This window comes from Salinispora mooreana (assembly GCF_000379065.1).
Lineage (GTDB): Bacteria > Actinomycetota > Actinomycetes > Mycobacteriales > Micromonosporaceae > Micromonospora > Micromonospora mooreana.
On record NZ_KB900614.1, the window covers coordinates 3436892 to 3552234 of the forward strand.

Here is a 115343-nt window from a genome sequence, read left to right on the forward strand (position 1 = left end):
GTCGAACACGGCGCCGCCCTCGGCGTCGACGTCGAGACCGTCACCAAAAACCCCCAAGCCAAAGGCTTCAGCGTGGTCAAACGGCGATGGGTCGTCGAACGCACCATCGGCTGGCTCATGCACCACCGCCGACTCGTCCGCGACTACGAAGCACGACCCGACAACTCCGCCAGCATGATCACCCTCGCCATGATCGACAACCTCGCCAAACGCCTCACCGCCGAAACCACCCCAACCTGGCGAGAACCACTACAACCACAACACACACAAAATACGTGAATCAGACGTCCTCTGAGGCGGAGGGTGTCAGTGCCAACAGCGTCTCACGCGTCCTCAGGGACGGCTTGAACGCCATGGTTGAGTTCTTGGAGGGCAAAGCCCTGAGGGCCCTAGACATGCCCAAGCCCCCGGCATCGGCGCCGGGGGGCTTAAGTTCTTGCTGGTCAGCGCCGGGCGTGTGGTACGAACATCTGCCACGCCTCCGGACCGAACACCAGGGCCGCGGTAGCGAACCTCCGCAGCAGACCCTCCCGACCGCACGCCAGGTCGACACCGAACCGAGAGCGTCCGGTGACGGATGGCCTCAGGTATTGCGTGTTACCACACACCTGCTCGTAGGATCACGGTGATCTGGTGGTCGCAAGGGGGGGGCGAACTGAGTGCAGTACGTACGTTTGGGCAGGACAGGGCTGAAGGTCTCGCGGATCTGCCTGGGAATGATGAGCTACGGCGATCGCAGCAAGAGTGACGGGTGGGTGCTCAGCGAGGACGCCGCCGAACCTCTCGTCCGGCGGGCGGTCGATGCCGGAGTCACCTTCTTCGACACCGCCGACATGTACTCGTCAGGAACGAGTGAGGAGGTCACCGGCCGTCTGCTGGGTAAGATCTTCTCGCGGCGGGACGACTACGTACTTGCCACCAAGGTCTTCTTTCCAATGGGCACCGGGCCCAACGATGGTGGGCTGTCCCGCAAGCACATTCACGCTGCCATTGACGAGTCGCTGCGCCGGCTCGGCACTGACCATGTGGACCTCTACCAGATCCACCGCTGGGACGACCAGACACCGATCGAGGAAACGATGGAGGCCCTACACGAGGTAGTGCGCGCCGGAAAGGCCCGGTACATCGGCGCCTCCAGCATGGCCGCCTGGCAGTTCGCCAAGGCGCAACACACTGCCGACATGTCCGGGTGGACCCGGTTCGTTGCCATGCAGAATCACTACAACTTGCTCTACCGGGAAGAAGAACGAGAGATGATCCCGCTCTGCCGCGACCAGGGAGTCGGCGTCATCCCGTGGAGCCCGCTGGCCCGTGGACTGGTCGCCCGCGCCGGAGCGACCGAGGCAGCGGCAACCGCTCGCGTGTCCAGCGGCGACGCCGACCGCAGGGAGGCGTTGTACGGGCGCGGCGACGAGCGGATCCTCCGACGGGTAGCCCACGTCGCCAACGAGTGCGCTCTCCCACCAGCACAGATCGGCCTCGCCTGGCTGCTGAGTAAGTCAGGGGTAACCGCCCCCATCGTGGGGGCCACCAAGGAGCGGCACATTGATGATGCTGTTGCGGCGGTGGACGTTTCGCTGACCGAGAAACAGATCGACTACCTCGAAGAGCCCTACCAGTCGCAGACTATCCGCATGTGAACGTGCAGTGGCAGGTCTTGTGGTTCGGCCTTGTCGGGTTCATTCGGTGCCCGTGCTGACGGCCCGCCTTGCGGGCTTCGGCCGTCCTCGACGGGCCGAAGCGCACTGTCGATGCTACGGCCCATGCGCGTATTGATCATGAGCAGGAAGGGGCTGAGGTCGGCCCGCCAATGCAGGTCAGAAGCCCTGTGGCGAACCCTCCCACACTCCTTTCCTCAACCGTGTGTCGCAGGTTCGATTCCCGCCGGAGGCACCAGAGAAAACAGAGATCGACTCATCTTGGCATCAGTCGCATGGCCTCACCGTGGCGGCACGACCTTCGCGGCACGCCGAGACTCGTGCCCCACCGGATGCCTGCCACCTTGCCGCGAAGGTCGATTTGTGTCGGGTTGGCGGGAGCGCGCCAATAGGTAGCCGGCATAGGCGGCCAGTGCGACGGCTGCCAGCACGGCGGGCGGCCCGGTGAGTGCGCGGTTGCTGCTGCGAGAGGCCAGCGCGGCGCCGAAGGACTGGTCGGCCAGTAGCGACCAGCGCGACCGCCAGGACAGGGCCGATCCGGCCGACAGCGCGGAGCCGACGGACAGGATCGATCCGGCCGAGCCGATACTGGCGATGGAGGCGAACGAGCCGACGCTGCCGATGGACAGTACCGAGCCGTGGGAGCCGATCGACAGCACGGAGTCTGTGGACCACAGTGACAGTCGTGCGGAGCCGGTAGAGGTCATGAGCGGATTATGCGGTACTCCGGTGACACTCGCGGCCCCTTGGACCTGACGCAGACGGCGCGGCTGGTCATTGGTGTACGGCCTGCCGCGCTCGAGGGCCGCTTCGGACAACGGGGCGGGGTCAAGGGGACTGCCCAGGCGCAGGAGGCTCAGCGGATCACCGGGAACACTGTCGACCTGAGAGCTACGTCAACGAGCCACGGGTCGGTGACCACGTCTTGCTGACCACCCTGGCGAGTTCCGAAAGATCCGGAGCGCCACGCGGCTCGGCAAGCCGCAGACACGGATGCTGGCCGGATCGAGTCGAGTATGGACACAGGGCCTGCTTGCCTGGACAGCATGGTTGCCGCACTCAGCCTCACCGTGGTCTACGTCGTCGTCGCTCACACCAAGGTGAGGGCTGATTCGATCCGGCCGGCATTTCCAGTCGCCGGCATCAGCCTCGGGTAGCACCTAGTGAGAGCCGCACACTTCCGCGCCGGCACGCAGCCTCGATGGGATGCGGCCAGGCGCGCTGCCCCGGTCTGGTGCAACGTGGTCTCGACTCGACAGGCCCGGGCGGGTCAAGACACATGAATCACCCATATTACGCCTATCATCCCTAAAAGGGTAAAATAATCGTCAACGTGATGGGAAGTCATGAACAAGAGCGCAAAGGTGACTACTACCCGCGCCGCCGCGGTCGCCGCGGTCGCCGCCGCCACCGCATTCGTGATGCTGGGCAACGTGGTCAGCGCCGCGCCCGTCGGCCCGATCGATCCCGTCGAAGCCACCGAAGGATTTCTGGTCATGACGGAGGGAAACGCGACCCTGATCGAATCGGAGAACGAGGGGACGCTCGCCGTCGGCGGGAACCTCGCATTCTCGCAGTACCAGTTAGCCGTGGTGAGCGCGGGAAGCTTCTTCGCCCCCGGCGACAACAACCCGACAGCCCTCGTGGTTGACGGGCAGGTGGACTTCGCGAACAGTGTGCCCAACACCCGCCTCCAGGTCCTGCAGAATGGATACGCCAAGATCGGAAATCTGAACAACACCTTCGTCCGGAATGTCGACGGCAACAACGCGCCGGCGAATACGCGAATCCTGCCGATCAATGACTACGACGCCTCGCCCCGGATCGAACTCGTCACCACCCAGCCAGCGACGAGTGTCGGGCCGGTCTCGGTGATCGACTTCGCGGAGGCGTTCCAGACCTTCCGGTCAAACTCCACCGAACTCGCGACGTGCCAGAACACCGTCGTGCTGCGGGACCCGAACGGCGACCCGATCTCCTCCCCCATCGCGCCCGGGACCAACGCCGTCATCGACCTCAGCGCGAACACCACCAACGTGCTCAACATCAACTCGATCGATCTGGACAACATCGGCATCCTGACCTTCGCCGACCAGCCGACCGCGAGCAGTCCGTTGTTGGTCAACGTCAACACCACCGACGAGGCGGACACCTTCGACTGGACCGCACCGAACTTCGCCGGCATCGGCGGGCCCGAAGCCCGCTTCATCCTGTTCAACTTCCCCACCGCCACCGCCCTCACCCTCGCGCCCAACGGCGCGACGGTCGAAGGGACGATCTACGCGCCGCGGGCCGACTTCACCGATCTTGACCAGAGCAACACCGAAGGCAGCATCATCGCGCGCACCCTGGAGCACCGCGGCGGGGAAATCCACGACTTCCCCTTCAGCACGACGCTCGCCTGCGACAGCGCTTCCCCGACGGGCAGCCCGACGGCGACGCCGACCACCACACCGTCCGGCACCCCGACCGCTGATCCGACAGCGACCCCGACCGTCACGCCAAGCCCCACCGGGACCGACCTACCCATCACCGGATCGTCCAGCGGATCAATGCTCTTCGTCGGCAGCCTGGCCATGCTGGCGGGAACCGCCCTCCTGCTCACAATCGGTTTCACGCACCGGCGACGGCGCAACGCCGGAAGCTGAGCGCTTGTCGGGCGGCAGCGAGTGCCGCCCGACCCCCACCCCCGCCGTAACGGCCGCCGGGTCCGGCACCGCCGTAGGTGAGGCCACCGGCACTCACGCCGGCACCGCACGATCGATGGCCTGGGTAGCGATGCCCAGGCCATCGTTCTGTCCGGCGCATCTGCCACAGAGCAACCACTGACGGACGAGAGGTGTCCAGCCAGTTAGCTTTCCACTCCTTGTCCCGGCATCCTCGCCGACGGCTACGAGACACACCACCAACTCGACGGCTGGGCTGTGGCAACTCCTGGCGGAATAGCACCTCGGGCCTCAGGGGCACCGGCCGCTACGCCCTCCACCTCACCTCGGCCTGCGCGACCAACCCACACATCGTGTACGCCTCGAATACCGTCACCAACGCGGTGAATGGACTGACCAACGTCCCCGCCGCCCCGTTGCCAACCCGCGAACGCGGCAGGTGGCACCGGACCTCGACGACCGCCACCTGGCGCGGGGCTCTTTGAGCAGCAGAATCGGTACGGTGCCTGCCTGCGAGTCGTACGAGCGCGGAGGCGCACCTCTACATGGACCTGCGGCCCTGCGCCTGTGGGGAGGCACGGTTCGACCGGCAGAGCACGGTCGTGGCGCTCGAGGACGGCGACCTGGCGGCCCGCTACAGCGGCCCCTGCCCCGCCTGCGGCCGGGCCCGCGAGTTCACCTTCCGACTGCCCGCCGAGCTCACCCTGCCCCCGTCCGGCGGCTTTGCCTCGTCCAGGCAGGCGGCGAACGCCCCGACCAGCAGGGGCAGGGTGGTCAGGAACTCACGCAGCACATGCCGGGGGTTGTGCTCGCGGGCATCCGCCACCTCCGCTCGAGCGCCGGCGTCGGCGAACGCCGTGCAGACCTCCCAGAGGTTGGCGCCGGTGCTGCTCCACTGCCACACAGCGCACCTGCATTGAGCATGGAGAGGGCGGCTGCGTGCTGTGCCCCGCCGCGAGCCAGCGCCGCGCCGGCTGCTTCGAGTTGACGGGCACCATCACACGCGCCGTCCGGGTTGACAAACGTCTCATTCGGGCCGGTCATCGGCCCCCTCCCAGGATACGTCGCGGTCAAGCTGACCAACAACACCCGCCAGATCATGATCCAGATATGCCTGGAACCGACCGTCCGACACGAACGGTTGAAGCAGCTACCCAACCTCCGCCAGAGCCAATTCCGTCGCCCGCTGGATCGTCTCAGTGACCGTGGTGGGCAGTACTCTTGAGTCCGGCCGCCGATAGATTCGTGGGTCGAGTTCTACTTTGGTCACGTGACCATTAGGACCGACCGTCACCGTCACGTATCCGTCTTCCGAGACCACAGATACGTTCACCGCCTTCAGCTACTGCTGAAGCTCCCCCACACCCGACCGCATCCGCTCAACCTGGGCCATCAGCTCATCAGCACGAGCACGCAGGGCCTCGATGTCCACGACGTCCTCTCTCCCCGCACGTCTATAAGGCACAACCAGCCGGCTGTAGTTGGCAGGACTCACGATACTGAACCTGACGCGATACCGGGGCCCCGGCGACAGGGCGTAAATCGTTAGAATGCAGCGGCGTTGTGCGAAGGAGAGGTGCGCGCGACATGCTTCACAATCGCCGTCAGCGCGCTGGTGCGCTCGTGCTAGCGCTGGTCAGCTCGACTATCCTGATGCCCCACGCGCCGGCCGTAGCAGCTCGGGTGGTCTGCACCAGTCCGAGCGAGCCGGGTCAGGTCATCAGCGACACCTCGTGGCACCAGCAGTGGCTGGCTCCCCGACGAGTATGGCCTTTCAGCACCGGGGCCGGAGTTACGGTTGCCGTTGTGGACTCAGGTTCTGACAGCAACCACCCGCAGCTTGACGGTCAGGTGACGTCCGGATTTGACGCCCTGCGCAGGGCCAGCGGTGGTGACGTGGACTGTGTTTCCCACGGCACCGCGGTAGCCAGCCTGATCGCCGCCCGTCCACAGGAGGGCGTGGGTTTTCATGGCCTGGCTCCGGAAGCCACGATCCTCCCGATCCGAGTCAGCGAGCAGGCCGGTAACGAGGGTGACGGGGCCCAGGGCGAGAGCGTCTCCCCCGAGGTCTTCGCGCAGGCTATCCGTCGGGCCGTCAACGACGGCGCAGATGTGGTTAACATGTCCGTAACGCTCTACCGACCCGACGCCGCCGTCGAGAAAGCGATCCGCTACGCCCAAACGAAGGACGTGGTCCTGGTCGCCGCCGCCGGAAACCTCCATCGCAACGGCGAGCAACCCGACCCGGTGCCGTTCCCGGCCGCGTACGACGGTGTGATCGGGGTCGGCGCAATCGACCAACAGGGCGCACGGCTCGAGCAGTCACAGGTTGGGCCCTACGTTGATCTGGTGGCTCCTGGTGGCGCGGTCGTGGCGGCCACCCGCGTAGACGGCCACGATGTCTGGAGCGGTACCAGCTTCGCGGCCCCACTGGTGAGTGCGACAGCGGCCCTGATCCGTGCCGCCGAACCACAGCTTTCGGCCTCGCAGGTCTCGCGCCGGCTACTAGCTACCGCGGACCCAGCCCGGGGAGGTCCGGAGCAGGGATACGGGCAGGGTGTGCTCAGCCCCTATCGAGCTGTTACCGAGCGATTGCGCACCGAAGCCCCGGTGGTGCCGGCCCCTTTGCCCGAGCCGCCCTACGACGCAGTGGCTCAGGAGCGAACGCAGCGGTGGGAGGACTTCCGTCGGGTGGGGCTCTGGGGCGGACTATCAGTGGCGGCAGTCGCGCTCGCCGTCGGCGCAATCGTTTCGTTGGTACCCCGGGGACGGCGCCTCCGCTGGCGCCCCACCCGTCCCGGCGAGCCGCCGCCCTCGGCTCCGGAGATCGACGAGCCCGAAGAGACGTTCTTTCGGGTGCCCACCTCGCTACCTCGCGGCTGACGGCCGATTCGACGCCACCGTCGCGCTGCCGGGTAGGCCAGGAGGCTGGCCGGACCGCAAAATGCCGATGGCCCGGCACGAGACCGGGCCATCGGATCATCCGCAGCGGCTCAGCCGCCAAACTTCGCCCGGTTTGCCGCTTCACGGGCCTGCATCCTGGCCGCCGACTCGCGTAGCGCCCTCTCAATCCGACCGAGCAGGTCACGCAGGTCGTTCGCCGCCGACTCCCAGTCACTCTGCCGACGGAAATACGCTTCGCGCGCGTCACCATCCCAGGTGGCGAGCAGGGGTGCGATGCTGGACTTCAGCCCGTCGAGCTCACCGTTCATGTTTTTCAGACTGCTGCCGCAGTTGTCCGCTGCGGCGTTGAGCGCACCGAAGTTGTACTGAATCTCCATCCCGGAACCTTCTCCCCCGTCAGAGCCTGAGCGCCGCGGTGATCTGCCCGGCAGTGGCACCAGCGGAATCCATCTCGGACCTGATCTCTTGGTCCGCGACGTCGTAGTCTTTGCCGGAAGACCCGACCGCCTCGGCGATCGCTCGCAGCGCTACGTTCAACCGCGCCATGTCCTGGTCGAACCGCTGGCGCACCTGTTGAAAGGAGCCCGCACCGGCGCCCTTCCACTGGTCGTACAGCGGCGCGAGTTGATCCATCAGCTGGTTCAGATTGCCGGTGAGCCGGTCGGCGACGGCGTTAACCTCGCCCTCGGTCTTCACCATTAAGCCGGTGTCGGTACGCATCGTCATGGGAGTCACCCCCGTTCTCGTCGATCGCCTCGCATTGACGGAGGCGGCCTCGTTGCGGCGCGCTCGCACCGCTTTCCATGCGAACCGTAACGGGTTCTGTCTCACCTGCGCTAGGCCAGCCAACCGTATTCGCGCAGCAGACTCTACTGTGGTCTGTCAGGCTGCTCCGGGCCGAGCGCCCGCTTTGCGGCTGCTGGGTCGAGCGCGGGACCGGCGGGGAGCCGGTCGACCAGGCTCGCCGGTAATTCAACGCGCCGCACATCGCGATACCCGAGCATCTTTGCTACCTCCTGCGAGGCCAGCGGATACCGGTAGCCGAGGTCGGTAACCAGGCTCAGAGCACCCGTCGAAGCCTCTGGCGCCGGCATAGCTTCCACCAGGACGCCATGCCCGGGTTCGATAGCCACCCGGTCGGCGAGGGGGATGCCCGTGCTGCTCTGCTCGGCGGTGCGCACCGGCTCCTGCACCGGCTGCGCCTGCGCTCCTAGGAGCAGGGTCGGCTCGTTTCGCCCGGGCTGGTAGGCCGCACAGACCGCTGGCTGATCGACAGCCTCCTGGGCGATCTCGGGACGCTCACCAGGCGCGCGGTGGGGTCCCCCGGCCGGCGGCGGCGCCTTGGGTGCCGCCGCCGCGGCACCCGCCGAGAGTGAAACCGGCTCCGGTAGCGCCCCATCCGGATAGGCCTGCGTGGCATCCGGATCAGCCAACAGCACCTCGGCCTGGAGCTGGGTCAACGGCCGCAACTGCTCGCGCTCCGCAAGGTAGTACTGACGGCCACCACTCTGGCTTTCCACGACGAAGACCTGGCCGATCCGGGCTTCCTGCAATGCATCGGATCGCTCACCTCGGTCGGCTACCTCCGGAATCTTGATCGGTTCACCGGCAGGTAGGGCGTTCAGCCACGCCCCGCCCACCTCGATCACGGGCTCGGTGGTCATGGTGAGGCCTTCAAGGACGACGTTTTCATCGCCAATCTCGTAGCGGTGATCATGCCAGATCAAATGCACTCGGTTCGTCGTAGTGTCACGGACCAAAAGCGCAGCATCGCCCATCTCCTGCCCACCGTCGGATGCCGTGCCGACGGTCAGCACCGTGGTAGCGACATTCTCACCCGCCGGGTCACGGGCCAGCTGGGTGCAGAGCGTCCATAGCCCGGAGAGGAGCCGCTTCGGGTCGGGCAACGCGTCCGGCGCGTCCCGAATGCCGATCGGGGTGCCGCGCGGCGTGCCGACCAACGAGTTGCGGGAAACGGAGACGGTGGGCGCGGCCTCCCCCAACGCCAACAGCGCCGACGAGTAGTTGACCACCGGGTACAGGCGCCCCTCCCGGTAGATGTACCGAGTACCGGTCTCCTTCTCCAGAATGACGGCCGCCTGCTCCTTCCACTTCGTGGCGCCACCGGGGCGCAGCAACCCGTAGACGCCCACCGCGGCGAGGCAGAGCACCGCCACCATGATGCTCGCAAAGCCGGCACCGCCGAGCCGCCGAAACGGCGCGGCGGTCTCTGGGTCAGGCTCCCGGACCACGAGCGCGGAGGTCATCCGCTGGACGAAAAACTGGTACGACTGGACCTGGTCCCGCCGCGATGGCATGGCACCCTCCCCTTGCGTACGGTCGGCACAGATAGAGCCGAACCGCGCTGCCTACGATAGGCACCGCGACGAGAACCGTGGGCCCGGCGCCGGCCGGCACTGCGTCCAGATCACCTCAGCTGCCCGAGTAGTTCCCATGGTCAGTCGTGACGAGGCGATGGCCCGGTTCCGAGAGAGCGCCGGACGGAACGCCCCTGCCCCCAGCGGACACCGGACACCTCGTCGTGGTCGTCGACCGAGAGATCGGGGAGGTGTCCCAGTGGCCATCGCTGCCGGGCGCGATTGTCGCCGACGGTATGCGCGGTACCGCGCCGCCGAGGGCCGGTTCCCGCCAGACGTGCGCGAGGTCCTGGACCAAGCCGGGTGGTTCCCTGGTCGGGACATGACCGCCGCCGTCGACCTCTGGCTGAGCCACTTCGCCGACGAGCTCGCCGGGCTGGAGTGCCTCCCCGCCGCTCGACACCCTGATCGGCGGCGACGATGTCCCGGAGGCGAGCGCCCTCACCTGGCGCGCCGACGACCAGCTCGACGGGATCAGCCGTTCAGCGCACGCATGAACCCATACAGGCCCAGCACACCGCATGTTACCGGCACCACCGCGAGCTGCAGCAGAATGTCGAGTAGGTCCCCGAGCCGGGCCAGCCGGGGTGACGGGGCTTGTCGGCTGTAGGCGAGCCCGGCGCTGACCGAGATCCCCGCCGCAACCATCGCCACCGGCAGCACCGCCAGCACCCGCACCACCGTCTCGGCATCGGCCGCGCCGACCAGGGGCAACAGGGCCAGCCCGACGAGCCCTCCGACGAGCATCGGCACCCGGTGCCGGACGGTCGGCACCAGTCGAGCCCGCAGCAGGTAGCCGAGGGAGACGACTCCGGTCAACACCAGAGCGGAGACCGAACCCGCCGTGGTCAACACGATCAGGCAACCAACGGTGACCACGATCGACCCGAAGATCATGCCGGTGAGTACCTCGTCAGCCCGGGCAGTCGCCTGGTAGACCGCCTCCCGCCGCGGCTGCGGCTCGTCGCGCAGCAGGTCCTCGGCGGTCCGGGGCAGCGCCGGCATCGGCACCTTGCCCAGCCGCACTGCGAGCAGCGGCATCGCCGGCAGCAGCAGCGTCACCCCACTGACCACGATGGCGGCGCCCTGGGCGCCGTCGAGCGAGCCAAGGGCGAACAACCCGCCGAGCATGCCCCAGATCCCGGCGTAGACCGCCGCGACGAAGACCCGGGCAGCATCCCCCACCCCGAGGATGCCGAGTAGGCCGGTGAGGAGCAGGACGGCAGAACCGAGCAGCACGTGCGGCGCGCCGAGTGCCCAGACGGATTCCCCGGTCCCGATCACCAGGATCCCGCCAACGAAGGCGTAGGGCAGGCCGGCGACGGCCAACACCGCCCCGGCGAGCGAGTCGGCCATTGCCCGGGAGAGCACAGTCCCGGCCAGCAGTAGCCCCGCGGCGGCACTGAGGGCGATCACGCCGCCGAGCCAGCCGGGCTCGTCCGATCCGATGATGACGGCCAGGCCCGTCAGCAGCAGCGCACTGGCGACAATCAGCCCCGTCAGCCGGGTCGCGAGTGGATTCCAGGCGATCCCACGGCGACGCGCGCCGGCGGCGACAGCTTCCATCAGGTCGTCGTACGCCAGCTCTGGCCACTCGACACGGCGCGGTACCAGGTACAGCGTCTCCCCGTCTCGGATGTTCTGCGCCGCCAACGTACGGTGGAGATCGATGGTGGTGCCGTCGGTACGGCGCAGTGTCCAGCCACCGTGGGCGGTACCGTCTGACGGGTGCTCCGCTGCCTGCCTTAGCACGGCAGGCAGCATCCCGACCAGCGGTAGGTGCTCTGGGAGGGCTAAATCGAGTCGCCGGTTCGGGGCGACGACGGCGATGCGCGCGAGTCCGGTTCCGGCCTGGGCTACCACTGCCGCCCCCTCCGACGAGGAGCGGGCCGACCGGGCCCGCGGCTGTCATGACGAAGAGAGGCTACCTACCATGTGCCGGTGGCGTGGGCACCGATTGGCTTCGATTGAGTCCAGGCACCAGCGGGGAGGTCTGATAGGTGAGCACCGTTGTGGTGAAACGTCCGGCCCGGCAACCGGAGCCGGAGTACCCGTCCGGCGAGGTCTTGCTGGAGGCGCCGCCGGAGGTGCCAGCGCCGGGTGGGCGCAGCTGGGGACAGCTGCTGATGATGCTGCCGATGCTCGCCGGATCATTCGCGATGGCGCTGATGTTCGCCGGTCAGAGCGGCAACACCATCCGCTACGTCGCCGGAGCTCTCTTCGGCCTCTCCGCGATCGGGATGCTCGCTTCGCAGATCGCCAATAATCCCGGTGGACCGAGCAGGCAGGAGATGCTGCAACAACGACGCGAGTACATGACGCACCTGTCGCGGCAACGTCACCGGGTACTCAAGGCGGTTCGTAAGCAGCGAGAAGCCGCGTTCTACCGGCATCCAGAACCGGGTGCACTCTGGTCTGTCCCGATTGGCCCTCGGTTGTGGGAGCGCCGATCCGGAGACGTGGATTTCGCCACTGTTCGTATCGGTCTCGGGCCGCAGGAGCTGGCTACGCCGCTGGTGCCCCCGCCGGCGACGACGTTGGAAAAGCTGGAGCCGATGTGCGCCCTGGCTCTGCGCCGCTTTCTGACGACTTATGGTGAGGTGCCGGACCTACCGGTGACGATGGCTCTCAACGGCTTCGCCCGGGTGCATCTCCACGGGGACGCCGAAGCGACGCGAGGGCTGGTCCGTTCGATGCTCGCCCAGGCCACCGCCTTCCACGCCCCGGACGACCTCCTTGTAGCGATCTGTGTCGCCCCCGATCGGCGTGCCGCCTGGGAGTGGACGAAGTGGCTGCCGCACGGGCTGCACCCGAGCCGCACCGACGCGCTGGGACAGCTGAGGCTCGTCGCGCCCTCCGCGACCGGGCTGGAGGCGATGCTCGAGGACGTGCTGGCCAGCCGACCCCGATTCAACCCCACCGGCGGTACGTCCCAGGTGAGCGGGCCGCACGTCCTGGTCGTCATCGACGGCGGCGACACCGCCGCCTCAGACCACCTGATGACCGAGGGTGGCGTGGAGGGCGTCACCCTGCTCGACCTCTCTAGCCCGGCGCCGCGGCTGCTGGATCGAGCTCGGTTGGTGCTCGAGGTCACTGCGGACCACAAAATGGAGAGCACGACGGTGGATGGCACCACCGAGATCGGTCGGGCAGATCAAACTCGGATCACGGAGATCGAGACGCTGGCCATGCAGCTGACCCCGCTGCGGCTGTCGGCCGCGTCCCGGGGTGGCGACGGCTCACTCACCGCCGAGCTGGGGCTGGTCGACCTGCTCAACATCGGTAACCCGCACGAGTTCGACCTGGAGGCAGCCTGGCAGCCACGGCCGAACCGGGACCGGCTGCGGGTGCCGATCGGTACGGGCACCGACGGCACCCCGATCGAACTCGACCTCAAGGAGTCCGCGCAGGACGGCATGGGTCCACACGGCCTACTGATCGGTGCCACCGGATCCGGCAAGTCCGAACTGCTGCGTACGCTGGTGCTGGCGCTCGCCGCCACGCACAACTCGGAGCACCTGAACCTCGTCCTGGTCGACTTCAAGGGTGGCGCGACCTTCACCCGGCTGGACGCTCTCCCGCACACCAGCGCGGTGATCACCAACCTCGCGGACGAGCTGCCGCTGGTGGACCGGATGGCCGACTCGATCAACGGTGAGCTGGTGCGCCGACAGGAGTTGCTGCGCGCGGCCGGCAACTACGCCTCGCAGCGCGACTACGAGAAGGCCCGGGCCGCGGGCGCGCCGCTGGCGCCCCTGCCGAGCCTGCTCATCATCTGCGACGAGTTCTCCGAACTGCTCACCGCAAAACCGGACTTTATCGATATGTTCGTACAGATCGGTCGGGTCGGCCGTTCGCTCGGTGTCCACCTGCTGCTGGCCTCACAACGGCTGGAGGAGGGCCGGCTGCGCGGCCTGGACACCCACCTGTCGTACCGGATCGGGCTGCGGACCTTTTCCGCCATGGAGAGCCGGGCGGTGCTCGGTGCCACCGACGCGTACGAGCTGCCCAATTCGCCGGGCCACGGCTACCTCCGCTTTGGTACCGAACCGCTGGTCCGGTTCAGGGCCTCGTATGTCTCCGGCGTCTACCGCGGCGAGACGGCGACGGCGGTCGCCGCCGGTGACAGCGAGACGCGGGTGCTGGAGTACAGCACCAACTATGTCGCGCCGCCGGTGACACCGACCGAGAAGGAGGCGACGCCGGAACCGGACGTCGCCGCCGACAGCGGTGAGAGCCTGCTGGACATTCTGGTCAACCGGCTCACCGGCCGGGGCACACCGGCCCACCAGGTGTGGCTGCCTCCGCTCGCGGAGCCGCCGACGCTGGATCAGCTCCTACCACCGCTGACCGCGGACCCGAACCGGGGGGTCACGGTGGCGCACGCCGGCCTGGTCGGCGAGCTTCAGGTGGCCACCGGCATCATCGACAAGCCGTTCGAGCAGCGTCGAGACGTGCTCTGGTGTGACCTGGCGGGTGCCGCCGGCCACGCAGTGATCGTGGGTGGTCCGCAGAGCGGCAAGAGCACCCTGCTGCGGACGATCGTTACTTCGCTGGCGCTGACCCACACGCCACGTGAAGCTCAGGTCTACTGCCTCGACCTGGCCAGCAATGCGCTCTCCTCCCTGCGCGACCTGCCGCACGTCGGCGCGGTGGCGACCCGACTCGACGCCGGTCTGGTCCGGCGGACGATCGCCGAGTTGCAGCTACTGATGGGCGTACGGGAGCGGCGGTTCGGTGAACGCGGGGTCGACTCGATGGCCGCATACCGGCGCGCTCGCCGGCACGGCCAGCACACCGATGACCCGTTTGGCGATGTCTTCCTCGTCATCGACGGCTGGTCCGCCATTCGTACCGAGTTCGAGGACCTTGAGCGGGCGATCAGCGACATCGCCAACCGTGGGCTCTCCTTCGGCATCCACCTGATCGTCACCGCCGGACGCTGGATGGACCTGCGTCCGGCCGTCCGGGATGTATTCGGCACCCGGCTGGAGCTCTGGCTCGCGGATGCGGGTGACTCCATGCTGGACCGCCGCGCGGCGATCAACGTGCCGGAGAAGTCTCCCGGTCGGGGAATCAACCCCGACGGTCAGCACTTCCTCGCCGCGCTGCCCCGCGCCGACGGCGCCCAGGAGCCGGAGAGCCTGCCCGAAGGAGCTCGCAAGCTGATCAACGACCTCGCCACCGCCTGGGAGGGGCCGGGAGCTCCGCCGATCCGCCTACTCCCGCCGGTGGTCCCGTATGGCAGCCTGCCGTCCACCGGACGGTCCGGCGTGCCGATCGGCATCGCTGAGCTGGACCTCCAGCCGGTACACCTGGACTTCGCCACCGACCCGCACTTCCTGCTCTTCGGCGACGGGGAGTCCGGCAAGAGCACCTTCCTACGGGCACTGGCCCAGTCGATCGTCGACCGCACCGAACCGAACGAGGCCCGGCTGGTCCTCGTCGACTATCGCCGCAGCATGCTCGGCGACATCACCACTGATCACCTGATCGGGTACGGATCGTCAGCGCAGCTCACCGAGAACATCGTCGCCGAGGTAGCCACCGTGATGCGGGACCGGCTGCCCCCCGCCGACATCAAGCCCGACGAGTTGCGGGCGCGCAGCTGGTGGAAGGGGCCCGAGCTCTACGTCCTGGTTGACGACTATGACCTGGTGGCGGGGGCGGGCAGCAATCCGCTGATGCCGCTGCTGGAGTTCCTGCCGCAGGCCCGGGACATCGGCCTACATGTGATCCTCGCCCGCCGCACCGGCGGCGCGAGCCGGGCCCTCTACGAGCCGGTGCTGATGCGGCTGCGGGAGATCAGCACCCCGGGCATCGTGATGTCCGGCAACCGGGACGAGGGGGTGCTGCTCGGCACCGTTCGCCCCGGGCCACTACCACCGGGTCGGGGCTGGTTGGTCACCCGGCGGGAGGGCACCCGGTTGGTGCAGTTGGTGAATCTTCCGTCGCGGGCTTGAGCACCCGGCGGGGTTGCGCGATGACACCATGCTCTACCAGAGTGGATACTCAGCCCGTGGCTACAAGAATGCGCGATTAGGACATTAGTCAAATAGCTACAGTCGCGCGACTGGCCGAGTGCGCCGCTGACGGGTGAGCGATCGGGGGAGACACATGGGCGACGACTGGCTCGCCGGGGAAAAGATCGACGTCGACATCCAGCGGCTCGACGACTTCGCGGCTGCCCTCATGGACGAGCTGAACGCGAACTTTACGCCTAGCCATCAGCACGGCGTGGTTCCGCTGCTCCAAGTACAGGCGCCGTTCGGCGCGGGTGGAATGAAGGAAGGCCAATACTTTCGGACCAGACACGACCACAGCCGTGCGGCGATACAACAGCTACTCGCAGACGTGACGAAGGGACTGGCGTCTCTCAGCGTTGCAGCCAAATCGATCTCCGTTGGCTACCTCACTGAAGACGCTCTCACTGAGGCGACCAATAATGACGTATTCAACGCCTTTTCAAAGGTCGAAGGGAAACTGGCTTTCGACAGCAGCTGGCAGCAGGGCGACGACGGACCGGAAAACTCGGCTGACTCGCTTTCGGAAGCGCGCTTCGACTCAGCCGCCACCCACCTCGAAGAAAATTTCATCCCCAGCGAAAACGGTGGCAGCACCGAGAGGCCTCCGATGCTCGACCAGCCCAAGATAATCGGCGAGGGCGCCGCTGTATACCAGATCCAGGGAGACGACGAGGGGATGCACGCCGACGCATTAGCTCCGCCAGATATTGATCCACGGGGTTGACGGCGGGACGGGAGTGTTGAGGAGCGGGGATGACAGACCAGTACTACGGGTATGCGCCAACCCGTTTGACCCATGGGGTATTTGCCGGTTTCACTGACGACTACCTCGACAACACGGCCACGGCCTATGCGCCCACGCAGTGGGACACGGTCGACATCGAGCAGATGTGGGAATATGTCCGCAACGAGAGCGACGAGCGCACCGTCGCCCTCGCTGAGGCCTGGCGCCGCACCGGTGTCCTGCTACAGGCCACGCGGGAGAGTCTGAAACGGCACGCCGACGGGCTGGCAGCGAGGTGGCAGTCGCCCGCGGGTCACTACTTTATGACCCGGGTGGGTGCGGCCCTCCACTCGTTGGACGAGTGGAGGGAGGTCGCCGACCGGCACGCCAGTGGCCTGGAGCAGGTCGCCAGCAAGATCACGCAGACCCAGCGGGACATGCGCGAGCTCTGGCTGACATACCAAACCGAGCAGGAGCGCCAAAACCAGAAACGCAAGGCTGACGAGGGACTACAGCTCAGCGACATTTTTGGGTTGAACAACGGCAAGTCGTTCAAGGAAGTGCAGAAGGAGTTTCATGAACGTGCTAAGAATATCGTCAAGCCGCTAGCTGAGCTGTATATCGACGTTTCCTATACGAATATCTACCGCGGTGGCAGATACAAAGGGCCAACGGAAATGGCCGAGGTCAACCTCGAACAGCTCCCGCAGCCCGCTCGGCCGAACGCACCGATCGGGCTGCAGCCGCCCGCACCGACCATGCCCGGTGGCCGGCTGGAGCTGCCCAACCACCTCGACGTGACGCCACATCCCTCCCCGCCCGAGCTATCCGACGGCGTCGGGCTCGCCGGGGGCACCGTGACCGCGCCGCCTCCGACGCTCGGACCCTCGCCGGCCACGCCACCGGTCCCCACCACGCCTACACCTGCACCCCCGCCGGTGCTACCGGGCGTCAGCCGCCCAACGAATCTCCGCCCGACCCTGCCGACCACCACCAGCCGGCCCGGTACCCCCCGCACCACGCTGCCGGGAGCCAACAACCCCGGCGCCCCCAACCCAACCCATCGGGGCCCCTCAGCGAACCGCGCGACCCTGCCCGGCAACACCGGCGCCCCAGGACCACACAGCCCCCGCCCCGGCCCGTCCCGCACAGGATCCCCCAAGCCGACACCACCACCGCCCACCCTCGACGGCAAGCACAGCACCAGCCCGTCAAGCATCGGCCACCCCACCCCACCAGCCGCCAACCGCCCCACCCCGTCAACCGGCAGCGGCACCCGAGCCGGCGGCACCCGACCGGTGCCCAGCACCGGACCCGCACCATCACTGGGCGGCCGCCGGGGTACCCCCACCGCCCCCCGCACCGGGGCACGACAAGCCGCAGCGAAGAAGACGCAGAGCTGGGAATACGGCGGAGGCGACGGCGAGCTCTGGGCCACCGAACCGCCCCCGACCGGCACCGTCGACACGCCGATTGAGCGGCGACCACGGCACCACGGCAGAGCCCTCGGCCAAGGCTAACCTCCGACGGGCCGGCCACCCCACCACGGGTGAGACCGGCCCATACCATGTGACAACCACCTAGCCGGCCGCGCTGCGACCACAGAGGAGGTAACCGCGAATGCGTCTCGCCCCCCGCCCAGTAGCCACGATCGCCGCCGCGGCACTCGGCGCCATAGTGGCCCTCGGCGCGTCAGTCCTGCCGGCATCCGCCGCTGACCGAAAGGACGCCTGGCACCTCGACGCCCTCGAACTAACCGAGCTACACAAAATTTCCCAGGGCGAGGGAGTCACCGTCGCGGTCGTCGACTCCGGCGTAGACGCCAGCCACCCAGACCTAAAAGACAACGTGCTACCCGGCGAAGACGTCTACGACGACCAGTCCAAAGGACACGAGGACCGCACCGGGCACGGCACCGGAATAGCCTCCCTCATCGCCGGCCACGGACACGGCCCCGACGGCCGTGACGGAGTCCTCGGCATCGCTCCCAAAGCCAAAATCCTGCCGATCACCGTGGCGGGGCAGAGGACCGGAAATCTACCGATTATCGAGCCGAGCACGGTCGCTAGCGGAATCAACTGGGCGATCGGCCAGGGTGCGGACGTCATCAACGTCTCCCTGAATGGCCCTTTCAACGATGCGTTAAACCACGCCGTTGAGCGGGCCTACCAGAACGGTGTGATCGTCGTCGCCGGCATCGGTAACCGGGACACGGGCATCGGTCACCCGGCCATGCACGATGCCTCGCTCGCGGTGGCCGGCACGGACCGCGATGGCCAACCCAGCCGCGATGCCTCCCTCCGTGCCGGGGAGATCCACCTCGCCGCACCTGCCGAAGACCTCTACCAAGCAGTGCCCGGCGGAGGATACGCAACGGTCACCGGCAACAGCGGCGCCACCGCCATCGTCTCCGGCGCCGTCGCCCTGGTGAAGTCGAAATACCCAAACCTCGGCTCACTGGGCCTGTTCAAACGAATGGTCGAGACCACCCGCGACGCCGGCGAACCCGGCAAGGACCTCGACTACGGCTGGGGCCAACTCGACCTACGCGCGGCCCTGACCGGTGAACCAGACGGCCGCGCCACCCGTACCCAAGCCCCCCGAGAACCCGAAATCAACCCAACCCTTGCCCGCGCCCGCGCGAACGACTCAGAGCCAATGAACAAGACTCTCGAGATGGCGCTCTCGATCGCGATCGTTCTCGTCGCCCTCGGTCTGATCGCGACGCCGGTGCTGCTCCTGGTGCGATACCGGCGCCGACGCCGGCGACAAGCCACAGTACCTACGATGGAAGCCGCAGCCGCACCCCAGGCCCCCACCACCACACCTCCGACCGAGCCCACGGACGACGCCCACTGGCGCCGCCCCGACTAACCACACCCCGGGGATCAGGAACCAGCCGGAAGCCAACGCCCGGAAGCCGCGTCGAAACACGCCAACAACTCGTCGCGGCCATCCCGGTGCAGGCAGTGCAAACCCGTACCGTCCGGGACGACCAGCGACTCCATCCGCGGCTGGCCGCGCCCCCACTCTTCGGGCGTCGCCTCATCCGGATCCCACCGCAGCACAGCCACCCACTCGTCGGACTCCACAAACGGCGAGCCCACACCCAGCGGACCGAGCCGGCGGTACAGCCGAGCCGGGGTGTCCCGGCCCGGCCCGGCCCAGGCGTGCACCAGACCGGCGGCCCGCTGGTAGCCGTCTTCCAGACAGGAAGTTAGGTACCGGTGTGGAATCACCGGCTGCAACCGGATGGGTAGGTCCGGGTCGGGCTCATCAACAGCGTCGTCCGCGTCCGGCGCGCTCCGCGGCGCTGGCACACCCGGTGCTGCCGGAGTGGCGGCGTTCGGCTCCCGCCGCTGACGCTCCTCCTCGGTGGCGTCGGTGACCACCTGCCGGAGCTGGCCGAGCCAGTCGTGCAGGGTCCGCAGGGCCGCACCGGGCAACGTCGCCACCAACGGCGTGCCCGGATTCAGCAGGAGCTGCCACGACGGGTCCGGCCACTGCTCGCGCGGTCACCCACAGCTCGTCGGTGGTGACGTGAACCCCGATCGGCAGACCGGCGTTGACCGCGAGCAGCCAGCGGTCGTCCGGCCAGTCGCTGGCCAGGTCTTGGAGGCTGAGGGCGCGATAGTTCACCGACTGGCCGGGCAGGCGGGCGGCGATCGCCTCGGGGGAGGTGAACGCGATGACGTGGGTTTCCCCGTCGTAGCGGCCCGTCGGCCACGCCATCGGTGCCGCGCCGGCGGTCGCCTCTGGTGACACCGGCAGCAGTAGTGGGCCGACGGCCAGCGCCGCCAGGAACGCCTCCCGCTCTCCGGCCTCGGCGGCGTCCAGCAGCGTCTTCTCCAGCGGCGTCGCCGGTCGCCAGTCGGCTACCACATACCGTCCTGACCCATCCGCGGCATGCCCCCGCCATTCCTGCGCAGTCACTACTCGTCGGGTGGCAGGACCAGGGCTTCGCGCGCCAATAGCCACGCCGGAGCAGGGTCGCCTCCCGCCGTTGCCTGGGGGCCCGCCAGATCGAGCGCCTGGGATATCGTCGGCGTAATCCCTTCCGCCGACGCACGAGCCGGAGCTATGACGCGCACCCTTCTCGTCTCCCCGGACCAGCCCGGCGCGTACCCGTCCATCGGTGACGCGCTCGCGGCGGTGGACACCGACGCCGTGGTCTCCGTCAACCCGGGCACCTACTACGAGGCGTTGTTCGTCAACAACCACGCTGTCACCATCGTCGCCGCGCAGGGCGCCGGCACCGTCACCGTTGACGCATCCTCCGGGGAGCACCCCACGGTCTCGGCCAACTCGGGTCGCCTGGAGCTGCGGGATCTGGTCCTCAAGGCCGGAGACGCACCGGGCGTCGAGGTCGAACGGGCGAAGCTAGTGCTGTCCGACTGCGAGCTGAGCACCGGCTTTGGCCCGGCAGTTTCGGTGTCCCGCGGATCGGAGTTCAGCATGACCCGCTGCCGGGTCAATGGCGCTCGCTACGGCCTCATCGTTGACGACTCCGACGGCACCGTGGAGGGATGCGAGTTCAGCGACCTGAGCGAAGACGGCATCATCGTCCGGATCGGCGCGTCGCCGACGATCCGCGCCAGCACGATCACCCGCTGCGGCAACCGCGGCATCTACATCTACCAGTATGGTCGTCCGACAGTAGAGACCTGCGACATCTCCCAGACCGGGCACGCGGGCGTCGCCGTGGTGCACCAGTGCGCTCCGGTGCTGCGGCGCTGTCGAATTCGGGACACCCGGGGGCCGGCTGTCTCCTTCGCCCGCGGCTGCCAGGGCACTGTGGAGGAGTGCACCACCGAGAACACCGCGCTACCGGCGATCGAGATCGCCGCCGATGCCACTCCCACCATCGTGGAGGGCTCCGGCAACCGGCGTGCCACCTTCGGGGCGGAGGCGACGCGGGCCGGGCAGGCGCAGGACACCGAACGCACCGAGCTGCTCCTGGCCGAGCTCGAGGCCATGGTCGGCCTGGAGACGGTGAAGGAGCAGGTGCACGCGCTGATCGACGAGATTCAGGTGAACGAGTGGCGGCGCAGCGCCGGGCTGCCGGTCGGCACGGTCAGCCACCATCTCATCTTTGCGGGCACGCCGGGCACCGGTAAGACCACAGTGGCCAGTATCTACGGCGAGCTGCTGGCGGCGCTCGGCGCGCTGCCAGGCGGGGCTTTCCGGGAGGTGGCCCGCCGGGACCTGGTCGGGCAATACCTGGGCCACACGGCGGAGAAGACTGCCGCGGCGTTCGAGACGGCCCGGGGCGGGGTGTTCTTCATGGAGGACCACCGCGACCAGGTGGCCGTCATCGCCGCTGGATACATCGGGGAGATGCGCCAGTTCCTCGACGCGAACCCGGGCCTCGCCTCCCGCTTCGCCAAGACCATCGAGTTCGGCAACTACAGCCCGGAGCAGCTGGCCGTCATCGTGGAGCGGATTGCCGTCGGCGACGAGTACCTGCTCGCCGACGGTGCCGCCGAGCTGGTCCAGGCGCATTTCGCCACCATCGAGCGAGACCAGAACTTCGGCGACGCCCGCGAGGCCCGCAAGCTCTTCGAACGCGTACGCAAGGCCCAGGCGCAGCGGCTGCGCCAGTCTGGTCGACGCCCGGACCTGGACGAACTGCGTGCGGTGACGGTGGCCGACATCCGCGTCGCGACCGGAAACTAAGTGGTACCGGCCCTGCTGAGGAGGACGTGAGGTGACCCATCCGGGTGCGGCACGGCCAGGTGAACCGGGTTGGCAGCACCACCCGGATGCAGTCGCCCAGCCGGCTCAGCAACCGCCACCCGAGCAATGGGGGGCTGCTGGGCAGCAGGCCGGTGCGCCGGCGCCCGCACGGCCGGTGAGCCAGGCGGACAGCGGGCCCGGTCATGCAGTGGCGGCACAGGCCAACCCGGCGGCACAGGCCAACCCGGTGACGGAGGCCAGCGCGACAACGCACTCGGCGGCCGTCGCGACGGCCGCGTCGCCGCCGCAGGCGGCCCCCGCCTCGTCGGCCACCGCCGCTACCGCGGTCGAGGTACCACCCACGCCCGACATCTCGGCAGCCCGGCAGGTGCGCCCGTACCGGCCTCCGCTTCGGATCGGTGGTATCACCGTTTTCCAGCTGGTGGCGTGGCAGTTCGGGGTGGCGGCGGTACTCGCCGCCACGCGGCACGGCATGGCACTCACCGCCGTGATCACCGCCGTGGCGGTGCTGGTGCTCGCCCCGACAGCGATCCGCTTCCGTGGCCGCTGGCTGCACCAGTGGGTTTCGGTCTGGTGGGGTTTCCGGAGGCGACACCGGCAGCTGACCCCGGTCGGCACGGACCCGGCCCGACACCTCCTGGCCGAGCTGGGGCGCGGCGTGGAACTGGAAGACGTCGAGATCGACGACCAGCCGGCAGTGCTGCTGACCCACCCGGCTGGGCTGAGTGTCGTCTTCGATGTAGACCCCACCGAGGGGGCCCTGCTGATGAGCGCTCCGCAGGCCCTGCCCTCCCCCGCTGCGCTCCTGCCGCCGGCAGACGCGAAGGCACCGCCGGTGGTGGTGCAGCTGCTGATCCAGGTGACCCCGACACCACGGGCCCGCCCCGGCGCGGCGACGGTGGACCGGGCGTACCGGGAACTGACCAATGGGGACGTGCCGGCCAGCCGGCAGGCGTGGGTGGTGCTCCAGGCAGCGCGGACCCCCGATTTCCACGCCGACCGCGACCTACTCCCGACGCTGACCGGGGTGATTCGGCGGACCCGGCGGCTGCTGCGGCAGGAGCGGGTAGCGGCGCGGATGCTCAACCAGGACGAGGTGCTGGCCGCGGTCACCACCCTCACCCACCTGACCCGCGCAGCGCCGGGCGGGGTTGGCGAGCAGCCTGTCGCCCGCGAGTCCTGGCGGGCCTGGTCGACCGCGGGCGCCCAGCAGAGCTGCCACCGGCTGCTGGACTGGCCCAGCCGGCAGTGGGAGATCGACGCACTGCTGCGGGGACTCCCCGCCGCCGGGGGTGTGGTGTCGATCGCCGCCAGCCGGGCGGGCGACGACCTCGCCATGGAGGCGGCCTTCCGGCTGTTGGGCAGCGGACCGGATGCTCTGGCCGCCGCCGACCAGGCCCTGCACGAGTCGATCCGCCGTCACGGCGGTCGGCTGCAACGACTCGACGGCGAGCACGCCCACGGGGTGGCCGCCACGCTCCCGCTCGGAGGTTTCCTGCGGTGAAGAGTGTCGCTTTCCCGGACAGTCGGATGGGGTTACACCGCACCGACGCCGTGTCCGTTGGTGGCCTGCGCCTGGTCGCCGGCGGCGGTGGCCTGGTCGTGGGTCGCAACCGGCAGCAGGCGCCGGTGGGGCTACGCCTGTTCCGCGCCGAGCCGACCCGGCTGATGCTGACCGGCGGCGTCCGCAGCGCCCAGCTGATCGCCTTCCGCGCCATCGCGCTCGGCGCCCGGCTCTTCATCCAGACGGGACGCGAGCGGGAGTGGGACGCCTTCCTGCGGCGCTGCGTCATCGGCCGGGAAATCGCCTCGTTTCTGCCGCCGGGCATCCCGCCGCCGGCCGCGGCCAACCCGACCGAACCACAGCTCATCGTGGTCGACACCGGCCCGGTCACCGGCACCGACCCGGGGCTCGGCGGGCCATGGCGTGCCACGCTGGTAGTCCGCGACGACCTGGCCGGCTGGGACGCCAACGCCCTGATAGGCAGCGACATCGTGCTGCTTCAGCGGCTGACGGCGGCGGAGGCGGCGACGGCGGCGAGCGCGTTGGGGCTGGTGAGCGTGCAGAGCTGGTTCACCCAGCTGCACCCGGAAATGGTCGGCCTGATCACCAGGGGCAAGGTGCAGTGGGTCATGCTGAGTATGACCCACACCGAGCGCCAGTTGATCGGTTCGGTGGCCCGCGGCGGTGTCTGATCGTCCGGCCGGTCACCTCGGTGGTCCTGCTGTTACGTTACGCAGATAAACCAGCACCGATAGTACCCGCCGGTGGCCGTCGGTGGTGACCGGCAGGAAACGTTTGCTGAAGAAGTTGCCGATGGGCTTGTTGACCGCTGCGTCCGTGACGGGTAGCTGCCGGCCGATCATGTCGTTGGGGTGGCCATGCGCCATCAGCGCGAGCACCTCGAGCTCACGGGCGGTCAGCCGCCGCCTCGGATCGGAGCGGCGGCGCAACAGCTGACGGACCACCTCGGGGTCGATCACCGTCTCCCCCGCGGCGACCTACTCCACCTCGGAGTGGAACTACGACTACGGTCGCGGAGCAACTGAGCGTGGCCCGCGACCGGTGCGCCGGTCGCGGGCCACGTCGTACGGGCGGTCACGGGCCACGTCGTACGGGGCCGGTCGTGGGCCTCGGACGACGGTGGTCCGGTGTTCGGGGTGGGTCAGGCGTTCGCCCAGACCCGCGCCATCCACTCCTCCACCTCGTGAGAGGTTCGGGGCATCGCCGCGGAGAGGTTCTCGCAGCCGTCCTCGGTCACCAGCACGTCGTCCTCGATCCGCACGCCGATGCCGCGGAACTCCGCCGGCACCCGCAGGTCGTCGGCCTTGAAGTAGAGGCCCGGCTCGACGGTGAGGATCATGCCCGGCTGCAACTCGCTGTCCATGTACTTCTCGCGCAGCATCAGCTGACAGTCGTGCACGTCCAAGCCCAGGTGGTGCGAGGTGCCGTGGACCATCCAGCGGCGGTGCCAGCCGCCCTTCTCCCCGTCCAGCGTCTGCTCCAGGGTGACTCCCTCGGGCAGCAGCCCCCACTCGTGCAGGATTCGGGCGATCACCGCGTTGGCCGCGGCGTGGATGTCACTGAACTTGTTGCCCGGCTTCACCGCGGCCAGACCGGCCTGCTGCGCTTCGTACACGGCGTCGTAGATCCGGCGCTGCACGTCGGTGAAGCGACCGGTGACCGGCAGGGTACGGGTGATGTCGGCGGTGAAGAGCGAGTCGATCTCGATCCCACAGTCGATCAGGATCAGGTCGCCTTCGCGAACCTCGCCGGTGTTCTTCGTCCAGTGGATCGTGTTGGCGTGGTCACCGGAGGCGCAGATCGACTCGTAGCCGACGCCGTTGCCCTCGTGCCGGGAGTAGAGGCCGAAGACGCCCTCGACCCAGCGTTCGCCGCGGCCCTTGCGGACCGCCTCGGGCAGCGAGGCGATCATCGCGTCGAAGCCCCTGTGGGTGGCGGCGACGGCCTTGCGCATCTCGCCCACCTCCCACTCATCCTTGATCAGGCGCATGGTGGAGAGGTGCCGGGCGAACTCCACGTCCGCCTCCTCCCGCTCCTGCTCCGAATCGGTCGCGCCGGCCTGGGTGCGGACGTTCTCCACCAGCTCAGTAAGGCGCGAGTCGACCGTCCGGACCACCCGCAGCCGGGCGGCGGCGGCGTCCTTGGCGAGGTCGTCGGCGAGCGAGTCGATGTGCCGCGCGGTGATGCCCAGCTCCGACTCCCGGTCGGCGATGCTCGGGCGCGGACCCACCCAGAACTCGCCGCGACGGGAGTCGGCGTAGAACTCCTCGCTGTCTCGCGGAGCCAGCGGCCGGAAGTAGAGGATGGCGTGGTGGCCACCGCCCGGCTTCGGGTCGAGCACCAGGACGCTGTCCGGGTCGGTGTGCGCGCCGAGGCCGGAGAGGTGGGCGAAGGCGGTGTGTGGCCGGAACGGGTAGTCGGTGTCGTTGCTGCGCACCTTCAGCCCACCGGCCGGGATGACGAGCCGCTCGCCGGGGAACTGCTGCGACAGCGCGGCCCGGCGCCGGGCGGCGTGGTCGGCCACGGCGGCGCGGGGGGTGGGCTCCCGGTCGGGGTTGGCCCATCCGGAGCCGATGAATTCACGGAACTCGTTGCTGCTGGGAATGCCGCGGTGGCTGGCCTTCGCCTGCTTCTCGCTCGTCATGCCGACACATCCTGCCAGATCGGGTCATCGGCGCCGACCCACGGTTTCCCGCACGCGGTAAGTAGTCGCCGGGCTATGGCACCTTTCCAGGTGCCATAGCCCGGCGGCGACAACCGGCCTCCCGGCAGCGGGCTCAGCCCTCCTCCCGGCACCGAACCAGGAAGGATCACTCAAAGACGACCACCAGCTCTCCGGTCGCCTTCGTGCCCGTTGTCTCCACCGTCACGATCCCGTTGCCCGGACGGGACCGCGACCGCCGCTTGTGCAGGATCCGACTCGTCGCGTAGAGGGTGTCCCCGACGAAGACGGGCTCCATCTGCTGTCTCCGACGTTTCGGAACGCCCTGCGGTCCCCCGTACCGACGAGGCGCAACAACTCCCCGTCGTCTGCGTCCACCATGAGAGGTTAGGACGCAGAACTCCCCGAGTCGGTTCGCTGACCGGCGCCTATAGTGATGCGACGCGTTGGCCCGCCTGACCCGTCCGTCACACACGTCCCGCGGGGGGTACTTATCGTGAACGATTTCCGGCAACCGCCGGTCACCCTGGACCGGGTGACCACCAGCCGGGGCGAGCTGGTGCTCCGCGAGACGAACGGCCGCTACGAGGTCATCAGCAACGGTGTCTTCCTGATGGACACCGCGGACGGCCGCTCCGAGCGGCTGCTGGTTGACGCGGCGATGAGCAGGTGCACGGCATCGGCGCCCCGGCTGCTCATCGGCGGTCTCGGCGTCGGCTTCTCGCTGCTGCGCGCGGTCGAGCACGCACGGCTCGCCGCCGTCGATGTGGTCGAGATCGAGGCCACCGTGATCGACTGGCACACCCGCCACCTGCGCCACCTCACCGGCGCCGTGCAGACCGACCCCCGAGTACGGATCATCGAGGCGGACATCCTCGCCTGGCTGGCCGACACCGACGACCGGTACGACGCCATCTGCCTGGACACCGACAACGGCCCGAACTGGCTGGTCTTCGAGGCCAACGCCGAGTTGTACGCCCAGCGCGGGCTCGACCTGGTGGCCCGCCGACTCCGACCGGGGGGTGTCCTGGCGATCTGGAGCGCGAGCCGGGACGATGCCTTCGAGCAGCGACTCCGGGACCGCTTCGGCGATCTGGAGCTGCGGGAGACGCCGACCGACACTGGCGTACCGGACGTGGTCTACCTGGTCCGGGCTACACCCTGATCGGCGACAGCGTGATGCGCAGGCGGTCGACACGAACCGGTTGACGAACGAGGTGTAGTCAACCGATGCGCCCTCGGCCGGTTCGGCCGCCGCTGGCGCGGCGGCCACACCGGCGGGCACCATGGCCACGACCGCGGTGATCGCGGTGGAACGCCAGCGGTTGCGCCCGCGGTTGGCCCTTCAGCCGAGACCTAGTGTCACCGGGTCTGGTCACCGCCGCACGCTCGGTCGGCGGCCGAGATGGATGAGGAACTCGTTCTCCTCGACGAAGGTGTCGGTGTCGCTGCACCGGGCCAGGGCGGCGCGGACCGCGTTGTCGAACTCATTGATCCGGTCGCCGAAGAGTTCTGGCTCGGCGAACGTGGTGGAGTGCAGGTAGCCAAGGATGCTGTTGGCCGTCCAGGTCCGGTGCACCGGCACGACGGACTCCTCGACCTGGTTGAACGGCGAGTCCCGCAGCGCCTGACTATCGGGACGCCGCTGCTCGTGGAACGTGCCCGAGCCCGCCCGGCGTTCCTCGCCGAGAAAGTCCTGGATGACCCTCCGGACGGCCATCTCCCAGTCATGGTGGGCTGCCCAGAAGCTCTTGTCGGCGAAGATCGCAACGACGCCGTCCGGGCTGACCTGTGCGTCCAGTTGGTTCAGGACCCGCGTCTGGTCGAGCCAGTGGAACGTTCGACAGATCGTCACCAGGTCGGCCTGCCATCCGGCCGGTGGGGCGAACTCCTCCGCGGTGACCTCTTCGAAACGTAGCTGGGCGCCGGCGGGCAGCCGCGGGCGGAGTGCGTTCTCGGCCACGGTGAGCATCTCGGGATCGGGGTCGATGCCGATGATGTCATCGAACCGGCCCCGGAGAGCCTCCACCGCGAGGCCGACACCGGTGCCGATGTCGAGCAGACGCCGCGGCGAACCGACGGGGGCCGCGGCGTCCAGGATATCGGCCACCGCCTCCGGAACGTCTGGCCGGAAATGCCGGTAAAAACCGACAGTTCCATGGAAAATACTCACGATTGCTCTCCTTACGCTAACCCCGTAGAAACCATAGGCATCGGGCTGTTCGGGTATCGGCAAAACGGCCAACCCGGCGTGGAGTTTGCGATCCGGACATCCGCCACTGCCGGATTCGATCGGACAGATCTGGGAATCCCCGGCCGGTGCCGGACGTACTGACCAGCCTGCCGTGGCCAACCGGGCCGAGCATCGCCGTCTTCGGGGTGGCGGGGACCCTCACGGTGCTGGGCAGCATCCGCCTGGTCGCCCTCGGCGACACCCTCGCCGACCGGACCGGCTGGGGTGAGGCGTTCTTCGGCGCGGTCTTCATCGGGCTGGCGACCTCGTTGTCCGGCATCGTGATGACCGCCGTCACCGCGGCGGCAGAGCAGCCGCAGCTCGGCTACAGCAACGCGGTCGGCGGGATCGCCGCCCAGACCACCGCAGTCGCCGTGGCGGACGCCTTCCACCGCCGGGCCAACCTGGAGCATGCCTCGGCATCACTGTCGAACGTGCTCTTCGGGGTCCTACTCATCGTGCTGCTCTCGCTGGCCCTGCTCGGCCGCTACGCACCGGATGTCACCGTGGCCGGTCTGCACCCCGCCTCACTCGCTCTGGTCGCCGCCTACCTCGGCGGCCTGCATCTGGTCCGCCGCTCCGGAGCCAGTCCGCTGTGGCGGGCCGTCGCCACCGCCGAGACTCTGCCGGACATCACCCAGGAGCACGGCAGCCTCGACCGGACCAGCTCCAGCCGGCTCTGGGTGCGCTTCGCGGCGGTGGGCCTGCTGGTCGCGGTGGGGGGTTGGGCGATCGCCCGGGCCGCCGAGAGTCTGGTGCTGGTCACCGGCTTGAGCGCGGGCTTCGTCGGGGCGATCCTGATGGGCGCGGTGAACGCCCTCCCGGAGACGGTTACCGCCGTGGCGGCGGTCCGCCGGGGCGCCCCGACCCTGGCCATCGCCGCCGTCCTCGGCGGCAACAGTCTGGACGCCCTCAACCTGGTGGTCGGCGACGTGGCCTACCGCGGCGGCTCGATCTACCACGCCGCCGGTGACCCTCAGCTCTTCGTGACCACCAGTGCGCTGTTCATGACCGCGATCCTGCTGGGCGGCCTGCTGGTGCGGCAGGCATACGGCTGGGGGCGGCTCGGCTTCGAGGGCATCCTGCTGTTGACCAGCTACACGGCGATGACCGTCATCCTGGCCACCTGACCGGCACCGGGACAGGCGGGCGAAGATCGTCGCCGACGCCGTGGGCGGTGCGGTCAGCGGCTCGTCGTGACCGGCGCGGGTGGAGTGGCTGGGCTGCCCGCGTCGCGCTGCTCGCCGTGACCGCTCAGTACCAGCACGGCCAGCGCCGCCACCGCGGCGGCGCGCCGCGCGATCACCACGCACCTCGACACCCCGACTCACCCCCGTTTCACACCGCGGCATCCCCGGTTGCTGTCAACGCCGCCACACGGCGTTGTCCTGGCAACGAGTGGACCCGACGGTGGGACACGTCCCGCCCCCACGGCGGGGCGGGCCCGGCGGCGACGGCTCCAGGGACACAGCAGTCCCGGCAGGACGCGTACCCACCCGGCAGCTTCGCCAAACACGCTCACCGCGTGAGCTTGGGAGACTCCTCGTCACCGGGGTGGCCGGGGAGACCGGAGTCCCGCCGACAGCTGAGACAGCGGGCGGAAACCCCGCAGCCGGAGACTGTTGGCGACCACGAAGACCGAGGAGAAGGCCATCGCGGCTCCGGCGATCATCGGGTTGAGTAGACCGGCCGCGGCCAGGGGGAGCGCCGCCACGTTGTAGGCGAACGCCCAGAACAGGTTGCCCTTGATGATCGCGAGGGTCCGCCGGGACAACCGGATGGCATCGGCGGCGGCGGTCAGGTCACCCCGCACCAGGGTCAGGTCGGAGGCCTCGATCGCCACATCCGTACCGGTGCCCATCGCCAGCCCGAGGTCGGCCTGGGCCAGCGCCGCGGCGTCGTTGACCCCGTCACCGACCATCGCCACCACCCGGCCCTCCTGCTGGAGCCGCCGGACGACCGCCACCTTCTCGGCGGGCAGCACCTCCGCGACCACCTCATCGATCCCGACCTCGGCCGCGACCGCCCGGGCGACGGTCTCGTTGTCGCCGGTGAGCAACACCGGACTCAGGCCCAGCTCCCGCAGTTGTCGGAGCGCGAGCGCGCTGGTCGGCCGGACCACGTCGGCGACCGTGAGCAGCCCGCGGGCCTGCCCATCCCAGGCCACCAGCACCACCGTCGCACCGGTGGCCTGCGCCGTGGCACCGGCCGTCACCAGCTCCTCCGGTACGTCCAGTCCCCGCTCCCGGAGCAGTCGAAGCCGGCCGACCAGCACGCGATGGCCCGCCACCACGCCCTCGACGCCCAGCCCTTCGAGGTTGGCAAAGTCGGTTACCGGCGGCAGGGGCCCCGCCTCGGCCGCGCCCACCGCGACGGCCTGGGCGATCGGATGCTCCGAGGCGACCTCCAGAGCCCCGGCGAGCCGAAGCAGCTCGGCCCGCTCCACGCCGCTCGCCGCGACCACGTCCACCAGGGTCATCCGGCCAGCGGTGACGGTCCCGGTCTTGTCCAGCACGACCGTGTCCACCGTCCGGGTGGTCTCCAGCACCTCCGGACCCTTGATCAGGATGCCGAGCTGCGCGCCCCGACCGGTGCCGACCAACAGCGCGGTGGGGGTAGCCAGGCCCAGAGCGCAGGGGCACGCAATGATCAACACAGCTACCGTAGCGGTGAAGGCGGCGGTCGGGCCGGCTCCACTCCCCAGCCACCAGCCCAGGGTGGCGGCAGCGAGGGCGATCACGACGGGGACGAAGACCCCGGAGATCCGGTCGGCGAGCCGCTGCACGGCCGCCTTGCCGGATTGCGCAGCCTCCACCAGTCGGGCCATCTGGGCGAGTTGCGTGTCGCTGCCGATCCGGGTGGCCGCCACGACCAGCCGCCCACCCGCGTTGACGGTGGCGCCCACCACGGCGTCGCCGGCCCTGACCTCGACCGGCACGGATTCACCGGTGAGCATGCTGGCATCGACCGCGGAACTCCCCGCCACCACCACGCCATCGGTGGCGATCTTCTCGCCGGGGCGCACCACGAACTGATCCCCCACCACAAGCTGGTCGATCGGGATGCGGGTCTCCGCGTCTCCGCGCAGCACCGCCACCTCTTTCGCACCCAGCTCCAGCAGGGTGCGTAGGGCGGCGCCAGCGGTGCGCTTCGCGCGCGCCTCGAAGTACCGGCCGGCGAGGATGAAGGTGGTGACGCCAGCGGCCACCTCCAGGTAGATGTGGCCCGCGCCGCCGCCGGAGACGACGGCGAAGCTGAACGGGTGGGTCATACCGGCGGTGCCAGCCGTACCGAGGAAGAGCGCCCAGAGCGACCAACCGAACGCGGCGAGGGTGCCCAGCGACACCAACGTGTCCATGGTCGCCGCGGCGTGCCGGAGGTTGACCCAGGCAGCCCGGTGAAACGGTAGGCCGCCCCAGACCACCACCGGGGCGGCCAGCGTCAACGACAGCCACTGCCAGTAGGTGAACTGCCAGGGCGGCACCATCGCCAGCAGGATCACCGGCACGGTGAGCGCGGCCGAGACCCAGAGCCGGGTCCCGAGTCCGCGCAGCTCGTCGGCCGGCTCGGCGGTGGGCACCGCTGCGGCTGCCGGTGGCGGCGGTACGACGGCGGTGTAGCCGGTCTTCTCGACCGTGGCGATCAGGTCATCCGGGGTCACCCCGTCGGCGTACGCGACCCGGGCCTTCTCGGTGGCATAGTTCACCGTGGCGTCCACGCCGGGCATCCGGTTCAGCTTCTTCTCGATGCGGGCGGCGCAGGAGGCGCAGGTCATTCCGCCGATGGACAGCTCGATCTGGTTGGCGGCCCGCGGCTTCGGGCTGCTCGTGGTGGTCATCGCGCTCCCTACCGGTCGGGCCCGTGCCCTGGAGGGAGGGGTCCGGAGCCGGGGTCGTCATGCTCGGGGTTTGCGTGCTCTGGGTCGTCGTGGTGGATCTCGACGGCTGGGGTGCCGGGGCCGGTTACCTGACCGACCCCGTACGCCGCGCCGAACACCGCCGCGAGACCGAGCAGGAAGGCGGTGAGCTTCGTCGCCGTTTTCATGCGGGCCTCGGTCTCGACGCGGGTCAGGCGTCGACGAGGTCGTAGCCGGCCTCGTCCACCGCGGCGCGTACGGTCTCGACCTCCATCGGGTGCTGGCTGGTGATGGTCAGCCGGCCAGCCGCCAGGTCAACCTGGACCTGCTCCACACCCGGAAGCCCACCCACCTCGGCGCTGACCGCGGAAACACAGTGCCCGCAGGTCATGCCCTGTACCTGGTACGTGGTGGTGATCATGAAAACCCTCCCCTTTCCGCCAGGCCAGCCCCTGGGTAGATACCCCCAGGGGGTAACTGCCAGCGACTTTAACATACCCCCCAGGGGTACGGTATTCTGATCCGCATGACCAGACCCGACCCCGCCCCGGTCCGCGGCTACACCGCCAGCAAGGACCAGCTACTCACCCGGCTGCGCCGGGTCGAGGGGCAGGTCCGGGGGATCGAGAAGATGGTCGAGGAGGATCGATACTGCATCGATGTCCTCACCCAGATCTCCGCGATCCAGGCCGCGCTGGATAAGGTGGCGCTCGGGCTGCTCGACGGGCACGCCCGGCATTGCCTGCACGAGGGGGCGGCCGAGGGGCGAGCCGACGAGATGGCGACCGAGATGATGGCTGCCGTCGGCCGGCTGATGAAGCGCGGCTGACCCGTACCGTCCCGTTACTCGCCCGGTACTCGTTGGGAGGATTAATGGGCGTCGACCACACCCGACCCGCTCCGTCCACCCCACCCCGGGTGCGACGGATCCTCGTCGCGACGGTGGTCCCCTTACTCCTCGCCACCCTGGTCGCCGCCGTGGCCCTCTGGCCGCGCGACACCCGTACGGCCGAACCGGGCGCCGAGCCACCCCGTTACCACGGCACCGTGACGAGGGTGGTCACCGAACCCTGTCCCCCCACCCCGGCGCCGCCCGATCCCGGGCTGACCACCGATGACGGCCCCTGTGGCGAGGTGACCGTCCGCGTCGAGCAGGGGCCGGACGCCGGACGTCAGGTCGGCACGCCGATTCCCGCCGGACCGGGCGCCCCCGACATCGCCGTCAACGACGAGATCATCCTGGTCGAGTTGACCGACCCCACCGACCCGACCACGAGCATGTACACCATCGCCGAGCACCAGCGCGGCAAGCCTCTGCTCTGGCTGGTGGCGCTCTTCGCCGCCGCGATCGTGGCGTTCGGCCGCTGGCGCGGGCTGGCCGCCCTCGCCGGCCTGGCGGCGAGCTTCGCCGTCCTCCTGACGTTCGTCCTGCCGGGGATCAGCGCCGGCCAGTCGCCGCTACTGGTCGCGGTGGTCGGCGCCGCACTGATCATGTTTGTGGTCCTGTACCTCACCCACGGCGTGACCGCGCAGACATCGGTGGCGGTTCTCGGCACCCTGGGCAGCCTGATCCTCACCGGCCTCCTCGGCACCCTCGCCACCGCCGCCACCCGACTGACCGGGTACGGCAGCGAGGAGGCGATCACGCTGTCGATGTTCCAGAGCAACGTCGACCTGCATGGTCTGCTACTGGCCGGAATCATCATCGGCTCGCTCGGGGTACTGGACGATGTCACCGTCACCCAGGCCGCCACGGTGACCGAGCTGGCAGCCGCCAACCCGGAGTTGTCCCGCCGCCAGCTCTACCGCTCCGCCACCCGGGTCGGTCGGGCCCACATCGCCTCCACGGTGAACACCATCGTGCTGGCGTACGCCGGAGCCTCGCTGCCGGTGCTGCTCCTGCTGACCGCCGACTCGCGACCGGTGAGCCAGATCCTTACCAGCGAATTCCTCGCCCAGGAGATCGTCCGTAGTGCGGTGGCCACGCTGGGGTTGATCGCCGCGGTCCCCATCACCACCGGGCTCGCCGCCATCGTGACCGCCGCCGGTCGCACCGCTGGCGGCGAGTCGGGCGAGAGTACCGCCCCAGCGCCACCGCCGCGACCGCGTGCCGCCCGCGTCGAGGTGCTGGAGGCGCTCAGTACCCCCCGCTCCGGCCCGGTCGCCGCCGCCGATCGACGGACCGGCGGGGACCACAGCACGGAAGACCCATGGTAAAACTACGCAGGGTAGTGAACCGGCCCTGCGGGTCGGACAATCAGGGCACCTATCACCCGACGTGCCGGCGATTTCATGCGATTGGTCGAGTTTGGGGCGTAGCTCGACCGGATGAGCGTCAGGTAACCTCGCTGTCGGTCACCGCCGAAGACGCCCACCGGTACCTGCGGGACCACCGCCCAATCGCCGCGAGGCGAGCCGGGGAGACGGGCAGCTGTGGTGCGGCTGCCCCATCAGGGAGCACCTACCGCCCCAACCCGTCAGCTCGCCCAGCCGGTGGTCAACGGAAGGGATCATTGTGACGGCACCCCCACGCCGCTGGTTAACGCCCGTGGCGGCCGTGCTCACCGCGCTGGCCGTGCTCGCCGGGCCGGTCCCGGCGTCCGCCACCCCCACCTCTCCCCCGCAGCCCTCGGGGCACGACGAGGAGCCGGAGCTTCTCGGCGATCTCATCGAGGTCCGCAACCGCGAGTACGTGAAGGCCAAGGCGCAGCTGACGGAGTCCGAGAAGCGCCAGTCCGTCCTCGAGACGGAGATTGAGAAGGCGCAGGCCGAGCTGGACGAGCTCGGCTCCCAGGTGGCGGAGATCGCGGCCCAGTCATACCGGACGGGACGGGTCGGCGCGATATCGACGCTGCTGGACGCGGATACCCCCGACTCCTTCATCGCCCGGGCCACCGCGCTGGACGAGCTGAACCGCGTCAACGATCAGCGCATCAAGGCGGTCAACACGATCAAGACCCGGGCCGAGCAGGCGAAGGTGGGGATTGACGAAGAGGTACGCAAGCAACAGAAGCTGAAGAGCGACCTCGAGCGTGGAAAGCTCGAGGCGGAGAAGGCCCTCCGCCTCGTCGGTGGCAACGGGCTCACCGGCGGTCTGGTCGACGCCGAATCGCCGGTCGCCCGAGTGGCCCCGGGACGTACCTCGGATGGCGACTGGAAGCCGCTCGGCTGCACCGAGGATGACCCGACCACCGGCGGCTGCATCACTGCGCGAACACTGCACATGTACAACGAGGTCAAGCGGGCCGGTTTTGACCGATTCGTCGGATGCTACCGCTCGGGTGGACCGTGGGAGCACCCCAAGGGACGGGCCTGTGACTGGTCACTGCAGGACAGCGGGTTCCGCCCTTGGTACAACAACGACATGCGCCTCTACGGCAACAATCTGACCGCGTTCCTCGTCCGTAACGCCGACCGGCTCGGCATCTACTACGTGATCTGGAACCGGCAGATCTGGTTCCCGGCGACCGGCTGGAAGTCGTACAGCGGCCCGTCGAACCACACCGACCACGTGCACGTGTCGTTGCTGTAGCCGCCGACAACGCCTGGGCCGGCACCGCGTTCTATGCGGCGCCGGCCCGCTGTCATTCTCGGGGCGCCGGCCTCAGGGTGTGCGCGACGCCGCGAGCCCGACCTCGGTCACGGTCCGCACCACGCCGGTGGTGAGCTGGTACGACATCCCCACGACCGCGCAGGTACCGGCGGCCACGGCGGCAGCGACCGCCGCGGAGCGATCCAGCAGCACGGCAACGGTCTGCTGGACGTGTTGATCAACGATCTGGTCGAGGTCGGTCAGCCCGGCGGCCTCGGCCCGACGGATGCTCGGCAGCACCGCCTCCACCACCGCACGAAGGTGCCCGGCAACTGGTGCGCCGGTGGCCTCGGCTGACCTGGCCGCCTGCACCGCGCCACAGGATTCGTGCCCGAGCACCACCACCAGCGGAGCACCTAGCGCGGTGACGGCGTACTCGATGCTGCCCAGCACCTCCGGTCCAACAGCGTGTCCGGCGGTGCGTACCACGAACAGGTCGCCCAGACCGCGGTCGAAGATGAGCTCAACCGCGAGCCGCGAGTCGGAACAACCGAGTATCACCGCGAAGGGCTGCTGCCCCTCCGCCAGCGCGACCCGGCGGCCGACATCCTGGTGCGGGCGGTCCGGAGCTCCGGCGGCGAACCGCCGGTTGCCGGCGTGTAGCTCGGCGACCGCCGCGCGGGGGCCGACTGGCTGATTCCGGAGATCGCCGGATTCACCGGCGGAAAGCTGATCTGCGCCCGACTGCGCATCGGGCGTTTCGGGGCGATTCATGCCCTTACCTCATCCCTGTGGGAGCCCCAACCTGAAGGCCCGGTGTACGGGACTCGGGCCTTCTCCACGCTCACATGAAGCAGAAAGCACGTCAAGGCATGCGTGATCTGCGCTTCACATGTCGGCGCCCGGACGCCCCGGACGCACCCAGGAATGCCCACCGCCTCCGGCCTGTTGAAGCTCCGGTACCCCTGGTTTCCCGGACCGTCACCGCCCGGGCCGCCGCCCGTGCCGAGCGCCGCGTGGTGCTTGCCGTCCCCCTCCGGACGTCACACCCCCGAAGGAGCCCGACCATGAGCACGATCACCCCCACTGACGGCCGCTCGGTCGCCGGACTGCTGGTCACCGTCGATTATCAGGCCCAACCCAACTTTTACTACTGCGGGCCGGCGGCGACCCGAATGGCTCTCTCCGCACTGGGCAGGCTGCTCCCGCAGGATGAGGTCGCCCAACGGCTCGGCACCACCCAGGCCGGCACGGACTCGGCCCAGGACGTCACTCGCGTCCTCAACGAGCTGACCGGCGACGCGTACCGAACCACGGATATACCGGATACGACAGCCAAACCGGACGAGGTCTACCAGCTACGCGAGGACATTCAGCATGCCCTGGCACAGGGACGCGCGGTCGTGGCCAACGTCCGAGGGACCACGGTCGACACCGACGGCACCCCGCACTCGTACGAGGGGGGCCACTACCTGACGCTGGTGGGCTACCGCGCCGAGGGCGACCTCCTCCGGGTCGCCGATCCGGCCGCACCGAAGCGCGAGTACTGGATGGGCGTACCAAAGGTCGCCAACTGGATCGCCGAACGCGGCTACTCGTCCTGATCGCCCACGGGCCGGCCTCCCGAGCGGGAGACCGGCCCGTTCGGCGCGCCCCGCGCCGAAACTCGGATGCGTCAGCGTTTCTGGTCGCCCTCACCGGTCCGGGACTGCATCATGTCCACGCCGCGATCGACCTGCTCCTTGTACCGGCCGCCCGTGCGCTCGTTGACCATGTCACCGGCCTTTTCTATGCTCCGGTCGACCTGCTCGTCCTGCTTGTTGACGTACTCCCTGGCCTGGTCCATGAATTTCTTCATGTGATCCTCCTAGGGTCGAGGTGTTGCACCTACAGCGTTCCCCAGGGCCCCGGGCACAAACACCGACCACGCCGGGACAGCGCGCACCGGCCACTGGTCACCCAAGGTGCTCGGTGAACCAACTCGCCGCCGCGTGAGCCACCTGCTCCAGTGCACCGGGCTCCTCGAACAGGTGCCCGGCACCGGGGACCACTGTCAGCTCCGCCCGCTCCGGCAACGCCGCCCGAGCCTGCTCGTTCAGGGCGAGCACCTGGTCGTCGAGGCCGCCCACGAGCAGCAGTGTCGGCGCTCGTACCCGGCCCAGCGCCGGACCGGCAAGGTCCGGCCGGCCGCCCCGGGAGACCACCGCGCCGACCGCGGCCGGGCGCTCGGCGGCGGCCACCAGGGCGGCGGCTGCCCCGGTGCTGGCCCCAAAGAGCCCGATCGGCACCGCGCCCACCGGCTCTCCGGTGGCCAGCCAGTCGACGATCTCGGACAACCTGCCGGCCAACCGGCCGATGTCGAACCGGAGCTGCGCGGTGCGCGCGTCCGCCACCTCCTCATCCGGGGTGAGCAGGTCCACCAGGACCGTGCCGAGCGCGCTGCGATTGAGGACCTGCGCCACCTCGACGTTGCGGGGACTCCGCCGCGAACTGCCGCTGCCATGTGCGAAGAGCACTACTCCGGCCGGCTCCGACGGCACCCGGAGATCAGCCGTGAGCTGGACGTCCCCCGCCGGAACCGGCACCTCACTCCGTGCGTCCATGTCCCGGTCCTTCCCACCCGCTCGCCCGCCATGCGTACGCCCCGGGCCCGTCCGGTCTCGTTTCGCCCGGGCGGGCATCGGGTACCCGACCGGTGCGGGCAGACCGCACCGGCGCAGGCAGCGCCCCGACGAATCGGGAGGATCGCCATGGCGCAGCAGCAGGAGTCTCGGCAGCAGGCCGCCGAGCGGGAACGACGAGAACGCGACGCGAAACGTAACCGGGACTGGGCGGATGAGGCGGCGCGGGCGCGTACCGCCGATGATCCCCGAGCGATGGCGCCGCACGACGCCGGGGGCCGTCCCTCCCAGGGCAGACAGTGGTGAGGTGCTGACGTCGGTCGGGGCCCGATCCGGCCCGGCCGGCGGGCCCGACCCTACGGTTCCCGCTCCGGGAGGCGGATCAGCGGGTCGCGACCGGGCGGCTGGTGCGGGGTCTGGCTCGGCTCACTCACTGGTGGGGTTGGCCGGGTCACCGGTTCGGCCGCGGTGACCTCGATCCGCTCGCCGTGGTGCATAAGCTCCAGCGTCTCCTCGGGGTCGCTGTGCTGCAACGCGTAGGTGGTCTGGTGCGGCTGGATGTCGACCCGGAGCTGGGCCTGGCGCCAGTGCAGGGAGAACTCCAGCCGGCCCAGGCGACTGGAGAGCCGGGGCGTGAAACAGAGCGTTCCGTCGTGCTCGCGCAGCCCACCGAACCCGGCGACCAGGGCGATCCACGCACCGGCCAGGGAGGCGATGTGGACGCCGTCGCGGGTGTTCTCGTTCAGGTCGTGCAGGTCCATCAACGCGGCCTCACGCAGGTAGGTGTGGGCTAGCTCCGGATACCCCACCTCGGCTGCCAGGACGGACTGGGTACAGGCCGACAGGGACGAGTCGCGGACGGTACGGCGCTCGTAGTAGAGGAAGTTGCGCAGCTTCTGCTCCGGGGTGAACGCGTCCCCCCGCCAGTGCATCGCCAGCACCAGATCGGCCTGTTTGATCACCTGTCTGCGGTACAGGTCAAAGTATGGATAGTGCAGCAGCAACGGGTACTTCTCCGGTGGGGTGTGGACAAAATCCCACTCCTGAAACCGGGTGAAGCCCTCGACCTGCTCGTGTACGTCGATCTCCGAGTCGTACGGGATGTGGATGGAGACGGCCGCGTCCCGCCACGCCGCCGCCTCCTCGTCGGTGACTCCCAGGTCCGCGGCCTCGTCCCGGTACCGCATCGCCGTCTCCGCGGCGGTGGTCAGATTCCGTTGCGCCATCAGATTGGTGTAGATGTTGTCGTTCTTGATGGCGGTGTACTCGTCCGGACCGGTCACCCCGTCGATGTGGAACTGCCCGTGCCGGTCGTGGTGGCCCAGCGACCGCCACAACCGCGCGGTCTCCACCAGCAACTCCAGGCCGATCTCCCGCTCCAGGTCGGTGTCCTGGGTGGCGTGCACGTAGCGACGTACCGCGTCGGCGATACCGGCGGCGATGTGAAAGCCGGCGGTGCCGGCCGGCCAGTAGCCGGAGGACTCTGGCCCCTCAATGGTGCGCCAGGGGAAGGCCGCGCCCGCCAGATTGAGCGTGCGGGCCCGTTCGCGCGCGGTCGGCAGGGTGTGATGCCGCCACTGCAGGGCATCGCGCACCGCGGTGGGGTGGGTGTAGGTGAGCACCGGCAGCACAAACATCTCGGTGTCCCAGAACGCATGGCCGTCGTACCCCGGCCCGGTGAGACCCTTCGCCGAAATCGGCCGGCGCTCGGCCCGGGCACCCGCCTGGAGCACGTGAAAGAGCCCGAAGCGGACCGCCTGCTGCACCTCGGGGTCCCCCTCCACCAGCACGTCGGCCGAGTCCCAGAACTCCTCCAGGTACTCCCGCTGTTCCCGCAGCAACCCGTCCCACCCGTCCAGCTGGGCGGCGGCCAGCGCGGCACCGACCTGGTCCCGCAGCGCCGGCAGCGATCGGCGGCTGGACCACCCGTAGGACAGGTACTTCACGACCCGCAGCGTCTCGCCGGGCTTGAGCACACAGGCGATGGTGGTCCGTACCCAGTCCTCGTACCCCTCGGACTCGATGTTGGTCCGCGCGGTGGTCTGCACCTCGTGCTCCATCGCGGCGGCGAGGCGCAGGTCGGAGACCTTCGTACGGTGGATCAGCAGGCCCCCGTCGTGGGTGGTCAGCTCCTCCTCGGCCAGCAGCGGCGACTCCAGCACCGCCGCCACCCGCGGATCCTTGCTCTGGGCCGGCAGGGTTTCGTTGGCCACCAACTCCGACTGGACGATCAACCGCAGCGGCTTACCGTCCACGACCTCGACCTCGTAGTTGATGGCGGCGGCGGAGCGCTGGCGGAACGAGACCAACCGGGTGCTGCGGACGCAGACCTCCCGCCCGGCCGGCGAGCGCCAGTGCACGGTCCGGTGCAGCGTGCCGTCACGCAGGTCGAGCACCCGCTCGTGGGCGAGGAGCTCGCCATATCGCACGTCGAGTGGCTCGTCGTCCACCAGCAGCCGGATGAGCTTGCCGTTGGTGACGTTGACGAGGGTCTGTCCGGACTCGGGGAAGCCGAAGCCGGCCTCCGCGTGTGGCAGCGGGCGCAGCTCGTAGAAGGAGTTCAGGTACGTTCCCGGCAGGCCGTACGGCTCGCCTTCGTCAAGGTTGCCGCGCAGGCCGATATGCCCGTTGGAGAGGGCGAACACCGACTCGGACTGGGCCAACACATCCATGTCCAGCCTGGTTTCGCGGACATGCCACGGCTCGACCGGGTACGCGCGCTCTCGGATCATGCGTCCGGCTCCCGTTTCTCGATCAGCTCCGCGAGATCCTGCACGACGATGTCCGCGCCCTGCGCCAACAGGGCATCGGCCTGTCCGACTCGGTCCACGCCCACCACATACCCGAAGTCACCGGCTCGACCGGCGGCGACTCCGGCGAGGGCGTCCTCGAAGACGGCCGCGTTACCGGGGACCACCCCGAGCCGTTCGGCCCCAGCCAGGAAGGTGTCCGGTTCTGGTTTGCCGCGTAACTTCTCGGTGCGGGCGACGAGCCCATCGACCCGGGTCTCCAGCAGCGGCTCCAGCCCCGCTGCGGCGACCACCTCACGGCCATTGGCGCTGGCGGTGACGACCGCGCGGCGCAGCCCGGCGTCGGCAACCGCCCTGAGGTACGTCACCGAGCCGGGGTAGACCTCCACCCCATGCGTCCGCAGCTCCTGGAGCAGCCGGACGTTCTTACAGTTGCCGATGCCATGGACCGTGTCGGCCTCGGGCGGGTCGTCCGGCTTTCCCTCCGGAAGCACGATGTCACGCGAGGCGAGGAAGGCGCGGACCCCGTCGTACCGGGGCCGGCCGTCGACATACCGGCGGTAGTCCTCATCCGGGTCGAACGGTTGGAACGGCTCGTCGGCGTCCGCGGCGTGCCGGCGCAGGAACTCGTCGAACGTCGTCCGCCACGCGGCGTTGTGAACGCGAGCGGTCTGGGTGAGTACCCCGTCCAGGTCGAACAGGCAGGCGGTCACGTGCGCAGGCAGACCCAGCATCATTCGAATCTATCCAGCCTCGTCGCGGCGCAAACCGTTTCGGCGGTCAACGCGCCGATCAGTGCGGGCGAAGCGTCCAGACGATGGTCATCTCCCCGGTGGGTTTGCCCTCCTCGGTGGCGATCTCCACGCTGACCCGGAACTCGGGTCGCTCTCCGGCGTCCAGCTCCGCGACCACGTCGGCGACCGGCCGATCGAGCCGCGCGGTCGCCCGCACCGGCCCCATGGCGAGCTTCCGGTACGCGATCTCAGCGCTGACGGCGAGCGGTGTCGTCCGGTCGAGCACCGACGCGAACGCGGCCACCACGACCGCGCCGGAGGCCGTCTCGCCGAGGGTGAACATGGCGCCGGCGTGCGGCCCACCAACGTGGTTGTGGGTGGCCGGGGTGTCGGGCAGCCGGACCACCGCCTGGATCGCGCCGTCGGCGTCGGTGGCCACCTCGACGAATTCGAAGCCCAACGTCCGGGCGAAGGGCACGGCCGCCAGCATGCTGGCGGACACCTGGCTCACATCGATGCTCATACCCGCACATGTTACCGACGGGTAACCAAAGCGACAAGGCGGCCCCGCGCCCGACCGGTGCCGGGGCTCCGCGTCAACGCCAACCGACGTCGACCCGGTCGCCGTGCTCGTCAAAGAAGTGCAGGGCGTCCATCCGGACCCGGATCGCCAGCTTCTGCCCCGGGGACACCGCGGGGTACGGTGCCAGCCGCACCGCCAGCTCCGCCGGCCGGCGGTGGTGTCGACCCGGATCGGGGAACACGCTGGCTGGCGTACGGCTCGCCGCGGCCTGCTGCTCCTCGCCCGCCGCACCGAACCGACCGGTGATCCGCCGCATCGCCCGCCCGAACTGACGCAGGCCACGTTGCCGGACCGCGTCCCCGCCTGCGGGTACCGCCGCCTCGTCCACCACGACGGCGGTCGCACCGATGTCGAGGAAGGCAAGCGACTCATGCCCGTGATGCTCCAGGTGACGGATCCGCCCGTGCAACACCGGGCCGGGGGTGGTCGGGGCGGTCGGGGTCAGCGCCTCCGCCCGCAGGCCGACCACGATCCGCTCGCCGTGATAGTGGCCCACCGCCCGGGCGCGCATGTCGTCCCACGGGAGGTGCAACGTCTGTTCTCCAAGGTTGAGCGCGACGTGTTGGTCCAGGTGCACGTGGACCGCGGCCTCCAGCAGGTTCATCCGTGGGGTGCCGAGAAAGGTGGCGACGTAGAGGGTGGCCGGGCGGCCGTAGACCTGAGTCGGGGTGCCGACGTCCTGCAGGATCCCTCTGCGCATGATCGCCACCCGGTCGGCCATGGTCAGCGCCTCGGTCTGGTCGTGGGTCACGTAAAGGGTGGTGACACCCAGTTCCCGAGTCAGTCCGGAAATCTCCGCACGCAGCTCGGAGCGGAGCCCGCTGTCGAGATTGGACAGCGGCTCGTCCATCAGGAAGAGCTCCGGCCGACGCACGATCGCCCGCCCCATGGCGACCCGCTGACGCTGACCACCGGAGAGCCGCCCGGGCCGACGGTCGAGGATGTCGGCGATACCCAACGCGCCCGCGACATCGGCGACCCGCTCGCTGCGCCGCTCCGCCGCCAGGCCGGCCAGACGCAGCGGAAAGGCGATGTTGTCGCCGACGCTCAGGTGCGGATACAGGGCGAAGTCCTGGAAGACCATCGCCACCGATCGGTCCCGGGGCGGCAGGTCGTTGGCGAACTCGCCGTTGAGAAAGACCGCACCGGAGGTCGGGGCCTCCAGGCCGGCGACCATGCGCAGCACCGTCGACTTGCCACAGCCGGAGGGGCCGAGCAGCACCATGAACTCACCGTCGTTGACGTCAAGGTTCACGCGATCAACGGCGAGGGCGCCGGTCCGGAAGACCTTGGTCACATCCTTGAGCGCGACGGTGGCCACCGGTTCCTCCCCACCTGACCAACTCGGACCTGAACGACTGTGACGAGCCCCACCCGAGCTGCATATCGGATGAACGTTCAATCTTCGGCGCGCGGCGGTGGCTAGCTGGCCGGACCGGCCTCGGCGACCTCCACCCCGAAGATCCGCCGGACCACCCGTTCGGCGGCGTGGCCGTCGTCGAGCCGACAGAACCGGTCTCGGAACCGACGCCGCGCCGCCTCCGCCGACGGATCACGCAGCGCACCGGAGCGGAAGAGGTCGAGCAGCCCGGCGAAGTCCGTCGCCACCGCCCCCGGGGGCTCGGCGATCACATCCAGGTAGACGCCACGGGTCAACCGGTACGCCGCCCAGTCCGGCGCGTACAGGACGATCGGCCGATCCAGGACGGCGTAGTCGAACATCGCCGACGAGTAGTCGGTGACCAGCACGTCGGCGGCGAGATAGAGGTCCTCCACCCGGGGATAGCCGCTCACGTCGCGCAGTCGGTCCGGGTGGGCCGAATCCAGCGTCTCGGCGGCTCGGTCGTCGAAGTAGTGACTGCGCATCAGCAACCGACCGGCGGGCCCCAACGCGGCGAGGAACCGGCCTGGGTCAAACGGCGGCCGGTACCCCGGCAGGTGCTCCCGGTGCGTGGGCAGGTAGAGAACCACCTGCTCGCCGACCCCCAGGCCCAACTCGGCCCGGATCCGCAGCACCTCCTCGGTGGTGGCGGTGGCCAGCCGGTCGTTGCGCGGATACCCCACCTCCAGCGTGGTGTACCCGGCCGGGTAGGCCCGCTCCCACATCTGGGTGGAGAAGTTGTTGGAGGTGATGCTGTAGTCCCACCGGTCCACCCGGTGCAGCAGCCCCGCGAAGTCCATCAGGGCCCCGACCGGGTAGCGCTGCTGGTCCAGGCCCATCACCTTGACCGGCGTGCCGTGATGGGTCTGCACATGCACGGTGCCGGGGCGTTTCCGGACGAAGTTGGGAAAGTTGACGTTGTTGACCAGCCAGCGGGCCTGCGCCAACGCCCGGTAGCCCGCGGGGGTGCCGGAGACCACGTAGTCCACGCCCGCCGGCAGCGAGTCCACCCGGTCCCGCCGCACGATCCACACCCCCCGCACGTGCGGGGCGAGTCGCCGGGCAGCCTCGTAGATCGCCGCCGGATTGCAGGCGTAGCCGCGGTACCAGTAGGCGGCGTACACCGCCAGCCGCGGGTCAACCGGGCGCAGCAACTCGGCCCGGTAGTACTCGCGCAACCCGACGTCCCGAACCCGCCGGAGGAGCGGCACGGCCCCGCGCCGGGCCCGCCGGGTGGCGTGGACAGCGATACCCTGCACCCGGGCGGCACCGCGCAGCGCGTTGTACGTCCGCCACCGGCCGGTGGCGACCAGGCGGTGCTTCAGCCCCTCGACCCCGGGCGGGGCCGGCCGGCCCTGCGCCGGACGCCAGCGCGCGTGGTCGGCGGCGATCCGGACGAAGAAGGCGGGCCGCAGGTCTGCCGGGATCCGCTCCCCGGTGCCGAGCACGGCCAGGTAGTGCCAGATCATCCGTTCGAAGAGGGCCGGGCGGAGGTCTTCCTCGGCCGCTCCCACCTCGTCCAGGAGCGCGAACACCCGGTGCCACTGCGCGAAGACCTCGAAGTGCCGGTCCCCCCGGGTTCGGGTGATGGCGCCGGCCCGACGCTGCCGATAGTTCACGCAGACCCGATCCAGCACCCCGATCCGCCGGGCACGGAGGAGCACGGGATAGGTGAACGAGACATCCTCGTACCAGCCGGGGGCGAAGCGCAGCCCGTGCTCGAGCAGGAACTCGCGGCGCAGCACCTTGTTCCACGCGGTGTGCAGCAGACGGATCATCTCCGGCCGCTCACGCAGCCGGAACGTCGCCGCCCCGGGCGAGGACGGAAAGACCTCGCGCATCCCGCTCTGGGTGCTCTCCCCGTTCCACCAGGTCCGTACGTGGTCGACGACGAGGACATCCGGTGTGGTGGCGCGCAGCCGCTCAGCCACCTCGACGAGGCACTCCGGGGCCAACCAGTCGTCGCCGTCAACGAACCACACGTACTCCCCGCCGGCCTGGTCCAGGCCGGCGTTGCGGGCTGGGCCGAGTCCCCCATTGGCCGGCAGCACGATCGTCCGTACCCGTTGGTCGCGGGCCGCGTACTCGGCCAGGATCTCGCCGCTGCTGTCCGGTGAACAGTCATCGACACCGATCACCTCGATCCCGGCCACCGGCTGCCCGAGGATCGAGTCCAGGCATTCGCGCAGGTAGCCCTGCACCCGGTAGGCCGGGACCACGAAGCTGATCAGTGCCACCCGGCCCCCTAACCCGGTGGGCGACCGCCAACAACACCTGTCGACCCCACCGCCCGTACGGCGCGGGCCGGCCGAATTACCCAGGCGAGGGCCACGCTCCCCACGAAGACCACGAAGAGATATATACCGAGTGTAGCCATGCCAATAGGAGCAATTCCGGCGATCGCAGAGAGCGTCAGCACCGCTGACCGCCCCTCCCATCCCAGCGTGGCGTCGTGCAACGGCGGAGCCAGCTTCCGCTTCTCCCACCGCGCGGTCAGGTCATAGTGGTGCAGGGTGAGCACGAAAAGGTACCCGAAGACCAGCCAGGCGGGGACAGCCCCGAGCACCCCGACCGCGATCGCGAAGAGATACTCCGCCGCGCGTAGCGCCGCTGGCACCAACCAGTCCAGCGCCCCGCCGTGACCGGCCCGCGCCCCCGCGGCGGCCAGCAGCAGCCCACCGAGCCCGACCAACGCCGTCCACCGGGGGAGGGAGTCCGGGCCGAAGAGCGCGAGCCCGAGCAGCACCGCCGCCACCAGTACCGCCGACACCGCCAGCCCCAGCGGGCCCGGCCAGCGCGGCGGCGGGAGGGCGCGGGCCAGCGGGCCATCGTCCCGATGCAGGGAGGTGTCCACCGTGTTCAATACTCCGACCCGCATCGAACGGGCCCGCAGCAGCCGCAGCGCCGCGGTGTACCCGAGCGCCAGCACCATCCCGGTCAGCACCGCGAACAAGGCGACCCGCTGGTCAAACAAGGCTGCCGCCAGGGCGATCAACGCCCATCGCTCACCGATCGGGAAGACCACCGTCCGCTTCAGCCAGTAGGTCACCGAGCCGACGTCGGCCTGCACCCGGTTCGAGGCGGCACTGAGCCGGTCGCCGAACCCACCCCCCGAGGTCGCCCGCGGCCGACGGGCCGCCTCGTCGTGCATCGCGCCGTACCAGGTGTCACTCATGTGGCGGACGGTCTGCACGGCCATCGCGGCGATCGCCAGGGCCCACCCATGGCGGAATCCGGCCTGGGTGGCGCCGTAGCCAAGGCCGGCGTAGACGATGAACTCCTTGGCCCGGTCGGCCATGGTGTCGAGCCACCCGCCCCAGGCGCTGAACGTACGGGTGTAGCGGGCGAGCTGCCCATCCACGCAGTCCAGCACGAAACCCAGGTAGAGCAGCACCGCACCGGCGACCAACGCCGGCCGCCCCCCGGTGCCGAACAGCAGCGCGGCCGCCACCGCGAACGCCACCGAGATCATCGTGACCGTGGTGGGGCTCAACCGGAGCCGGGCCGCCGCCTTCGTCACGTACGGCGACCAGGTGCTGACGAAGAAAGTGGTGAAGAAGTCATCCCGCTCCTTCACCGACAGCCGCAACTCGGCCCGGTCCGGGTCAACGGCCGCGACGGCCGCCTCGGCGGCGGCCCGGTCGTCGGCGGCGACGACCCGGCGCGCGACGAGTAGCCGTACCCGGTGGGCGAAGGTCACCGCGTCGCGGGCCACCAGGTCGGCGAAGAGCCGGTCGACGGCGGGCTCGTCGTCCACGACACCGGGGGCCGCAACGGCTCCCACCGGTACGGCCTCAGCGGCGATCGCCCGCGCGGCGGCAACCAGGACCGGCCGGTGGGCCGGATCGACCCGCAGCGCACCGCCGAACACACCGGTGGCCTCGCCCTCCAGCGCCGCCGGCGCTCCCGCGGCGACCACCTGCCCCCGATCCTCCCGAACCGCCGTGCGACCGGATGCCGGCGGACCGGCGAGCACCAGCGCCACCGTCGGCCCTGCCGGGCTGGTGGCGAGGTGCCGCAGGACGGCCGTGTGCGCGACCAGATCGGCGCCAGTGACGAGGACCGGACCGGTAGCCGACTCCGCCAGGTCAGCCAAGGTGGCCAGGTCACCGACCAGCCGCACCTCGTCGATGCCCGCGTGGCGGCACTGTCCGGCCAGGCGGTCGGCGAGGTCCGCCGATCCGTCGGCGGTCAACACGAGCGCGAGCGTCACCGGTCCACCGCCCCGTGGTACGCGGCCAGCGCCTCGGCCATCGTCCCGTCCACGATCATTCGACCGGCATCGAGGTAGAAGCCGCGCCGGCAGAACCGGGTCAGGTCCTGTTCGTTATGTGATACCAGCACCAGAGTGCGCCCCTCTCCGAGCAGACGATCGATCGTCGCATAGCACCGCTGGCGGAATTCGGCGTCCCCAACCGCGGTCACCTCGTCCATCAACAGGACGGGGTGCGGCAGGTGCGAGATGATCGCAAATCCGAGCCGGACCTTCATGCCGGACGAGTAGTGCCGCACCGACGTGTCGAGGGCCTGCTCCACCTGCCTGCCCGCGAACGACACGATCTCGTCCACCCGGCGCCGCAGGTAGCCCGGCGAGAGACCGTGCAGGCCACCGACCAGGTAGAGGTTCTCCCGGCCGGTCAGGTCGGCGGAGAAGCCGGCGGAGAGCTCCAGCAGCGGGGCGACCGCGCCGCGCACGGTGATCCGACCCTCGTCCGGGATCAACACGCCGGCGATGAGCCGCAGCAGGGTGCTCTTGCCGGTGCCGTTGCGGCCGATCACGCCGACCGTGTCGCCGGCCGCGATCGAGAAGGAGAGATCCCGTAGCGGCCAGAACCGACCATCGGCGCGACCACCGCGACGGCCCCGGTGCAGGGCAAGGTCCCGCAGCCGCAGTTGCCGGCGACGGTTCCGGACAAACCTGATGCCGAGCCCCGCCGCTTCGATGATCGGATCGGCCATCTCACAGCTCCTTGAGGACAGCCGGTTCGAGGCGGTGGAACGTCCACCAACCGACCACGAGCACCAGCAGACAGCCGGTGATCGTGGTGCCGAGTAACCGGGCGTCGGGGAACTCGTCGGGGTACCAGACCGCGTGGTGTAGCTGGAAGATCCCGACCAGGGGGTTCAGCTCATACCCGGCCTTGAGCCAGTCGGGCAGGCTGGAGTCCCGAACCAGGCCGAAGGGGTAGATGATCGGCGTGGCGTAGAAGAGCACCCGGACGACCAGCCGCATGACCCGCTCGACGTCGCGCATCAACACGTTGGCCGTGGAGAGCAGCAGTGCCAGGCCGACCAGGAGAACACCCTGGAGGGTGATGGCCAGCGGGAGAGCGAGCACCGACCAGCCCGGGTGGATCCGCCCCGCCACCGCGTATACCGCCGCGGCCGCCACCAGGAGGGGCAGGCCGGCCAGGTACTCGGCGACCCGCCCGGCGACCCGCCCGATCGGGAAGAACTGGCGGGGAAGGTTCATCGTGGTGATCAACCTGGCCTGGCCGGTCAGCGCGTTGGTCGCCTCGCCCAGCGCGGAGCTGGCCCACATCCACGCGAAGATTCCGGTGAACAGGAACAACGGGTACGAGTCAGCCGCCTCACCCAGATACCGACCGGTGTCCCGCTCGTACAGCACACCGAAGACGAACCAGTAGATGGCGCCGAAGCCCAGCGGCTCGATCAGGGACCAGAGATAGCCCAACGCGGACTGCTGGTACTTGACCGCGAGGTCCCGCCGGACGAGGATGCGCAGCGCGCCCCGATGCGACCAAAGCGTCCCGACGCCAGCGGCCACCGCGTCGCCTCCTGCCCGGTCCGCGCCCCACCCCCGCCCGGCGGGCCGGTGGCACTCAGCACTCGATCACGTTGACGGCGAGGCCGCCCCGTGCCGTCTCCTTGTATTTGACCTTCATGTCCGCCCCGGTCTCCCGCATCGTCTTGATCACCTTGTCGAGCGAGACGTGGTGCACGCCGTCGCCCCGCAGCGCGAGCCGGGCAGCCGTGATCGCCTTGATGCTAGCCACCGCGTTCCGTTCGATGCAGGGGATCTGCACGAGGCCGCCGACCGGATCGCAGGTCAGCCCCAGGTTGTGTTCCATACCGATCTCGGCGGCATTCTCCACCTGCTCGGGGCTGCCCCCGAGCGCCTCGGCCAGCCCGGCCGCCGCCATCGAGCAGGCCGAACCCACCTCGCCCTGGCAACCCACCTCGGCGCCGGAGATGGAGGCGTTCTCCTTGAACAGCACACCGATGGCGCCGGCCGCGAGCAGGAACCGCACCACACCGTCCGCGGTGGCGCCCGACCCGAACCGGTCGTAGTAGTGCAGGACCGCCGGGATGATTCCGGCCGCGCCGTTGGTCGGTGCGGTCACCACCCGCCCGCCACCGGCGTTCTCCTCGTTGACCGCGAGGGCGAAGAGGGTCACCCAGTCCATCGCGCGCAGCGGATCCACCGCCCCCCGGCCCGCCGTCGACCGCATCGGGTCCGCGTCCATCACCAGGCCGCGGTACAGCTCGGCGGCCCGCCGCCGGACCCGTAACCGGCCGGGGAGAACACCGTCGCGTTCGCAGCCCCGCGCCACGCACTCCCGCATCACCCGCCAGATCTCCAGCAGGCCGGCGCGCACCTCCCGCTCGCTGCGCCAGGACAACTCGTTGGCGAGCATCACCTCGCTGATCGACAGCCCGGTCTCCCGGGTCACGGCCAGTAGCTGCGCACCGGTCGTGAAGGGGTGGCGCACCGGGGTGGTGTCCGAGGTGATCCGGTCCGCCCCCGCCGCCGCCTCGTCCACGACGAAGCCACCACCGACCGAGTAGTAGGTACGGGCCCGGAGTTCGGCACCGGTCGAGTCGTAGGCGGCGAAGGTCATCCCGTTCGGGTGGTACGGCAGCGACCGGCGGCGGTGCAGCAGCAGGTCCCGAGCCGAGTCAAAGTCGATCTCGTGTGCGCCGAGCAGCGAGATCCGCTGCTCGGCGCGGATCCGGTCGATCACGCTCTCGACGGCGTCGGTGTCGACCGTCTCCGGCTCCGCACCGGCGAGCCCGAGCAGGACCGCCCGATCGCTGCCGTGACCGCGACCGGTCGCCCCCAACGAACCGAACAGCTCGGCGCGAATCCGGGCCGTCTCACTGAGCAGCCCGTCCGCCTTGAGGCCGGCGGCGAACAACCGGGCGGCACGCATCGGCCCGACAGTGTGCGAGCTGGACGGCCCGATACCGACACTGAAGAGATCGAAGATGCTGATCATGATTTCACTTCCTCGCCGTCCTGCCCGTCGCGCGGGTCACCGGCCCGGAGCGATCGCCGTCCCGACGGACCTTCCCGGTTGCCCGGAACTGTCGGGCCGGCCGGCCAGCCTACCCGCCCCGGCCCCGGCACCCACCCGATGCCGCAGCCCACGCCGGGCCGGCCCTTGCAGAAGCGGTCCGGCGAGAGTGAACAGGCCGGTCAGCCCGGCGGCCAGCATGCCCCCCGATTCGCTCCGGCGAAAGCGGACAGGCCGGTCAGCCGGGCCAATTCCCCCGAGAGCGGTCAGGCGAAAGCGGAGAGGCCGGTCAGCCGCTGCCCGATGACGAGCTGGTGGATCTCCGAGGTGCCCTCATAGGTGAGCACGCTCTCCAGGTTGTTGGCGTGCCGCAGCACCGGGTACTCGCCAGAGACGCCGTTGGCCCCCAGAATCGTGCGGCACTGCCGGGCGATCGCCAACGCCTCCCGCACGTTGTTGAGCTTGCCCACGCTGACCTGGTCGGGGCGAAGCCGGTCGGCGTCGGCGAGCCGACCGAGCTGCAACGCCAGCAGGTAGCCCTTGCTCCACTCCACCGCCATGTCGGCAAGCTTCGCCTGGGTGAGCTGGAACCCGGCGAGGGGGCGGCCGAACTGGGTACGACTGCGCGCGTACTCCAGCGCTGTCTCAAGGCAGTCCCGGGCCGCGCCGAGCGCTCCCCAGACGATCCCGTGCCGCGCCTCGGTGAGGCAGCCCAGCGGCGCCTTCAGCCCGACGGCCTCGGGCAGTCGAGCCGTTGCCGGCAGCCGCACGTCGTCCAGGGAGATCTCGCCGGTCACCGAGGCCCGCAGCGACATTTTGCGCCGAATCTCGCGCACCGTCACTCCGGGCGTCCTGGTCGGCACGGCGAATCCGCGGATCCCCTCGTCGGTCCGGGCCCAGATCACCGCGACATCCGCGATCGTCGCATTGGTGATCCACATCTTGGTGCCGTGTAGCACCCAGTCGTCACCGTCGCGGCGGGCCCGGGTGTTCATCGACGCCGGGTCGGAACCGTGGTCTGGCTCGGTCAGCGCGAAACAGCCGATCGTCTCCCCGGCAGCCATCGTGGGCAGCCAATGCTGCTTCTGCTCCGCGCTGCCGTAACGCCAGATGGCGTACATCGCCAGCGCCCCCTGCACCGAGACCAGGGAGCGGATGCCCGAGTCACCCGCCTCCAGCTCCAGGCACGCCAGGCCGTAGGCGACGGCCGAGGAGCCGGCGCAGCCATACCCGGTCAGATGCATGCCGAGCAGGCCCACCTTGCCGAACTCCCGGGCCAGGTCCCGGGCGGGCACCCGGCCCTCCTCATACCAGCCGGCGACATGCGGCCGCACCTGCTCGTCCACCAGCTGACGGACGACAGTGCGAATCTGCCGCTCCTCGGCGCTCAGCGACGCATCGACGTCCAGCAAATCGAGAGGGCTCATGGAGACACCTTAACGAAAATTCACCCCGCGCTACTCAGTCGACCGCCGCGGGAAAGGTGAATACCCGGGCATGGATCTGATTGCGCTGCTGCAGCGCGGCGCGCAGCGCCCGATGCAGCCCGTCCTCCAGGTAGAGCCCGCCGTTCCACTGCACCACGTGCGGAAACAGGTCGCCGTAGAAGGTCGAATCCTCGGCGAGGAGTTTGTCCAGCGCCAACTCACGCTTCGTGGTGATCAACTGATCCAGTCGCAATGGACGCGGAGGGATCTCGGCCCACTGCTTGAGCGTCAGGCTGTGCTCGGGGTATGGACGCCCATCCCGGACCGCTCTGAAGATCACGACAGTAAGCTCCCCTCCCCGCGACCGGCCGCCCCGACCCGGCACCGCTGCGTGCGACGCCGCCGGCAGCGGCGCCAATGACCACGTCAGCCTAACCGGCCACGTCACGCAGGCTTCTACTGCTTTATGCCAGTTTCGCCCTGACAGATCGCTTTATCAACTGGACAAACCGACCTTTTAAGAAACTAACTCCACCGACCACGTCGGACCACCTCCTCCACCGGGCGACGCCCGCGACGCAGCGACGACGATCGTTGATCCACCGCACGGTAGCCGATAGTGATCGCGCCGACCGGCTCATACCCCAGCGGCACCCCGAAAGCCGCCCGATACTCCTCCAGCCGCTGCGGCGGAATACCGAAAAAGCACGCCCCCAGCCCCTCATCGACGGCGGTGAGCAGCATCAACAATGCGGCGAAGCCGGTGTCGATGTACCAGTAGGGCATCGACCAACGCTCCGTGGACCGGTCCGCCCACCCCTTGTCCGGCTCCGCGTACCGGTCCAGGTACGCCGACCGGTTGGCGTGCGGCACGATGATCAACGGGGCCCGACGCATTCCAGCCAGCCAACGGCCCCGGCCGCCCGTGCCCGGCGTGGTCGCCGCCCAGAACCGATCCCGATCCTCGGCGGCCTCCAGCACCAGGAAACCCCACCCCTGGGAGAAGCCCGCCGACGGGGCCTGGATCGCGTGCGCCAACAGGCGGTCCACCACCTCCGGTGGAACCGGCCGATCCGGATCGTAGTTCCGGACCATCCGACGACGCCGAACCACCTCGACGAACTCCATCGCACCTCCTCAACTACGCCGGCCGGATGCCCCAGGCGCCGCGCCAGGTCTCGCCCGGCCGCAACGTGATCAGATCCCGGCCGGAGCGGAACGCATCCGGCGGGCAGGTCATCGGCTCCAGCGCCACCGAACGCCGACGCCGCGCCCCCGAACGGGTGTCCCCGGTGAAGACCTGCCACCAGCCAAACCGCCGGTCCGCCCAGACCCGAATCCGGGCCCCGCCATCCGGGGCGGCCAGTTCGACCGCCGAACCGCCGTCGCCGTCCCGGACCACGTCACCGAAGGTGTCGTCGAGCACCGCCCGGCCGATCCGACGTGGCACGGTCCAGTCGTACTCGGTGCCGACGACCGAGGACTGGGCAATCGGTAGCAGCCGCCCGTCCACCTGCAACCGACTCCGCGCCGGCAATCGCAGCACCACATCGTCAACCGAGCCGCCCGGCACCCGCAGGTACGGGTGCGCCGCGAAGCCGAAGGGCGCCGGTTCGGCGCCGCTGTTGGTCACCGCGTGCTCGGCGCGCAGCCCATCCGGGCCGACCCCCCACCGACTCCGCAGCCGAAGCGACCAGGGGTAGCCGGGGGTGGCGGCCAGCTCGTAGCCGAGCGTCACCGCGTCGGCCGATCGCTCCAGCAACTGCCAGGGCACCCAGTTGACCAGGCCGTGGAAGGCCGCGTGATGCTCCGGATCGCTGATCGCCAGCTGGAGGTGGCGGCCCTCGACGTGGTAACGACCGTCCCGAAGCCGGTTCGGCCAGGGGGCGAGCACCTGGCCGGCGGAGTCCGGGCACAGTTCGGCCGCGGTGTACCCGTCCAGGTGCTCCACCCCGTCGGAGCGGTAGGTCCGGATCCCGCCACCAACCTCGACGATCACCGCCTCGTGACCGGCAGCCGCGATGGTCCACTGCGCCCCCGAGGGGGCCCACTGCCCGGGGAAGTCCATCCCCGGACCCTAACCGGTAGCACCGCCGTCCGCTGGCGACAGCACGGTCACACCCGCTGCTCGCTGGCGACAGCCGCCGCCCGGTAGCGGATCAGGGCCGGGAAGGCCACCGCCAGCCCGAGCGCGAGTACGGCTGAGATCAGACCGCCGCCGACCCAGGCGACACCACTGCCGAAGCCACCCGCCATCGCGCCGGCCCGCAGGTCACCGAGGCGCGGCCCCCCGGCGACGACCACCGTGTTCACCCCCTGAAGCCGGCCCCGCATCCGGTCCGGTGCGTAGATCAGCAGCATCGCCTGGCGTAGCACCGCGCTGACCAGGTCGGCCGCACCGGCCACCGCGAGCAGGAGGACCATCAGCCAGAGCTGCTGGGCAAGCCCCGCCGCCGCAACCGCCAGACCCCAGCCGACCACCACCACGACCAGCGCAAGCCCCTGTCGGTGCAGCCGGCTGATCCAGCCGGAGGTGAGGCCGGCCACCACGGCACCGATCGCGATGGCGCTGAAGAGCCAGCCGACCGCCGCCCCGCCGCCGAACCGCTCCTCGGCGATCTCTGGAAACAACGCCCGCGGCAGCGCCAGCACCATCGCGATCAGGTCGATGGCGAACGACAGCAGCAGCACCGGCGTGGTGGTCAGGTACCGGAGTCCGTCCCTGATCCCCGCCAACCCACCGCGCCGCACCTCGCCGTCGCCGAGCGGCTCCGGCGGCATCGCCGGCAGCCGCAGCGCGGCCACCACCAACCCGGTGAACAGGAGCGCGTCCGCCGCGTACGCGATCGGCAATCCACCCTCGGTGCCGGCGACCGCGAAGATCAGACCAGCGGCGAGCGGGCCGACCACCGAGGCCGCGGTGAAGGTCGTGTAGTTCAGGGTGGCCGCCGCCGGGACCAGCCCCGGTGGCAGCAGTCGGGGCAGGGCCGCGGTTCGCGCCGGCGCGCTGATCGCGAAGCCGGCTGAGTGGACGGCGACCAGCGCCAGCAGCAGCACCGGGCTGCCCACGCCGAGCGAGGCCTGCGCCAGCAGGCCCAGCATCGTGGCCCAGAGCAGCGCCGAACCGGCGAGCAGCACCCGACGCCGGTCCCGCGCGTCCGCCACCGCTCCGCCCCAGAGCCCAAAGAGCAGCAGGGGTGCAAAGCCGGCGAGGCCGAGCAGGCCGACCCAGTAGGACTCCCCGGTCAGGGCGTACATTTCCACCGGGACGGCGACCGCGGTGAGTTGGAAACCGAACATCGCCATGGCGTTGCCGAGCCACATCCGGCGGAACGCCGGCACCGCCAGCGGACGCAGGTCGATCGCCCACCGGCTGCTTCGCCGCCGGGCCTCCCGCACCTCGGTCACGGTGCCAGCCGCTCGATGACCCAGCCGCCCCCGTCGGTGGCACGGAACCGCAACCGGTCGTGCAGTCGACTCGCCTGGCCCTGCCAGAACTCCACCTCGTCGGGGCGGACCCGAAAGCCACCCCAGTGCGGCGGCGCCGGGATCGGCTCCCCAGCAACAAAGCGCTCCGCCGCTGCCCGGTAGGCGGCGTCCAGCGCGGCCCGGTCCGGGAGCACCCGCGACTGCTCACTGGCCCACGCCCCGAGCTGGGAGCCGCGCGGCCGGCTGGCGAAGTACGCCTCGGTCTCGGCCCGGTCGAGCCGCTCCACCCGACCGGTCACCACCACCTGGCGCTCCAGCACGAACCAGGGGAAGACCAGGCTCGCGTACGGGCTGGCGGTCAATTCGGTGCCCTTGCGCGACCCGTAGTTGGTGAACAGGACGAAGCCGTCCGGCCCATAACCCTTCAGCAGCACCGTGCGGGCGCTCGGCCGGCCAGCCGCATCGGCGGTGCCGAGCACCATCGCGTTCGGCTCGGGCAGACCGGCGGCCACCGCTTCGGTGAACCAGCGGTCGAACTGGGTGTACCAGTCACCGGCCAGGTTCGTCTCGGTCAGGCCCAGGTCCGCGGCGTACTCGTTACGCAGGTCCGCCGGCGTCACTGTGTCGCCTGTCACATCCACTCCCCTCCCAGATGGCGGGCTGGCCCGTCGTGGCGCTGGCAGCCTGCCCGTACACCCCAGTGTCACCGATCCTCCAGCGGCCGTTCTGTCCGGGGATATCGCGTGAGGCACAGCGGTCACGGGTCGAAAGTCCCGTAGTCAGCAGGCAAGATGTCACGAACACATCCCTGAGGGTCGCCTAAGGCACTCGGCCCGACGAGGGCCCGTCCAGGGCGTACCGAGCCAGATCCAGGAGACGACATGGCCGACTTCAAACCGGGGCTGGAGGGCGTCGTAGCCTTCGAGACCGAGATCGCCGAACCCGACCGGGAGGGTGGCTCGCTGCGTTATCGCGGCGTGGACATCGAAGATCTCATCGGTCAGGTCTCGTTCGGCAACGTCTGGGCCCTGTTGGTGGATGGACGATTCGGCCCGGGTCTACCGCCGGCCGAGCCGTTCCCCGTCCCGGTGCACTCCGGTGACATCCGGGTGGACGTGCAGTCCGCGGTGGCGATGCTCGCCCCGTACTGGGGTCTACACCAGCTGCTCGACATCTCCGACGAGCAGGCCCGTGAGGACCTGGCCCGGGTGTCGGTGACCGCGCTCTCCTTCGTCGCCCAGTCCGCGCGGGGCCTGGGCCTGCCGGCCGTGCCGCAGAAGGAGATCGACAAGGCCTCCACCATCGTCGAGCGATTCATGAAGCGGTGGCGGGGCGAGCCGGACCCGCGGCACGTCAAGGCCGTGGACGCGTACTTCATCTCGGCCGCCGAGCACGGCCTGAACGCCTCCACCTTCACCGCCCGCATCGTCGCCTCCACCGGCGCCGACGCGGCGGCCTGCATCTCCTCCGGCATCGGTGCGCTCTCGGGGCCGCTGCACGGCGGTGCGCCCTCCCGGGTGCTGAACATGCTCGAGGCGGTGGAGCGCAGTGGTGACGCCGAGGGCTACGTCCGAGGCGTGCTCGACCGCGGTGAGCGGCTGATGGGCTTCGGTCATCGGGTCTACCGGGCCGAGGACCCACGCGCCCGGGTGCTCCGCCGCACCGCGAAGGAGTTGGGGGCCCCACGCTTCGAGGTCGCCGAGGCCCTGGAGAAGGCCGCCCTGGCCGAGCTGCACGCCCGCAAACCGGACCGGGTTCTCGCCACCAACGTCGAGTTCTGGTCCGCGGTCGTGCTGGACTTCGCCGAGGTGCCCGCCCACATGTTCACCTCGATGTTCACCTGCGCCCGGATGGGCGGCTGGAGCGCCCACATCCTGGAGCAGAAGAAGCTCCAGCGGCTCGTCCGCCCCTCCGCCCGCTACGTCGGGCCCGGCCCCCGCCGGCCGCACGAGGTCGAGGGCTGGGACCAGGTCCCGCACGGCGTCTGACCGTCGCCCGGCGTGAGCCGGTCTCGCCGGCGGGGCTGTGGTGTACGCCTCACCCCCGCCGGCGAGACCGGCGGCCATCCAGGCGGCGATGGGTGCAAGGATGAGAGCTGGCAGCGCCGCCGGTCGGAGAGGATCGGCTGTGCGCGCCGCACGTCGCGCGCCGTCGATCCGCCCCGGCACCTCCCTGGCCCCTCCCTCGCCCCTGCGGAAGGATTTCAAGACCGTGGCTGACGCATCGACCATCCGAATCCCCGACGACACGAAACCCGCCGACGGGCGGTTCGGCTGCGGCCCGTCCAAGGTTCGTCCGGCGGCGGTCTCCGCACTCGCGGCGGCGGCGAGCGACTACCTCGGCACCTCGCACCGCAAGAGCACGGTCCGCGACCAGGTCGCCCGACTTCGCCGGGGGATCGCTGAGTTCTTCACCCTGCCCGAGGGGTACGAGGTCGTCCTCGGCAACGGTGGCACCACCGCCTTCTGGGAGGTCGCCGCGTTCGGCCTGATCCGGGACCGGGCCCAGTTCGCCAGCTTCGGCGAGTTCGGCGCCAAGTTCGCCAAGTCGGTGCAGGACGCACCGTTCCTCGGTACGCCGACCATTCACCAGTCGCCCGCCGGTAGCGCCCCGAGCCTGGTCGCGGAGGCCGGCGTGGACGTCTACGCCACCCCGCACAACGAGACCTCCACCGGCGTCGCGGTCCCGATCCGCCGGGTGCCCGGCGCGGACGAGGACGCGCTGCTGCTGGTTGACGGCACCTCCGGCGCCGGCGGTTTGGAGGTCAACGTCGGCGAGACCGACGTCTACTACTTCGCCCCGCAGAAGTGCTTCGGTTCCGACGGCGGCCTGTGGCTGGCCCTGATGTCCCCGGCGGCGTTGGCGCGCGCGGCCGAGGTCAAGGCCGCCGGCCGATACATCCCGGCCTTCCTCGATCTGGGCACGGCAATCAGTAATTCACGGCTCGAGCAGACGTACAACACCCCGGCCCTGGCCACCATTCTCCTCGCCGCGGAGCAGACCGACTGGATGAACGCGCAGGGTGGCCTGCCCTGGGCGGCCAAGCGCACCGCGGAGAGCGCCGGCATCATCTACGGCTGGGCGGAACGCTCCCCGGTGGCCACGCCGTTCGTCACCGATCCGGCGCTGCGCTCCAACGTGGTCGCCACCATTGACTTCGTGGCCGAGGTGGACGCCAGCGCCGTCGCGAAGGCGCTACGCGCGAACGGGATCGTGGACACCGAGCCGTACCGCAAGCTCGGTCGCAACCAGCTGCGCATCGCGCTCTTCCCGGCGATCGAACCAGCCGATGTGGAGGCTTTGACCGCATCCATCGACCACGTGGTCGAACGACTCTGATCGCCCGTCACGGTGGGTGGCCTTCCGGACTCCGGCAGCCACCCACCGTGATCATTGTCGCAGCTCCCTCGGGAATCGCGGGGTGTCGCTTCCCCCACCTGCGGGCCGATGGGCGTACGGTGGTGCGAGACGCCCGGGTGGCTCGCCTGTGGCGCGGGGCCAGCGAAGCGGGACGGAGGCAGACCATGCGCCCAGTACGCTTCGTCGCTCTCTCCGAGGACGGCCAGGCACTGGTCCTCACCGACGAGGTCGGGCGACTCCTCGCGCTCCCCCTTGACGAGCGCGTCTCCACCGCCCTGCACACCGAGCCCGGGGCCGCACCCCTGGCGGTAGCCTCGACGCCGGGCACCGACCCGGCCCCGTCCCTGGCCCCACGGGACATCCAGGCCCGGATCCGGGCCGGTGAGTCCGCCGAGGATGTCGCCCGGATCGCTGGCGTCCCCGTTGACCGGGTGCTGCGCTACGCCGGCCCGGTCCTCCAAGAGCGAGCCATGCTCGCCCAGCACGCCCGGCGCACCCGCCTGCGGGGGGCGGAGAAACCGACCCCGCTGGCTGAGGTGGTCAACGGTCGCTTGTCCCAGCACGGCATCGACACCGAGAAGATCTCATGGGATGCGTGGCGTCGCGACGACGGGGCCTGGCGGATCGTCGCCACCTGGCCCTCCGGCAAGGCCACCGCCCAGGCGGTGTGGGAGCTGGAGAAGTCCCGGCAGTCGGTCACGCCGCACGATGACATGGCGCAGTACCTCTGCGCCGAGCGCCCCATGCCGATCCTCGGGCAGGAATCGACGTCCGAACGCGGTGGTCACGGGCTGCCCGGGCCAGCGCGGGCCGAGCCCGGCCGCGGTGGGCACGGCCTGCCGGGTCCGACCGAGCCCACCCGGCCCAGCCGCGATCCGATCCGCGCCGGCCGGGATGCCCTGCTCGCCTCCCTGGACCGCCCGCTCAGCGGCGGGTCCGGCCGTGGCCTCGAGCCCCGGAGCCCAGCCAGTCCGGAGGCACCGCGACCACGGACAGTTGCGGGCGGCGCGGCGGCGCTGCTCGGCGGCGGCCCGGGGTCGGCCTTCGACGACGACTCGGACGCGCCGAAGGAGGTGCCGGCTGTTCCGTCGCTGGCCGTGCTCCGGCCGCGCCGCACGGGTGCCGCGACGGCGGGCAGCACCGAGCCGGGCGAGAGCAGCAGCAAACCACGCAAGCGGCTACCGAGCTGGGACGACGTGCTCTTCGGCAGCGCCCCGGCCGCCCGCGAGTCCTCCTGACTCACAGCTGCCAGACGGCCAGGCGGCGATAGCTGGGGGCCGACCCCGGTTGGCTTCGCGTCAGCACCAGCTCCCGCGCCGACCACTGGGGGCCCTCGTAGGTCTGTAGCGCCGTGACATCGGCCGCGACCTCGGCCGCCGGCAGTCGGTCGCCGGGTCGGGCCACGGTCAGGTGCGGACGCAACGGCTTCTCGTCGTGCCGCAGGTCACTGGCCCGTAACCGAGACCGGACGAGTCGGCCCAACCGGTGCAGCTCCGCCACCTCACCCCGCAGGTCCACCCAGATAACGGTGGAGCGGCCCTGCCCGAACGTCCCGCCGCCAGCCAGACGAAGTCGCGGTGGGGCCGGCCACGAGTCGCGGGACCGCCGCGCCGCCTGGTCGAGCGAGCGCTCCACGGCCCCCAGCCGGTCCGCTGCCACCGTTGCGAGGAAGGCAAGCGTTACGTGCGCCTGGGTCAGGTCGGCGAGGCGGACCCGTGCGCCGGCGCCGGCTGCCCTGCCGACCTGCAGCTCGGTGATCCGCGCGCGGAGGTGCTCCACCACCGCCGGTGGCGGGTAGACGGCGACGAAGAGTCTCAACCCGGCCGCCGGCGCTCCACTCAACGGTGGCGCTGTCGGGGCTCGGGCCGGGAACCGGGCAAGATCAGACCCGCCCGGTGCAGCAGCCCCTCGACCCGTACCCGCTCAATCTGCCGGTCCACCCCGGTCAGCTCGTCCAGGTGCTGCGTGATGCCGAGGGCCGCACAGGCCAGCCGAAGCCGATTGTCGTAGCTGGCGAGCGCCGCTTCGTGCCAGACCGTGGCCCGCCCGGGGCCGCCGACCCGATGGCCCCGGAGCTGGCGTAATTCCGTGGCGAGCTGCTCCAGAGGCCGCCGATCCGGCCGGTCCAACCGGCTCAGATCGATGTTCCGGGTGAGCGCGTCGGCCTCGACCGCCCGGTCCAGGCGAGCGATCGTCCGCCGTTCTCGATGGCGGCTCCGCCACTGCGCCCATCGACCAGCGAATCGGTCAACCAGTTCGTCGGCACAGATCAGCACGGCGATCACCACGGGTATGCACACCACGGCAGCGACCATCAGGGGCACCAGCAGCGCACGTCCCACCTCCACGCCCCGACGCTAGGCCGGTGGTGATTCCCCTGCCACCGATTTGCAACAATAAGCCGTTTTATCCATCCCGATACTGGGTCTCACACCCGTTCGGTGAGGTAGAAGCGGGGCATCGGCAGCACCCGGAACCGCAGCCGGGCTCCCGAGCGGCGCAGCTGCCAGGCCAGTGCGAGCAGAGCGGCGGTGAGGGAGACAAGCCCGCCCATCCAGATACTGGCCCCGGCGCCGTACGTCTCGGCGAGCCACCCGATGACCGGCGCGCCAACCGGATTGGTACCCAGGAAGACCAGCACCCACAGCGCCATGACCCGGCCTCGGAAGGCGGCGTCGGTGCCCAGTTGGATGCGCTGGTTGCAGGCCTGGGCGAAGAAGACCGTGGAGAAGCCGGTCGGCAGGAGCAGCGCCACCACCAGCCAGTACGTGGGGGCGAGCCCGACCAGGGTGCCGAAGGTGGCGCAAACGATGGCCGCGGAGAGCACCAGCCACACCGAGGGGCGGCTGCGGCGCCCGGTGCCGGCCAGGGCCCCGGCCAGGGCGCCCACCGCGAGGGCGCTGCTGAACAGACCAAACGAGGCGGCTCCGGTTTCGAAGACGGTCTTGGCCAGCGCGGCGAGGGTGAGCTGGAAGTTGAACAGGGAGGTGGCGATGACCGAGATCAGGGCCATCGGCAGCAGCAGGTCCGGCCGACCCCAGACGTAGCGCAGTCCATCCACAACCCGGGCCGAGTCCCGCTCCTCGCGCGGCGGTAGCGCCTCGCGGTGCAGTTCGGCCGGGCGAATCCGGATCACGTTCACCAGCGGCGCGATTGAACTGAGGGAGGTGGCCAGGAAGACCGGTCCCACGTCAACGATGGCGATGGCCAGGCCGGCGAGGGCGGGGCCGACGATTCGCGCCGAGTTGAAGGTAGCCGCGTTGAGCGAGAGGGCGTTCGGCAGCAGCGGGGTACCGACCAGTTCGGAGACGAAGGCCTGCCGGACCGGGGTTTCCACCGCGTTGGCGACGCCGAGGAGGGCGGCGAAGGCGAAGACGTGCCAGAGCTGCACCCGGCCGGTGATCACCAACAGGCTCATGGCCAGGGAGAGCACCGTCCAGAACAGGTTGGCGGCGAAGAGCAGAACGCGCTTGTCGTACCGGTCGGCGAGGCGACCAGAGATCAACGTGAGCAGCAGAACCGGCGCGAACTGGAGTGCGGTGACGATACCGAGCGCGGTGGCGGAGTTGTCGCTGAGCTCGAGGACGAGCCAGTCCTGGGCGATGAACATCATCCAGACGCCGATCAGTTTGATCAGCTGCCCGGAGGCGAATAGCCGGTAGTTGCGGACCTGTAGGGACTGGAACATCGTGCTCAGCTTCTTCTGCACTCTTGGTGCGCCTCCCTCGCGTACGCGTCGTCGCCGTGACGGCGCAGGCGAGGCGGGAGCCTCAGGTACGGGTGAGCTGTTGCAGGATCTCTGCCGCCTGGCGCAGCGTCTCCCGCTCCTCCGCACTCAGTTCGGCCAGCCGATGGGCCAGCCACTGGTCCCGAACGCGCTCAAACTGGTCCAGCACCGCTCCGCCCCCCTCCGTCGCCGCGAGGATCACCTGCCGTCCGTCGGTCGGATGGGGGGTTCGCTGCACGAGGCCGCGCTCCTCCAGTTTCGCGACGATCTTGGTCATCGTCGGCGGCTGAACCCGTTCGACGTCGGCGAGTTCCCGGGGCGTCAGCGCGCCCGCCAGCCGAAGGCTGGTGAGCGCGGAGAGCTGGGTAACCGTTAGGTCACCAACCGGTCTGGCCTGGCGGACCCGCCGGTTGAGTCGGGTAATCGCATCACGCAGCTGGACCGCCAACTGCACCGGTGGCACGCTCTTCGCCGTCACCCGTCTGCTCCGTCACTATAGTTAGCCTAACTAATAAGCCTGGCTAACGACATGCGATATGACCAGGCTCACGCGGAGTACGCCCTACGCGGGACGCAGGGCCGGTCCGCTACCCCGGCCCTGCGTCCGCGTCACAGCAGTACGGACTCGATCGGCCCGCGCAGGAAGTACAACACGAAGAGCGCCGCCACGCCGTACAGCAATGGATGGACCTCCCGCGCCTTCCCCCGAGCGAGCTTCATCAACACGTACACGATCAGGCCAGCACCGATGCCATTGGAGATCGAATACGTGAAAGGCATCAGCACGATCGTGAGGAACGCCGGGATCGCGATCTCGAAGTCGGTCCAGTCGATGGTCCGCACCGCGGTCATCATCAGGAACCCGACCACCACGAGCGCCGTCGACGCGGCTTCGAAGGGCACGACCAACACCAGCGGCGCGAGGAACATCGCCAGCAGGAAGAGCACCCCGGTGACCAGGTTGGCCACGCCCGTCCGGGCACCCTCCGCGACACCGGCCGCACTCTCGATGTACGACGTGTTACTGGACACGCTCGCGGCGCCACCACCGGCCGCGGCGATCGAGTCGACCAGCAGGATCTCCTTCGCCCGGGGCGGGGTGCCCTGCTCGTCGAGCATCCCACCCTCCTGGCCGACCGCGACCATCGTGCCCATCGTGTCGAAGAAGTCGGTGATGAGCAGCGTGAAGATGAACATCAACACGACCAGCCAGCCGGCCCGACTCCACGAATCGAGCACGTTGAACCGGCCGAGCAGCGACAGATCCGGCACATCCAGGATCCGGCTCGGCAACTCGGGCACGTTCAGCGACCAGCCCTTGGGGTTCGACACCCCGTTGACGACGGACGGGCCGATGTTGCCCAGTGCCTCGATGACGAGCGCCAGCCCGGTCGAGGCGAGGATGCCGATCAGGATCGCGCCCTTGACCCGGCGTACCACCAGCACCAGAGTCAACAGCAGACCCACCACGAAGACCAGCATCGGCCAGCTGACCAGCTTGCCGCCGATGCCCAGGCCGACTGGGACGGTGGTGTTCGCCGCGTCCGGTAGCCGCCGGACGAAACCCGCGTCAACCAGCCCGATGATGGTCAGGAACAGACCGATGCCGACCCCGATCGCCGCCTTCATCTGGGTGGGAACCGAGCGGAACACCGCGGTGCGCAGTCCGGTCAAGACCAGCACCGCGATGATCACACCTTCGATCACCACCAGACCCATCGCGTCCGCCCAGGTCATCTCCGGGGCGATCTCGTATGCGACCAGCGCGTTTACGCCGAGACCAGCGGCGAGCGCCAGCGGGAACCGGCCCACCACGCCCATCAGGATCGTCGCCAGGCCGGCGATCAACGCGGTCGCCGCGGCGAGCGCCGGGATCGGCAGCCGTTCCCCGGAACCGTCAACGGCGGAGCCGAGAATCAGCGGGTTGAGTACCACGATGTAGGCCATGGTGAAGAAGGTCGCCAACCCACCGCGCACCTCCCGGCCCAACGTCGAACCGCGGGCGGATATCTCGAAGTAGCGGTCGAAACCGTTCCGCGGCGTCGCGGGCGGCGTGGCGTCGTCGGGCGGGGCTACTGCCATCGGGTCCTCGCAGGTGCTCTCTTGTTTCGTCGGCCGCATCGTCGCAGATCGTCAGCCCGCCAGGGAAACTGATCCCGTACGCTTGCCCCGTGCTGAAGCAGCCGCAACCGCGCCCCGAACCGCTTGACCCGCCGATGGCACCGTTCGCCCTCGCCGGGATAGCCGGCTGGGCGATCGCCGGAGTCGTGCTGCTGTTCTTCCGCGACCAGCTGGTGGACACCGGCCGCGAGGGTTGGCTCTGGACCTGCCTGGCTGGGGTCCTGTGGGGTCTGCCCGGTCTCGCCGTAATGATGCGGCACGACTCGCACCGACGTCGCCGCCGCGCCGGTCACTGACCCACGCCGACGATCACCTCACGGTTGGCCATTCGACTCGGCAACCTCGGCCGACCCCTCGACCTCGCGCACCGAGACGGCCTCCACCGCACTGTCGTCATAGACGGTCGGTAGCTCCTCGACCGGGGTCTCGGGGGCCTCGACCAGAATCTCCGAGTGCGCACCGCAGCCGTGGTCGGCACTGACCACGCGGCCGTCATCCGGGGCGAAGAGGTTGCCACAGGCACCGAAGGACTGGCACAGCGCGCCAGCGAGCGGCAGATAGAAGCCGCAGGTCCCGCAGCGGGCAGTCACCGGAGCGGCGGTGGCGATCGGTGCGGTTGGCCCGTGGTCGCCGTCGTACCACCGCTGAGCGGCTTCGCCGCGCCCCTCCCGGGACATCACCCGCGCCCGGCCGAGGCCCAACTCCCAGGCGGTCTCCTCGACCGCCGGGTCGTCGGAGAGCAGGTAACCGGGCTGGAGCCGGTCGTCGTCGGGCGGGCTGGGCAGCAGGTCACCCGGGCCGAGGTCACCGGGCTGCAGCCGCTCCTGCCAGGGCAGCCAGCCCGGGGCGAGTAACGCATCCGGGCCGGGCAGCAGCACGGTCTCGCACACGGTGACCGTACGACTACGGGGCACCCGGGTGACGGTGACCGCCCAGCGCCAGCCGCGATAGCCCGCGAGCCGACACTCGAAGTAATGCGTGACGAGACGGTCACCTTCGGCAAGGGTCTGGAGATGATCGCCGACATCCGCCGGGTCAACCTCGGTGATGGCGTCGCGAGCCACCTCGACGGCGGCGGCACAGACCTGGTCGAGACGGGGGGCACGAGCGGAGGCGGACCTGGTCACCTGACCATTGTTCCCCATACGTGGGACCACCTGACAGGGACTCCCCGAACCAAAGGTGGCAGTGGTGGCGCGCACGTCGAGCCGATGGGTGAGACTGGTGCACATGCCATCCTCCGTCCGCTCCGAGCGCTCCTTCCTCGGGTGGACTGTCGGCACCGGCGTCAAGGCCGTCCGCCTGCTGTTGCGCGGTTCGGTCAGCGGCGGTCGCTGGATGACGCAGTCAGTAGGGCGGGCCCGGGCCCGGGGAGCCGGCGGGGAGACCGGCATGGTCCGCCTCTTCGACCTGCACGCGCTCTCCTGCGCCGGCGACACCCTGATCGCGATCGGCCTGGCCGGGACGATCTTCTTCAACGTGCCGCTCGGAGAGGCGCGCAGCAAGGTCGCGCTCTACCTGCTGGTGACCATGATCCCGTTCGCCCTCCTCGCCCCGGTGGTCGGCCCCCTGCTTGATCACTTCCGGCACGGCCGGCGGTACGCACTGGCCGCCAGCATGCTCGGACGGGCGTTCCTGGCGTGGCTGATCTCTGACTACATCCACGGCTTCGGCTTGTACCCGGCGGCCTTCGGAGTGCTGGCGCTCTCCCGCGCGTACGGGGTGGCCCGGTCGGCCGCCGTACCCCGGCTCCTCCCGGAAGGGCTCGGGCTCTCCCAGGTCGGGGCCAGAGCCAGCGTCTACGGCACGATAGCCGGCGCCCTACTCGCGCCGATCGGTCTGGCCGCCTTCTGGTTCGGTCCGCAGTGGCCGCTGCGGGTCGCCTCAGTGATCTTCCTGGTCGGCATGGTCATCGCCCTGCGACTGCCACCGAAGGCGGACTCGGAGCCGCCCGAGCGGGTACCGCGACCGCTGCGGGCGCTCCGGCGAAGCTCCGGCGACCGCCCCCTCGGCCGGGGACGCCCACATGGCCGGCTGGTGATCGCCACTCTGATCGGCGCCGCCACACTGCGCGCGGTCTACGGTTTCCTGCTGCTCTTCCTGGCCTTCGCGATCAAGGCCGGCGACCTGACCACCGTCGTCTTCGGCCGGGACCTGGGCGACGAGGCCGCCCTCGGGCTGGTCGGCGGGGCGCTGGCGATCGGCAGCTTCCTGGCCACCGCGATCGGCACCCGGCTCCGGATCCACCGCCCGGCGGCGCTCCAGTCCAGCGGCATGGTAATCATTGCTGGGGTCGCCGTCCTCGCCACGCTCAAGTTCTCGCTGCTGATGGTCGCCCTGCTCTGCCTGGTCACCGCATTGACGAGCGGCATCGCCAAACTGGCGGTGGACGCCTCGATCCAGGAACGTCTCCCCGAACGGCTGCGTGCCAGCTCGTTCGCCCACTCGGAGACAGCGCTCATGCTCGCCTTCGTCGCCGGCGGGGGGCTGGGCCTCGTCCCCTTCGACGGCCGGCTCGGCATCGCCGTCTCCGCCGGGGTCGCGACGCTCGCCACGGCCCGCGGCATCCTGGTCGCGGGCCGGCTACGGGCGGAGCGGCTGGCGGGCCGGCCGTTGGCGGATGACGAACTCGCCGAGGACGGGTCGGCCCTGGTCGAGCCCGCCTCCGGCGACCCGACCCCCACCTCGCCCGCCCCGAGACCGGGCACCGGGGGCGACGTTGACCCGGCACCACCGGGTTTCCACCTCTACCGCCCGTCGTCGGCGGTCGGCGGGCCGGGCAGCAGCGATGACGAGACCCGCCCGGGGCCGATCCCGTGACCGGCGTCTTGGTCGTCACCGCGGTTCCCGCCGAGGCCGAGGCGGTCCATGCGGGGCGGGGACCGACGGTCACGGTAGCGCCGGTCGGGGTCGGTTCGGCGGTGGCTGGGGCCGGCACCGCCCGGCTGTTGGCCCTGGCGGAGGCCGCCGGCCGCCCGTACCGCCTGGTCGTCAGCGCGGGCGTGGCGGGCGGCTTCCCGGATCGGGTGGAGGTCGGCGGAACGGTCGTCGGTACCAGTGCGATCGCGGCCGACCTGGGTGCTGACTCCCCGACGGGCTTCATCCCCGTGGACCAGCTCGGGATGCCGGCCGAGTTGCTCGGCGCCGGCCCCACCATCACCGCGGACCCGAACCTGGTGGCCACACTCCGGGCCGCGCTACCGGCCGCCGCGGTGGGTCCGGTGCTGACCGTCAGCACGGTCACCGGAACGGTCGCCGGAACCGACTCGCTCCTCCGCCGGCACCCCGACGCGGTGGCCGAGGCCATGGAGGGCTACGGGGTGGCCGTCGCCGCCGCGCACGCCGGCCTACCCTTCGTCGAGTTACGCACCATCTCCAATCCGGTCGGGCCGCGCGACCGCAACGCCTGGCGCCTCCGCGAGGCTCTCGCCGCCCTCACCGAGGCCGCCGTGGCCCTGCCCTGCTGAAGGCGCGGTGGAAGCTGGTCTAGCCAGCGGTTGCCGGTCGGGGTGGTCGAACCGCGCGCCACTGTGCTCTTTGGTACGCCTGAACGCTCCGCCAGCTCGCGTTGACTCAGATCGGCCCGATGGCGCAGGGCACGCAACGTGGCGCCAAGATCGAGCCGCGCCTCGGGGCGGAGGCCGGGGCACGCCTCGGGGCGGAGGCCGGGGCACGCCTCGGGGCGGAGGCCGGGGCACGCCTCGGGGCGGAGGCCGATCTGTGCTTGCGGATCGATGGGCACGAAACGATGCTCCCGGGCACAGGCGCGGGCTTCAACAGGGCCCGCGAACCTGTGGATAAAGCTGTGGACAAATACCGTGACGTCCTGGCCTCCTGCTACCGCAGGAGTCCGCAGGTTGCTGACGAACTCGGCGCCCGGACAGTTGCCTTCCCGGCGATCGCGACGGGCGTGTACGGCTTCCCTCCCGAACAGGCCGCCCGAATCGCGGTAGCAACGATCAGATCCACGCCAACAGCCGTTCAACGGGTGCGACTCGTCGCGTTCGACGACGACACCCGGACGTACCTGCAGGCCGTGATGACAGCCACCAGGTGACCATCCGCATCTAGCCGCAGTGCGGACGGCTTACGAGACCTCTTGGACGGGGGTCGGTCGCTGGTCATTGCGTCGCGTGGGATTGTCGAGGTAGGCCACGTCCGGCGAGTTCGACGCGATGTTGACGCGGTAGCCCCAACGTCGGAGGGCCTGGGCCATCTTCGCGGCTCCGGTTGGGTTGGCGGAATGAATGTTGATGACGCCGACATCGAACGGTCGGCCGTCGAAGGCAGCGCGCTCCAGAACCTCGACGAACGGCCAGATCGTGTCACCCTCTCCAAGGTCATGATCAAGCCATAACTCGTCCAGCCGTTGATCGCGGCAACGCTCGAGAAGTTCCGCTCCGGCTGTACTGGTGCGGACCACATCCGCACTGCGACCGTCAACGAAGGAACGCAGATCGTCAACAAGGACGATTCGGGATTCATACGATGGCATCCAGCACATTGTGACGGTGGGTCTGGGTTCCCTGCGGTGCGGGGCCGGGCCCTGGTACAGGACCCGGCTGCTCGACGCTGTCGACTCCGCCTGAAGAACTGACCACGCGGTCCCAGCTACGCAGGTCTCCGACACGCATGCGGCACAGCCAGCGAGATTGAGCGGGCAAGAGCGGGACTGAGTGAGACTCACGAAGAAGGCCCCTGACCGGCGTTTGCGCTGGTCAGGGGCCTCTTTCTGCACCTGGTGGCGGGTGAAGGATTCGAACCTTCGTAGCTTTCGCGACGGATTTACAGTCCGCTCCCATTGGCCGCTCGGGCAACCCGCCAGGGCACCCGCCGCGTCGCGACGCGGCGGCGAGAGCAAGGATAGCGGCTCCCCCTGACGTAGCCGCAACCGGGTACCGTCAGGGGGCGTACGGCTGGTCCGTAATGCACGTAACAGGACAGACCGCCAGGACAACAGGAGTATCAGCATGGCAGCCAACCCGTCGTTCGACATCGTGAGCAAGGTCGACCGTCAGGAGGTCGACAACGCCCTCCGCCAGACGGAGCGGGAGCTCTCGACGCGGTTCGACTTCCGGGGCACCGGCGCCGAAATCTCCTGGACTGGCGAGGAGGCGATCAGCCTTCGGGCGGAGACCGAGGAGCGGGTCCGAGCCGCGCTGGATGTCTTCAAGGAGAAGCTGGTCAAGCGGAGCATCTCGCTGAAATCGCTGGACGCCGGGGACCCTCGCGCGTCGGGTAAGGAGTTCAGGGTCGACTGCAAGGTGATCCAGGGCATCGAGACGGACAAGGCCAAGGCCATCAGTAAGAAGATCCGCGACGAGGGCCCGAAGGGCGTCCAGGCGCAGATCCAGGGTGACCAACTCCGCGTGACCGGCAAGAAGAAGGACGACCTGCAGGCCATCATCGCCATGCTGAAGGGCGAGGACTTCGGCGTGGCACTTCAGTTCACCAACTACCGGTAAGGAGGCGCGCCGGCCTGGCGACCAGGCCGGCGCACCTTATCATCTGGGCAGACGTCGTCACCGCGCTCGTCGATGTTCGCTCCCGATCACCATCCTGACGGCCTGACGACGGCCTGACCGCCCGTTGAGCCCACTACCGTCAGTGATCCGGGCCTACGACCTGCTCGAAGTGAAACTCACGGATACAGCAGTCCCGCGGTTGACTGACTGCGAAGAGAACACAATCCACAACAGATTGTGCCGCCAGATTGTCGGAGGCCGTCCGTGGACCATGTTGCACGAAGTCCGGCGGAAAGAGGGAGATGACTCGGATTCCTTCGGCCCGTAGTCGATGGGACATGATCTCGGCGAAGCCGGCCTGGGCGCGCTTGGCGGCGTAGAACGCGGGATGGGCCGCCGAACGGTGGTGGCCAACCTCGCCGCAGGCAGAAATCATGTTGACGATGTCCGGCCGCGGTGACGCTCGCAGCAGCGCCAGCAGGTGTTTGGTCAGCAGGACCGTACCGGTCGCGGCGCCGCCAATCGTGGCGATGATGTGGTTGTCCTCAGCGTCGCCGAGGTCCACACCGTGCAGGTAACCAGCACCATTGTTGACCAGGACGTCGAGGCGGTCGGTGCGGTCGGTCAGCGCCGCTGCGAACGCGCGTACCGAGTCGGGGCTGGTCAGGTCACAGCCGAAGGCTTCGCCGCTCCCCCGCCCACGCTGGCGGATCGATTCCGTGGTGCGCCTGGCTGCCGCCTCGTCGCGGGCGGAGACAAACACCTGCGCACCGTGCTCAGCAAAGGCGGTCGCCAGGAGGCGTCCGGAGTCGCGCCCGGCGCCGGTAACAGCAACCCGTAGTCCGTCGAGATTCACCACAAGATCAGAACAGTTGAAGCTGACGTGATGTCAAGAGTGGGTCGCCGGTGGCGCCCCTTCGGATATGCCCATGCCCGGTCCGGAGCATGAAAGCCGACGACGGGGGAAGAAGCGATCCCGGCGATGGCCGTGAAAGGCGACGGGCCGGGAAGGGCAGCCGGATGCGGGTGGCGGGAGTACAGGACGCGAAGTTCGTCCACCCGGACCTGTCGCACCGGGCCGTGGCGCGTCTCCTCGTCGTACTCTCCGCCTCCTCCGGCTGCCTCGACGTGTTCTGTGTGACCCAGCTCGGTGGGTTCTTCGCCAGCGTGATCACCGGCAACCTGGTCCAGCTCGGCCACAATCTGGTCGCCGTCGACCCTCGCCTGCTCAGCGGTGGGTCCGTTGCGGTCGGCGGCTACGCGGTCGGCGTGGCCGCCGGCACCCTACCGCTGCGCCACGCCGGGCTGGGCTGGCGTTCCCGCACCCAACTGGTCACCGCGGCCCAGGTGCTGATCCTGGTCGGGGTGGCGGGTGGCTGGTGGGCCACCGGAGGGCGGCCCGGATACCCCGCCTCCCTGGTTCTGCTCTTCGCCGCCGCGACGGCCAGCGGGATACAGAGCGTGGTGACGATCAGCTCCGGGATACCCCACGCCACCACGACGTACCTCACCGGATCGCTCACCTCCATCGTGCGGGGGGTGGTCTTCGACCCGCACCGGTTCGCGGCGGGTGCGGCCGGCACGGCTCGGCTGCTGGGGCTCCTCGGCGGCGCGGTGCTCGGCGCGGTGGTGCTGCGGGTCGCGCCGCTCTGGGCGCCGGCGCTCGCCGCGGCGCTGGTGGCCGCGGTTCTGGCCACTGCGATCGCCATCAGCCGGTCGCGCCGGCTGCCGTCGCGCTCACCGGGCGAAGATGAGCAGCAGGATCACCGTGAGGATCGCGCTGATCAGCACCGAGCCGAGGCAGCCCAGGCGATTGGAGAAGAAGACGAACACGGAGGTCGTGGTACCCACCGCTGACTGGTTCAGGCACCGACCCGGGCGACGGCGGCCAGGACCAGGGCCGCGCCGGAGGAGTCGGTGCCTGAACCGAGCCGGTTCAGCGGTACTGGATCGGCCCGGCGCTGCCGGCCATCTGCTCCAGCCGGGCGACCCGCTCCTCCATCCGGGGGTGGGTGGAGAAGAGCGCCGCCATGCCGCCGCCCTTGAACGGGTTGTCGATCATCAGGTGGGCGGCGCTGGTGAGCTGCCCCTGCGGCGGCAGCGGGCGCGCCTGGGTGCCCTTGTGAATCTTCCGGAGGGCGCTGGCCAACGCCAACGGGTCTCGGGTGAGCTGAGCGCCGGAGGCATCCGCCTGGAATTCGCGGCTACGGCCGATCGCAAGCTGGATCAGCGTGGCCGCGATCGGCCCCAGGATCATGGTCAACAGCAGCACCACCGGGTTGCGCCCCTCCTCGTCGTCACCCCCGAGCCGGATGAAGAACGCCAGGTTGGCCAACGCGGTGATGATGCCGGCCAGGCCGGCGGCCACGCTGGAGATGAGAATGTCCCGGTTGTAGACGTGCGACAGCTCGTGCCCGATGACTCCACGCAACTCGCGATAGTCGAGGATCTCGACGATCCCCTGGGTGACGCAGACGGCCGCGTTCTGCGGGTTCCGACCGGTCGCGAACGCGTTGGGCTGTCTGGTCGGGCTCACGTAGAGCCGAGGCATCGGTTGCCGGGCCTCGCCGGCCAGTTCCCGCACCATCTGGTAGAGCTCGGGGAACTGTGCCTCACTGACCGGTTGCGCCCGCATCGCACGTAGCGCGAGCTTGTCGGAGTAGAAGTAGCTGACGCCGTTCATCCCCAGCGAGATGACGACGGCGATGACCAGTCCGCCACTGCCGCCGAACCAGTAGCCCACCGCCAGGATCAGGGCGGTGAGCAGGCCGAGCAGCGCGGCGGTCTTCAGACGGTTATGGTGCACGGTCACTCCTTCGGTGCGCGGACCGCGTCGATCCGCTGACCGGTTCAACACCACCGGTACCCGTCAACCATCCGTCATATGGCTGTGAAATGCCTGGTAACGAGGGGTGCAGGCCCGCTGGGTCAGCGGGCGGCGAGGTCGAGCACGAGCTGCGGGGCGAAGCCGACCACCAGCGCCACGACCGTCGCCGCCGCCAGGACCACCGCGACTGACTTCGCCCGGACCAGCACCGCTGTCGGATCGGTCGGCACCACCTTTGGGTCGGTCGGCACCACCTTCGGACCCGTCGCCGCCGCTGCCGGGTTGGACGCAGGCACCGCCGGACCGGTCGCAGGCACCGCCGCCACCGCCGGGTCGACCGGCGCCGCTGCCGGTCGGTCGGTGGACCAGAGCGCGGCGGCGACCCGGAGGTAGTAGGCCAGGCCAAGCACCGCGTTGACCGCCACCACCAGGGCCAGCCAGCCGGCACCGCCATCAAGCAGCGACCGGACCACGGTGACCTTCGCGAAGAGCCCGGCGAGGCCGGGCGGCAGACCGGCGAGGCCGACCAGTGCCAGCGCCAGCCCCACCGCCGCCCACGGCCGGCGCCGGGCCGCGCCCCGCAACTCATCGAGGGTGCCGCCGTCCGCGCCCGCCGGTCGCAGCGCGACCACGGCCGCGAACGCCGCCAGCTCCAGGACCACGAAGAAGACCGTGTACGCCACCGCTGCCGCGTAGGCGGCGGCGCGGGCGTCGCCGGTGCGGCCCGCGGCGAGGGCCAGCGCGCCGAGCGGCGCGAGGATGTAGCCCGCCTGGGCCACCGAGGACCAAGCGAGCAGCCGCACGGTGCGACGCTGGCGCAGCGCCACCAGGTTACCGACGGTCATGGTCAACACCGCGAGCAGCGCGAGCACCGGGCCGGTGATCCGGGCCGGCAGGGCGTGCTGCACCACCGCGAGCAGGGCCACCACCCCGCCGAGCTTCGAGACCGTGGAGAGGTACGCGGCCACCGGCAGCGGCGCGCCGTCGTAGGTGGTGGGCGCCCAGGCGTGGAAGGGCACCGCCGCCACCTTGACCGTCAGCCCCACCACGACCAGCGCCACGGCGACGGTGGTCAGCGGGATGTCGAGCAGCTCCGGCTGCTCGGCGAAGAGCACCCCGAGCCGGCGGAGGTGCAGCGCACCGGTGGCCGCGTAGAGCAGGGCCGCCCCGAGCAGGGTCAGCGTCGTGGCGACCACACTGACCACGAAGAAGGTCACCGCCGCCTCGATGCTGGCCAGGCTGCCCCGGCGCAGGCCCACCAGGACGTACAACGGAAGGGTCAGGGTCTCCAGCGCCACGATCAGGGTGATCAGGTCACCGGCCGCACCGAGCGCCACCCCACCGGTCATCGAGGCGGCGAGCAGGAAACAGTACTCGCCCACCGGCGTCGCCCCGGCCCGCAGTAGCGGCCCGGAGAGCCCCAGCACGCCCAGGGTGAGCAGCGCGACGAGCACGGCGACCAGAGCAGCCCGGCCACCGAAGACGTACGAGCAGTCGGCGCCGACACAGAACGTACGACGTTCGCCGCCTCCGCCGACGAAGATCGCGCCGGCGGCCGTGGTGAGCGCACCGAGCACGGCGGCGGAGACGGTGACCCGCGTCCGCGCCACCAACAGGTCGGCGAGGAGCACCAGCACCGCCGTCCCGGCGGCCAGGTACGCCGGCAGCAGCGCCACGTTGTCGACGGTCTGCACCATGCTCATGCCCGTACCTCCACCCAGCTCACGGGCGCCCCGGCAGCAGGGCGTCAACCGGCGCCTGGGCCACGCCCAGGACCAGGATCGGGGCCAACCCCACGGCGAGCGTGAGCAACACCAGCGGTGCCCAGGTCAGCAGCTCCGCCCGCGCCACACCCGGCCCGACCTGCGCCACCGCCGAGCTGGCCCGGCCGTGGGTGACCTGGCGGAGCAGCCGCAGGAGGTACGCGGCGGTGAGCGCACCACCGAGCGCCGCGAGGACAGCGAGGGTCAGCCAGAGGGGACCACCGACCCGGACCGCGGCGATCACGGCGAAGGCCTCTCCCCAGAAGCCGGCCAGGCCGGGCAGGCCCAGCGAGGCGACGGCGGCGAAGCCGAGCAGACCGGCCAGCCGGGGCGCGGTCTCCCGTAACCCGGACAGGTCCGCCAGGTCACCGGTGTGCGCCCGGTCCTTGATCGCGCCGGCGAGGAAGAACAGCAGGCCGGTGATGATCCCGTGCGCGATGTTGCCGATCAGGGCTGCCCGCAGCCCGGTACCGGTGAGCGTGGCGACACCGAGGAGCACGAAGCCCATGTGCCCCACACTGGAGTACGCGATCAGCCGCTTCAGCTCGGTCTGCGCCAGGCAGACCAGGGAGCCGACCAGGATCGCCGCGACAGCGAGCACGCCGAGCGCCGGCGCGGCCCACTCGGCGCCTTCGGGGGCGACGCCGACCGCGACCCGGATCAGCCCGTAGGTGCCCATCTTGAGCAGCACCCCGGCGAGGATCACGCTGCCCACGGTGGGCGCCTGGGTGTGCGCGTCGGGCAGCCAGGAGTGCAGCGGCCACAGCGGGCTCTTCACCGCGAAGGCGAGTGCCAGCAGGGTGAACGCGGCGAGCTGCGGCCCGCGGGCGAGCCCCGTACCACCGGTCAGCGTCACGATGTCCGCGGTGCCGGCAGCGGTCACCACCACCAGGACGCCCACCAGCAGCAGCACCGAACCGAAGAGGGTGTAGAGGGCGAACTTGCGGGCCGCCCGGTACCGGTCCGGCCCACCCCAGCCAATGATGATCGCGTACATCGGCAGGAGGACGACCTCGAAGAAGACGAAGAAGAGCACCAGGTCGAGGGCGAGGAAGGTGCCGAGGATGCCCACCTCGACCACCAGCAGCAACGCCACCAGGGCCCGCCCGCTCCCCCCACTGGGGACCCTCCACAGGGTGTAGCCGCAGCAGAGCAGGGTCAGCAACGCGGTCAGCACGACCAGCGGCCAGGAGATGCCGTCCACCCCGAGGTGGAGGCGGAGGTCCAGGCCGGGCACCCAGGGCAGGTCCACCTGATGCCAGGGGCGGACCGCGGGGCTCGGGTCGGTGCCCGCCCCGACGTCGTCACCGCCCGCGACCAGTGGCAGCGCGGCGAGCAGGGTCAGCCCGGCGGCCACCGTACCGACCAGTCGGGCGACCCGGTCGTGCCGGAGCGCGGCGACGGCCACCGCGCCGGCCGCCGGCACCGCCAGCACCGCGACCAGCAGGACCTGCCCCACGACCCCACTCATGCGTCGCCTCCGATCAGCACCGCCGCCAGCCCGATGAGCAGCGCGCCGGCCAGCACACCGGCCGCGGCCCGGGGCAGCGTGGCGCGGTGCCACGCCGCCAGCCCGCCCCCGAGCCACCAGGCGACCCGACCGCTGCCGGTGACCGCACCGTCCACCACCACCTCGTCGGCGGTACGCGCGCCAGCGGCGAGCCGGCCGATCGGGCGTACCACCAGGGTGTGCTGGAGGTCGTCGAGCCAGAACGCCCGGGCGCTGAGCGGTCGCAGCCGGCCCAGCAGCACGGCCGGGTCATCGGCGGGATCTCGCCGCCAACGGGCCCAGGCGAGCCCCGCCCCGAGCGCCAGCAGGACAAGCGGCAGCAGCACGGTCGGGCCGAGGTGCACCAGCGGATCGGCGGGCAGCAGCTCCACGGGGCGCTCCCGGGTGGCCGGCCCGTACGGTTCGAGCCACCCGGCGAAGGCTCCGGAGAATCCGGCCAGACCGAGCAGCGCCGCCGGGGCGGTCAGCAGCAGCACCGGCCAGCGCATCACCGCGGGCGGGTCGTGCGGCTGACGCAGCGGGCTGCGGGGCGCGCCGAAGAAGGTCCGCAGCAGCAGCCGGGTGGCGTACCCGGCGGTGAGGGCGACCCCGGCCAGCCCGGCCAGCCACACCGACCAGCTCACCCAGGCCGGGGCGGGGCCGCCGTGCCGGGCGGCTTCCTCGGCGGCGTACAGCACGGAGTCCTTACTGAAGAAGCCGGACAGCGGTGGCAGCCCGGCCAGCGCGCCGAGGCCGACCAGCATGGACCAGAAGGTCACCGGCATCGTCCGGCGCAGGCCACCGAGCTGGGACATCAGCGCGGTACCCGCGGCGTGGATCACCGCCCCGGCGGCGAGGAAGAGCAGCGCCTTGAACGCGGCGTGGGTGAGCAGGTGGAACAGGGCCGCCGCGGGCGCGCCCACGGCCAGCGCACCGGTCAGGTAGCCGAGCTGGGAGACCGTTGACCAGGCGAGGACCCGCTTGAGGTCGTCCTGGGCGATGGCGGCGAACGCGCCGAGCAGCAGGGTGATCGAGGCCAGCACGCCGAGCACCGCCAGGGCGACCGGCACCTGCACGAAGAGGGGGAAGAGCCGGGCGACGACGTAGACCCCGGCGGCCACCATGGTCGCCGCGTGGATCAGCGCGGAGATCGGGGTGGGGCCGGCCATCGCGTCGGGCAGCCAGGTGTGCAACGGGAACTGGGCGCTCTTGCCGGCCACCCCGGCGAGCAACAGCAGGCAGGCGGCGGTGAGCAGGCCGGTGGCGTGGTCGTGGCCGAGCACGTCGGCGATCCGGAAGCTGCCCGCGGAGACACCGAGCAGCGCGATCCCGAGCAGGAAGCCGACGTCACCCACCCGGGTGACCAAGAAGGCCTTCATCGCGGCGCCGGGTGCTGCGGGCAGCCGTCGCTCATGGGCGATCAGGAGGTACGAGCAGAGGCCCATCACCTCCCAGCCGACCAGCAGCAGGATGAGGTCTCCGGCGACCACCACCAGCAGCATCGCGGCGGTGAAGAGGCTGATCTGGGCCGCGTACGGCGGGTAGCGGTGGTCGACGTCCACCTCGTCGTGCGGGCCGCGCCGGAGGTAGCCGATCGAGTAGACCTGCACCGCGAGGGCCACCGCGGCGACGGCGACCGCCACCAGCGCCACCGTCGAGTCCAGCCGGACGCCGAGGGTGACCGTCAGGTCGCCGAAGTCGATCCAGGTCCGGGTGGCCTCGGCCGGGGCGTCGAGGGTGACCAGCAGGGCGACGGCGAGGAGCAACGACAGGGCCGCGCCGGTCGTCCCGAGGGTGATCGCCGCCCGGCGGGCCCGTCGCCGCGCCGCACCGGCGTGCGGGGAAGCCGGCGGCAGCAGGAGGCCGAGCAGGCCGGTCACCAGGGGTACGGCCGGCAGCAGCGTGCCGAGCAGGACGGGCCTGGTCACCGGTCTGCCTCCCCAGGGGTGGCCGCCGTGGCGGGCGGGGGCTCGGCCAGCGGCACCTCGTCCACGGCCACGCTGGCGCGCAGCCGGTAGAGCTGCAGCACGATGGCCAGCCCGACGCCCACCTCGGCGGCGGCCAGCACGATCACGAACAGCGCGAAGACCTGGCCGCCGTGCGGCAGTTGGGATCGAACCGTGGTGTCGGCGGTGACCAGGATCAGGTTCACCGCGTTCAGCATCAACTCGACCGCGATCAGCACCAGGACGGCGTTGCGCCGGCGCAGCACCCCGTACGTGCCGAGCCCGAACAGCAGGGCGGCGGTGACGTAGGGGATGACCGGCCTCACCGGGACCGCCTGCCCTCGGCGGAGGCCTCGTCCGCCCCGCTGACGCCGGCCTGGTCCACCGGTGACCGTCCGATGTCCGGGCGGGACAGGATGATCGCCCCCACCAGGGCGGCGAGCAGCAGCACCGAGAGCACCTCGAAGGGCAGCACCCAACTGCCGAAGATCTGCTCCCCGATCCGTTCGGCGCTGCCCGCCGTGGGCAGCGGCACCGACGACCACCGGTACGCGTCCACCAGCAGCGCGGCCAGCCCGAGCCCGGTGCCGCCGCCGATCAGGGCCGCCGGCCAGCCCGGCCGGTCCAGGTCGGTGGAGGCGCCGATCGGAGCACGGGTGAGCATCACCGCGAAGAGCAGCAACACCACCACCGCCCCCACGTAGATCAGCACCTGCACCCAGGCGACCAGCTCGGCAGTGAGGACCAGGTACATCCCGGCCACGGCGGCGAGGCAGAGCACCAGGTAGAGGCCGGCCCGGACCAGGTGTCGGGTGGTCACCGCCAGGGCGCCGGAGCCGACCGCCAGCGCGCCCAGGGCGAGCAGCAGCGCGTCGGTGCCGGTCACGGGGTCGGGCCTTCCCCGGTGGCATTCTCCCCGGCTGGTCGCGTCCCGGGGCGGGGCGGTGGACGTTCGGCGGAGTGGGGCGGGGCGGCCGTGGGGCGTTCGGCGGGGTTGGCCGGGATCGCGGCCTTACGCGCGGCGGCGGTCTCTTCCTTGGCCGGCTCGCCGTTCGGGTCGTGCACCGGCGGCGGCGGGACGGTGCCCACCCACTCGCCCAGGTGTTCCTTGTCGTGCAGGAGGTCCTTGATGTCGTACTCGGCGTACTCGAACTCCGGGGACCAGTAGAGCGCGTCGAACGGGCAGACCTCGATGCAGATCCCGCAGTACATGCAGAGCGAGAAGTCGATGTCGAACCGGTCCAGCACGTTGCGCTGGCGGGGGCGAGCCGCCCCGGGCACCACCACCTCCTCCTTGTGCGAGTCGATGTAGATGCACCAGTCCGGACACTCGCGGGCGCACAGCATGCAGACCGTGCAGTTCTCCTCGACCAGCGCGATCACGCCGCGCGAGCGCGGCGGCAAGGCCGGGGCGACATCCGGGTACTGCTGGGTGGCCGAGCGGCGGGTCATCGTCTTCAGCGTGACCGCGAGGCCCTTGACCAGGCCCGCGCCGGGCAGGCTGCGCTCACCGTCGGCCGGGTCGCTGCGCTCGCTGGGGTCGGTCATGCCGACCATCCTGCCCTGTGCCCCCCGGCGGGCGCGACCACCACCCGATGCGGAGTGCGGCGGGCGGCGATCATCGGCCGCGGCGGCCGTTGCTGCTGTCGGACGCGGCCGACGGCGACCCATCGGTCGGGCGAGGCGTGGCCGGGTTACGGCGCGACGCTTCGCGCGCCGTCTGATCCGGCGATGATGGGTGGTGGGCGCATCGCGACGACCAGAGGGGGCGGCGTGACCGAGGGCGCGACGGCGGGCAGCGGCGAGGCGGCGCTGCGCCGCACCGGCGGGAGGTACGTCGAGCCGGGCGGTGAGTTCACCCGGGATCAGCGCTACATCGCCACCCGGATCACCGCCGACGGTGAAGACGGCTGGCCGGTGGAGCCGGGGCGGTACCGACTGGCGGTGAGTCGCGCCTGCCCGTGGGCGAACCGGCTGGTCATCGTCCGACGACTACTCGGGCTGGAGGGCGTCCTCTCGATGGCGATCGCGGGCCCGACCCACGACCGGCGAAGCTGGAGCTTCGACCTCGACCCCGGCGGGCGGGATCCGGTGCTCGACATCGAACGGCTCGCGGACGCCTACTTCGCGCGCTTCCCCGGCTACGACCGCGGGATCACGGTCCCCGCGATCATCGACGTGCCGACCGGGCAGGTGGTGACCAACGACTTCGCGCAGATGAGTCTCGACCTGTCCACCGAGTGGACCGCGTACCACCGCGACGGGGCACCGGAGCTCTACCCGCAGCGGCTCCGGGACGAGATCGACGAGGTGAACGCGGTGGTCTTCGCCGATGTCAACAACGGGGTCTACCGGTGCGGCTTCGCCGGCAGCCAGTCGGCGTACGACCGGGCGTACCGGCGGCTGTTCGACCGGCTGGACTGGCTGAGCGACCGGCTCGCCGAACGCCGCTACCTGGTCGGCGAGACGATCACCGAGGCGGACGTACGGCTGTTCACCACGCTGGTCCGCTTCGACCCGGTCTACCACGGCCACTTCACGTGCAACCGCAGCAAGTTGACCGAGATGCCGGTGCTCTGGGCGTACGCCCGGGACCTGTTCCAGACCCCCGGATTCGGCGACACCATCGACTTCGATCACATCAAGCGGCACTACTACGAGGTGCACGGGGACCTCAACCCGACCGGGATCGTCCCGCTCGGCCCGGACCTGGCGAACTGGCTGACCCCGCACGGACGGGGGGAGCTGGGTGGTCGCCCCTTCGGCGACGGCACCGCCCCACCGCCGCCCCCACCGGCCGAGCGGGTCGACCCCGCACACACCCCACTGCGCTGACGGAGCCGCCGTGAGTTTCCGCCGGTGAGTCGGTGACATTGCCCCGCCCAGCTCTGCGGCCGAGGGCGGCACAGTTCGCCGTCATACGACGCTTGTTGCGATCCCGTCAGACGTGATGAGTGACGCGCAGGTCGTGTTCGCGCTTCACGAGTCGATGTGGTGCGATCCCTTCAGGAAACCTCCCGCCTCAGGGTCCGCAGCAGGCCGGCGACCAAGGGTACGGCCACCCAGACCAGTACCGAGACCGCCAGCCGGCCCCACTGCCCGGCGGTCATCTCATTGCCAAAGAGCGGTTCCATGGTGACCGAGGTGTCGAGCCAGTTGGCTGGGCCCTGTAGCGCCGAGATCATCGCGGCGAGGATACTCCAGACCGTCGGCAGCAGCAGATAGCCGACGATCGCCAGCGGGGTGTTGAGCAGCAGCAGGCCAAACGCGGCCCCCATCAGTACGTTGACCAACTGGAACACGACCGCGTTCAGTACCAACGCCCACTCGCCGTCCCAGCTTCCCGCGCCACCGGTGGCCTTGGCGGCGAGGGTGCCGGCGGCGGCCACGGCCAGGCTCACCAGCACCGACGCGACTGCCGCCAGCACCACCGCCGCGAGCTTGGCCAGCACCACCCGTTCCCGATGTGGGACCAGGGCGTACGTGGTCAGCGCGGTGCGCTGCGTCCACTCCGAGGTGATTGACAGGATGCCGACCACCGGCAGCAGCAGGCCCACCGGGAGCAGCGACGGGGAGAGGAAGCTGGTGAAGGTCTGCTCCGCGTCGTCCAGCACGAACAGCTGCACCACGGCGATGGCGACCGCGATCAGCCCGATGGTGGCCAGCAGCCAGCGGCCGGCCCGGGTGTCGGTGAGCTTGCGTAGCTCGATCGAGGTCAGTCGGGCTATGGACGGCCTGGCGGCCGCGACGCGGGGGGCCGCCTCGGTGGTGGGCTCGGTGGTGGGCTCGGCGGTCATGGTCACTTGACGGCCTCCTTCGTGGTCGCGCCCGCGGTGAGGGTGAGGAAGAGCTGTTCGAGGCCGCCGTCGGCGGCGGGCCGCAGTTCGGTGAGGACCACCCCGGCGTCGGCGGCGGCCTGGCCCACGACGCCCGGCTCGGCGTGCACGACGAATCCGCCAGTGGTGTCGGCGGTGGCGTCCAGTGCGGCCCGCTGCAGAGTGAGCCGCAGGGCATGCGAGTCCCGTGCCCGGACCAGGGTGCCCGTGTCGGCGAGCAACTCGTCCCTGGCGCCCTGGGCAACAATCCGGCCGCCGCCGATCACCAGCAGCCGGTCGGCGACTGCCTCCACCTCGCGCAGCAGGTGCGACGACAGCAGCACGGTGCCACCCCGGTCGGCGAAGTCGCGCAGCAGGCCGCGCATCCAGTAGATGCCCTCTGGGTCCAAGCCGTTGGCCGGCTCGTCGAGGATCAGCACCCGGGGGTCACCCAGCAGCGCCAGCGCTAGGCCGAGCCGCTGCCGCATCCCCAACGAATACGCCCCGACCCGCCGCCTGGCGGCGACCGCGTTCAATCCGACCAGGTCCAGCGCCTCGGCGACCCGGCTACGGTCCACACCCATCGTCATGGCCGCCAGGGTCAGCGTCTCCCGCCCGGTGCGCCCCGAGTGCTGGGCCGAGGCGTCGAGCAGCACCCCGATCTCCCGCCCCGGATTGGGTAGCTGCCGGTACGGCCGGCCGGCGACCGTTGCGCTGCCGTCGGTCGGCGGGGTCAACCCGCAGATCATCCGCATGGTGGTGGATTTGCCGGCGCCGTTCGGTCCGAGGAAGCCGGTAACAGTGCCTCGCTCGCAGTGGAACGAGACGTTGTCGACGACCGTGTGCGGGCCGTACCGCTTGGTGAGGTGTTCGACCATGATCATGGCATCGAAACTGCCGGAACCACCCGGCGGTGTGCTGCGGCCGGCCGACTGTCGTCGGGTAGACCTTGGGCCATGGCCGGCGTCGACTTTAGTAGCTGTCGGGTCTCCCCGGCCGGTCCCTACGATTGACCAGTGACCAGCACCGCCGTATCCGAACACTCCTGGCTCCTTCCGGGCACTCTGACGGCCCCCACGGCCCGGGCCCGGCGGACACTGCGGGATTGGTTCGTCGACAGCCTTTGCTTCCTGGCCGCCCTCGGCTGGGCGCTGGTGGCGTGGGAGGATTCGCTGTCGGCCGAGCCGGCGTTGGCGCTGAACGTCGGACCGAGCTGGCTCAACGAGGTCGACTTCCTGGCCAGCCTGGTGCTCTGCGGTGCTCTCTGGGTCCGTCGGCGCTGGCCGGTGGGTCTGGCGTTGGCCAGCCTGCCGCTGGCGTTGTTCTCGGTCAGTGGCGACGTGGCGCTGCTGATCGTTCTGTTCACGGTGAGCGTGCACCGGCCGTTCCCGGTCGCCGCCAGCATGTTCGGTGTACATCTGCTCGCCATACCGATCTATCTGCGGCTACGCCCCGAACCGGTGAGGTCGCTGTGGTTGGTCGTGGGTTGGATCCTGTTGTGCCTCGGGGCCGTGCTGGCGTGGGGCATGTTCGTCCGGGCACGTCGGCAGCTCGTGGTGTCGCTGCGGGAGCGGGCGCACCGGGCCGAGGCTGAGCAGCAGCTGCGGGTGACGCGGGCTCGACAGCTGGAACGTACCCGCATCGCCCGGGAGATGCATGATGTGTTGGCGCACCGCATCTCGTTGCTCAGCCTGCACGCTGGAGCACTGGAATTCCGTCCAGATGCCTCGCCCGAGGAGGTTGCCAGAGCGGCCGGGGTGATCCGGGGCAGCGCACACGCTGCCCTGCGGGACCTGCGGGAGGTGATCGGGGTACTCCGGGCGGAGACCGGAGTGGCGGAGGGCGCCGAACCGGAACGACCTCAGCCCACCCTCGTCGACGTGCCGACGCTGATCAGCGAGTCTCGAGCCGCCGGTGCCCGGGTGAGTCTCGTCGAGCAAGTCGCCGACCGGGTGGAGCTGCCGCCCACGGTGGGGCGCAGCGTGTACCGGATCGTGCAGGAGGGGCTGACCAACGCCCGCAAGCACGCCCCGGGTGTGGTGGTCGACGTGCGGCTCACCGGGCGCCGGGGCGACGGGCTCACTGTCGAGATCCGCAATCCCTGGCCGGTTGGCGTGGCGGGGCAGGGCGTGGGAAGCCCCGCGGCCGGTTCTGGTGCTGATATTCCCGGCGCCGGGACTGGGCTTGTCGGTGTGGCCGAGCGGGTCGGTCTGGCTGGCGGGCGGTTGGAGTACGGACGGGACGCGGGCGGGCACTTCCGGCTCGCTGCGTGGCTGCCATGGCCGGCCTGACCAGTCCGTCCGGCAAGCCGGGCCCCGCGGGGTCGAACGGCTTGCCGGCGGGTGGTGGGGCACCGGCTGGTGTGGTTCGAGTGTTGATCGTCGACGACGATCCGCTGGTTCGGGCTGCGCTGTCGATGATTATCGACGGTGTGGCGGACCTTCTGGTCGTGGGGGAGGCCACCGATGGCGCCGAGGTGCCTGCTGCCGTGGCCGCGTACGCGCCGGACGTCGTGTTGATGGACATCCGTATGCCGCGGCTCGATGGGTTGGCGGCCACTGAGAAGTTGCGGTCTGAGCCCAACGCGCCTGAAGTACTGGTGCTGACGACATTCGACGCTGACGAGCAGGTGCTGCGGGCGTTGCGGGCTGGGGCGGCTGGGTTTCTGCTCAAGGACACCGCACCGGCTGAGATCGTGCATGCCATCCGACGGGTGGCGGTGGGTGAGACCATGTTGTCTCCGACGGTCACCCGCCAACTGGTCGCGCACGTCACCGGGGGCGTTGGCGCTGATTCGCGCCGGCAGCGGGCACAGGGGCGTCTTGCCGTGTTGAGTGAGCGGGAGCGGGAGGTCGCGATCGCGCTTGGCCGGGGCCGCAGCAACGCCGAGATTGCGGGGGAGCTGTTCATGAGTGTGGCGACGGTCAAGGCGTACGTGTCGCGGCTGCTGGCGAAACTGGACCTCAATAACCGGGTCCAGGTGGCGCTTCTGGTCAACGACGCCGGTCTAGTCTGAGTAGCGGGACAGGCTCGCAGCGAGCGTGCCGCCCGCGCCAGCAACGAGGTCCTCACCTCACTCCGGCGAGGAAAATGCTCAACTCGTCAAAGATCCATAGTGGAATCGGATGGAGTAGCCGTGTTCTAATTTGGCAGGTTCATCCGTATCCGGCCGGAGCCTCCGGCCGGAGTGGCAAAGGAGTGCGCATGCCCGTCACCGCCGACCTCGGCAAGCTGGTTGACAAGGCCTACCAGGACAAGACCCTCACCGAGATCGTCGACGCCCCGGTGTCCGCCCTCTCCGGGGTCAGCGACGGCGACGCCAAGCTGCTCAAGGAAGCCTTCAACATCACCACCGTCGGCGACCTCGGCCGCAACCCGTACTTCCGGACCGCGAACGCCCTGGTCGCCCTTATCGGCGCGAAGTAACACCATCGGGCCAGTTTCACCACCGCCCTGAACACCGCCCGCGACCAGGTCGTGCACGCCGCCGGCATCATCACCGACACCGTAATCGACCTGGTCGGCGTCATCGGCGTCGAAGTCCTGACCCACCTGTCACCCCACCGGCGAACGTTGACACACCGGCCCCCGCCCTCACTGAACGGCATTGGGGCTAGCCCAGAACCAGGCACCACTCAGGACCGACAGTTCAGCCTGGAATGATCTTGCGCTCCTGCCGGGGGGAGATAGCCGTACCGGATTGAACCGCGGCCAGACCTCCTTCCGCAGGGTGCGGGGCGAGGCGACGGGCGGCGCGGACGGCATCGACGGTGAAGACGACGAGCGCGAGCCAGACCAGGGCGAAGCCCACCAGGCGAGCGGGGGGCATGGGCTCGCGGAAGATGATGACGCCGCAGCCGAGTTGGATGATCGGGGCGAGATACTGAAGCATCCCGAGGCTGGTCAACGGCAGCCGGTTGGCCGCACCAGCGAACATCAGCAGGGGAATCGCGGTTGCCGCTCCGGCCGAGACCAGCAGGGCGGTGTGTCCCGCCGACACCGCCCCGAACGCGGCCCCGCCGGTGCCACCCAGCCACACCAGGTACGCGAGCGCGGGTAGGGCGAGGACCGCCGACTCCACGAAGAGCCCCTCGGCCGCGGGCAGGCCAAGGCGCTTCTTGACCAGCCCGTACCCGGCGAAAGTGAACGCGAGGACCAGCGCCAGGTATGGTGGACGGCCGTAGTCGACGGTCAGCACCACGACCGCTACCCCGCCCACGCCCAATGCCGCCCACTGCGCGGGGCGCAGCCGCTCCCGCAGGACGAAGACTCCGAGTAGCACCACGACGAGCGGGTTGACGAAGTATCCGAGGGAGGTCTCCACCACCCGCTCGGAGTTGACCCCGTAGATGTACGTGCCCCAGTTGAGGGCGACCAGTGCGGCGGCGATGCCGAGCGCGGCCAGGGCCCGCGGTCTGCGCAGCAGCGCTCGCAGGAAGTTGCGGTTGCGCATTGCTGCCAGCACCAGCGCGACGAAGACCACGGACCAGACGATCCGGTGGGCCAGGATCTCCAGCGGGCTGGCCGGCCGCAGCAGTCTCATGTAGAGCGGCGAGAAGCCCCAGAGCACGTACGCGCCGATGCCGTACAGATAGCCGAGCTTGCGAGGCATCACTCCGCAACGCTAAGGGACGACATGCGCTAGAGGGCGATGCGGACGGTGACGGTTAGGACAAGCTGGGCCAGCGACACGGGGACCAGCACCAGCCAACAGAGCCGCTGGAGCTGATCGGCGCGCAGGCGAGGGTAGCTGACCCGGAACCAGATGATCACGAAGCTCACCGCGGCGACCTTGAGCAGGGTCCAGAGCCAGCCGAGCTGCGCGTCGGCGAACGGCCCCTGCCAACCGCCGAGGAACAGCACGGTGGTGAGCGCGGCGATCACCACGACCCCCACGTACTCGGCGAGCAGGAAGAACGCGAAGCGCAGGCCGGTGTACTCGGTCAGGTAGCCGAACACCAGCTCCGAGTCGGCGATCGGCATGTCGAACGGTGGCCGCCGGATCTCGGCGAGCCCCGCCACGAAGAAGACAATCATCGCGGGGGCCTGCCAGATCAGCCACCAGGGCTGCCACGCCTCGACGATGCCCGGCAGGCTCAGCGTGCCGGCCGCCATCGCCACCGACGCGGCGGCGAGCACGAACGGCAACTCGTAGCCGAGTAGCTGGGCCGCGGCGCGCAGACCGCCGAGGAGGCTGTACTTGTTGGCGGAGGCCCACGCCGACATCAACACGGCGACCACACCGACACCGACCACGGCCAGCACGAAGAAGAGTCCGATGTCCAGCGGTTGCCCGACCAGGTCACCCGGCCCGAGTGGGATCACCAGCAGCACCAGCAGGTAGGGCACCAGGGCCACCACCGGGGCGAGCCGGAACACCGGACGGTCCGCACCGTGGGGGGTGATCTCCTCCTTCTGCACGAACTTCACGCCGTCCGCGATCAGCTGTGCCCAGCCGTGGTAGGCGCCGGCGTACATCGGGCCCAGCCGGCCCTGCATGTGCGCCATGATCTTGTGCTCGGCCTGGCCGACCAGCAACGGCAGGGCGAGGAAGGCGACCAGCACCGCACCGACCCGGAGTAGCAGCTCCGCCCAGAGCGGCATCAGGCCGTCCCCCCGCTCGCGGGGGGAGTCGGTGCCGGGCCCCACTCCCCCGGCGCCGGCACGCCCGGTGGGCGCATCGGCCGGCGACCGCCACCGGCCTTGGCCTCGCCCGGCTCCTTCGCCCCCGGCCAGGGTTTGGCCACCCGGGAGGCGAGGACGAACTCCTTACGCAGCGGATGCCCCTCGAACTCCGGGGGCAACAGGAGCGGCGTGAGGCCGACGTGGTTGACGAAGTCGATGCCGAACATCTCGTGTGTCTCGCGCTCGTGCCAGGCCGCACCCGGAAAGATGTCGACCACCGAGGCGACCTGCGGCGCCGCGCGGGGCACCCGGGTGCGCAGCAGCAGCCCGTGCCGACGCGTGCTGGACCACAGGTGCACCACCACGTCGAACCCGGCGGCCAGCTCGTCCACCGCGGAGAGCCAGTCGAAGAAGTCACAGGCCAGTTCAGCGTCGTCCCGGGCTGCGCGCAGCGCGTCGGGCCAGCTCTCCGCGGGCACGTCAACGGTGGCGCGGGCGTACGCCTGACCGCCGGAGACCGAGGTGGTGACCTCGACCGGGGCGAGCAACGCGGCCATCCGCTGGCCTACCTCGTCCAGAGTCATGTCGCCGATCCTATGACCGCTGGAGTCGGCGTGCGTTGCCCAGCGGCGGCCAATCTCCACCGCGGACCTCACCGCCCGAGCTGGGGACGCCCCAGAAGGTATCGGGTCAGGAGGGGTCGGGCGGACGGACTGGCGGGGCGGTCAGCGACTCGGCGGAGCGGGGGGCGAGGGCGTCGGCCGGCGCGGCGAGGGCGTCCGGACGGGAGACCCCGCCGACGCCGGCCTCCTCGGCGGCGATCTTCTCCTGCAGCCGCAGGATGCCGTGCAGCAGCGCCTCCGGGCGGGGTGGGCAGCCCGGAACGTATACGTCGACCGGGATGAGCTGGTCAACGCCCTTGGTGACCGAGTACGAGTCCCAGTACGGCCCGCCGCAGTTCGAGCAGGCGCCGAAGGAGATCACGTACTTCGGCTCCGGCATCTGGTCGTAGAGCCGTTTGATGGCGGGGGCCATCTTGTCGGTGACCGTGCCCGACACCACCATGAGGTCGGCCTGCCGGGGACCGTGCGCGAACGGGATCACCCCGAGGCGCATGAAGTCGTGCCGACTCATGCTGGTGGCGATGAACTCGATGGCGCAGCAGGCGAGGCCGAAGTTGAAGACCCAGAGCGAGTAGCGCCGGCCCCAGTTCAGCACGAATCGGATCGGCTCGCCCAGCACAGCCGGCACCTGCACCTCGCAGCCTCCCTCATCCGTTCCCGGTACGACAGTCAACCACAGCGCCCGCAGCGGCGCCCGGCGCAACCGGGCCGGTGTCGACCCGTTGCGCCGGCTACGCCGCTCGGAGGCGCCCCGCCGTCAGTCGTGGGACCAGGTGGGTCGTTGCAGCAGGCCGACGAACTCCATGAGCAGGCGCTCCTGCAGCGCCGCCGGCACCTCTTCGAGCAGGGAATTCACCACGGCCATCCGGGCCGGCACCGGCTCGGCCGGCCCGGCGTCCGCCGCCTCGCCCAGCCCGAGACCGAGCCCCGCGGCCAGGCCAGCGACCAGGTCCGGCGTGAGCCCTTCCGGGGTCAGTGATCGGGCGAGGGCGAGCAGTTCCGCGGGGAGCTCGACCGACCCGGCCGCCCGGGTCGCCGCGATGGCGTCGGCCAGGTCAACGCCGAACTTGGGCACCACCGGCGCCACCGACGCGGTCACCGTCAGGTGCACGGTGCGCGGCAGGCCGGCGTAGGCGAGCTGCGGTTGGGTGTGCCAGCCCCGCGCGGCCAGTTCGTCCACGAGCACGAAGAGGTCCAGCTCCGGATCGGTCGCGGTGAAGCAGATCACGGTCGACTCGGGCTCGGCCACGAGCCGCAGCCCGCCCGTAGCACGGACGACGTCGGCCAACTCCCGCACCGCGTCCCGGGTCACCGCCGCGAGCCGTAGGTAGCCGTCCTCGCCCAGGTGCCGCAGGGTCGCGTAGGCGGCGGCGATCGGCCCACCGGAGCGGGTGGAGGCGATCACTGGGTTGATCATCGTGTAGCCGGGCCAGTCGGCGTGCACGAAGTACTGCGGCTTGCGCAACTCCGGATCCCGGTGCAGCAGGATCGACACGCCCTTCGGGGCGTACGCGTACTTGTGCAGGTCGACCGAGATCGAGGTGACACCGGGTACGGCGAAGTCGAACGCCGGCACCGGTTCGCCGAGGCGGCGGAGCCAGGGCAGGGCCCAGCCACCGAAGCAGGCGTCCACGTGGCAGCGCACCCCGGCGTCGGCGGCAACCGCCGCGATCTCGGCGACCGGGTCGATGACCCCGTGCGCGTACCCGGGGGCGGAGGCGACGACCAGCACGGTGTCGGGGCGGATCGCGGCGGCGATGGCGGCCGGGTCGGGGCGCAGGCTCTCCGCCGACACCGGCACCATGTCCACGGCCACCCGCAGGTAGTGGCCGGCCTTGGCGAACGCGGCGTGGGCGGTGACCGGCATCACGATCCGGGGTTCGGTGATCTCGGGGTGGGCGTCCCGGGCCGCCTTCACCGCCAGGATCAGCGATTCGGTGCCCCCGCCGGTGACCGAGCCCACCACGTCCGGCGCAGCGGTGCCGGGCCCGCCCCCGAGTAGCTGGGCGGCAGCGCCGACCAGCGCGTTCTCCATCGCGAGCAGGGACGGGAAGGCGGTCGGGTCGAGGCCGTTGACGTGGGCGCTCTCCGCGTGCGCGGCGGCGGTCAACTCATCCAGCCCGGGAACCGCCGGGTCGTAGACGTACGCGAACAGCCGCCCGCCGTGGGTGGGCCGGTCCCCGCTGCGCAGTGCCCGGATTTCGGCCAGAACGCGCTCTGCCGGCAGTCCGTGGGCGGGCAGCCCCGCTTCGTCGATCATTCAGTGGTGCCCTTTCCGTGGTGTTCGGTGACCGTACTCCCCGCCGGAGGGCTGGGATCGTGGGCCGGTGGCTTTGCCATGACGTTGCCGAGATCGACGGGGGTGAGGGCGTAGGGGCGCAGTAGCAGGGTGGCGGCACCGACCAGGATCGCGGGGAGGACGGTGAAGCCGAGGAGGATGCCGAGCCGGGCGGACTCCGGCTGGGTCGCGGCGGCTCCGGTGTCCGACGAGAGGTAGCCGGAGAGGTGGAGCACCAGACCGAAGATGCCCGGCCCCAGCGCCAGCCCGAAGGTCTCCCCGGCGGTCCACACCCCGGTGAAGACGCCTGCCTGCCGGCGACCGGTGCGGGCCTCGTCGTGGGCGATGCAGTCGGGCAACATGGCGAGAGCGAAGACCTGTTGGCCGGCGTACCCGACGCCGACCAGCGCGACCAGCAGGTAGATCCCGACGGCGGGGAGCACCTCAGCGGCGACCAGGGCCAGCGCACCGGCGGCGAAGAGGAGCGCGGCGGCGACCAGCCCGGCGAGCTTGCCGAACCGCTGTCCAAACCGGCTCCACACCGGCATCACCAACAGCGCCGGCCCGACGAAGCAGGCGAACAGGACGGTGGGCCCGCTCTCCGGGTTGCGCAGGATCTGGGTGGCGAAGTAGTTCACCCCGGCCAGGATCGTCGCCACCCCGGCAGACTGGATCACAAAGCAGGCCAGGAGCGCCCGGAACGCGCGGTTACGTCCGGCTATCGCGAGTTGCGCCCGCAACGACGGCTCGCTCTCCTGCACGATGCCGACCGGGGCGGACCGGGTGCCCACGAACGCCCCGACAGCTCCCAGCAGGATCAGGCCGGCGACGAAGAGCCCCATCCAGCGGTGCCCGGTGATACCGCCGCCGCCCGCGTCCCGCACCAGCGGGGCCACCGCGCCGGAGACCAGGATGGCCAGCGCCAGCACCGCGATCCGCCAGGTCATCAACCGGGTACGCTCGGTGTAGCCGGTGGTCAGCTCGGCTGGCATCGCCACGTACGGAACCTGGAAGAAGGCGAACGCGGTCGCGGTGGCCAGGAAGGCCAGCGCCACGTAGCCGCCGGCCGCCGGCCCGGTGCCGACCGGCGCTGCGAAGATCGCGGCGAAGCAGACGGCGAGCGCGATCCCGGCGCCCAACAGGTACGGGCGGCGGGCTCCCCACCGGGAGCGGGTGCGGTCGGAGATCCGGCCGGCGACCGGGTTGACCAGCACGTCCCACGCCTTCGGCAGCAGCACGAGCAGGGCGGCGATTCCCGCCGTCACGCCCAGCGTGTCGGTCAGGTAGGGCAGCAGAAGCAGCCCGGGCACGGTGCCGAAGGCACCGGTGGCCAGCGACCCGGTGGCGTAACCGAGGTGCACCCGGCGGGGCAGCGCCTCAACTCCGGACAGACCGGCAGTGTCACCGGCCGGCGCCGGGAGGCCGCTGGAGCCAGCAGGTGGACCGGTTCCAACCGGCGGCGCGTCCATGGCGTCGAATATTACTCACAAGTATGGCGACGGTCACATCCCCTACTCCGGCGACCAACCTGCCGCCCGCAGGTCAACCCGGTCGCCGCGCAGCGGTGTCCCCTCGGCAAGCAGCCGGGCCCGGGCCGAGAGCTCATGCCCGGGCGGAAGCCGGCCGGCCGAGTTCACCACGCGATGCCAGGGCACCCCCCCGCCGTGGCGCGCCAGGATCGAACCGACCAGCCGGGGCGACGCCCGTCCCGAACGTTCGGCGAGCGCGTCGGCCACCGCCCCGTACGACATCGCTCGGCCGGGCGGGATGCGCTCGACCAGTTCCAGCACCGCCTCGACGTACTCCTCGGGTCCCACGACGTGCCACGATATGGGAACCGGGCCGGGGGCTGCCCGACCGACATCGCAGAATAGGCGGGTGCGCGACAAGGTGACGGCGGCCCGGCGGGTGGTCGTCAAGATCGGTTCTTCCTCATTGACCACGGCCGCCGGCGGCCTGGATGACGGGCGGGTGGACGCGCTCGTGGACACCCTCGGCACGCTCGCCGCCGAGGGCCGGGAGGTCGTGCTGGTCTCCTCCGGCGCGATCGCCGCGGGGCTGGCCCCACTGGGGCTGACCCGCCGCCCCCGGGACCTGGCCACCCAGCAGGCCGCCGCCAGCGTTGGCCAGGGGCTGCTGATCCGGCGGTACGCCGCCGCCTTCGCCCGGCACCGGCGCACCGTCGGTCAGGTCCTGCTCACCGTGGACGACCTGACGCGGCGGGCGCACTACCGCAACGCGTACCGGACCCTGCGCAAGCTACTCGACCTGGGCGCGGTGCCGATCGTCAACGAGAACGACACCGTCGCCACCGAGGAGATCCGGTTCGGCGACAACGACCGGCTCGCCGCCCTGGTGGCTGCCTTGGTCGACACTGATGTACTCCTCTTGCTCTCTGATGTCGACGCGCTCTGGACCGGGGATCCGGCCCGCCCAGGATCGACCCGGATCGCCGAGGTCCACGACGAGCGGGACCTGTCCGGGGTGACGATCGGTGGCGCCGGCCGCGCCGGGGTTGGCACCGGGGGCATGGTGACCAAGGTGGAGGCAGCCCGGATCGCCACCGGCTTCGGCATCCCGGTGATCCTGACCTCCGCCGACCAGGCGGCCGAGGCACTGGACGGCAAGCCGGTCGGCACGCTCTTCCACCCCAGTCAACGTCGGCCGGCTGCCCGGCTGTTCTGGTTGGCGCACGCCACCACACCGCGCGGCCGGCTACAGCTGGACCCAGGCGCGGTCGCGGCCGTTGTTGACCGGCGCAAATCGCTACTACCCGCGGGGATCACCGCGGTGCGGGGCGCCTTCACCGCCGGCGATCCGGTTGACCTGGTTGACGCCGACGGCGTGCCGGTGGCCCGCGGGCTGGTCAACTACGACGCGGTGGAGTTGCCTGGCCTGCTCGGACGCTCCACCGCTGAGCTCGCCACAGCCCTCGGCCCCGGCTACGAACGGGAGGTCGTTCACTGCGACGACCTGGTGCTGTTGTCAGGCCGGGCGCCGGCCGGTGCCGGCCCGGCATGAGTCCTTCCCCCGATCCCAAGGAGCGCACATGAGCGTCGTCGAACAGGCACGACGAGCCCGGACAGCGGCGGCCGGGTTGGCCCTCGCCAACCGGGCTGGCAAGGATGCCGCGCTGCACGCGATGGCCGACGCGCTGGTGGCGCGGACCGCCGAGATCCTGGCCGCCAACAGCGCGGATCTCACCGCCGGACGGGCCGGCGGGCTGAGCACGGCCATCGTGGACCGGCTCGCCCTCGACCCGGGGCGGGTGGCCGGCATCGCCGACGCGCTCCGCCAGATGGCCGCGCTCCCCGACCCGATCGGCGAGGTGGTCCGGGGCTCGACCCTCCCCAATGGCCTACAGCTACGGCAGATTCGGGTGCCGTTCGGGGTGGTGGGGATCGTCTACGAGGCGCGGCCGAACGTCACCGTTGACGCGGCCGGCATCTGCCTGAAATCCGGCAACGCGGTGCTGCTGCGGGGCTCCTCCTCCGCCGCCCGGTCGAACGCCGCGCTGGTCTCGGTGCTGCGCGACGCGGTCGCCGACACCGGCCTGCCAGCGGACACGGTACAGCTCCTCGACGCCACGACCCGCGACTCGGTCAAGGAGCTGATGCGCGCCCGGGGCCTGGTTGACGTCCTGATCCCGCGCGGCGGTGCGGAGCTGATCCGCACGGTTGTCGAGGAGTCAACCGTCCCAGTGATCGAGACCGGGGTAGGCAACTGCCACGTCTACGTTGACGCCGCCGCGGACGTGGCAAAGGCGGTCGCGATCGCCCTGAACGCGAAGACGCAGCGCCTCTCCACCTGCAACACGGCCGAGTCGCTGCTGGTGCACACCGCGGTCGCGGACGCCTTTCTGCCCCCGGCGCTGGCCGCGTTCGCCGCGGCCGGGGTGACCGTCCACGGCTGCCCGCAGGTCGCTCGGCACTCCACGGCCGTGCTGCCGGCGACCGACGAGGACTACGCCACCGAGTACCTGGCGGCGGAGATCTCGGTCGCCGTCGTCGAGTCGCTGGACGCGGCGGTCGCGCACATCCAGCGGTACGGCACGGGGCACACCGAGGCGATCGTGACCGACTCCCAGTCGGCCGCCCACGAGTTCGTGGCCCGGGTTGACGCGGCGGCGGTGATGGTGAATGCCTCGACCCGGTTCACCGACGGCGGAGAGTTCGGCTTCGGCGCCGAGATCGGCATCTCCACCCAGAAGCTGCACGCCCGCGGGCCGATGGGGTTGCCGGAGCTGACCAGCACGAAGTACGTGGTCACCGGGGACGGTCAGCTACGCTGACCGTCCCCGGCGCTGGGCGCTCACCAGCAGGCGCGGATCGCGGTCAGCGTCGCGTGGACATCGAACTGGTGCCCGTCCTCGCTCTCCCAGCCCCCGTCGCTGCGCTGGGTCTCGGCGAGCCGGCGGCGGGCGCGCACCAGGACCCAGTCCTGTGGGTCCACGCCGACCCGGCGCAGCGTCGCACCCAGCCAGGCGACGTTGGCCGGGGCCATGTCGCCGATCCGCTCGGCGAGCGCCACCTGGATCCGGGCAGACTCCTGGTGCATCTCCTGTCGGAACAACACCGCCGCGCTCAGCCAGCCGGCGGCGAGGAACGACGGCCAGGTCCCGTCCGGGTTCAGGCGGGCCGCAAGGGAGAGCGCGGCGCCGTGCACGACGCCCGCGTACGCCCCGCCGATCCGCGCGTCCAACGGCCCGGCCGCCCGGACATCCAGCCCGGCGACGCTGAGCCAGAACGCCGCGCTCGCCGTCAGGTAGAAACCCGCCTCCGGGTCGCCCGGCCGGGCCCACTCCGGGGCGGTGTCGGCCAGCGCGGCGTCCTCTTCCCAGCCTCCTTCCGGTAGCTGGCGCGCGGCGAGCCAGTCCAGCGCCCGCCGGGCCGCCGGTCGGCCGAGGGCACCGAGGTCGTCGAGCTCCCCGAGGCGGAAGCAGGTCGCGTCAACAGAGGCGGTCTCCCCCTCGATGTACGCCGGCCAACCGCCCTCCGGAAGCTGCCCGGTCTCGGCGACGGCGAGCACCTCCTCGGCCGGCGGGGTGCCGGTGCGCAGTCGGGCAAGCCGGGCACGCTCCACCACGTCTCCCCGCGCCACCACGTAGCCGATCGCGGCCTCGATATCCACCACGGCGGTCACGCTACCTGGGCAGATGCGATCATGCCCCAGGGAATCGACCACCCACCGCCCGGTGCCCGCCACAACGTCGAGCACCGGGGCGTTCCCGCGCTGGCCAGCCCGGCCCGATCAGTACGCGGGCAGCGACGGGTCGACCTGCTTGATCCAGGAGAGGACACCTCCCTGGAGGTGCACCGCGTCCCGGAAACCAGCGGACTTCAGCGCGGCGAGCGCCTCCGCGGACCGGACGCCGGACTTGCAGTGCAGCACGATCTGTCGGTCCTGCGGGAGCGTGACCAGCGCCTGCCCAGAGATGATCTCCCCCTTGGGGATCAGCGTGGAGCCCGGGATCCGGACGATCTCGAACTCGGCCGGCTCCCGCACGTCAACCAGGAAGATCTCCTTGCCGGCGTCCTGCCACGCCTTCAGCTCGCCCGCGGTGATCGTCGCGTCCGCCGCGGCCTCTTGGGCCTCGGCCGACACCGCACCGCAGAAGTCCTCGTAGTCGGCCAGCAGGTCGGTGACCGTGGGGTTCTCGCCGCAGAGCGCGCAGTTCGGGTCCTTCCGTACCTTGATCTTGCGGTAACTCATCTCCAGGGCGTCGTAGACCATGAGTCGGCCGACCAACGGCTCACCGACACCGGCGAGGAGCTTGATCGCCTCGTTCACCTGAATCGAGCCGATCGACGCGCAGAGCACGCCGAGCACACCGCCCTCCGCGCAGGAGGGCACCATGCCGGGCGGGGGAGGCTCCGGGTAGAGGCAGCGGTAGCAGGGGCCGTGCTCGGCCCAGAACACCGACGCCTGCCCGTCGAACCGGTAGATGGACCCCCACACGTACGGCTTGCCGAGCAGCACCGCCGCGTCGTTCACCAGGTACCGGGTGGCGAAGTTGTCGGTGCCGTCCACGATCAGGTCGTACTGGGCGAAAATGTCCCGGACGTTGTCCCGGTCCAACGCGGTGTTGTGGATCTTCACCTGGACCAGCGGATTGATCTCGTGGATGCTGGCGGAGGCGGACTCGGCCTTGGCGCGGCCGACATCGGAGACGCCGTGGATGATCTGACGTTGGAGGTTGGACTCGTCAACGGTGTCGAAGTCGACGATGCCGAGCGTGCCCACCCCGGCGGCGGCGAGATACATCAGCGCCGGAGAACCGAGACCACCGGCGCCCACACAGAGCACCCGGGCGTTTTTCAACCGCTTCTGTCCCTCGACCCCGATATCCGGGATGATCAGATGGCGCGAGTAGCGACGGATCTCGTCAACGGTCAGCTCGGCGGCAGGCTCGACGAGCGGGGGCAGCGACACGGTGAACTCCCCGAGGATCGGCAGTGGCGGACCGCGCCATTGTCGCTCGCCGGGCAGGCCGGCAGCCATGAGCGGGGGCACGTGGCCCGAACTGCGGGAACGGGAACAGTGTGCCGGTCGTGGGCCGCCGCCGGAGCGGGTGCGCTATCCGGCGTTCCCCGGGTCGGCGAGCAACGCCTCAAGGCGACGATTCACCGCAGCCAGGGTGGCCCGTACGACCGCCTGGCGAGGGTCGCCAGCGACCAGCGCGGAGCCGGCGAGCTGCTCGACCCAACCGTCGCAGACCAGCAACACCACGACCGTCGCCACCTCGCAGTTGCCCAGTGGCACCAACGTGGCGTGCTCGACGAAGCAGCGCCCCCGGTCCTGCTGCGGCCCCGGCGCACGCAGCAGCTGATCCACGGCGGCGGCGGCGGCCGCTGCGCTGAGCCGCAGCATGTAGCCGTCCACCGCCGGCCCGGTCGCATAGCCGGCGGCGGGTGACCCGGCGGCGAGCAGGCGGACCTCGACGGTCGCGTCGAGCCCGAAGGTGCTCACCTGCACGTGGTCGAGCACCACCCGAGGTCCGGGCCGACCACCGGTGTCAAGTGGGCGGGACGGGGTCAGCTCGGTCGCGCCGACCTGCCCCCCGCCATACGACGTCTCGGCTGTCACCGGGCCATCGGCGGCCCCGCTGACCGCCGTGGCCGGCTCGTCCACGGCGGCGGCCCGGACCCGATGCGGTCCGCCGGAGTGCCGTCGGCGACGCGGCGGCTCCGACAGCGCCCCGTCCCGGCGCTCGGTACGCGACGGGAGGCCAGCCGGAGACCGTCCGGCTGGTGCCGCCGGTCCGATCGGCTGCCGGTGGTCGGACGACGTCAGGTCGGCGAGCCCCTCGGGCATGTTCTGCGGGGCCGCGGCGAGCCCCATCCGTTCCTGGAGGAGCCGGGCGACGTGCCGACTCACCTCGGCCGGGTCGGCGCCGTCGGCGAGGTCCAGCCGAAGGCTGTGTGCGCCGGACTGGGTACGGCGCAACGCCGCGTCACGGACACCCGTCACCCCACGAACCGCACCGAGAATGGCGTCCACGTCGAAGCCCTCCGGACGCTCGCGCAGCGGAGCGGGCTCGTCGACCTGGCGGAGGTGGGTGGCGATACGGGCGAGTTCCGGGGTCTTGGCGGGCACCTCCGCGGCTGCCAGCTCCGGCACCACGGGTACGTCCGGTTCGGCGGGGACACGCTGCGGCAACATCGCGGACACCGACTCCGGCTGTCGGTCGGCGTCGGCCAACGGCGCCGTCACTGCTGGCTCGGGCGCGGACCGACGGGCCAGGTAGGGGGGTGTACTCGTCGGAATGGGCTCGGCCGGGGTGCGGTCCCCACCACCGGGTCCACTGCGAGCGGGCCCGGTCAACGGCGGGCCCGGCTCGACGGGAAAGGCCGAGACCGGCTCGGCCCGAACCGGCTCGTAGGCCCGCTGCGGCTCGACCGCCCAGGCGGGACGCTCGACGCTCGGCTGTCCCCCCTCGCCCGCCGCGGTCTCGTCGGGGTCCGGACGGAATCGGCGGCCGGAGGTCTCCCGCCGCTTCCCCGCTGCATCCCGCGCAGTCCCGCCCCGGAACCGCCGGCCGGTCGGCTCCGGCTCATCCCACCCGTCTGGCTCCGCCCGAGCCCGGTGACCGGTCGGCTCCGACTCATCCCATCCATCCGGCTCCACCCGGGCCCGACGGCCAACCGGCGGCGGCTCGGTGCCGGCCTGCGCCGGCACCCACTCGGCCTCCCAACTCGGGCCGGACCAGTCCTCCGGTGGCGGCATGGGCTGGTCGGTCACTGGCCGAGGACCGGGCTCGGCCGGCGGGTCGGGGCGGTCGTCCCGGACGGCCTCGGCCGGCGCGGGTGGCTGTGCGGCGGCGGGCGCGGGTGCGGGCGGCCGGTCTCGGCCGGCTTCCTGGACCGACTTTCCCGAACGACCCGGCGGGGCACTTACCGGACCTGGCCGACTGGCCGGCACCTCCGGCGCGAGGAATGCGTGACCATTTCTCCGGTATCCGTTGAGGTGGGAACGGGGAACGCTCTCGGTCGCGCCGGGTGGCGGAGCTGGCAGGTCACCATGACGCGGAGAGGAGTCGGCCCAACCAGCAGGGGAGTCAACTCGGCGCCAGGGTGCGCTTGATTCCGGTGCCCAGCCTCCGGTGGGGGGCACCCACGAACTGTCGGATCGGGAGTGGACCGGCTCTGGACCGGTCTCGTCACCGTGCTCTCCCGGGGTGGCGGCACCGGGTTGCCCTGCATCACTCACCGCGCGCTCCTTGGTCGCCCCTGCTGAGGCTACCGTGTGGTGACAGTGGCGATAAGTTACGGCGGCGGGCCAATTCCGGGACAGGCGGTGATCCTTGACCGGTTCGGGCTATATGCCAGCTCGTATGAAGAACTCGGAGGCTCCCATGACCGCTGCGGGGAACGGCACCCAGACCGCCGGCCGGCCCACCCGCCTGCCCCGGTCCGCCCGCCGCAGACAGCTACTCGCCGCGGCGCAGGAGGTGTTCGTCGCACAGGGCTACCACGCAGCCGCGATGGACGACATCGCCGAACGCGCAGGAGTCTCCAAGCCGGTGCTGTACCAGCACTTCCCCGGTAAGATGGAGCTCTACCTGGCACTCCTCGACACCCACTGCGACACGCTTGTGGCGAAGGTGCGGGAAGCGATGCGCGGCACCCTCGACAACAAGGAGCGGGTGAGCGCCTCCGTCCGCGCGTACTTCGACTTCGTCGACCATGAGAGTGAGGCATTCCGCCTGGTCTTCGAATCCGACCTGCGCAACGACCCCGCGGTACGACAGCGGGTCGAGCGGGTGGAGCAGGGCTGCATCGCGGCGATCACCGACACGATCATCTCGGATACCGGGGTAAGCCGGGCACATGCGGAGTTGCTCGCGTCCGGCCTGGTCGGGGCGGCCGAAACAGCGGCACAGTTCTGGCTGGCCCGAGGGCGGCAGGTGGCGAAGGGGGAGGCGGAGGCGTTGGTCGCCGCGCTCTCCTGGCGAGGCATCGCGAGCTTCCCGCTGCAAGGTGAGTCAGCCTGACCGCCGCCCCCGTGATCGGATAGCCTTCGCAAGGCGGCATTCTCGCCCCAGCGGAGGAGGCACAGTGGAGGTCAAGATCGGCGTGCAGTACGCGCCGCGCGAGCTGGTTCTGGAGAGCGCACAGTCGCCGGCCGAGATTGAGCGGATCGTGACCGACGCCATCGCCGGCGACGGCGGCACCCTCTCCCTCACCGACGAGAAGGGGCGGCGGGTCATCGTTCCGGTCGACAAGGTCGCCTACGTCGAGATCGCCGAGGCGTCCTCCCGGGCGGTCGGATTTACCGTCCGCTGACCAGCGCCCCGCCACGGCAGGTGCCGAGGCACTTGCCGTGGCGTGCGCCCGGCGAGCGACGCCGAGGCCCGCGCTCCGCGCGTGGGACACAGCGACGAGTCAACCCCGGGGAAAGTCCCTCGGTGGCGCGGTAGGCGGTTGGTGCCGCCTCGCCGAGTCGCGGCCACCCCGCGACGGGCGTCGCCCCCGCTGAAGCTCGGCGCCGGCGAGCGGAACCGCCATCGCCTCCTGCCCCGGCAGCCTGCGGTTGCACCGCCTTGAGCAGGCGAAGAGCGCTGGCTCACCCGGCATCACCTGCCGGAATCTGAGCAGCGCCGGGGAGGTTCAGGTAGAATAGAACAGTTGCCGTGGGCACCGACCGACGTTCGACCTCGATCTGGTCCAACAATCGATCTGATCCAACGATCGATTCGTTCCCGTTTCGATCCGGTCGCAGCCGGCCCGCGGCGCGCGTGCGGCCCGGTCCGGCTCGGCGACTCGCCACCCGACCGTGTGGCCCGCGCCACACCGTCCGCGCCTCGAGGACTCAACGGGGCGCACCCACGAGAGGGCACCCCCAATCGAGATGAGCGAACTCACCCACAACCTCATGGACGGCACCGAACTCGCCGCCACCGCATCAGTACGCCCGGAAGCGCCCACCTTTGCCGAGTTGGGCGCCCGTAAAGAGACCGTTGACGCGCTGAGCGCCGCCGGAATCACCCGCGCCTTCGCCATCCAGGAGTACGCGCTGCCGATCGCGCTGCGCGGCGTTGACCTGATCGGCCAGGCCCCGACCGGCACCGGTAAGACGCTCGGCTTCGGCGTACCGCTGCTGGAGCGGGTCCTGGCTCCCGCCGAGGGCGGCGACGGCACCCCACAGGCGCTGGTCGTCGTACCCACCCGCGAGCTGGGCATCCAGGTCGCCAAGGATCTCCACGCCGCGGGCAGCACCCGTGGCGTCCGGGTACTGCCGATCTACGGCGGAGTCGCGTATGAGCCGCAGGTCGAGGCGCTCCGCACGGGTGTGGAGATCCTGGTCGGCACTCCCGGCCGACTGCTCGACCTGGCCAAGCAGAAGCAACTACACCTGGATCGGGTCCGCGCGCTCGTCCTGGACGAGGCCGACCGGATGCTCGACCTGGGCTTCCTCGACGATGTCGAGAAGATCCTGGCGATGCTGCCGGAGGAACGGCAGACGATGCTCTTCTCGGCCACGATGCCGGACCCGATCGTCGCGCTGTCCCGGCGCTTCCTGCGCCGCCCGATGACGATCCACGCCGGGCACACCGCCGAGACCGGCCCGTCACCGCAGACCCAGCAGCTGGCCTACCGCACCCACTCACTGAACAAGATCGAGATCGTGGCGCGAATCCTCCAGGCCAAGGGGCGCGGGCTGACCATGGTCTTCACCCGCACCAAGCGAGCGGCCGACCGGGTCGCTGCGGATCTGGACTTCCGCGGCTTCGCCGTGGCCGCCGTCCACGGCGACCTCGGCCAGGGCGCCCGGGAGCGGGCGCTGCGGGCCTTCCGCACCGGCAAGATCGACACTCTGGTCGCTACCGACGTGGCCGCCCGGGGTATTGATGTCAGCGGCGTTACCCACGTCCTCAACTACGACTGCCCAGAGGACCAGGACACATACACCCACCGGATCGGCCGGACCGGCCGGGCGGGGGCGAGCGGCGTCGCGGTGACCTTCGTCGACTGGGATGACATGCCCCGCTGGCGCATCATCGACAAGACCCTCGGCCTGGAGATGCCGGAGCCGCCGGAGACCTACCACACCTCCCCGCACCTCTACTCCGAGCTGGACATCTCCCCGGAGGTCACCAGCACTCTGCCCACCGGTGCACGCACCCGGGCCGGGCTCTCCGCCGAGGTCGAGGAGGACCTCGGCGGACGGTCACGCCGCGGCGATGGCCGCGGGCCCCGCCGTGGCACGGGCCGGGACCGCCGCCGGGGCCGGGGTGGCGGCACCGGTTCTGGCGTCGACGCCAGAACCGAGCAGGGCGAGGGAGGCGAGACCGCGGAGCGTACCCCCCGCCGGCGGCGACGCCGCCGGGGCGGCGAGGTGGTCACCGCCGGTGAGCCCGCGGCGTCGACCGGCGAAGCGGCCACCGCCGACTCGCCGGGCACCGCGGCACCGAAACCACGACGCCGTCGGCGGCGCCGCAGCGGTGGCTCCGACACCAGCACGGCGGCCAAGACAACCAACACCGCCGCGGCGGTAGGGACAGCCGACACCGGCGCGGCGGCTGAGCCGACCGCCGACTGAGCACGCGCGCCGCTGCCGACGTCCCTCGCTGGCACCAGCGGGGGACGTCGCGCGCTCGGCCAGCTCAGCGCCCCACCGCCCGTCCCGGAGGATGACACCATGCCGGAACCCCTACCCATCGCGCTCGCCGAGGTGCGGACGCTGCTGCTCGACGCCGGGCTCACCCGGGCGGTGGCCGCCGGGCACCGCCGTGGGCTTCGCCCATCGGTGCACCGTGCGGAGCTACGGCCGGTCACCCTCAAATCCGGCCCCCGCCTCCAGGTCATCACCGCAGACGGGAGTGCACCCCACACCCGCAACCTCGACCGTGACGCGGAAGCGGAGGCGGCGGTGGACGCCCTGTTGGCCGAGCCCTTCGGCAACTGGCACGTCGAGACCACAGCGATGACCCTGCAGCTCCGAGTCACAAAGTCCGGCGCGGCGCAGGTGCACCGCACGGCGGCCCCGCCGGTGGCCGAGCCGGTCGGCCATGACCGAACGAAGGCCCACCTGCTCGATCCCGGCGACCCGATCTTCACCGTGATCGGCGGGTCAGCCGCCAAACGGCGGCAGGTGGACGCCTTTCTGCGGGCGCTCGCCGCGACGCTCCCGGACGGGCTCCGCGGCCCACTACGGGTGGTCGATCTGGGTTGTGGGAACGCTTACCTGACCTTCGCCGCGTACCGCTGGTTGACCCAACAGGGCATCGATGTCCACCTGGTCGGCGTGGACATCCGCGAGGACCAGCGCCAACGCAACACCGAGCTGGCTCGGCGGCTGGGTTGGGCCGATCAGGTGCGTTTTGTGGCGGGAACGATCACCGATGCGGCTGTCGGGCCCGACCCCGATCTGGTGCTGGCCCTGCACGCCTGCGACACCGCCACCGACGAGGCGCTCGCGCGGGCTGTGCGGTGGGGATCTCGCTGGGTGCTCGCGGCTCCCTGTTGCCACCACGACCTCGCCGCCCAGCTTCGTTCCCAGCCCACCCCACCCCCGTACGAGTTGCTGACTCGGCAGGGCATCCTCCGCGAGCGCTTCGCCGACGTGCTCACCGACGCGGTCCGGGCCGGGCTGTTGCGGCTGCACGGCTACCGGGCCGAGGTGGTCGAGTTCGTTGACTCCCGCCACACGCCGCGCAACCTGCTCATCCGGGCCCGCCGCACCGGAGCGCCCCCGACTGCTGAGCACCGGGTGCAGTACCGGGCCCTGGTTGACGGGTGGCGGGTCACGCCGAGGCTGGCGACCCTGCTCGGCGAGCCAGCCGGGGCGACGGCAACCAGTGCGACCTACCACCCAGCGGGCACCACCACAGACCCCACCAACTGACCCCCTGCATCCACAGTGGTCGGTACCCAGCCGGGACCGTCGTACTACCCTCGAGCCACGCACCGTCGAGTGTCGATTCTCGATGACGCGGAAGGCCGCACCAGGCCGAGGGGAGGAAGATCAGCTGGGATGGCTTCGGGAAAGGGAACCGCACAGGCAGCGTTCGCCCGCTTCGTCCGGCGCGCCATCGACAACGCCCGCGCAGAGCGCGGCTGGACGGTGACCGACCTGGCGGCCCAGACCGGGATCGGCCGCTCCACCGTCTTCCGCTGGCTCGCCGGTGACTGGCAGGACTACCCCGAGTTGGCCAAGGTGCGGGACTTCTGCGTTGCGCTCGACCTACCCGTCGCCGCCGCGTTCCGCGCTCTCGGTCTGCCGGAGGTCGGCTCCACGCTGCCTCGGCTCGGCAACGACGGACCGGTCGAGGCGGATGTCCGGGCGATCCTCGAGCGCCTGGCCGACCCGGCGGTGTCGGTCGAGGAGAAGCACCATATCCGGGACCTGCTGCACTACCTGGCCCAGCGCCCGATCCGTCAGCCGGACTGAGCTCTCAACCGGCGACCGCCAGGGCCAGCGGAAGCACCTCCGGTGCTCCCGCCCGACGCAGTTCCCGGGCCACCATCGTCATGGTCCACCCCGAGTCGACGAGGTCGTCAACGAGCAGTACCGGCCCGGCCAGTCCGGCCAGGGCATCGGCCAGCTCCGACGGCAGGGCCACCGCACCGTGCAGGGCGCGTACCCGTTGTGCGCTGTTGCCGCGGGCCCCACCCCCAGCGGATACCGAAACGGTGCCAAGAAGTGGCATTCGCCCCACCGCGGCGATCCGCCCGGCGAGCGAGGTGACCAGCCGCGTGTGGCGGGAGCCGACCGCGACCACCCCGACGGGGCGAAGCGGCCAGGGGTCGGTGCCGTGCGCCCACTCCCGGAGCACCTCCACCACAGCGGCAACCACATCGTCGGGCGCCTCCACATCGGCCGTGTCCGGCCCGACGAGTTCACGCAGCCGCCCGCCCCAGCCGAGGTCAGAGAGGCGTCCGACGGCCCGACCGGGCAGCGCCAGCTCCGGGAGGGCGATCCGCCCCCGCAGGGGCACCTCCACCGCGGCAAGGCCAGTTGGCCAGAGCTTTTTGGGGGCAATCTCGACACCGGCGCGGCCGAGGAAGGCCTCGGCCGCCCGCAGGGCCTCCGCGGACAGCTCCGCGGTGAAGGTCGGTGCGGCACACCGGTCGCATCGACCACAGTCGATTGCCCCAGCGTCGTCCAGGCACTCCCGCAGATAGCGAAGACGGCAGCCGGAGGTGGTCGCGTACTCCCGCATCGCCGCCTGTTCGGCGGTGCGGGCCGCGGCGACCCGACGCAACCGGACCTCGTCGTAGGTCCAGGGCTCACCGGTGGCGATCCAGCCACCGCGTACCCGGCGAACCGCGCCGTCCACGTCCAGAACCTTGAGCATCAGCTCCAACCGGGTACGGCGCAAATCCACGATCGGCTCGAGCGCCGGGGTGGAGCGGGGACGGTCGGTGGACAGGGCGGCCAGCACCGACCGCACCTGGCCCTCCGGCGGGAAGGCCAGCGCGGCGAAGTATCGCCAGATCGCGGCGTCCTCGGCGCCACCGGGCAGGAGCAGCACCTCGGCGTGGGCGACGGCCCGGCCGGCCCGGCCGACCTGCTGGTAGTACGCGATCGGCGACGGTGGCGCGCCGAGGTGCACCACGAACCCGAGGTCGGGCTTGTCGAAACCCATGCCGAGCGCGCTCGTGGCCACCAGTGCCTTGATCTTGTTGTCGAGGAGATCCTGCTCGGCGGCGCGGCGGTCCGCGTCGTCAGCCTGGCCGGTGTACGAGGCCACGGGGTAGCCCCGGGACCGGAGGAACTCGGCGATCTCCATCGCCGCGGCCACCGTCAACGTGTAGATGATGCCGGAGCCGGGGAGTTCGTCCAGGTGGTCGGCGAGCCAGGCCAGCCGGTACGCCGGGCCGGGCAGGTCGACCACGCCGAACCGCAGCGACTCCCGGTCCAGGCTGCCCCGCAGCACCAGGGTCTCGGGCTCCGCCCCGAGCCGGGACGTCGCACCGAGCTGCTCGGCGACGTCCTGGGTGACCCGGGCGTTGGCGGTGGCCGTGGTGGCGAGCACCGGCGTGCCGGCCGGCAGGTTGCCGAGGAACGTCCGCAGCCGGCGATAGTCGGGGCGGAAGTCGTGCCCCCAGTCGGAGACGCAGTGCGCCTCATCCACCACCAGCAGCCCGGTGGTGGCTGCCAGTTTCGGCAGTACGGTGTCCCGGAAGTCCGGATTGTTGAGCCGTTCCGGGCTGATCAGGAGCACGTCCACCGTCCCCGCGTGGATCTCCCCGGTGATCTCGTCCCACTCGTCGAGGTTCGCGGAGTTGATGGTCCGGGCCCGGATCCCGGCCCGGGCAGCCGCGTCAACCTGGTTGCGCATCAACGCCAGCAACGGGGAGACGATCACCGTCGGTCCGTGCTCGCCGGCCGTCCGCAGCAGCGCGGTGGCCACGAAGTAGACCGCTGACTTACCCCAACCGGTGCGCTGGACGCAGAGCACCCGCCGCCGGTCGACCACCAGCGCCTCGATCGCCCGCCACTGGTCGTCGCGGAGCCGGGCGTCCTCTCCGGCCAACCGCCGCAGCACCGTCTCAGCCTGCTCGCGCACCGCAGTTCGATCCTGGCCCATCAGGCATTTCTACCAGTGCTCCCGGCGCTGGCGCGGGGCTGTCGGTTGGCGAGGCTATAAAATGATCGACTGCGCTCTTCCCCAACATTTGCGAGGCAGCACGCATGACACAGCGCATCCAGGCCACTTCCCTGATCCGGCGGACCGCCGTCGGATCAGCCACCCTCCTGGCCGCCGGCCTGCTATTGGCGGGGTGCGGAGTGGTGGACAGGGAGCCGTCGCCATCCCCCAGCCCCCCGGCTGACCCGAAGGAAGCCCTACTCGCCGCGGTGCCGGACGAGACAACGCCGGCGTTCCGTTTCTCCGGCGCGGAGCCCGACGGCACGGCTCTCTCCGGCTTCGTTGACCCGACGGGCAAGGGGATGGAACTGGTTGTCGCTATGTCCGAGGGCGAGGGCGAGGGCGAGGGCGAGTTAAGTGTGGTGATGTCCTTCTGGGTGATTGACCAGGACACGTGGCTGAAGGTGGACTTCGGGGACACGCCCGAGCTACACGACCTACTCGGAGTCGAGCCGGAGCAGTGGGTGGAGCTCGACCAGAGCAAGCTCACCGACGACTCGCTGACGTACGACCTCGCCGATGTCGGCAACACCGGGGTGATCATAGAGGCGGCCGACGATGTGCAGCTACATGCCGATGGCTCATACACCGGCACGGTCGACCTGACCGATGAGCCGAAGGCCGCCGAGGTGTTGGTTGACGGGGACATCACGGCGTTGGGCGACGCGGCGGCATCGATTCCGTTCACCGCGATGATCGGAGCAGACGGCAACCTCGAGACGCTGTCCGTCGACGTTCCCGCCAGCGACGAGCAACCAGCCGGCGAGTACCTGGTGAAGTACTTCGACTACAGCGAGGTGCCGGCGATCACTCCGCCCGCCGGTAACGTGGTGCCAGCGCCCGCCAAGGTCTACGAACTGCTGGGCTAGCGAGCGGACGGCGGCGGGGTACCGCCGCCGTCACCGGCCCAGGACGGACCCACCGTTGACGCCGAGCACCTGCCCGGTGACGTAGCCGGCGGCGGGGCCGGCGAGGTAGCGGACCGCCGCGGCGATGTCGTCCGGGGTGCCGGCCCGACCGACCAGGGTGGCCGCGACCCGCCGGGCGTGCCCCTCGGCTGTCATCCGGGCACCGAAGAACTCGGTGTCGGCGACGTACCCGGGGCTGACCACGTTGACCGTGATCTGGTCCGGCCCGAGCCGCACCGCCAGGTCGTACGCCCAGCCGTGTAGCGCGGCCTTCGCCGCAGAGTACGGCCCGCCGCCACCCCGCTGCGCCGCGCTGGAGCCGACCAGGATCACCCGGCCACCGGGGCGCCGCAGTGCCGGCCACAGCGCCTCGGTGAGCAGGACGGCGGGGAGAAGGTTCGCCTCAAGACTGGCCCGCCACTGCTCGGCGACCCCGGCCAGGGTGTCGGGCTCCCCGGCGAGGTAGGCCCCGGCGTTGTTGACGACCGCGTCCACCGCCCGGCCTTCGACCGCCTCGACCACTCGGGGAACCTGCTGCGGATCGGTCAGGTCTGCCACCACCGCCTGGACCGCGCCGGGTCGCGCAAGGTCCCAGGAGAGTCGCGCCGTGGTGGCCCGCAGCGCCTCCTCCCGCCGGCCCACGACGAGCACATCGAAACCGTCAACGGCGAGCGCCTGCGCGGTGGCTGCCCCGATCCCGGTGCCACCCCCACTGATCACGGCCAGTCGCTCGCCCATGCACTGTCCTCCTTCGAAGCCACCGTCGATCAGGAGGTTAGCGGGGTACGCCCACACCGGGGTGCCACCGGCCACAGGTTGGCCGGAAACGCCCACAGAAGGCCGATTTCTCGTCGCCGGTCGGCCCTCCAGAGTGCCATTTCCACCCCACCACCTAAGGTAAAAAGTGAAGATTGTCCGGTGCATTGGCTGTTACGGCGCCCCGTTCGACTGGTGCCGATCGGGTTCGGCACAACGATCCTCATCGGCACCTTCGCGCTGATGCTGCCGTGGGCGACCGGCCAGCAGCGGCACACCCCGTTCGTCACCGCCCTCTTCACCTCGGCCTCCGCGGTCTCGGTGACCGGCTTGGCCGTGGTGGACACGCCAAACTACTGGAACGACTTCGGCCTGGCGGTGATCACCATCCTCACCCAGGTCGGCGGCCTCGGCATCGTGACCGGCGCCACCCTGGTCATCCTGGTGGTATCCCACCGACTCGGGCTGCGTAACCGGCTACTCGTGCAGGCCGAGACCGCCGAGTTCGGCCTCGGCAATGTCCGCCGGCTGCTGTTCCGGATCGCCGCCATCGCACTGACCACCGAGGCGATCATCACCATCATCCTGACCCTGCGGCTGTGGGTTCGGCACGACTACGCCTTCGGCGAAGCGCTCTGGGTCGGCGTCTTCCACGCCGTCCAGGCCTTCAACAACGGTGGCTTCGCCCTCTACAGCGACGGCCTGGTCGGGTTCTCCAGCGACGCCTGGCTCATCGTGCCGATGGCCCTCGGGGCGCTCCTCGGCGGACTCGGCTTCCCGGCTCTGTTCGAGGCCGTCCGAGGTAGGCGACATCCGGCACGCTGGTCGATCTCCACCAAGCTCACCATCTGGGGCAGTGCGGCCCTGCTGATCATCGGCTTCGTCGCCCTCCTGGCCGCGGAGTGGTCCAACCCCTACACCCTGGGCATCCGCCCGTGGCCGGAGAAGCTCCTCGCCGCGTTCGCCCAGAACGCCTTCTTTCGTACCGGCGGTTTCCATGTGATCAACATCGAGGCGCTCGACGAGGAGAGCATCCCGGCGATCATCGCACTGATGTTCATTGGCGGCGGCAGCGCCAGCACTGCCGGCGGTATCAAGGTCAGCACCTTCTTCCTCCTCGCCTTCGTGATCTGGGCCGAGCTACGGGGCGAGCCGGATGTCATCATCCGGCACCGCCGAGTCGCCACCGCCAGCCAACGACAGGCGGTCACGGTGACGCTGATCGGAGTGGCACTCGTGTTCGCCGGCACGGTGACGTTGATCCTGCTGACCGAGGGAATGCCGCACCACGTGGCGCTCTTCGAGGTGACCTCGGCCTTCAGCACCGCCGGCCTCTCCCTCGGCGTCGCACCCGACCTGCCCGATGGCGGGCAGTACGTACTTGTTGTCCTGATGTATGTCGGTCGGGTCGGATCATTGACCCTGGGTTCGGCGCTCGCGCTGAACACCCGACGACGGCTGTACCGCTACCCGGAGGAGCAACCCCTTGTCGGCTAGGAAAGACCAACACAGCGGGGTCATCGTGGTGGGGCTCGGACGCTTCGGCTCCCATGTCGCCGACACGCTCGTGCAGCTCGAGCATCCGGTGCTCGCCATCGACCAGGACGCGGAGCGGGTGCAGCGGTGGGCGAACCGGATCGACCGGGTGGTACAGGCCGACGCCACCGAAGAAAGGGCACTGAGCCAGCTCGGCGCGGCAGACCTCGAACGCGCCGTGGTATCCATCGGCGCCTCGATGGAGGCCAGCGTACTGTCCGTCCTGGCCCTCGTTGACCTGGGGATACCACAGATCTGGGCGCGGGCCCGCTCGCCGGAGCACGCGAAGATCCTCACCTCGGTCGGCGCGCACCACGTGGTTTTCCCCGAGGCGGAGGCCGGCGAACGGCTGGCCCATCTCATCGTCAGCCGGATGCTGGACTTCATGGAGTTCGGCGACGACTTCGCGATCGCCAAGGTCCGCACCCCAGAGAGCCTCACCGGCCGCCCGCTGCACGAGCTCAACCCGGAGGACCGCCACGGAGTACGGGTGGTGGCGGCGAAACTGGCTGGAAAGCGGTTCCAGGCGGCTGCCGATGACACCGTACTGGCCTCGGGGAGCATGCTGATCGTGGAGGGCACCATCGAACAGGTGCAGTCGTTCGCTGCGCTCAGCTAACCGCGGCGGAGGCGGCAGCGATCACGCGGTCGCGAGCAGCTGGTCCACCGGGGCATAGTCATCGGTCAACACCAACGCGTCGCCGACGAACTCCTGCAGCGCCGCGCCGTCCAGCACGACCGCAGCCGGGTCGACCTCACTCAGCCGCTCTCGGACCGCGGCCAACGGCAACGGCGCGTCCGAGGCGACGATGACGAAGTTGGACCCCTGCTCACCGGCGAGCGCGGCCGGCGGGGCAATCAGGGCCACCTGCCGGAACTCGGCCGCGACTGTGGCCACCTCACTGCGGATGAAGCGCAGGGGCGGATAGTCGATGACGTTCTGCACGTACCCGCCGCCAGGACGGATCACCCGGCGAACCTCAGCGGCCATCTCCCGGGTAGCGAGGTGCCACGGCACCACCAGATGCCCGAACGCGTCCCCCACCACCAGGTCCTGGCTCTCCGCCGACTCGGCGGTGACCAACATCCGGGCGTCCCCCACCACCGCGCGCAGCTCCGGCCCCTGACGCACACCGAGCTTCTCCTCACCCAGCTCGACCAGCCCGCCGTCAATCTCGAAGACCACGTTCTCGGTGCCCGGCCGGGTGGCGGTCAGATACCGCGGCACGGTGAAACCACCTCCGCCCAGGTGCAGCGCGTCCAGCCGACGGCCCGCCGGCGCAATGACATCGGCGACCGCCCCGATCCACCGGGTGTACGCGTACTCCAGGTGGGTCGGGTCGGCCAGGTCCACGTATGAGTGCCGGGCCGAGTTGAGCAGCAGCGTACGCCCGCTCGCCCGGCCTGGGTCGGCTTCGACGCGGGCGCAGTGGTAGGCCGTCTCGATGTCACACGGGTTCGGGGCGACCGTGGTCAGTCCGGCGCCGAGCAGGCCGAGCACGGCCAGGCTGGCCGACACCCGGGCCGGGCCGGTCGGCTGCTCACCCGCCGTCCGCCTCAGCCACCCGCCGAGAAGCAGCCCGGTAAGCCCCAGGGAGACCGCCAGGCCGAGCAGGATCACCGTGCTGGGCAGCGCGGCCACCAACACGAAGCCGGTGACCAGGGTGGCGGTGACCGCACCCAGGGTGCCGATCGAGGAGAGCCGACCGACGACCTGGCCGGTCCGGCGCAGGTCGGACAGCTGCAGTTTGACCACCATCGGGGTGACCGCCGACAGCAGCATCGCCGGCACGAAGACGGCCAGCGCGACGAGCAGCAGGATCGCGGACGCCGCCCCGCCCCGCAGCACTTCCCCGGCGTACCGAACCGCGGGCAGGGTCACCGCGGTGGCGATACCGGCCAGGACCAGCGCCGGGGCCAGCAGGGTACGTGGGTCCCGACGGTCCGCGAGCCACCCGCCGGCCCACGCCCCGTACGCGATCGCGGCCAACGCGATGCCGATCACCGAGCTGGTCACCTGGAGGGTCACCCCGACGTACGGACCGACCAGGCGCAGCGCGGCTGTCTCCAGCACCAGAACCGCTCCGCTGGAGAAGAAGACCAGAAACGCGGCCAGCCCTTTGGGCAGGGCCGGACCGATAGCCGACCCGAGTCGGGCCGCCCGGACGGGAGTGTGGGACGAGGCGGAGTTCACCCGCGCGATGGTACGCAGCGAGGCGGCCCGCCCGAGTCAGTACATCGAAACATGAACGTGATTGGTGTGGTCAGCGGCGGGACTCCCGCCGCCGCTATATGCTCGCCAACCGGTATTTGGCATCCATATCTGCCTATACCAGATGACGTACATCACACCGAGTCGGCTCGCATTGTTCTTCAGGTAGGTCGCGAGCCGGTCACCGTACGCCTTGTCGCCGCCGGTCGCCGTGACGTTCTCGAACCCACCGGATGCGGCGGAGAAGTCACAGGCCTTCCCCTTCGGGTGCTCGCCACCACCGCCGCTGCGGAAACAGGAGACGTGCCGTTTGAAGCCGTCCGCCTGGGACTGCTTGAGCATGTGCAGGGTGCGCGGAGATATGCAGCCTGAGGTGGTCGGGTCGTTGACCGAGCAGGACTCCGACGGCCAGGAGCCGTTCGAGTTCCGGGGCGCTGACGCGGCGCTGGCTGAACCGCCACCGAACCCGGAGCCGCCCCCCGAGCTGACCGCGGCGAGCGCCGCCTCCGCCTTCTTCTTGTTCTTTGCCAGGACGTCGAGCTGCTTCTCCTGCTCGCGGACCTCGGAGTCAATCGCGATCTTGGCGTTCTTCGCGGTCTCCCGAACCTCGGTCAACTCGCGCACCCGACGGCCGTCCCGCTGGGCCATCACGTCCAGATTCATCGCTCGATTCAGGAACTCGTCGGGCGATGTGCTCTCCAACAACGTCGCCATCGGGGTGAGTCGACCCAACCGGTACGACTGCGCGGCCACCGCGCCCACCTGGGCGGTCAGGTCAGTCAGCCGCGACTCGACCGCCTTCAGCTCCGCGGCCAGTTCCTCCTGCCGACGCGTGGAGTTCTTCAGCTTGGCCGTGGCGTCGATGTGCGCCTTGGCGGCGGCCGTCAGCGCTTTCCGTAACTTCTCGCTGCCGCCCTCACCCGGCTCGGCCTGGGCCGGAACGGCACCGAGCAGCACCGCCACGGCCACGGCCACCGCCACGGCCAGGACAGTCAGCGGACGGGAACCCCCGCGGGGCAGGACTGTGCGCACAGTGGATCCTTCCCGAGTGCCATCAGCCCCCGCGAACCCCGCTGGTCGGTGGTCCCATCGGCGCCGCACGGCGGCCAGCGGGCGGAGACCGTCGGCCACAATACCGGACCGACCAGCGCTGCGAGACCCCCAAATGCGCTGGCTTGGCGCGGGTTGACGCTGGGTGGCACATGCCCTCACGCTCCGCCGAAGAACGCCTCCCGGGCCACCGCCCAGACCCGCTCATCCGCGGCGACGAGCAGGCCGTACCCCTCGACGCCCGGATGGTACTCAGCTCCGTCGAAGTACCGGGCGACCCCACCGGCGGCTCGGACCAGTTGGGTGCCGGGTACGTGGTCCCAGGGCAGGGTGTGCCAGTAGAGCACGAACTGCTGTACCCCGAGGAGCAGGTCCAGATACTCCCGCCCGGCGCAGTGCTGGCCGGGAAGGAGCTCGCCCAACCGCGCACCGGCCTCCGCCACCCGCGGACGCAGGGCCGCCGGCAGGTAGCGAGACATCGCCGCGCCCCGTAGCCGGCCCAGGTCAGCCGGTGCTCCGGTCGTGCGCACCGCACGCCCGTTGACGTACGTCCCCATACCGGGGCGGGTGGCAGCGAAGGTGCCGACCAACGGGTCGAACACCCACGCGGCGCTCGGTTCTCCATCGATCAGCAGGGCCACCATCAGCACGAACGGCGGGCGACCGGCAGCGAAGTTGGCGGTGCCGTCGATCGGATCCACCAGCCACACGGGGCCGGAGCGGCGCAGGTGCCGCAGCAGCTCCGGGTCCTCGGCGACGGCCTCCTCACCGACCACCACCGAGTCGGGCAACAACCGGCGCAGACCCGCCGAGATCAGCTCCTCCGCCCGCCGGTCGGCCACGGTAACGAGGTCACCGGGGGCCTTCTCCTCGATGTCGGCTTCGTCCAGCCGGCGGAACAGCGGCAGCACAACCTGGTCAGCCGCCGCATGCAGGAGCGTACCGACCTCGTCGAACAGGTTCTCAGACACGGGACGGACGTCGCTTCTCGACCGCCTCCCGGACTGCTGTCTTCCTCATGTCCCCGTTCTACCGCCTCCCGGTGCCCGGCGGGCCCGTCCAGGAAATCCCCTGCCAACCGACGGCGACAGCCGGGCCAGGGTCATGGCGTCTCTCCTGCCTTGTCGAGGGATCGGCAGGACGGACCGGGCCGCTTCACCCAAGGATGTATATGCGATTTGCGCTGGGCTGGCCGGTGGGCCGAATTGCCCAGGCGGAGGGCGTCAGCACTAGCAGCGTCTCGCGCACCCGCACAGCCGGCCTGGACGCCACTGTCGGCTACCGGGAAGGCGATACCTGAGGTCCCAGCATGCATAAGCCCCCCGGCGGTGACGCGCCTGGGGGGCTTAAGTTCTTGCTTGTCAGCGCCGGGCGTGCTGCACGAACGCCTGCCACGCCTCCGGACCGAACACCAGAGCCGGCCCGGTCGGGTCCTTGCTGTCGCGAACGCCGACGACGCCGGAGAGGTTGTCGGCCACCTCCACACACTGTCCACCGTTGCCCCCGCTGCGGCTGCTCTTACGCCACACGGCACCGATAAGGTTACTCATCGTGACATCTCCTTGGCGATCGTGGCCAATAGGTTGGCCGATTGGTCTGCGTCGAGCGACAAACTCTCCAGCGTTCTCCACCTCACAGAGTACGCCGCAACCTCTGTCGCCTTGTCGAGGTACAGGGCACCTGTCAGTGACTCGCTGTAGA

The 115343-nt window shown here is 70.3% G+C and carries 104 protein-coding genes, 1 tRNA gene and 7 pseudogenes (1 of these 112 cut by a window edge); 43 read left to right on the plus strand and 69 right to left on the minus strand.

Annotation, left to right across the window (positions count from 1 at the left end):
• On the plus strand, positions 1-279 hold a 279-nt coding region (locus tag SALPAC6_RS0116385), incomplete at its 5' end, for a transposase (protein WP_018254461.1).
• Between the two features lie 380 nt (positions 280-659).
• The gene (locus tag SALPAC6_RS0116390; protein WP_033666400.1) at positions 660-1640 is read left to right on the plus strand and encodes an aldo/keto reductase; all 981 of its coding nucleotides are present in this window, start codon (positions 660-662) and stop codon (positions 1638-1640) included.
• Between the two features lie 299 nt (positions 1641-1939).
• Here SALPAC6_RS0116390 and SALPAC6_RS0116395 read toward each other — a convergent pair whose 3' ends face one another.
• The gene (locus SALPAC6_RS0116395) at positions 1940-2365 is read right to left on the minus strand and encodes a hypothetical protein (protein ID WP_018254463.1); all 426 of its coding nucleotides are present in this window, start codon (positions 2363-2365) and stop codon (positions 1940-1942) included.
• A 639-nt stretch (positions 2366-3004) separates the two neighbouring features.
• Here SALPAC6_RS0116395 and SALPAC6_RS0116410 point away from each other — a divergent pair.
• Together SALPAC6_RS0116410 and SALPAC6_RS31015 are read left to right on the plus strand one after the other, a co-directional pair.
• On the plus strand, positions 3005-4306 hold the full coding sequence (locus SALPAC6_RS0116410) for a choice-of-anchor A family protein (protein WP_018254466.1): 1302 nt from the start codon (positions 3005-3007) through the stop codon (positions 4304-4306).
• Positions 4307-4869: 563 nt separating this feature from the next.
• Positions 4870-5049 (plus strand): annotated as a pseudogene (locus SALPAC6_RS31015) (hypothetical protein); the annotation flags it as partial.
• On the opposite strand, the pseudogene SALPAC6_RS0116420 reads toward SALPAC6_RS31015, so the two are convergent.
• Together SALPAC6_RS0116420 and SALPAC6_RS31020 are read right to left on the minus strand one after the other, a co-directional pair.
• Positions 5025-5228, minus strand: a pseudogene (locus SALPAC6_RS0116420) (hypothetical protein); the annotation flags it as partial. The pseudogenes SALPAC6_RS31015 and SALPAC6_RS0116420 overlap by 25 nt on opposite strands.
• Positions 5229-5351: 123 nt before the next feature.
• A pseudogene (locus SALPAC6_RS31020) lies at positions 5352-5717 on the minus strand (YbaB/EbfC family nucleoid-associated protein).
• Between the two features lie 194 nt (positions 5718-5911).
• Here SALPAC6_RS31020 and mycP (SALPAC6_RS0116435) point away from each other — a divergent pair.
• A complete protein-coding gene (gene mycP, locus SALPAC6_RS0116435) occupies positions 5912-7207 on the plus strand; it encodes a type VII secretion-associated serine protease mycosin (protein ID WP_033666399.1) in 1296 nt (431 codons plus the stop codon).
• 110 nt (positions 7208-7317) lie between these two features.
• On the opposite strand, the gene SALPAC6_RS0116440 is transcribed toward mycP (SALPAC6_RS0116435), so the two are convergent.
• The 3 genes from SALPAC6_RS0116440 to eccB all read right to left on the minus strand — a co-directional run bounded on the left by SALPAC6_RS0116440 (position 7318) and on the right by eccB (position 9546).
• Positions 7318-7605 carry a WXG100 family type VII secretion target gene (locus SALPAC6_RS0116440; RefSeq protein ID WP_018254472.1) on the minus strand — a complete coding sequence of 96 codons (288 nt, stop codon included), beginning with the start codon at positions 7603-7605 and terminating at the stop codon, positions 7318-7320.
• Positions 7606-7624: 19 nt separating this feature from the next.
• On the minus strand, positions 7625-7954 hold the full coding sequence (locus SALPAC6_RS0116445; RefSeq protein WP_018254473.1) for a WXG100 family type VII secretion target: 330 nt from the start codon (positions 7952-7954) through the stop codon (positions 7625-7627).
• A gap of 143 nt (positions 7955-8097) precedes the next feature.
• Positions 8098-9546 carry a type VII secretion protein EccB gene (gene eccB / locus SALPAC6_RS0116450; protein ID WP_018254474.1) on the minus strand — a complete coding sequence of 483 codons (1449 nt, stop codon included), beginning with the start codon at positions 9544-9546 and terminating at the stop codon, positions 8098-8100.
• Positions 9547-9692: 146 nt separating this feature from the next.
• On the opposite strand from eccB, the pseudogene SALPAC6_RS31025 reads away from it, so the two are divergent.
• Positions 9693-10006, plus strand: a pseudogene (locus SALPAC6_RS31025) (SUKH-3 domain-containing protein); the annotation flags it as partial.
• A gap of 74 nt (positions 10007-10080) precedes the next feature.
• Here the strand turns inward: SALPAC6_RS31025 and eccD are convergent.
• Positions 10081-11469: a type VII secretion integral membrane protein EccD gene (gene eccD / locus SALPAC6_RS0116455; RefSeq protein ID WP_018254475.1), complete on the minus strand. Its 1389-nt coding sequence runs from the start codon at positions 11467-11469 to the stop codon at positions 10081-10083.
• A 137-nt stretch (positions 11470-11606) separates the two neighbouring features.
• Here eccD and SALPAC6_RS0116460 point away from each other — a divergent pair, with 137 nt between their 5' ends.
• From SALPAC6_RS0116460 to mycP (SALPAC6_RS0116475), 4 genes are all read left to right on the plus strand, one after another.
• Positions 11607-15569, plus strand: a complete 3963-nt coding sequence (locus SALPAC6_RS0116460) for a type VII secretion protein EccC (protein ID WP_026189743.1) — start codon at positions 11607-11609, stop codon at positions 15567-15569.
• Between the two features lie 154 nt (positions 15570-15723).
• Positions 15724-16356, plus strand: a complete 633-nt coding sequence (locus tag SALPAC6_RS0116465; protein WP_018254477.1) for a hypothetical protein — start codon at positions 15724-15726, stop codon at positions 16354-16356.
• A gap of 29 nt (positions 16357-16385) precedes the next feature.
• On the plus strand, positions 16386-17876 hold the full coding sequence (locus SALPAC6_RS0116470; RefSeq protein WP_026189744.1) for a WXG100 family type VII secretion target: 1491 nt from the start codon (positions 16386-16388) through the stop codon (positions 17874-17876).
• A gap of 100 nt (positions 17877-17976) precedes the next feature.
• Positions 17977-19230, plus strand: a complete 1254-nt coding sequence (mycP, locus tag SALPAC6_RS0116475) for a type VII secretion-associated serine protease mycosin (RefSeq protein ID WP_018254478.1) — start codon at positions 17977-17979, stop codon at positions 19228-19230.
• Positions 19231-19244: 14 nt separating this feature from the next.
• On the opposite strand, the pseudogene SALPAC6_RS31030 reads toward mycP (SALPAC6_RS0116475), so the two are convergent.
• Positions 19245-20238, minus strand: a pseudogene (locus tag SALPAC6_RS31030) (SseB family protein).
• Between the two features lie 198 nt (positions 20239-20436).
• Here SALPAC6_RS31030 and SALPAC6_RS0116490 point away from each other — a divergent pair.
• The 3 genes from SALPAC6_RS0116490 to SALPAC6_RS0116505 all read left to right on the plus strand — a co-directional run bounded on the left by SALPAC6_RS0116490 (position 20437) and on the right by SALPAC6_RS0116505 (position 24249).
• Positions 20437-22032: a right-handed parallel beta-helix repeat-containing protein gene (locus tag SALPAC6_RS0116490; protein WP_018254479.1), complete on the plus strand. Its 1596-nt coding sequence runs from the start codon at positions 20437-20439 to the stop codon at positions 22030-22032.
• A gap of 208 nt (positions 22033-22240) precedes the next feature.
• Positions 22241-23557, plus strand: coding sequence for a type VII secretion protein EccE (eccE, locus tag SALPAC6_RS0116500; RefSeq protein WP_026189747.1), 1317 nt, complete (start codon positions 22241-22243; stop codon positions 23555-23557).
• Positions 23554-24249 carry a hypothetical protein gene (locus tag SALPAC6_RS0116505; protein ID WP_162561481.1) on the plus strand — a complete coding sequence of 232 codons (696 nt, stop codon included), beginning with the start codon at positions 23554-23556 and terminating at the stop codon, positions 24247-24249. Before eccE ends, SALPAC6_RS0116505 begins: the two co-directional genes overlap by 4 nt.
• 12 nt (positions 24250-24261) lie before the next feature.
• Here the strand turns inward: SALPAC6_RS0116505 and SALPAC6_RS0116510 are convergent.
• From SALPAC6_RS0116510 to SALPAC6_RS28705, 3 genes and pseudogenes are all read right to left on the minus strand, one after another.
• Positions 24262-24555, minus strand: a pseudogene (locus SALPAC6_RS0116510) (LuxR C-terminal-related transcriptional regulator); the annotation flags it as partial.
• A gap of 164 nt (positions 24556-24719) precedes the next feature.
• Complete coding sequence (locus SALPAC6_RS0116515; RefSeq protein ID WP_018254482.1) at positions 24720-26222, minus strand: aminopeptidase P family protein; 1503 nt, start codon at positions 26220-26222, stop codon at positions 24720-24722.
• Positions 26223-26388: 166 nt separating this feature from the next.
• A pseudogene (locus SALPAC6_RS28705) lies at positions 26389-26535 on the minus strand (MaoC family dehydratase); the annotation flags it as partial.
• A gap of 201 nt (positions 26536-26736) precedes the next feature.
• Here SALPAC6_RS28705 and SALPAC6_RS0116525 point away from each other — a divergent pair.
• Positions 26737-27405, plus strand: coding sequence for a spermine/spermidine synthase domain-containing protein (locus SALPAC6_RS0116525; protein ID WP_018254484.1), 669 nt, complete (start codon positions 26737-26739; stop codon positions 27403-27405).
• A gap of 210 nt (positions 27406-27615) precedes the next feature.
• Here SALPAC6_RS0116525 and SALPAC6_RS0116530 read toward each other — a convergent pair whose 3' ends face one another.
• On the minus strand, positions 27616-28413 hold the full coding sequence (locus tag SALPAC6_RS0116530; RefSeq protein WP_026189749.1) for a class I SAM-dependent methyltransferase: 798 nt from the start codon (positions 28411-28413) through the stop codon (positions 27616-27618).
• Between the two features lie 146 nt (positions 28414-28559).
• Between SALPAC6_RS0116530 and SALPAC6_RS0116535 the strand changes: the two genes are divergently transcribed.
• Positions 28560-29603: a sodium:calcium antiporter gene (locus SALPAC6_RS0116535; protein ID WP_018254486.1), complete on the plus strand. Its 1044-nt coding sequence runs from the start codon at positions 28560-28562 to the stop codon at positions 29601-29603.
• 53 nt (positions 29604-29656) lie between these two features.
• Here the strand turns inward: SALPAC6_RS0116535 and SALPAC6_RS30825 are convergent, their stop codons facing one another.
• From SALPAC6_RS30825 to SALPAC6_RS0116555, 4 genes are all read right to left on the minus strand, one after another.
• Positions 29657-29779, minus strand: a complete 123-nt coding sequence (locus tag SALPAC6_RS30825; RefSeq protein ID WP_263404777.1) for a hypothetical protein — start codon at positions 29777-29779, stop codon at positions 29657-29659.
• A 240-nt stretch (positions 29780-30019) separates the two neighbouring features.
• A complete protein-coding gene (locus SALPAC6_RS0116545) occupies positions 30020-32311 on the minus strand; it encodes a heavy metal translocating P-type ATPase (RefSeq protein WP_018254488.1) in 2292 nt (763 codons plus the stop codon).
• Positions 32312-32319: 8 nt separating this feature from the next.
• Entirely contained in the window at positions 32320-32517 is a 198-nt protein-coding gene (locus SALPAC6_RS0116550; protein ID WP_018254489.1) for a hypothetical protein, read from the minus strand.
• A 23-nt stretch (positions 32518-32540) separates the two neighbouring features.
• Positions 32541-32750 carry a heavy-metal-associated domain-containing protein gene (locus SALPAC6_RS0116555; RefSeq protein WP_018254490.1) on the minus strand — a complete coding sequence of 70 codons (210 nt, stop codon included), beginning with the start codon at positions 32748-32750 and terminating at the stop codon, positions 32541-32543.
• 105 nt (positions 32751-32855) lie between these two features.
• On the opposite strand from SALPAC6_RS0116555, the gene SALPAC6_RS0116560 reads away from it, so the two are divergent.
• The 3 genes from SALPAC6_RS0116560 (at position 32856) to SALPAC6_RS0116570 (ending at position 35861) form a co-directional block, all read left to right on the plus strand.
• Positions 32856-33158, plus strand: a complete 303-nt coding sequence (locus tag SALPAC6_RS0116560) for a metal-sensitive transcriptional regulator (protein WP_018254491.1) — start codon at positions 32856-32858, stop codon at positions 33156-33158.
• Between the two features lie 44 nt (positions 33159-33202).
• A complete protein-coding gene (locus SALPAC6_RS0116565) occupies positions 33203-34546 on the plus strand; it encodes a YibE/F family protein (protein WP_018254492.1) in 1344 nt (447 codons plus the stop codon).
• Between the two features lie 298 nt (positions 34547-34844).
• Entirely contained in the window at positions 34845-35861 is a 1017-nt protein-coding gene (locus SALPAC6_RS0116570) for a coiled-coil domain-containing protein (RefSeq protein ID WP_026189750.1), read from the plus strand.
• Between the two features lie 72 nt (positions 35862-35933).
• On the opposite strand, the gene SALPAC6_RS0116575 is transcribed toward SALPAC6_RS0116570, so the two are convergent.
• Positions 35934-36635 (minus strand): carbonic anhydrase, encoded by a 702-nt coding sequence (locus SALPAC6_RS0116575; RefSeq protein WP_018254494.1) that lies wholly within the window; start codon positions 36633-36635, stop codon positions 35934-35936.
• A gap of 293 nt (positions 36636-36928) precedes the next feature.
• On the opposite strand from SALPAC6_RS0116575, the gene SALPAC6_RS0116580 reads away from it, so the two are divergent.
• Positions 36929-37465: a C39 family peptidase gene (locus tag SALPAC6_RS0116580; RefSeq protein ID WP_018254495.1), complete on the plus strand. Its 537-nt coding sequence runs from the start codon at positions 36929-36931 to the stop codon at positions 37463-37465.
• A gap of 71 nt (positions 37466-37536) precedes the next feature.
• On the opposite strand, the gene SALPAC6_RS0116585 is transcribed toward SALPAC6_RS0116580, so the two are convergent.
• Both SALPAC6_RS0116585 and SALPAC6_RS0116590 read right to left on the minus strand, forming a co-directional pair.
• Entirely contained in the window at positions 37537-37719 is a 183-nt protein-coding gene (locus tag SALPAC6_RS0116585) for an antitoxin (protein ID WP_018254496.1), read from the minus strand.
• 97 nt (positions 37720-37816) lie between these two features.
• Positions 37817-38464: a dienelactone hydrolase family protein gene (locus SALPAC6_RS0116590; protein WP_018254497.1), complete on the minus strand. Its 648-nt coding sequence runs from the start codon at positions 38462-38464 to the stop codon at positions 37817-37819.
• Between the two features lie 147 nt (positions 38465-38611).
• Between SALPAC6_RS0116590 and SALPAC6_RS29725 the strand changes: the two genes are divergently transcribed.
• Positions 38612-38788, plus strand: coding sequence for a hypothetical protein (locus SALPAC6_RS29725; protein WP_018254498.1), 177 nt, complete (start codon positions 38612-38614; stop codon positions 38786-38788).
• Positions 38789-38838: 50 nt separating this feature from the next.
• Here the strand turns inward: SALPAC6_RS29725 and SALPAC6_RS0116600 are convergent, their stop codons facing one another.
• The 15 genes from SALPAC6_RS0116600 to pdxH all read right to left on the minus strand — a co-directional run bounded on the left by SALPAC6_RS0116600 (position 38839) and on the right by pdxH (position 56686).
• The gene (locus SALPAC6_RS0116600) at positions 38839-41214 is read right to left on the minus strand and encodes a glycoside hydrolase family 65 protein (RefSeq protein ID WP_018254499.1); all 2376 of its coding nucleotides are present in this window, start codon (positions 41212-41214) and stop codon (positions 38839-38841) included.
• A complete protein-coding gene (locus SALPAC6_RS0116605; protein WP_026189751.1) occupies positions 41211-41966 on the minus strand; it encodes an HAD family hydrolase in 756 nt (251 codons plus the stop codon). The genes SALPAC6_RS0116600 and SALPAC6_RS0116605 overlap by 4 nt, the downstream gene beginning before the upstream one ends.
• Positions 41967-42024: 58 nt before the next feature.
• Positions 42025-42489: a DUF4442 domain-containing protein gene (locus SALPAC6_RS0116610; protein WP_018254501.1), complete on the minus strand. Its 465-nt coding sequence runs from the start codon at positions 42487-42489 to the stop codon at positions 42025-42027.
• 73 nt (positions 42490-42562) lie between these two features.
• A complete protein-coding gene (locus tag SALPAC6_RS0116615) occupies positions 42563-43870 on the minus strand; it encodes an ABC transporter ATP-binding protein (RefSeq protein ID WP_018254502.1) in 1308 nt (435 codons plus the stop codon).
• Between the two features lie 101 nt (positions 43871-43971).
• Complete coding sequence (locus SALPAC6_RS0116620; protein ID WP_018254503.1) at positions 43972-46167, minus strand: bifunctional glycosyltransferase/CDP-glycerol:glycerophosphate glycerophosphotransferase; 2196 nt, start codon at positions 46165-46167, stop codon at positions 43972-43974.
• A gap of 8 nt (positions 46168-46175) precedes the next feature.
• Positions 46176-48143, minus strand: a complete 1968-nt coding sequence (locus SALPAC6_RS0116625) for a DUF5941 domain-containing protein (protein WP_018254504.1) — start codon at positions 48141-48143, stop codon at positions 46176-46178.
• Entirely contained in the window at positions 48140-48889 is a 750-nt protein-coding gene (locus tag SALPAC6_RS0116630) for an ABC transporter ATP-binding protein (RefSeq protein ID WP_018254505.1), read from the minus strand. The genes SALPAC6_RS0116625 and SALPAC6_RS0116630 overlap by 4 nt, the downstream gene beginning before the upstream one ends.
• A gap of 1 nt (position 48890) precedes the next feature.
• Positions 48891-49718 (minus strand): ABC transporter permease, encoded by an 828-nt coding sequence (locus tag SALPAC6_RS0116635; RefSeq protein ID WP_018254506.1) that lies wholly within the window; start codon positions 49716-49718, stop codon positions 48891-48893.
• Between the two features lie 55 nt (positions 49719-49773).
• Entirely contained in the window at positions 49774-51171 is a 1398-nt protein-coding gene (locus SALPAC6_RS0116640) for an L-serine ammonia-lyase (protein WP_018254507.1), read from the minus strand.
• Between the two features lie 284 nt (positions 51172-51455).
• A complete protein-coding gene (locus tag SALPAC6_RS0116645) occupies positions 51456-52616 on the minus strand; it encodes an acyl-CoA dehydrogenase family protein (RefSeq protein WP_018254508.1) in 1161 nt (386 codons plus the stop codon).
• A 34-nt stretch (positions 52617-52650) separates the two neighbouring features.
• Positions 52651-52956: a type II toxin-antitoxin system VapB family antitoxin gene (locus SALPAC6_RS0116650; RefSeq protein ID WP_018254509.1), complete on the minus strand. Its 306-nt coding sequence runs from the start codon at positions 52954-52956 to the stop codon at positions 52651-52653.
• A gap of 185 nt (positions 52957-53141) precedes the next feature.
• A complete protein-coding gene (locus SALPAC6_RS0116655; protein ID WP_018254510.1) occupies positions 53142-53744 on the minus strand; it encodes a nitroreductase family protein in 603 nt (200 codons plus the stop codon).
• 13 nt (positions 53745-53757) lie between these two features.
• On the minus strand, positions 53758-54684 hold the full coding sequence (locus tag SALPAC6_RS0116660) for an aldose 1-epimerase family protein (protein ID WP_018254511.1): 927 nt from the start codon (positions 54682-54684) through the stop codon (positions 53758-53760).
• Positions 54685-54731: 47 nt separating this feature from the next.
• Positions 54732-56024, minus strand: a complete 1293-nt coding sequence (locus tag SALPAC6_RS0116665; protein WP_018254512.1) for an MFS transporter — start codon at positions 56022-56024, stop codon at positions 54732-54734.
• Positions 56021-56686 (minus strand): pyridoxamine 5'-phosphate oxidase, encoded by a 666-nt coding sequence (gene pdxH / locus SALPAC6_RS0116670; protein ID WP_026189752.1) that lies wholly within the window; start codon positions 56684-56686, stop codon positions 56021-56023. The genes SALPAC6_RS0116665 and pdxH overlap by 4 nt, the downstream gene beginning before the upstream one ends.
• 240 nt (positions 56687-56926) lie before the next feature.
• Here pdxH and SALPAC6_RS0116675 point away from each other — a divergent pair, with 240 nt between their 5' ends.
• The 3 genes from SALPAC6_RS0116675 (at position 56927) to sepH (ending at position 60643) form a co-directional block, all read left to right on the plus strand.
• The gene (locus tag SALPAC6_RS0116675; RefSeq protein ID WP_018254514.1) at positions 56927-58033 is read left to right on the plus strand and encodes a citrate synthase 2; all 1107 of its coding nucleotides are present in this window, start codon (positions 56927-56929) and stop codon (positions 58031-58033) included.
• A 223-nt stretch (positions 58034-58256) separates the two neighbouring features.
• Entirely contained in the window at positions 58257-59384 is a 1128-nt protein-coding gene (serC, locus tag SALPAC6_RS0116680) for a phosphoserine transaminase (RefSeq protein ID WP_026189753.1), read from the plus strand.
• 185 nt (positions 59385-59569) lie between these two features.
• Complete coding sequence (sepH, locus tag SALPAC6_RS0116685) at positions 59570-60643, plus strand: septation protein SepH (protein ID WP_018254516.1); 1074 nt, start codon at positions 59570-59572, stop codon at positions 60641-60643.
• A 1-nt stretch (position 60644) separates the two neighbouring features.
• Here the strand turns inward: sepH and thpR are convergent, their stop codons facing one another.
• From thpR to SALPAC6_RS0116710, 5 genes are all read right to left on the minus strand, one after another.
• Positions 60645-61184, minus strand: coding sequence for an RNA 2',3'-cyclic phosphodiesterase (thpR, locus tag SALPAC6_RS0116690; RefSeq protein WP_263404757.1), 540 nt, complete (start codon positions 61182-61184; stop codon positions 60645-60647).
• 59 nt (positions 61185-61243) lie between these two features.
• A complete protein-coding gene (locus SALPAC6_RS0116695) occupies positions 61244-61753 on the minus strand; it encodes a hypothetical protein (protein ID WP_018254518.1) in 510 nt (169 codons plus the stop codon).
• 80 nt (positions 61754-61833) lie between these two features.
• Positions 61834-63114 (minus strand): MFS transporter, encoded by a 1281-nt coding sequence (locus tag SALPAC6_RS0116700; RefSeq protein WP_018254519.1) that lies wholly within the window; start codon positions 63112-63114, stop codon positions 61834-61836.
• A gap of 61 nt (positions 63115-63175) precedes the next feature.
• A complete protein-coding gene (locus SALPAC6_RS0116705) occupies positions 63176-63610 on the minus strand; it encodes a MarR family winged helix-turn-helix transcriptional regulator (protein ID WP_011904336.1) in 435 nt (144 codons plus the stop codon).
• A 131-nt stretch (positions 63611-63741) separates the two neighbouring features.
• Complete coding sequence (locus SALPAC6_RS0116710; RefSeq protein WP_018254520.1) at positions 63742-65253, minus strand: NCS2 family permease; 1512 nt, start codon at positions 65251-65253, stop codon at positions 63742-63744.
• A gap of 50 nt (positions 65254-65303) precedes the next feature.
• Here SALPAC6_RS0116710 and SALPAC6_RS0116715 point away from each other — a divergent pair, with 50 nt between their 5' ends.
• Positions 65304-65549, plus strand: coding sequence for a DUF2530 domain-containing protein (locus SALPAC6_RS0116715; protein ID WP_018254521.1), 246 nt, complete (start codon positions 65304-65306; stop codon positions 65547-65549).
• Positions 65550-65567: 18 nt separating this feature from the next.
• Here SALPAC6_RS0116715 and SALPAC6_RS0116720 read toward each other — a convergent pair whose 3' ends face one another.
• The gene (locus tag SALPAC6_RS0116720; RefSeq protein ID WP_018254522.1) at positions 65568-66398 is read right to left on the minus strand and encodes a DUF3027 domain-containing protein; all 831 of its coding nucleotides are present in this window, start codon (positions 66396-66398) and stop codon (positions 65568-65570) included.
• Between the two features lie 85 nt (positions 66399-66483).
• Between SALPAC6_RS0116720 and SALPAC6_RS0116725 the strand changes: the two genes are divergently transcribed.
• The 3 genes from SALPAC6_RS0116725 to SALPAC6_RS30355 all read left to right on the plus strand — a co-directional run bounded on the left by SALPAC6_RS0116725 (position 66484) and on the right by SALPAC6_RS30355 (position 69310).
• Entirely contained in the window at positions 66484-68073 is a 1590-nt protein-coding gene (locus SALPAC6_RS0116725; protein ID WP_018254523.1) for an MFS transporter, read from the plus strand.
• On the plus strand, positions 68070-68720 hold the full coding sequence (locus tag SALPAC6_RS0116730; protein ID WP_018254524.1) for a futalosine hydrolase: 651 nt from the start codon (positions 68070-68072) through the stop codon (positions 68718-68720). The genes SALPAC6_RS0116725 and SALPAC6_RS0116730 overlap by 4 nt, the downstream gene beginning before the upstream one ends.
• Positions 68721-68839: 119 nt before the next feature.
• A complete protein-coding gene (locus SALPAC6_RS30355; protein WP_018254525.1) occupies positions 68840-69310 on the plus strand; it encodes a macro domain-containing protein in 471 nt (156 codons plus the stop codon).
• Between the two features lie 30 nt (positions 69311-69340).
• Here SALPAC6_RS30355 and SALPAC6_RS0116740 read toward each other — a convergent pair whose 3' ends face one another.
• Both SALPAC6_RS0116740 and SALPAC6_RS0116745 read right to left on the minus strand, forming a co-directional pair.
• A complete protein-coding gene (locus tag SALPAC6_RS0116740; RefSeq protein ID WP_018254526.1) occupies positions 69341-69748 on the minus strand; it encodes a cyclic-phosphate processing receiver domain-containing protein in 408 nt (135 codons plus the stop codon).
• Between the two features lie 244 nt (positions 69749-69992).
• Positions 69993-70076 (minus strand) — tRNA-Tyr (locus tag SALPAC6_RS0116745).
• Positions 70077-70223: 147 nt separating this feature from the next.
• Between SALPAC6_RS0116745 and SALPAC6_RS0116750 the strand changes: the two genes are divergently transcribed.
• The gene (locus SALPAC6_RS0116750; RefSeq protein ID WP_018254527.1) at positions 70224-70718 is read left to right on the plus strand and encodes a YajQ family cyclic di-GMP-binding protein; all 495 of its coding nucleotides are present in this window, start codon (positions 70224-70226) and stop codon (positions 70716-70718) included.
• 139 nt (positions 70719-70857) lie between these two features.
• On the opposite strand, the gene SALPAC6_RS0116755 is transcribed toward SALPAC6_RS0116750, so the two are convergent.
• Positions 70858-71574, minus strand: coding sequence for an SDR family NAD(P)-dependent oxidoreductase (locus tag SALPAC6_RS0116755; RefSeq protein WP_026189755.1), 717 nt, complete (start codon positions 71572-71574; stop codon positions 70858-70860).
• Positions 71575-71738: 164 nt separating this feature from the next.
• Between SALPAC6_RS0116755 and SALPAC6_RS0116760 the strand changes: the two genes are divergently transcribed.
• A complete protein-coding gene (locus SALPAC6_RS0116760; RefSeq protein WP_018254529.1) occupies positions 71739-72575 on the plus strand; it encodes a YoaK family protein in 837 nt (278 codons plus the stop codon).
• 79 nt (positions 72576-72654) lie between these two features.
• Here the strand turns inward: SALPAC6_RS0116760 and htpX are convergent, their stop codons facing one another.
• The 7 genes from htpX to SALPAC6_RS0116795 all read right to left on the minus strand — a co-directional run bounded on the left by htpX (position 72655) and on the right by SALPAC6_RS0116795 (position 80291).
• Positions 72655-73524: a zinc metalloprotease HtpX gene (gene htpX, locus SALPAC6_RS0116765; protein ID WP_026189756.1), complete on the minus strand. Its 870-nt coding sequence runs from the start codon at positions 73522-73524 to the stop codon at positions 72655-72657.
• 122 nt (positions 73525-73646) lie between these two features.
• Positions 73647-75248, minus strand: coding sequence for an NADH-quinone oxidoreductase subunit N (locus SALPAC6_RS0116770; protein WP_018254531.1), 1602 nt, complete (start codon positions 75246-75248; stop codon positions 73647-73649).
• 19 nt (positions 75249-75267) lie between these two features.
• On the minus strand, positions 75268-76779 hold the full coding sequence (locus SALPAC6_RS0116775; RefSeq protein WP_018254532.1) for a complex I subunit 4 family protein: 1512 nt from the start codon (positions 76777-76779) through the stop codon (positions 75268-75270).
• On the minus strand, positions 76776-78725 hold the full coding sequence (locus tag SALPAC6_RS0116780; RefSeq protein ID WP_018254533.1) for an NADH-quinone oxidoreductase subunit 5 family protein: 1950 nt from the start codon (positions 78723-78725) through the stop codon (positions 76776-76778). The genes SALPAC6_RS0116775 and SALPAC6_RS0116780 overlap by 4 nt, the downstream gene beginning before the upstream one ends.
• Entirely contained in the window at positions 78722-79069 is a 348-nt protein-coding gene (gene nuoK, locus SALPAC6_RS0116785) for an NADH-quinone oxidoreductase subunit NuoK (protein WP_018254534.1), read from the minus strand. The genes SALPAC6_RS0116780 and nuoK overlap by 4 nt, the downstream gene beginning before the upstream one ends.
• Positions 79066-79629: an NADH-quinone oxidoreductase subunit J family protein gene (locus tag SALPAC6_RS0116790; RefSeq protein ID WP_018254535.1), complete on the minus strand. Its 564-nt coding sequence runs from the start codon at positions 79627-79629 to the stop codon at positions 79066-79068. The genes nuoK and SALPAC6_RS0116790 overlap by 4 nt, the downstream gene beginning before the upstream one ends.
• Positions 79626-80291 carry a NuoI/complex I 23 kDa subunit family protein gene (locus SALPAC6_RS0116795; RefSeq protein WP_018254536.1) on the minus strand — a complete coding sequence of 222 codons (666 nt, stop codon included), beginning with the start codon at positions 80289-80291 and terminating at the stop codon, positions 79626-79628. Before SALPAC6_RS0116795 ends, SALPAC6_RS0116790 begins: the two co-directional genes overlap by 4 nt.
• A gap of 225 nt (positions 80292-80516) precedes the next feature.
• Here SALPAC6_RS0116795 and SALPAC6_RS0116800 point away from each other — a divergent pair, with 225 nt between their 5' ends.
• Positions 80517-81578, plus strand: coding sequence for a glutathione S-transferase family protein (locus SALPAC6_RS0116800; RefSeq protein ID WP_018254537.1), 1062 nt, complete (start codon positions 80517-80519; stop codon positions 81576-81578).
• A gap of 170 nt (positions 81579-81748) precedes the next feature.
• On the opposite strand, the gene SALPAC6_RS0116805 is transcribed toward SALPAC6_RS0116800, so the two are convergent.
• Both SALPAC6_RS0116805 and SALPAC6_RS0116810 read right to left on the minus strand, forming a co-directional pair.
• The gene (locus tag SALPAC6_RS0116805) at positions 81749-82546 is read right to left on the minus strand and encodes a hypothetical protein (protein WP_018254538.1); all 798 of its coding nucleotides are present in this window, start codon (positions 82544-82546) and stop codon (positions 81749-81751) included.
• Entirely contained in the window at positions 82543-83442 is a 900-nt protein-coding gene (locus tag SALPAC6_RS0116810) for an ABC transporter ATP-binding protein (RefSeq protein ID WP_018254539.1), read from the minus strand. Before SALPAC6_RS0116810 ends, SALPAC6_RS0116805 begins: the two co-directional genes overlap by 4 nt.
• Positions 83443-83574: 132 nt before the next feature.
• Between SALPAC6_RS0116810 and SALPAC6_RS0116815 the strand changes: the two genes are divergently transcribed.
• The 3 genes from SALPAC6_RS0116815 (at position 83575) to SALPAC6_RS0116825 (ending at position 85984) form a co-directional block, all read left to right on the plus strand.
• On the plus strand, positions 83575-84849 hold the full coding sequence (locus SALPAC6_RS0116815; protein ID WP_018254540.1) for a sensor histidine kinase: 1275 nt from the start codon (positions 83575-83577) through the stop codon (positions 84847-84849).
• Entirely contained in the window at positions 84828-85574 is a 747-nt protein-coding gene (locus SALPAC6_RS0116820) for a response regulator (protein WP_018254541.1), read from the plus strand. Before SALPAC6_RS0116815 ends, SALPAC6_RS0116820 begins: the two co-directional genes overlap by 22 nt.
• Before the next feature lie 188 nt (positions 85575-85762).
• Positions 85763-85984 carry a hypothetical protein gene (locus SALPAC6_RS0116825; protein WP_018254542.1) on the plus strand — a complete coding sequence of 74 codons (222 nt, stop codon included), beginning with the start codon at positions 85763-85765 and terminating at the stop codon, positions 85982-85984.
• Between the two features lie 223 nt (positions 85985-86207).
• Here the strand turns inward: SALPAC6_RS0116825 and rarD are convergent, their stop codons facing one another.
• From rarD to SALPAC6_RS0116865, 7 genes are all read right to left on the minus strand, one after another.
• The gene (rarD, locus tag SALPAC6_RS0116835) at positions 86208-87170 is read right to left on the minus strand and encodes an EamA family transporter RarD (RefSeq protein ID WP_018254544.1); all 963 of its coding nucleotides are present in this window, start codon (positions 87168-87170) and stop codon (positions 86208-86210) included.
• Between the two features lie 29 nt (positions 87171-87199).
• A complete protein-coding gene (locus SALPAC6_RS0116840) occupies positions 87200-88162 on the minus strand; it encodes a complex I subunit 1/NuoH family protein (RefSeq protein ID WP_026189758.1) in 963 nt (320 codons plus the stop codon).
• Entirely contained in the window at positions 88162-88767 is a 606-nt protein-coding gene (locus SALPAC6_RS0116845) for an NADH-quinone oxidoreductase subunit C (RefSeq protein WP_018254546.1), read from the minus strand. Before SALPAC6_RS0116845 ends, SALPAC6_RS0116840 begins: the two co-directional genes overlap by 1 nt.
• A gap of 106 nt (positions 88768-88873) precedes the next feature.
• Entirely contained in the window at positions 88874-89440 is a 567-nt protein-coding gene (locus SALPAC6_RS0116850) for an NADH-quinone oxidoreductase subunit B (RefSeq protein WP_018254547.1), read from the minus strand.
• Between the two features lie 123 nt (positions 89441-89563).
• A complete protein-coding gene (locus tag SALPAC6_RS0116855; protein ID WP_018254548.1) occupies positions 89564-91066 on the minus strand; it encodes a pyridoxal phosphate-dependent decarboxylase family protein in 1503 nt (500 codons plus the stop codon).
• Positions 91063-92553 carry an MFS transporter gene (locus SALPAC6_RS0116860; protein ID WP_018254549.1) on the minus strand — a complete coding sequence of 497 codons (1491 nt, stop codon included), beginning with the start codon at positions 92551-92553 and terminating at the stop codon, positions 91063-91065. The genes SALPAC6_RS0116855 and SALPAC6_RS0116860 overlap by 4 nt, the downstream gene beginning before the upstream one ends.
• 42 nt (positions 92554-92595) lie before the next feature.
• Complete coding sequence (locus SALPAC6_RS0116865) at positions 92596-92901, minus strand: MGMT family protein (protein WP_018254550.1); 306 nt, start codon at positions 92899-92901, stop codon at positions 92596-92598.
• Between the two features lie 13 nt (positions 92902-92914).
• Here SALPAC6_RS0116865 and proB point away from each other — a divergent pair, with 13 nt between their 5' ends.
• Both proB and SALPAC6_RS0116875 read left to right on the plus strand, forming a co-directional pair.
• A complete protein-coding gene (gene proB, locus SALPAC6_RS26230; protein ID WP_050563455.1) occupies positions 92915-94105 on the plus strand; it encodes a glutamate 5-kinase in 1191 nt (396 codons plus the stop codon).
• Positions 94106-94133: 28 nt separating this feature from the next.
• A complete protein-coding gene (locus SALPAC6_RS0116875) occupies positions 94134-95375 on the plus strand; it encodes a glutamate-5-semialdehyde dehydrogenase (protein WP_018254552.1) in 1242 nt (413 codons plus the stop codon).
• Positions 95376-95395: 20 nt separating this feature from the next.
• Here the strand turns inward: SALPAC6_RS0116875 and SALPAC6_RS0116880 are convergent, their stop codons facing one another.
• The 3 genes from SALPAC6_RS0116880 to SALPAC6_RS0116890 form a co-directional block, all read right to left on the minus strand.
• Positions 95396-96226, minus strand: coding sequence for a prenyltransferase/squalene oxidase repeat-containing protein (locus SALPAC6_RS0116880; protein ID WP_026189759.1), 831 nt, complete (start codon positions 96224-96226; stop codon positions 95396-95398).
• Positions 96227-96334: 108 nt separating this feature from the next.
• Complete coding sequence (gene moeZ, locus SALPAC6_RS0116885; RefSeq protein WP_018254554.1) at positions 96335-97585, minus strand: adenylyltransferase/sulfurtransferase MoeZ; 1251 nt, start codon at positions 97583-97585, stop codon at positions 96335-96337.
• Positions 97586-97660: 75 nt separating this feature from the next.
• Entirely contained in the window at positions 97661-99325 is a 1665-nt protein-coding gene (locus SALPAC6_RS0116890; protein ID WP_018254555.1) for a hypothetical protein, read from the minus strand.
• Positions 99326-99917: 592 nt separating this feature from the next.
• On the opposite strand from SALPAC6_RS0116890, the gene SALPAC6_RS0116895 reads away from it, so the two are divergent.
• From SALPAC6_RS0116895 to SALPAC6_RS0116915, 5 genes are all read left to right on the plus strand, one after another.
• The gene (locus tag SALPAC6_RS0116895; RefSeq protein WP_026189761.1) at positions 99918-100577 is read left to right on the plus strand and encodes a TetR/AcrR family transcriptional regulator; all 660 of its coding nucleotides are present in this window, start codon (positions 99918-99920) and stop codon (positions 100575-100577) included.
• A gap of 64 nt (positions 100578-100641) precedes the next feature.
• Entirely contained in the window at positions 100642-100869 is a 228-nt protein-coding gene (locus SALPAC6_RS0116900; RefSeq protein ID WP_018218186.1) for a DUF3107 domain-containing protein, read from the plus strand.
• Between the two features lie 565 nt (positions 100870-101434).
• Entirely contained in the window at positions 101435-103126 is a 1692-nt protein-coding gene (locus SALPAC6_RS0116905) for a DEAD/DEAH box helicase (protein WP_018254557.1), read from the plus strand.
• 99 nt (positions 103127-103225) lie between these two features.
• Positions 103226-104431 carry a class I SAM-dependent methyltransferase gene (locus tag SALPAC6_RS0116910; protein WP_018254558.1) on the plus strand — a complete coding sequence of 402 codons (1206 nt, stop codon included), beginning with the start codon at positions 103226-103228 and terminating at the stop codon, positions 104429-104431.
• A 129-nt stretch (positions 104432-104560) separates the two neighbouring features.
• Positions 104561-104977 (plus strand): helix-turn-helix domain-containing protein, encoded by a 417-nt coding sequence (locus SALPAC6_RS0116915; RefSeq protein WP_018254559.1) that lies wholly within the window; start codon positions 104561-104563, stop codon positions 104975-104977.
• A gap of 4 nt (positions 104978-104981) precedes the next feature.
• On the opposite strand, the gene SALPAC6_RS0116920 is transcribed toward SALPAC6_RS0116915, so the two are convergent.
• Positions 104982-107120 carry a DEAD/DEAH box helicase gene (locus SALPAC6_RS0116920; RefSeq protein WP_018254560.1) on the minus strand — a complete coding sequence of 713 codons (2139 nt, stop codon included), beginning with the start codon at positions 107118-107120 and terminating at the stop codon, positions 104982-104984.
• Between the two features lie 104 nt (positions 107121-107224).
• On the opposite strand from SALPAC6_RS0116920, the gene SALPAC6_RS0116925 reads away from it, so the two are divergent.
• A complete protein-coding gene (locus SALPAC6_RS0116925; protein ID WP_018254561.1) occupies positions 107225-108049 on the plus strand; it encodes a hypothetical protein in 825 nt (274 codons plus the stop codon).
• A 30-nt stretch (positions 108050-108079) separates the two neighbouring features.
• Here SALPAC6_RS0116925 and SALPAC6_RS0116930 read toward each other — a convergent pair whose 3' ends face one another.
• The gene (locus tag SALPAC6_RS0116930) at positions 108080-108826 is read right to left on the minus strand and encodes an SDR family NAD(P)-dependent oxidoreductase (RefSeq protein WP_026189762.1); all 747 of its coding nucleotides are present in this window, start codon (positions 108824-108826) and stop codon (positions 108080-108082) included.
• Between the two features lie 180 nt (positions 108827-109006).
• Here SALPAC6_RS0116930 and SALPAC6_RS0116935 point away from each other — a divergent pair, with 180 nt between their 5' ends.
• Positions 109007-110341: a TrkH family potassium uptake protein gene (locus SALPAC6_RS0116935; RefSeq protein ID WP_026189763.1), complete on the plus strand. Its 1335-nt coding sequence runs from the start codon at positions 109007-109009 to the stop codon at positions 110339-110341.
• Positions 110331-110999: a potassium channel family protein gene (locus SALPAC6_RS0116940; protein ID WP_026189764.1), complete on the plus strand. Its 669-nt coding sequence runs from the start codon at positions 110331-110333 to the stop codon at positions 110997-110999. Before SALPAC6_RS0116935 ends, SALPAC6_RS0116940 begins: the two co-directional genes overlap by 11 nt.
• Positions 111000-111020: 21 nt before the next feature.
• Here the strand turns inward: SALPAC6_RS0116940 and SALPAC6_RS0116945 are convergent, their stop codons facing one another.
• From SALPAC6_RS0116945 to SALPAC6_RS0116965, 5 genes are all read right to left on the minus strand, one after another.
• Positions 111021-112574: a fused MFS/spermidine synthase gene (locus SALPAC6_RS0116945; RefSeq protein WP_018254565.1), complete on the minus strand. Its 1554-nt coding sequence runs from the start codon at positions 112572-112574 to the stop codon at positions 111021-111023.
• A gap of 36 nt (positions 112575-112610) precedes the next feature.
• Positions 112611-113624 (minus strand): coiled-coil domain-containing protein, encoded by a 1014-nt coding sequence (locus SALPAC6_RS0116950; RefSeq protein ID WP_018254566.1) that lies wholly within the window; start codon positions 113622-113624, stop codon positions 112611-112613.
• Between the two features lie 176 nt (positions 113625-113800).
• Positions 113801-114613: an inositol monophosphatase family protein gene (locus tag SALPAC6_RS0116955; protein ID WP_018254567.1), complete on the minus strand. Its 813-nt coding sequence runs from the start codon at positions 114611-114613 to the stop codon at positions 113801-113803.
• A gap of 390 nt (positions 114614-115003) precedes the next feature.
• Entirely contained in the window at positions 115004-115192 is a 189-nt protein-coding gene (locus SALPAC6_RS0116960; RefSeq protein WP_018254568.1) for a DUF397 domain-containing protein, read from the minus strand.
• A protein-coding gene (locus tag SALPAC6_RS0116965; RefSeq protein WP_018254569.1) for a helix-turn-helix domain-containing protein crosses the window boundary here: on the minus strand, positions 115189-115343 show its end. The gene runs 712 nt beyond the window's last position; 155 of the gene's 867 nt are visible here — the last part of the coding sequence; its start codon lies beyond the right edge, outside the window; it ends in the stop codon at positions 115189-115191. The genes SALPAC6_RS0116960 and SALPAC6_RS0116965 overlap by 4 nt, the downstream gene beginning before the upstream one ends.

Coding starts and splice junctions, on each gene's coding strand:
- SALPAC6_RS0116395 (WP_018254463.1), bottom strand. CDS start 2,365: ATGACCTCTACCGGCTCCGCACGACTGTCACTGTGGTCCACAGACTCC.
- SALPAC6_RS0116410 (WP_018254466.1), top strand. CDS start 3,005: ATGAACAAGAGCGCAAAGGTGACTACTACCCGCGCCGCCGCGGTCGCC.
- mycP (WP_033666399.1), top strand. CDS start 5,912: ATGCTTCACAATCGCCGTCAGCGCGCTGGTGCGCTCGTGCTAGCGCTG.
- SALPAC6_RS0116440 (WP_018254472.1), bottom strand. CDS start 7,605: ATGGAGATTCAGTACAACTTCGGTGCGCTCAACGCCGCAGCGGACAAC.
- SALPAC6_RS0116445 (WP_018254473.1), bottom strand. CDS start 7,954: ATGACGATGCGTACCGACACCGGCTTAATGGTGAAGACCGAGGGCGAG.
- eccB (WP_018254474.1), bottom strand. CDS start 9,546: ATGCCATCGCGGCGGGACCAGGTCCAGTCGTACCAGTTTTTCGTCCAG.
- SALPAC6_RS0116465 (WP_018254477.1), top strand. CDS start 15,724: ATGGGCGACGACTGGCTCGCCGGGGAAAAGATCGACGTCGACATCCAG.
- SALPAC6_RS0116470 (WP_026189744.1), top strand. CDS start 16,386: ATGACAGACCAGTACTACGGGTATGCGCCAACCCGTTTGACCCATGGG.
- mycP (WP_018254478.1), top strand. CDS start 17,977: ATGCGTCTCGCCCCCCGCCCAGTAGCCACGATCGCCGCCGCGGCACTC.
- SALPAC6_RS0116490 (WP_018254479.1), top strand. CDS start 20,437: ATGACGCGCACCCTTCTCGTCTCCCCGGACCAGCCCGGCGCGTACCCG.
- SALPAC6_RS0116515 (WP_018254482.1), bottom strand. CDS start 26,222: ATGACGAGCGAGAAGCAGGCGAAGGCCAGCCACCGCGGCATTCCCAGC.
- SALPAC6_RS0116545 (WP_018254488.1), bottom strand. CDS start 32,311: ATGACCACCACGAGCAGCCCGAAGCCGCGGGCCGCCAACCAGATCGAG.
- SALPAC6_RS0116550 (WP_018254489.1), bottom strand. CDS start 32,517: ATGAAAACGGCGACGAAGCTCACCGCCTTCCTGCTCGGTCTCGCGGCG.
- SALPAC6_RS0116555 (WP_018254490.1), bottom strand. CDS start 32,750: ATGATCACCACCACGTACCAGGTACAGGGCATGACCTGCGGGCACTGT.
- SALPAC6_RS0116560 (WP_018254491.1), top strand. CDS start 32,856: ATGACCAGACCCGACCCCGCCCCGGTCCGCGGCTACACCGCCAGCAAG.
- SALPAC6_RS0116565 (WP_018254492.1), top strand. CDS start 33,203: ATGGGCGTCGACCACACCCGACCCGCTCCGTCCACCCCACCCCGGGTG.
- SALPAC6_RS0116575 (WP_018254494.1), bottom strand. CDS start 36,635: ATGAATCGCCCCGAAACGCCCGATGCGCAGTCGGGCGCAGATCAGCTT.
- SALPAC6_RS0116580 (WP_018254495.1), top strand. CDS start 36,929: ATGAGCACGATCACCCCCACTGACGGCCGCTCGGTCGCCGGACTGCTG.
- SALPAC6_RS0116585 (WP_018254496.1), bottom strand. CDS start 37,719: ATGAAGAAATTCATGGACCAGGCCAGGGAGTACGTCAACAAGCAGGAC.
- SALPAC6_RS0116590 (WP_018254497.1), bottom strand. CDS start 38,464: ATGGACGCACGGAGTGAGGTGCCGGTTCCGGCGGGGGACGTCCAGCTC.
- SALPAC6_RS29725 (WP_018254498.1), top strand. CDS start 38,612: ATGGCGCAGCAGCAGGAGTCTCGGCAGCAGGCCGCCGAGCGGGAACGA.
- SALPAC6_RS0116600 (WP_018254499.1), bottom strand. CDS start 41,214: ATGATCCGAGAGCGCGCGTACCCGGTCGAGCCGTGGCATGTCCGCGAA.
- SALPAC6_RS0116605 (WP_026189751.1), bottom strand. CDS start 41,966: ATGCTGGGTCTGCCTGCGCACGTGACCGCCTGCCTGTTCGACCTGGAC.
- SALPAC6_RS0116610 (WP_018254501.1), bottom strand. CDS start 42,489: ATGAGCATCGATGTGAGCCAGGTGTCCGCCAGCATGCTGGCGGCCGTG.
- SALPAC6_RS0116630 (WP_018254505.1), bottom strand. CDS start 48,889: ATGGCCGATCCGATCATCGAAGCGGCGGGGCTCGGCATCAGGTTTGTC.
- SALPAC6_RS0116640 (WP_018254507.1), bottom strand. CDS start 51,171: ATGATCAGCATCTTCGATCTCTTCAGTGTCGGTATCGGGCCGTCCAGC.
- SALPAC6_RS0116645 (WP_018254508.1), bottom strand. CDS start 52,616: ATGAGCCCTCTCGATTTGCTGGACGTCGATGCGTCGCTGAGCGCCGAG.
- SALPAC6_RS0116655 (WP_018254510.1), bottom strand. CDS start 53,744: ATGGAGTTCGTCGAGGTGGTTCGGCGTCGTCGGATGGTCCGGAACTAC.
- SALPAC6_RS0116660 (WP_018254511.1), bottom strand. CDS start 54,684: ATGGACTTCCCCGGGCAGTGGGCCCCCTCGGGGGCGCAGTGGACCATC.
- SALPAC6_RS0116675 (WP_018254514.1), top strand. CDS start 56,927: ATGGCCGACTTCAAACCGGGGCTGGAGGGCGTCGTAGCCTTCGAGACC.
- sepH (WP_018254516.1), top strand. CDS start 59,570: ATGCGCCCAGTACGCTTCGTCGCTCTCTCCGAGGACGGCCAGGCACTG.
- SALPAC6_RS0116710 (WP_018254520.1), bottom strand. CDS start 65,253: ATGCGGCCGACGAAACAAGAGAGCACCTGCGAGGACCCGATGGCAGTA.
- SALPAC6_RS0116720 (WP_018254522.1), bottom strand. CDS start 66,398: ATGGGGAACAATGGTCAGGTGACCAGGTCCGCCTCCGCTCGTGCCCCC.
- SALPAC6_RS0116725 (WP_018254523.1), top strand. CDS start 66,484: ATGCCATCCTCCGTCCGCTCCGAGCGCTCCTTCCTCGGGTGGACTGTC.
- SALPAC6_RS30355 (WP_018254525.1), top strand. CDS start 68,840: ATGGCGCAGGGCACGCAACGTGGCGCCAAGATCGAGCCGCGCCTCGGG.
- SALPAC6_RS0116740 (WP_018254526.1), bottom strand. CDS start 69,748: ATGCCATCGTATGAATCCCGAATCGTCCTTGTTGACGATCTGCGTTCC.
- SALPAC6_RS0116750 (WP_018254527.1), top strand. CDS start 70,224: ATGGCAGCCAACCCGTCGTTCGACATCGTGAGCAAGGTCGACCGTCAG.
- SALPAC6_RS0116760 (WP_018254529.1), top strand. CDS start 71,739: ATGCGGGTGGCGGGAGTACAGGACGCGAAGTTCGTCCACCCGGACCTG.
- SALPAC6_RS0116770 (WP_018254531.1), bottom strand. CDS start 75,248: ATGAGCATGGTGCAGACCGTCGACAACGTGGCGCTGCTGCCGGCGTAC.
- SALPAC6_RS0116775 (WP_018254532.1), bottom strand. CDS start 76,779: ATGAGTGGGGTCGTGGGGCAGGTCCTGCTGGTCGCGGTGCTGGCGGTG.
- SALPAC6_RS0116795 (WP_018254536.1), bottom strand. CDS start 80,291: ATGACCGACCCCAGCGAGCGCAGCGACCCGGCCGACGGTGAGCGCAGC.
- SALPAC6_RS0116810 (WP_018254539.1), bottom strand. CDS start 83,442: ATGATCATGGTCGAACACCTCACCAAGCGGTACGGCCCGCACACGGTC.
- SALPAC6_RS0116825 (WP_018254542.1), top strand. CDS start 85,763: ATGCCCGTCACCGCCGACCTCGGCAAGCTGGTTGACAAGGCCTACCAG.
- rarD (WP_018254544.1), bottom strand. CDS start 87,170: ATGCCTCGCAAGCTCGGCTATCTGTACGGCATCGGCGCGTACGTGCTC.
- SALPAC6_RS0116840 (WP_026189758.1), bottom strand. CDS start 88,162: ATGCCGCTCTGGGCGGAGCTGCTACTCCGGGTCGGTGCGGTGCTGGTC.
- SALPAC6_RS0116845 (WP_018254546.1), bottom strand. CDS start 88,767: ATGACTCTGGACGAGGTAGGCCAGCGGATGGCCGCGTTGCTCGCCCCG.
- SALPAC6_RS0116855 (WP_018254548.1), bottom strand. CDS start 91,066: ATGATCGACGAAGCGGGGCTGCCCGCCCACGGACTGCCGGCAGAGCGC.
- SALPAC6_RS0116860 (WP_018254549.1), bottom strand. CDS start 92,553: ATGGACGCGCCGCCGGTTGGAACCGGTCCACCTGCTGGCTCCAGCGGC.
- proB (WP_050563455.1), top strand. CDS start 92,915: ATGGGAACCGGGCCGGGGGCTGCCCGACCGACATCGCAGAATAGGCGG.
- SALPAC6_RS0116875 (WP_018254552.1), top strand. CDS start 94,134: ATGAGCGTCGTCGAACAGGCACGACGAGCCCGGACAGCGGCGGCCGGG.
- moeZ (WP_018254554.1), bottom strand. CDS start 97,585: ATGGCTGCCGGCCTGCCCGGCGAGCGACAATGGCGCGGTCCGCCACTG.
- SALPAC6_RS0116895 (WP_026189761.1), top strand. CDS start 99,918: ATGAAGAACTCGGAGGCTCCCATGACCGCTGCGGGGAACGGCACCCAG.
- SALPAC6_RS0116905 (WP_018254557.1), top strand. CDS start 101,435: ATGAGCGAACTCACCCACAACCTCATGGACGGCACCGAACTCGCCGCC.
- SALPAC6_RS0116910 (WP_018254558.1), top strand. CDS start 103,226: ATGCCGGAACCCCTACCCATCGCGCTCGCCGAGGTGCGGACGCTGCTG.
- SALPAC6_RS0116915 (WP_018254559.1), top strand. CDS start 104,561: ATGGCTTCGGGAAAGGGAACCGCACAGGCAGCGTTCGCCCGCTTCGTC.
- SALPAC6_RS0116920 (WP_018254560.1), bottom strand. CDS start 107,120: ATGGGCCAGGATCGAACTGCGGTGCGCGAGCAGGCTGAGACGGTGCTG.
- SALPAC6_RS0116925 (WP_018254561.1), top strand. CDS start 107,225: ATGACACAGCGCATCCAGGCCACTTCCCTGATCCGGCGGACCGCCGTC.
- SALPAC6_RS0116930 (WP_026189762.1), bottom strand. CDS start 108,826: ATGGGCGAGCGACTGGCCGTGATCAGTGGGGGTGGCACCGGGATCGGG.
- SALPAC6_RS0116960 (WP_018254568.1), bottom strand. CDS start 115,192: ATGAGTAACCTTATCGGTGCCGTGTGGCGTAAGAGCAGCCGCAGCGGG.